At 65.7% G+C, this 112,071-nt stretch carries 112 protein-coding genes and 1 tRNA gene (2 of these 113 only partly in view); 56 read left to right on the forward strand and 57 right to left on the reverse strand.

The annotated features are described in order from the left end of the window. Positions 1-2,745, reverse strand: partial view of a TonB-dependent receptor gene (locus EDF57_RS14520; RefSeq protein ID WP_132264408.1) — the 5' portion only. Its footprint begins 51 nt before the window's first position; the window shows 2,745 of its 2,796 coding nt (coding positions 1-2,745); its start codon is at positions 2,743-2,745; the stop codon falls past the left edge of the window. A gap of 184 nt (positions 2,746-2,929) precedes the next feature. Next, positions 2,930-3,004: transfer RNA gene (locus tag EDF57_RS14525), tRNA-Thr, on the reverse strand. Between the two features lie 57 nt (positions 3,005-3,061). Here EDF57_RS14525 and EDF57_RS14530 point away from each other — a divergent pair. The 9 genes from EDF57_RS14530 (at position 3,062) to EDF57_RS14570 (ending at position 11,185) form a co-directional block, all read left to right on the forward strand. Further along, positions 3,062-3,373, forward strand: a complete 312-nt coding sequence (locus tag EDF57_RS14530) for a hypothetical protein (protein WP_132264406.1) — start codon at positions 3,062-3,064, stop codon at positions 3,371-3,373. Positions 3,374-3,451: 78 nt separating this feature from the next. Next, entirely contained in the window at positions 3,452-4,138 is a 687-nt protein-coding gene (gene gpmA / locus EDF57_RS14535) for a 2,3-diphosphoglycerate-dependent phosphoglycerate mutase (RefSeq protein WP_132264404.1), read from the forward strand. Between the two features lies 1 nt (position 4,139). Continuing rightward, positions 4,140-4,628: a 5-(carboxyamino)imidazole ribonucleotide mutase gene (gene purE / locus EDF57_RS14540; protein WP_134094786.1), complete on the forward strand. Its 489-nt coding sequence runs from the start codon at positions 4,140-4,142 to the stop codon at positions 4,626-4,628. A 22-nt stretch (positions 4,629-4,650) separates the two neighbouring features. After that, the gene (locus EDF57_RS14545) at positions 4,651-5,715 is read left to right on the forward strand and encodes a 5-(carboxyamino)imidazole ribonucleotide synthase (RefSeq protein ID WP_134094787.1); all 1,065 of its coding nucleotides are present in this window, start codon (positions 4,651-4,653) and stop codon (positions 5,713-5,715) included. Positions 5,716-5,724: 9 nt separating this feature from the next. Next, positions 5,725-6,210, forward strand: coding sequence for a dihydrofolate reductase (locus tag EDF57_RS14550; protein WP_134094788.1), 486 nt, complete (start codon positions 5,725-5,727; stop codon positions 6,208-6,210). Positions 6,211-6,222: 12 nt separating this feature from the next. Beyond that, positions 6,223-7,155 (forward strand): bifunctional riboflavin kinase/FAD synthetase, encoded by a 933-nt coding sequence (locus tag EDF57_RS14555; protein ID WP_207912873.1) that lies wholly within the window; start codon positions 6,223-6,225, stop codon positions 7,153-7,155. Between the two features lie 154 nt (positions 7,156-7,309). Then, positions 7,310-10,222, forward strand: coding sequence for an isoleucine--tRNA ligase (gene ileS / locus EDF57_RS14560; protein ID WP_134094789.1), 2,913 nt, complete (start codon positions 7,310-7,312; stop codon positions 10,220-10,222). After that, the gene (lspA, locus tag EDF57_RS14565; protein ID WP_132264395.1) at positions 10,219-10,764 is read left to right on the forward strand and encodes a signal peptidase II; all 546 of its coding nucleotides are present in this window, start codon (positions 10,219-10,221) and stop codon (positions 10,762-10,764) included. Before ileS ends, lspA begins: the two co-directional genes overlap by 4 nt. A 4-nt stretch (positions 10,765-10,768) precedes the next feature. After that, positions 10,769-11,185, forward strand: a complete 417-nt coding sequence (locus EDF57_RS14570; RefSeq protein ID WP_132264393.1) for a DUF3035 domain-containing protein — start codon at positions 10,769-10,771, stop codon at positions 11,183-11,185. Between the two features lie 145 nt (positions 11,186-11,330). On the opposite strand, the gene EDF57_RS14575 is transcribed toward EDF57_RS14570, so the two are convergent. Further along, positions 11,331-12,500, reverse strand: coding sequence for a serine hydrolase (locus EDF57_RS14575; RefSeq protein WP_134094790.1), 1,170 nt, complete (start codon positions 12,498-12,500; stop codon positions 11,331-11,333). 32 nt (positions 12,501-12,532) lie between these two features. On the opposite strand from EDF57_RS14575, the gene EDF57_RS14580 reads away from it, so the two are divergent. Next, a complete protein-coding gene (locus EDF57_RS14580) occupies positions 12,533-12,976 on the forward strand; it encodes a hypothetical protein (RefSeq protein ID WP_243841070.1) in 444 nt (147 codons plus the stop codon). Between the two features lie 48 nt (positions 12,977-13,024). Here EDF57_RS14580 and mnmA read toward each other — a convergent pair whose 3' ends face one another. Then, positions 13,025-14,197 (reverse strand): tRNA 2-thiouridine(34) synthase MnmA, encoded by a 1,173-nt coding sequence (mnmA, locus tag EDF57_RS14585; RefSeq protein ID WP_134094791.1) that lies wholly within the window; start codon positions 14,195-14,197, stop codon positions 13,025-13,027. Positions 14,198-14,418: 221 nt separating this feature from the next. Here mnmA and EDF57_RS14590 point away from each other — a divergent pair, with 221 nt between their 5' ends. From EDF57_RS14590 to EDF57_RS14615, 6 genes are all read left to right on the forward strand, one after another. Next, positions 14,419-14,751, forward strand: coding sequence for a hypothetical protein (locus tag EDF57_RS14590; RefSeq protein ID WP_132264388.1), 333 nt, complete (start codon positions 14,419-14,421; stop codon positions 14,749-14,751). 2 nt (positions 14,752-14,753) lie between these two features. After that, the gene (locus EDF57_RS14595; RefSeq protein ID WP_031342751.1) at positions 14,754-15,053 is read left to right on the forward strand and encodes a DUF1153 domain-containing protein; all 300 of its coding nucleotides are present in this window, start codon (positions 14,754-14,756) and stop codon (positions 15,051-15,053) included. Between the two features lie 363 nt (positions 15,054-15,416). Then, positions 15,417-16,646, forward strand: a complete 1,230-nt coding sequence (locus EDF57_RS14600; RefSeq protein WP_134094792.1) for an efflux RND transporter periplasmic adaptor subunit — start codon at positions 15,417-15,419, stop codon at positions 16,644-16,646. Between the two features lie 7 nt (positions 16,647-16,653). Further along, positions 16,654-20,091 carry an efflux RND transporter permease subunit gene (locus EDF57_RS14605; RefSeq protein ID WP_134094793.1) on the forward strand — a complete coding sequence of 1,146 codons (3,438 nt, stop codon included), beginning with the start codon at positions 16,654-16,656 and terminating at the stop codon, positions 20,089-20,091. A 100-nt stretch (positions 20,092-20,191) separates the two neighbouring features. Beyond that, positions 20,192-21,412 (forward strand): DUF445 domain-containing protein, encoded by a 1,221-nt coding sequence (locus EDF57_RS14610; protein WP_132264384.1) that lies wholly within the window; start codon positions 20,192-20,194, stop codon positions 21,410-21,412. Beyond that, positions 21,409-21,957, forward strand: a complete 549-nt coding sequence (locus EDF57_RS14615; protein ID WP_243841071.1) for a GNAT family N-acetyltransferase — start codon at positions 21,409-21,411, stop codon at positions 21,955-21,957. Before EDF57_RS14610 ends, EDF57_RS14615 begins: the two co-directional genes overlap by 4 nt. 52 nt (positions 21,958-22,009) lie before the next feature. Here EDF57_RS14615 and EDF57_RS14620 read toward each other — a convergent pair whose 3' ends face one another. The 4 genes from EDF57_RS14620 to sucC form a co-directional block, all read right to left on the reverse strand. Continuing rightward, the gene (locus EDF57_RS14620; RefSeq protein ID WP_208324873.1) at positions 22,010-22,747 is read right to left on the reverse strand and encodes an energy transducer TonB; all 738 of its coding nucleotides are present in this window, start codon (positions 22,745-22,747) and stop codon (positions 22,010-22,012) included. Positions 22,748-23,069: 322 nt separating this feature from the next. Then, on the reverse strand, positions 23,070-23,999 hold the full coding sequence (locus tag EDF57_RS14625; protein WP_134094795.1) for an electron transfer flavoprotein subunit alpha/FixB family protein: 930 nt from the start codon (positions 23,997-23,999) through the stop codon (positions 23,070-23,072). Continuing rightward, a complete protein-coding gene (locus EDF57_RS14630; protein WP_134094796.1) occupies positions 23,999-24,745 on the reverse strand; it encodes an electron transfer flavoprotein subunit beta/FixA family protein in 747 nt (248 codons plus the stop codon). Before EDF57_RS14630 ends, EDF57_RS14625 begins: the two co-directional genes overlap by 1 nt. Positions 24,746-25,064: 319 nt before the next feature. Continuing rightward, a complete protein-coding gene (sucC, locus tag EDF57_RS14635) occupies positions 25,065-26,264 on the reverse strand; it encodes an ADP-forming succinate--CoA ligase subunit beta (protein ID WP_134094797.1) in 1,200 nt (399 codons plus the stop codon). A 179-nt stretch (positions 26,265-26,443) separates the two neighbouring features. Here sucC and EDF57_RS14640 point away from each other — a divergent pair, with 179 nt between their 5' ends. Beyond that, positions 26,444-27,238 carry a 3'(2'),5'-bisphosphate nucleotidase CysQ gene (locus EDF57_RS14640; protein ID WP_134094798.1) on the forward strand — a complete coding sequence of 265 codons (795 nt, stop codon included), beginning with the start codon at positions 26,444-26,446 and terminating at the stop codon, positions 27,236-27,238. A 99-nt stretch (positions 27,239-27,337) separates the two neighbouring features. Here the strand turns inward: EDF57_RS14640 and EDF57_RS14645 are convergent, their stop codons facing one another. Beyond that, a complete protein-coding gene (locus EDF57_RS14645; RefSeq protein ID WP_132264374.1) occupies positions 27,338-28,012 on the reverse strand; it encodes an OmpA family protein in 675 nt (224 codons plus the stop codon). A gap of 221 nt (positions 28,013-28,233) precedes the next feature. Here EDF57_RS14645 and EDF57_RS14650 point away from each other — a divergent pair, with 221 nt between their 5' ends. Then, positions 28,234-29,568, forward strand: a complete 1,335-nt coding sequence (locus EDF57_RS14650) for a hemolysin family protein (RefSeq protein ID WP_134094799.1) — start codon at positions 28,234-28,236, stop codon at positions 29,566-29,568. Positions 29,569-29,668: 100 nt separating this feature from the next. Here EDF57_RS14650 and EDF57_RS14655 read toward each other — a convergent pair whose 3' ends face one another. The 7 genes from EDF57_RS14655 to EDF57_RS14685 form a co-directional block, all read right to left on the reverse strand. After that, positions 29,669-31,231 (reverse strand): DEAD/DEAH box helicase, encoded by a 1,563-nt coding sequence (locus EDF57_RS14655; RefSeq protein WP_132264370.1) that lies wholly within the window; start codon positions 31,229-31,231, stop codon positions 29,669-29,671. Between the two features lie 302 nt (positions 31,232-31,533). Then, positions 31,534-33,879 (reverse strand): acetamidase/formamidase family protein, encoded by a 2,346-nt coding sequence (locus EDF57_RS14660; protein ID WP_243654132.1) that lies wholly within the window; start codon positions 33,877-33,879, stop codon positions 31,534-31,536. 124 nt (positions 33,880-34,003) lie between these two features. After that, on the reverse strand, positions 34,004-35,401 hold the full coding sequence (locus EDF57_RS14665; protein ID WP_134094903.1) for a peptidase M20: 1,398 nt from the start codon (positions 35,399-35,401) through the stop codon (positions 34,004-34,006). Between the two features lie 29 nt (positions 35,402-35,430). After that, positions 35,431-36,681: an MFS transporter gene (locus tag EDF57_RS14670; protein WP_134094800.1), complete on the reverse strand. Its 1,251-nt coding sequence runs from the start codon at positions 36,679-36,681 to the stop codon at positions 35,431-35,433. A 50-nt stretch (positions 36,682-36,731) separates the two neighbouring features. Beyond that, complete coding sequence (locus tag EDF57_RS14675) at positions 36,732-37,412, reverse strand: isochorismatase family cysteine hydrolase (RefSeq protein ID WP_243841072.1); 681 nt, start codon at positions 37,410-37,412, stop codon at positions 36,732-36,734. A gap of 4 nt (positions 37,413-37,416) precedes the next feature. After that, a complete protein-coding gene (locus EDF57_RS14680) occupies positions 37,417-38,541 on the reverse strand; it encodes an LLM class flavin-dependent oxidoreductase (protein WP_134094801.1) in 1,125 nt (374 codons plus the stop codon). Positions 38,542-38,611: 70 nt separating this feature from the next. After that, positions 38,612-39,559 (reverse strand): ribokinase, encoded by a 948-nt coding sequence (locus EDF57_RS14685; protein WP_134094802.1) that lies wholly within the window; start codon positions 39,557-39,559, stop codon positions 38,612-38,614. A 247-nt stretch (positions 39,560-39,806) separates the two neighbouring features. Here EDF57_RS14685 and EDF57_RS14690 point away from each other — a divergent pair, with 247 nt between their 5' ends. Beyond that, positions 39,807-40,637, forward strand: a complete 831-nt coding sequence (locus EDF57_RS14690) for an oxidoreductase (RefSeq protein ID WP_134094803.1) — start codon at positions 39,807-39,809, stop codon at positions 40,635-40,637. An 86-nt stretch (positions 40,638-40,723) separates the two neighbouring features. Here EDF57_RS14690 and EDF57_RS14695 read toward each other — a convergent pair whose 3' ends face one another. The 9 genes from EDF57_RS14695 to EDF57_RS14735 form a co-directional block, all read right to left on the reverse strand. Continuing rightward, a complete protein-coding gene (locus EDF57_RS14695) occupies positions 40,724-41,341 on the reverse strand; it encodes a hypothetical protein (protein ID WP_132264358.1) in 618 nt (205 codons plus the stop codon). A 220-nt stretch (positions 41,342-41,561) separates the two neighbouring features. Then, positions 41,562-42,077: a demethoxyubiquinone hydroxylase family protein gene (locus EDF57_RS14700; protein ID WP_132264356.1), complete on the reverse strand. Its 516-nt coding sequence runs from the start codon at positions 42,075-42,077 to the stop codon at positions 41,562-41,564. Continuing rightward, complete coding sequence (locus tag EDF57_RS14705; RefSeq protein WP_134094804.1) at positions 42,074-42,562, reverse strand: disulfide bond formation protein B; 489 nt, start codon at positions 42,560-42,562, stop codon at positions 42,074-42,076. The genes EDF57_RS14700 and EDF57_RS14705 overlap by 4 nt, the downstream gene beginning before the upstream one ends. Before the next feature lie 10 nt (positions 42,563-42,572). After that, positions 42,573-43,967, reverse strand: a complete 1,395-nt coding sequence (locus tag EDF57_RS14710; RefSeq protein WP_134094805.1) for a S41 family peptidase — start codon at positions 43,965-43,967, stop codon at positions 42,573-42,575. A gap of 175 nt (positions 43,968-44,142) precedes the next feature. Further along, positions 44,143-45,390, reverse strand: a complete 1,248-nt coding sequence (locus EDF57_RS14715; protein ID WP_243841073.1) for a peptidoglycan DD-metalloendopeptidase family protein — start codon at positions 45,388-45,390, stop codon at positions 44,143-44,145. Between the two features lie 112 nt (positions 45,391-45,502). Beyond that, complete coding sequence (locus EDF57_RS14720) at positions 45,503-45,928, reverse strand: 23S rRNA (pseudouridine(1915)-N(3))-methyltransferase RlmH (protein WP_132264349.1); 426 nt, start codon at positions 45,926-45,928, stop codon at positions 45,503-45,505. 181 nt (positions 45,929-46,109) lie between these two features. Continuing rightward, the gene (rsfS, locus tag EDF57_RS14725; RefSeq protein WP_132264347.1) at positions 46,110-46,457 is read right to left on the reverse strand and encodes a ribosome silencing factor; all 348 of its coding nucleotides are present in this window, start codon (positions 46,455-46,457) and stop codon (positions 46,110-46,112) included. Between the two features lie 164 nt (positions 46,458-46,621). Then, positions 46,622-47,332: a nicotinate-nucleotide adenylyltransferase gene (locus EDF57_RS14730; RefSeq protein ID WP_132264345.1), complete on the reverse strand. Its 711-nt coding sequence runs from the start codon at positions 47,330-47,332 to the stop codon at positions 46,622-46,624. A gap of 27 nt (positions 47,333-47,359) precedes the next feature. After that, positions 47,360-48,658, reverse strand: a complete 1,299-nt coding sequence (locus EDF57_RS14735) for a glutamate-5-semialdehyde dehydrogenase (RefSeq protein WP_134094806.1) — start codon at positions 48,656-48,658, stop codon at positions 47,360-47,362. Between the two features lie 305 nt (positions 48,659-48,963). On the opposite strand from EDF57_RS14735, the gene EDF57_RS14740 reads away from it, so the two are divergent. Both EDF57_RS14740 and EDF57_RS14745 read left to right on the forward strand, forming a co-directional pair. Continuing rightward, positions 48,964-50,121 carry a M23 family metallopeptidase gene (locus EDF57_RS14740; protein WP_134094807.1) on the forward strand — a complete coding sequence of 386 codons (1,158 nt, stop codon included), beginning with the start codon at positions 48,964-48,966 and terminating at the stop codon, positions 50,119-50,121. A gap of 4 nt (positions 50,122-50,125) precedes the next feature. Beyond that, positions 50,126-50,548, forward strand: coding sequence for a polymer-forming cytoskeletal protein (locus EDF57_RS14745; RefSeq protein ID WP_132265263.1), 423 nt, complete (start codon positions 50,126-50,128; stop codon positions 50,546-50,548). 136 nt (positions 50,549-50,684) lie between these two features. Here the strand turns inward: EDF57_RS14745 and EDF57_RS14750 are convergent, their stop codons facing one another. Beyond that, complete coding sequence (locus EDF57_RS14750; protein ID WP_132264341.1) at positions 50,685-51,404, reverse strand: DUF1013 domain-containing protein; 720 nt, start codon at positions 51,402-51,404, stop codon at positions 50,685-50,687. Between the two features lie 189 nt (positions 51,405-51,593). Then, complete coding sequence (locus EDF57_RS14755) at positions 51,594-52,595, reverse strand: NAD(P)H-quinone oxidoreductase (protein WP_134094808.1); 1,002 nt, start codon at positions 52,593-52,595, stop codon at positions 51,594-51,596. A gap of 89 nt (positions 52,596-52,684) precedes the next feature. Between EDF57_RS14755 and EDF57_RS14760 the strand changes: the two genes are divergently transcribed. The 5 genes from EDF57_RS14760 (at position 52,685) to EDF57_RS14780 (ending at position 58,796) form a co-directional block, all read left to right on the forward strand. Continuing rightward, positions 52,685-52,903, forward strand: coding sequence for a DUF1192 domain-containing protein (locus tag EDF57_RS14760; RefSeq protein WP_132264338.1), 219 nt, complete (start codon positions 52,685-52,687; stop codon positions 52,901-52,903). Between the two features lie 159 nt (positions 52,904-53,062). Next, positions 53,063-55,432, forward strand: coding sequence for an ATP-dependent Clp protease ATP-binding subunit ClpA (gene clpA, locus EDF57_RS14765; RefSeq protein WP_132264336.1), 2,370 nt, complete (start codon positions 53,063-53,065; stop codon positions 55,430-55,432). 93 nt (positions 55,433-55,525) lie between these two features. Next, a complete protein-coding gene (locus EDF57_RS14770) occupies positions 55,526-56,530 on the forward strand; it encodes a ligase-associated DNA damage response exonuclease (protein ID WP_134094809.1) in 1,005 nt (334 codons plus the stop codon). A gap of 193 nt (positions 56,531-56,723) precedes the next feature. Continuing rightward, on the forward strand, positions 56,724-58,316 hold the full coding sequence (locus EDF57_RS14775; protein WP_134094810.1) for a cisplatin damage response ATP-dependent DNA ligase: 1,593 nt from the start codon (positions 56,724-56,726) through the stop codon (positions 58,314-58,316). Positions 58,317-58,400: 84 nt separating this feature from the next. Further along, a complete protein-coding gene (locus tag EDF57_RS14780; protein ID WP_134094811.1) occupies positions 58,401-58,796 on the forward strand; it encodes a group II truncated hemoglobin in 396 nt (131 codons plus the stop codon). 34 nt (positions 58,797-58,830) lie between these two features. On the opposite strand, the gene EDF57_RS14785 is transcribed toward EDF57_RS14780, so the two are convergent. From EDF57_RS14785 to EDF57_RS14805, 5 genes are all read right to left on the reverse strand, one after another. Then, entirely contained in the window at positions 58,831-59,112 is a 282-nt protein-coding gene (locus EDF57_RS14785; RefSeq protein ID WP_134094812.1) for a DUF167 domain-containing protein, read from the reverse strand. After that, positions 59,112-59,675, reverse strand: a complete 564-nt coding sequence (locus EDF57_RS14790; protein ID WP_134094813.1) for a gamma carbonic anhydrase family protein — start codon at positions 59,673-59,675, stop codon at positions 59,112-59,114. Before EDF57_RS14790 ends, EDF57_RS14785 begins: the two co-directional genes overlap by 1 nt. A 31-nt stretch (positions 59,676-59,706) precedes the next feature. After that, positions 59,707-60,273, reverse strand: a complete 567-nt coding sequence (locus tag EDF57_RS14795) for a GNAT family N-acetyltransferase (RefSeq protein WP_134094814.1) — start codon at positions 60,271-60,273, stop codon at positions 59,707-59,709. A 4-nt stretch (positions 60,274-60,277) separates the two neighbouring features. Further along, positions 60,278-61,273, reverse strand: coding sequence for a porphobilinogen synthase (gene hemB, locus EDF57_RS14800; RefSeq protein WP_132264324.1), 996 nt, complete (start codon positions 61,271-61,273; stop codon positions 60,278-60,280). 83 nt (positions 61,274-61,356) lie between these two features. Continuing rightward, on the reverse strand, positions 61,357-62,943 hold the full coding sequence (locus EDF57_RS14805; protein ID WP_243841074.1) for a M23 family metallopeptidase: 1,587 nt from the start codon (positions 62,941-62,943) through the stop codon (positions 61,357-61,359). 212 nt (positions 62,944-63,155) lie between these two features. Here EDF57_RS14805 and EDF57_RS14810 point away from each other — a divergent pair, with 212 nt between their 5' ends. From EDF57_RS14810 to EDF57_RS14830, 5 genes are all read left to right on the forward strand, one after another. Beyond that, positions 63,156-65,729, forward strand: a complete 2,574-nt coding sequence (locus EDF57_RS14810; RefSeq protein ID WP_134094815.1) for a helicase-related protein — start codon at positions 63,156-63,158, stop codon at positions 65,727-65,729. Positions 65,730-65,747: 18 nt separating this feature from the next. Continuing rightward, a complete protein-coding gene (locus tag EDF57_RS14815; protein WP_132264321.1) occupies positions 65,748-66,044 on the forward strand; it encodes an RNA-binding S4 domain-containing protein in 297 nt (98 codons plus the stop codon). Between the two features lie 15 nt (positions 66,045-66,059). Further along, positions 66,060-66,398 carry a ferredoxin FdxA gene (gene fdxA / locus EDF57_RS14820; protein WP_021234860.1) on the forward strand — a complete coding sequence of 113 codons (339 nt, stop codon included), beginning with the start codon at positions 66,060-66,062 and terminating at the stop codon, positions 66,396-66,398. Between the two features lie 343 nt (positions 66,399-66,741). After that, positions 66,742-67,275, forward strand: a complete 534-nt coding sequence (locus EDF57_RS14825) for a CarD family transcriptional regulator (RefSeq protein WP_054442043.1) — start codon at positions 66,742-66,744, stop codon at positions 67,273-67,275. A gap of 183 nt (positions 67,276-67,458) precedes the next feature. Then, positions 67,459-67,815, forward strand: a complete 357-nt coding sequence (locus tag EDF57_RS14830) for a DUF6726 family protein (protein ID WP_134094816.1) — start codon at positions 67,459-67,461, stop codon at positions 67,813-67,815. 49 nt (positions 67,816-67,864) lie between these two features. Here the strand turns inward: EDF57_RS14830 and EDF57_RS14835 are convergent, their stop codons facing one another. Next, complete coding sequence (locus tag EDF57_RS14835) at positions 67,865-68,812, reverse strand: L-threonylcarbamoyladenylate synthase (protein ID WP_134094817.1); 948 nt, start codon at positions 68,810-68,812, stop codon at positions 67,865-67,867. A 62-nt stretch (positions 68,813-68,874) separates the two neighbouring features. Between EDF57_RS14835 and EDF57_RS14840 the strand changes: the two genes are divergently transcribed. Both EDF57_RS14840 and EDF57_RS14845 read left to right on the forward strand, forming a co-directional pair. Further along, the gene (locus tag EDF57_RS14840; RefSeq protein ID WP_134094818.1) at positions 68,875-70,650 is read left to right on the forward strand and encodes an acyl-CoA dehydrogenase; all 1,776 of its coding nucleotides are present in this window, start codon (positions 68,875-68,877) and stop codon (positions 70,648-70,650) included. Next, positions 70,647-71,474 (forward strand): DUF815 domain-containing protein, encoded by an 828-nt coding sequence (locus tag EDF57_RS14845; protein WP_134094819.1) that lies wholly within the window; start codon positions 70,647-70,649, stop codon positions 71,472-71,474. Before EDF57_RS14840 ends, EDF57_RS14845 begins: the two co-directional genes overlap by 4 nt. A gap of 114 nt (positions 71,475-71,588) precedes the next feature. Here EDF57_RS14845 and EDF57_RS14850 read toward each other — a convergent pair whose 3' ends face one another. Next, a complete protein-coding gene (locus tag EDF57_RS14850; protein WP_134094820.1) occupies positions 71,589-73,085 on the reverse strand; it encodes a PQQ-dependent sugar dehydrogenase in 1,497 nt (498 codons plus the stop codon). A 61-nt stretch (positions 73,086-73,146) separates the two neighbouring features. Here EDF57_RS14850 and EDF57_RS14855 point away from each other — a divergent pair, with 61 nt between their 5' ends. Then, a complete protein-coding gene (locus EDF57_RS14855) occupies positions 73,147-73,629 on the forward strand; it encodes a GAF domain-containing protein (RefSeq protein WP_134094821.1) in 483 nt (160 codons plus the stop codon). A gap of 152 nt (positions 73,630-73,781) precedes the next feature. Beyond that, the gene (locus tag EDF57_RS14860; protein ID WP_134094822.1) at positions 73,782-74,312 is read left to right on the forward strand and encodes a hypothetical protein; all 531 of its coding nucleotides are present in this window, start codon (positions 73,782-73,784) and stop codon (positions 74,310-74,312) included. Positions 74,313-74,377: 65 nt separating this feature from the next. On the opposite strand, the gene EDF57_RS14865 is transcribed toward EDF57_RS14860, so the two are convergent. From EDF57_RS14865 to EDF57_RS14890, 6 genes are all read right to left on the reverse strand, one after another. Further along, positions 74,378-75,388 (reverse strand): ParB/RepB/Spo0J family partition protein, encoded by a 1,011-nt coding sequence (locus EDF57_RS14865; RefSeq protein ID WP_134094823.1) that lies wholly within the window; start codon positions 75,386-75,388, stop codon positions 74,378-74,380. Beyond that, positions 75,385-76,161, reverse strand: a complete 777-nt coding sequence (locus EDF57_RS14870) for an AAA family ATPase (protein WP_132264304.1) — start codon at positions 76,159-76,161, stop codon at positions 75,385-75,387. The genes EDF57_RS14865 and EDF57_RS14870 overlap by 4 nt, the downstream gene beginning before the upstream one ends. After that, positions 76,158-76,799: a 16S rRNA (guanine(527)-N(7))-methyltransferase RsmG gene (gene rsmG / locus EDF57_RS14875; RefSeq protein WP_134094824.1), complete on the reverse strand. Its 642-nt coding sequence runs from the start codon at positions 76,797-76,799 to the stop codon at positions 76,158-76,160. The genes EDF57_RS14870 and rsmG overlap by 4 nt, the downstream gene beginning before the upstream one ends. Continuing rightward, complete coding sequence (mnmG, locus tag EDF57_RS14880) at positions 76,796-78,661, reverse strand: tRNA uridine-5-carboxymethylaminomethyl(34) synthesis enzyme MnmG (protein ID WP_134094825.1); 1,866 nt, start codon at positions 78,659-78,661, stop codon at positions 76,796-76,798. Before mnmG ends, rsmG begins: the two co-directional genes overlap by 4 nt. A 68-nt stretch (positions 78,662-78,729) precedes the next feature. Further along, on the reverse strand, positions 78,730-80,007 hold the full coding sequence (gene mnmE, locus EDF57_RS14885; protein ID WP_134094907.1) for a tRNA uridine-5-carboxymethylaminomethyl(34) synthesis GTPase MnmE: 1,278 nt from the start codon (positions 80,005-80,007) through the stop codon (positions 78,730-78,732). Positions 80,008-80,091: 84 nt separating this feature from the next. Continuing rightward, complete coding sequence (locus EDF57_RS14890; RefSeq protein ID WP_134094826.1) at positions 80,092-80,364, reverse strand: DUF6489 family protein; 273 nt, start codon at positions 80,362-80,364, stop codon at positions 80,092-80,094. A gap of 135 nt (positions 80,365-80,499) precedes the next feature. On the opposite strand from EDF57_RS14890, the gene EDF57_RS14895 reads away from it, so the two are divergent. The 3 genes from EDF57_RS14895 to EDF57_RS14905 are packed head-to-tail and all read left to right on the forward strand — an operon-like array spanning position 80,500 to position 83,780. Next, positions 80,500-81,195: a dienelactone hydrolase family protein gene (locus EDF57_RS14895; protein ID WP_134094827.1), complete on the forward strand. Its 696-nt coding sequence runs from the start codon at positions 80,500-80,502 to the stop codon at positions 81,193-81,195. Positions 81,196-81,199: 4 nt separating this feature from the next. Next, the gene (locus EDF57_RS14900) at positions 81,200-82,786 is read left to right on the forward strand and encodes an FMN-binding glutamate synthase family protein (protein WP_134094908.1); all 1,587 of its coding nucleotides are present in this window, start codon (positions 81,200-81,202) and stop codon (positions 82,784-82,786) included. A 25-nt stretch (positions 82,787-82,811) separates the two neighbouring features. Continuing rightward, positions 82,812-83,780 (forward strand): quinone oxidoreductase, encoded by a 969-nt coding sequence (locus EDF57_RS14905; RefSeq protein ID WP_208324874.1) that lies wholly within the window; start codon positions 82,812-82,814, stop codon positions 83,778-83,780. 169 nt (positions 83,781-83,949) lie between these two features. Here EDF57_RS14905 and EDF57_RS14910 read toward each other — a convergent pair whose 3' ends face one another. The 4 genes from EDF57_RS14910 to hemE all read right to left on the reverse strand — a co-directional run bounded on the left by EDF57_RS14910 (position 83,950) and on the right by hemE (position 87,910). Beyond that, the gene (locus tag EDF57_RS14910) at positions 83,950-84,624 is read right to left on the reverse strand and encodes a TerC family protein (RefSeq protein ID WP_132265254.1); all 675 of its coding nucleotides are present in this window, start codon (positions 84,622-84,624) and stop codon (positions 83,950-83,952) included. Between the two features lie 63 nt (positions 84,625-84,687). Beyond that, the gene (gene rho / locus EDF57_RS14915) at positions 84,688-85,944 is read right to left on the reverse strand and encodes a transcription termination factor Rho (protein WP_132264295.1); all 1,257 of its coding nucleotides are present in this window, start codon (positions 85,942-85,944) and stop codon (positions 84,688-84,690) included. Between the two features lie 331 nt (positions 85,945-86,275). Then, positions 86,276-86,719 (reverse strand): CopD family protein, encoded by a 444-nt coding sequence (locus EDF57_RS14920; protein ID WP_132265252.1) that lies wholly within the window; start codon positions 86,717-86,719, stop codon positions 86,276-86,278. A 165-nt stretch (positions 86,720-86,884) separates the two neighbouring features. Continuing rightward, positions 86,885-87,910 carry a uroporphyrinogen decarboxylase gene (gene hemE / locus EDF57_RS14925; protein WP_134094828.1) on the reverse strand — a complete coding sequence of 342 codons (1,026 nt, stop codon included), beginning with the start codon at positions 87,908-87,910 and terminating at the stop codon, positions 86,885-86,887. A gap of 357 nt (positions 87,911-88,267) precedes the next feature. On the opposite strand from hemE, the gene EDF57_RS14930 reads away from it, so the two are divergent. The 10 genes from EDF57_RS14930 (at position 88,268) to EDF57_RS14975 (ending at position 94,821) form a co-directional block, all read left to right on the forward strand. Next, positions 88,268-89,113 (forward strand): pyruvate, water dikinase regulatory protein, encoded by an 846-nt coding sequence (locus EDF57_RS14930; protein WP_132264292.1) that lies wholly within the window; start codon positions 88,268-88,270, stop codon positions 89,111-89,113. Positions 89,114-89,130: 17 nt separating this feature from the next. Next, on the forward strand, positions 89,131-89,715 hold the full coding sequence (locus tag EDF57_RS14935) for a Maf family protein (RefSeq protein ID WP_134094829.1): 585 nt from the start codon (positions 89,131-89,133) through the stop codon (positions 89,713-89,715). Then, positions 89,712-90,569 (forward strand): shikimate dehydrogenase, encoded by an 858-nt coding sequence (locus tag EDF57_RS14940; protein ID WP_134094830.1) that lies wholly within the window; start codon positions 89,712-89,714, stop codon positions 90,567-90,569. The genes EDF57_RS14935 and EDF57_RS14940 overlap by 4 nt, the downstream gene beginning before the upstream one ends. Beyond that, on the forward strand, positions 90,566-91,171 hold the full coding sequence (gene coaE / locus EDF57_RS14945) for a dephospho-CoA kinase (protein ID WP_134094831.1): 606 nt from the start codon (positions 90,566-90,568) through the stop codon (positions 91,169-91,171). The genes EDF57_RS14940 and coaE overlap by 4 nt, the downstream gene beginning before the upstream one ends. Positions 91,172-91,220: 49 nt before the next feature. Then, positions 91,221-91,904, forward strand: coding sequence for a DNA polymerase III subunit epsilon (gene dnaQ, locus EDF57_RS14950; RefSeq protein ID WP_132264285.1), 684 nt, complete (start codon positions 91,221-91,223; stop codon positions 91,902-91,904). Between the two features lie 24 nt (positions 91,905-91,928). Next, on the forward strand, positions 91,929-92,498 hold the full coding sequence (gene raiA / locus EDF57_RS14955; protein ID WP_132264283.1) for a ribosome-associated translation inhibitor RaiA: 570 nt from the start codon (positions 91,929-91,931) through the stop codon (positions 92,496-92,498). 127 nt (positions 92,499-92,625) lie between these two features. Beyond that, positions 92,626-93,087 carry a PTS sugar transporter subunit IIA gene (locus EDF57_RS14960; protein WP_132264281.1) on the forward strand — a complete coding sequence of 154 codons (462 nt, stop codon included), beginning with the start codon at positions 92,626-92,628 and terminating at the stop codon, positions 93,085-93,087. A 25-nt stretch (positions 93,088-93,112) separates the two neighbouring features. Beyond that, on the forward strand, positions 93,113-93,601 hold the full coding sequence (locus EDF57_RS14965; protein ID WP_243841075.1) for a PaaI family thioesterase: 489 nt from the start codon (positions 93,113-93,115) through the stop codon (positions 93,599-93,601). Position 93,602: 1 nt separating this feature from the next. Then, positions 93,603-93,959, forward strand: a complete 357-nt coding sequence (locus tag EDF57_RS14970; protein WP_134094833.1) for a DUF1491 family protein — start codon at positions 93,603-93,605, stop codon at positions 93,957-93,959. Between the two features lie 193 nt (positions 93,960-94,152). Next, the gene (locus EDF57_RS14975; RefSeq protein ID WP_132264276.1) at positions 94,153-94,821 is read left to right on the forward strand and encodes a cell wall hydrolase; all 669 of its coding nucleotides are present in this window, start codon (positions 94,153-94,155) and stop codon (positions 94,819-94,821) included. Between the two features lie 126 nt (positions 94,822-94,947). On the opposite strand, the gene xth is transcribed toward EDF57_RS14975, so the two are convergent. The 3 genes from xth to EDF57_RS14990 form a co-directional block, all read right to left on the reverse strand. Continuing rightward, the gene (xth, locus tag EDF57_RS14980; RefSeq protein WP_208324875.1) at positions 94,948-95,724 is read right to left on the reverse strand and encodes an exodeoxyribonuclease III; all 777 of its coding nucleotides are present in this window, start codon (positions 95,722-95,724) and stop codon (positions 94,948-94,950) included. Next, positions 95,721-96,053 (reverse strand): iron-sulfur cluster insertion protein ErpA, encoded by a 333-nt coding sequence (erpA, locus tag EDF57_RS14985; RefSeq protein WP_132264273.1) that lies wholly within the window; start codon positions 96,051-96,053, stop codon positions 95,721-95,723. The genes xth and erpA overlap by 4 nt, the downstream gene beginning before the upstream one ends. A gap of 198 nt (positions 96,054-96,251) precedes the next feature. Next, positions 96,252-96,677 (reverse strand): CBS domain-containing protein, encoded by a 426-nt coding sequence (locus EDF57_RS14990; protein WP_134094835.1) that lies wholly within the window; start codon positions 96,675-96,677, stop codon positions 96,252-96,254. Between the two features lie 139 nt (positions 96,678-96,816). Between EDF57_RS14990 and EDF57_RS14995 the strand changes: the two genes are divergently transcribed. Beyond that, a complete protein-coding gene (locus EDF57_RS14995) occupies positions 96,817-97,110 on the forward strand; it encodes a hypothetical protein (protein WP_132265251.1) in 294 nt (97 codons plus the stop codon). Between the two features lie 34 nt (positions 97,111-97,144). On the opposite strand, the gene EDF57_RS15000 is transcribed toward EDF57_RS14995, so the two are convergent. The 5 genes from EDF57_RS15000 to EDF57_RS15020 all read right to left on the reverse strand — a co-directional run bounded on the left by EDF57_RS15000 (position 97,145) and on the right by EDF57_RS15020 (position 100,651). Further along, the gene (locus EDF57_RS15000) at positions 97,145-97,534 is read right to left on the reverse strand and encodes a (2Fe-2S) ferredoxin domain-containing protein (protein WP_134094836.1); all 390 of its coding nucleotides are present in this window, start codon (positions 97,532-97,534) and stop codon (positions 97,145-97,147) included. Further along, positions 97,531-97,962 carry an acyl-CoA thioesterase gene (locus tag EDF57_RS15005; RefSeq protein WP_134094837.1) on the reverse strand — a complete coding sequence of 144 codons (432 nt, stop codon included), beginning with the start codon at positions 97,960-97,962 and terminating at the stop codon, positions 97,531-97,533. Before EDF57_RS15005 ends, EDF57_RS15000 begins: the two co-directional genes overlap by 4 nt. A gap of 87 nt (positions 97,963-98,049) precedes the next feature. Further along, positions 98,050-98,508 (reverse strand): DUF2497 domain-containing protein, encoded by a 459-nt coding sequence (locus EDF57_RS15010; RefSeq protein ID WP_132264265.1) that lies wholly within the window; start codon positions 98,506-98,508, stop codon positions 98,050-98,052. An 89-nt stretch (positions 98,509-98,597) separates the two neighbouring features. Beyond that, complete coding sequence (locus tag EDF57_RS15015) at positions 98,598-100,055, reverse strand: TolC family outer membrane protein (protein ID WP_134094838.1); 1,458 nt, start codon at positions 100,053-100,055, stop codon at positions 98,598-98,600. Between the two features lie 2 nt (positions 100,056-100,057). Beyond that, positions 100,058-100,651: a protein-L-isoaspartate O-methyltransferase gene (locus EDF57_RS15020; protein ID WP_134094839.1), complete on the reverse strand. Its 594-nt coding sequence runs from the start codon at positions 100,649-100,651 to the stop codon at positions 100,058-100,060. A 285-nt stretch (positions 100,652-100,936) separates the two neighbouring features. Between EDF57_RS15020 and EDF57_RS15025 the strand changes: the two genes are divergently transcribed. From EDF57_RS15025 to EDF57_RS15035, 3 genes are all read left to right on the forward strand, one after another. Next, positions 100,937-102,460, forward strand: coding sequence for a fumarate hydratase (locus EDF57_RS15025; RefSeq protein ID WP_134094840.1), 1,524 nt, complete (start codon positions 100,937-100,939; stop codon positions 102,458-102,460). Between the two features lie 125 nt (positions 102,461-102,585). Next, positions 102,586-103,884, forward strand: coding sequence for a histidine kinase (locus EDF57_RS15030; protein WP_347876954.1), 1,299 nt, complete (start codon positions 102,586-102,588; stop codon positions 103,882-103,884). 1 nt (position 103,885) lies between these two features. After that, complete coding sequence (locus tag EDF57_RS15035; protein WP_134094911.1) at positions 103,886-104,632, forward strand: LytTR family DNA-binding domain-containing protein; 747 nt, start codon at positions 103,886-103,888, stop codon at positions 104,630-104,632. Between the two features lie 73 nt (positions 104,633-104,705). On the opposite strand, the gene EDF57_RS15040 is transcribed toward EDF57_RS15035, so the two are convergent. Then, a complete protein-coding gene (locus EDF57_RS15040; RefSeq protein WP_243654126.1) occupies positions 104,706-105,038 on the reverse strand; it encodes a UrcA family protein in 333 nt (110 codons plus the stop codon). 285 nt (positions 105,039-105,323) lie between these two features. Between EDF57_RS15040 and EDF57_RS15045 the strand changes: the two genes are divergently transcribed. From EDF57_RS15045 to EDF57_RS15055, 3 genes are read left to right on the forward strand one after another with little or no spacing between them, the layout of a single operon-like run. After that, positions 105,324-105,590 carry a hypothetical protein gene (locus tag EDF57_RS15045; protein ID WP_132264257.1) on the forward strand — a complete coding sequence of 89 codons (267 nt, stop codon included), beginning with the start codon at positions 105,324-105,326 and terminating at the stop codon, positions 105,588-105,590. Between the two features lie 37 nt (positions 105,591-105,627). Further along, positions 105,628-106,542 carry a diacylglycerol kinase family protein gene (locus tag EDF57_RS15050; RefSeq protein ID WP_134094841.1) on the forward strand — a complete coding sequence of 305 codons (915 nt, stop codon included), beginning with the start codon at positions 105,628-105,630 and terminating at the stop codon, positions 106,540-106,542. Continuing rightward, positions 106,532-107,419, forward strand: a complete 888-nt coding sequence (locus EDF57_RS15055; protein WP_134094842.1) for a metallophosphoesterase — start codon at positions 106,532-106,534, stop codon at positions 107,417-107,419. Before EDF57_RS15050 ends, EDF57_RS15055 begins: the two co-directional genes overlap by 11 nt. A gap of 115 nt (positions 107,420-107,534) precedes the next feature. On the opposite strand, the gene EDF57_RS15060 is transcribed toward EDF57_RS15055, so the two are convergent. Genes EDF57_RS15060 through EDF57_RS15070 form a run of 3 tightly spaced genes read right to left on the reverse strand, consistent with a single transcriptional unit; the run spans position 107,535 to position 109,211 of the window. After that, positions 107,535-108,245: a DUF2807 domain-containing protein gene (locus EDF57_RS15060; RefSeq protein WP_134094843.1), complete on the reverse strand. Its 711-nt coding sequence runs from the start codon at positions 108,243-108,245 to the stop codon at positions 107,535-107,537. 26 nt (positions 108,246-108,271) lie between these two features. After that, positions 108,272-108,838, reverse strand: coding sequence for a DUF1700 domain-containing protein (locus EDF57_RS15065; protein ID WP_132264249.1), 567 nt, complete (start codon positions 108,836-108,838; stop codon positions 108,272-108,274). Then, positions 108,828-109,211: a PadR family transcriptional regulator gene (locus EDF57_RS15070; protein WP_132264247.1), complete on the reverse strand. Its 384-nt coding sequence runs from the start codon at positions 109,209-109,211 to the stop codon at positions 108,828-108,830. The genes EDF57_RS15065 and EDF57_RS15070 overlap by 11 nt, the downstream gene beginning before the upstream one ends. Before the next feature lie 241 nt (positions 109,212-109,452). Between EDF57_RS15070 and EDF57_RS15075 the strand changes: the two genes are divergently transcribed. After that, positions 109,453-111,876 carry a membrane-bound PQQ-dependent dehydrogenase, glucose/quinate/shikimate family gene (locus tag EDF57_RS15075; RefSeq protein WP_134094844.1) on the forward strand — a complete coding sequence of 808 codons (2,424 nt, stop codon included), beginning with the start codon at positions 109,453-109,455 and terminating at the stop codon, positions 111,874-111,876. A 67-nt stretch (positions 111,877-111,943) separates the two neighbouring features. On the opposite strand, the gene bla is transcribed toward EDF57_RS15075, so the two are convergent. Continuing rightward, positions 111,944-112,071: the 3' end of a class A beta-lactamase gene (gene bla / locus EDF57_RS15080; protein WP_166675282.1), read on the reverse strand. Its footprint extends 739 nt past the window's final position; only the last 128 of its 867 coding nucleotides appear in the window; its start codon lies beyond the right edge, outside the window — the gene reads right to left on this strand; the stop codon is at positions 111,944-111,946.

Raw genomic sequence — 112,071 nt, forward strand, 5'->3', positions numbered from 1 at the left:
CTGGAGGACGCGCTTGGCGCCGCCGAGGTTCTGATAGGCGAAGTACTTGGCATTGTTGACGTTCACCCAGTCCGCGAAGAGGCGGATGTTCTCGGTGACCTTGTACTTGGCCGAGAGGTCCAGCTGGAAGTGCTGGTTGACCGTGCGGTCGGTCTCGGCGTCGTCGCCCACTTCGTCGAGGTACTTGTCGCGGAAGGTACCGGCGGCGCGCAGGCTGACCGGGCCCTTCTCGTAGCCGAGCACGACGTTGAAGGTGTTCTTCGACGCGTTCGGCAGGGCGATGCGGCGAGCGATCTGCGTGCCGTCATCGTCGGAGAACACGGTGCCGCGGGCATAGGTGTACGTGTAGTTGATCTGCGTCAGCAGCCCGTCGAACGGCGAGGGCAGCATCGAGAACACCTGGCTGAAGCTGGCTTCCAGGCCGGCGATCGTGGCGGTGTCGCCGTTCACCGGAACGGTCAGCTCGTCATAGGCGATGCCGTTGTAGACGCCGCTTTCCTTCGAGTTGTAGCTATAGGTGTAGTCCTTGACCGACTTGTAGAAGCCGCCGATCGAGAGGGCACCGTTGTTCGTGAAGTAGTAGTCGAACCCGGCGTCGAAGTTCCAGGCCTGGTAGGGCTTCAGCTCCGGATTGCCGACTTCCAGCTCAAGATCGTCGTTGATCGTGTTGCGCGGGGCCAGCTGCGAGAGCTTGGGGCGCACGATCGTCTTGTAGCCGGCCGCGCGGGCGACCAGGTTCTGCTGCGGGCTGAAGCGCAGCGTCAGGCTGGGCAGCCAGTTGGTGTAGTTGCGCTTGTAGTTCAGCGGATCGATGGTGATCGTGTCGTCGCCATTGTCGGTGACGAGGCTGCCGTTGAGTTCGTTGTGCGTGCGCTCCATGCGCACGCCGCCGATCACGCGGAGCGTCGAGCTGTCCCAGCGGGCCATCGCGTAGCCGGCCAGGATGTCCTCACGCACCGAATAATCGCTGACGGCCGAGTTCAGGGCACTTTCGTAATCGTTGATGACGAACGAGTCCGGGTTCGACAGCAGGTAGTCGGCCGGGCCGGTCTTGCTGGCGACCGGGCCCATGTCGACCAGGCGATAGGTCTGCTTGCCCAGCACGTCGGCCAGCGTGTAGTCCGGCGCGCCGTCGGCCAGTTCGTAGTAGTTCATGTTGAAGTCGTAGGACTTCTTGCGCCAGCGCGCCTTGGCGCCGGCCTGAACGGTGAAGTCGCCATTGTCGCCGGCAAAGGTGCGGGCGAGGTCGGCCTTGACGGCCCATTCCTCGTCCTGGCTGTCGGACAGGGTGGTCAGCTCGGTCTTGTTGAATTCATAGGCCGAGGCATCGTTGAACTCGCTGTCCGGGTCGGCGGTGACCGCGTAAGTCGGATAGTACTTGTTCGCGTAGTCGGTGGCGACCACCACGCCTTCGTTGAAGCGGGCGCGGAAGCGGGTCGGGTCGATCGAGAACGTTTCCTTCTCGCTCGACTTGGCATAGCTCGCCTGCCAGTTGAACTTCCACGTACCGGTGTCGGTGTCGCTGCCGATGGCGACGCTGCGGATGCGCTGGCGTTCGAAGCGATCCTTCAGGTCGCGCTCGACGGTGATGCGCTCGTCATCCGAATCGAAGGTGGCGCTGGAGTCCGTGCTGCTGCTCGGACCGTCGAAGTCGCTGAAGTCGAGCGTGGTGCGGCGGCGATATTCGTGATCGTCGAACTGCGCCCAGTTGCCGCGCACGTAAGCCTTGGTCGTGTCCGACACGCGCCAGTCGGCCGAGAGCGCGGCGTTGATGCGGGTGCGCTCCACGTCATAGTCGCGGTATTCGACCGATTCGGCCCAGGCATTGCCGCTATCGTCGACGTTCCAGCCGCCGGTCTCGACGTTGTCGGTCTCGAACTTGCGCTTGTAGTAGCTGACCGAGCCGGCGATGCCGAAATCGTCGCCCAGCTTCTGGGTGAAGTCGAACGAACCCTTCGGCGTGACCTTGCCCGAATAGTCGTTCCAGCTGCCCTCGGCGCTGAGCGAGTAGCGGTTCTTCTTCGAATCGAAGGCGCTGGTGGTCTTGATCTCGACCGAGGCGCCGATGAAGTCGCCGTCCATATCGGGGGTGAAGGACTTCTTCACTTCCACCGATTCGATGGTGTCTGACGAAACCACGTCGAGCGCGACCGAGCGGGCGTCCGATTCCGGCGCCGGCATGCGAACGCCGTTGATCGAGGTGCCGTTGAGGTCGGGATCGAGGCCGCGAACCGAAACGTAGCGGCCTTCGCCCTGGTCGTTGAGGATGTTCACGCCCGGCAGGCGGCGAAGCGATTCGGCGACGTTCTGGTCGGGGAACTGGCCCACGGCGTCGCGTGTCAGCACGGAAACCACACCGTCGGCGGCCTTCTGGCGCGACAGGGCGCTGGTGAGGTTCGCGGTCTGGCCGGTGACGAGGATGTCGCCGCCGCCGATCGCGGGCAGGTCGAAGTTGCTGGCGATGCGGCCGGTGGCGGCCACCGAGACGCTCTGGGTGGTCACTTCGGCGCCGACATAGCGCGCTTCCAGGGTGTAGGTACCGGCGGGCACGTCACCGAAGATGAAGTTGCCTCCGCGGTCGGTCTCGGCCGAGCGGTTCAGTTCGACGATGCGAACCGAAGCCGACTGCAACGGACGCACGCCCGACGCGTCATGAACGCTGCCGGCGACTTCGCCGGCGTGCGCGATCGTGGCGAACGATGCCGAGGCGAGCAGGCCGGCTGCGATCCGGAAGGAGGTTTTCATGTACTGGAACCCTGTTTTGCGACGAATTGCGGCGCGTCTAGGCAGGGTTCGTGACAGTTACGTGCCAATGTCATGGCACTTTCGTGACATCGCTGCAGTGCAGCAAAAAAGCCACAGTCCGCGTGTTTTCACGTGGAACATCCGCAACTTGCTTGCGGTTCACCGAATCTCGATAAGGGGAGAATGGTGCTGCTGGGGAGGATTGAACTCCCGACCTCGTCATTACCAATGACGCGCTCTACCACTGAGCTACAGCAGCGCTCTTTTCCGTGTCCGGAAAGGCTGTGTCCCGGCGACCCGGGGCAGGGGCGGGCTAATGTCCGTGACCGGCCTGATTGTCAAGCGCCTCTTGCGCATTCTTTTTCAGAAAGCCATTTCCAGACCCATCGAAGACCGTTCCGAAAGACGCCTGACCATGACGCAAGCCCAGCAAACCCGCGACGAAAGGCTCGCCGCCAAGCTTCGGGAAAATCTTCGCCGCCGCAAGGTCCAGGCACGCGCACTGGCTTCCGATGCCCCTGCCTCCGCCAGCGAAGCGTCGGCAGGGGACGCGGATAGCGCCGCTGCGGGCGAATCGAACGCTGAAAACGAATCAGCCGGTCTTTCCAAACCCGCCCCGGAAAGCTAGGGGCTGCGCCCAGACATAGAGTCAGTCTGCCAACGGGCGTTTCCCGAGGGGATCGCCGCTGAGACCTGGGAGTACGCCTTGCCTCGCCTGATCCTCGTCCGCCACGGCCAGAGCCAATGGAATCTCGAGAACCGCTTCACCGGATGGTGGGACGTCGACCTTACCGAAAAGGGTGAGGAAGAGGCCCGCGCCGCAGGAACGCTTCTGAAGGAAAAGGGCATCCTGCCCACCGTCGCCTTCACCTCGCTGCAGACCCGCGCGATCCGCACTCTGCACTTCGCGCTCGAAGCCGCGGGCCTGCTCTGGATCCCGGAGACCAAGGACTGGCGCCTCAACGAGCGTCACTACGGCGGCCTCACCGGCCTCAACAAGGCGGAAACCGCGGCCAAGCACGGCGACGACCAGGTCAAGATCTGGCGCCGCAGCTTCGACACGCCGCCGCCGGTCCTGGAGCGCGGCAGCGCGTTCGATCTCTCGTCCGATCCGCGTTACGCCGGGATCGACGTGCCGATGACCGAAAGCCTCAAGGACACCATTGCACGCGTCCTGCCTTATTACGAAGGCTCGATCGTCCCGCATCTCAAGGCCGGTGCCGACGTGCTCGTCTCCGCCCACGGCAACAGCCTGCGCGCGCTGGTGAAGCACCTCTCGGGCATCTCGGACGACGAGATTACCGGTCTGGAAATCCCGACCGGCCAGCCGATCGTCTACGAACTGGCAGACGATCTCGCGGTGCTCGACCGCTACTACCTGTCGGAGCGTTGACATGAGCGGGGTGGGGGCTCCTGTTGCCATCGTCATGGGCAGCCAGTCCGACTGGCCGACCATGCAGCGCGCTGCCGAGATGCTGGACAAGCTGGGCGTCGCTTACGACGCGCGGATCGTCTCGGCGCACCGCACGCCGGAGCGGCTGGTCGATTTCGCCAAGGGTGCGGACGGCGAAGGCTTCAAGGTCGTGATCGCCGGTGCGGGGGGCGCTGCCCACCTGCCCGGCATGATCGCCTCGATGACGCACCTTCCCGTGCTGGGCGTGCCGGTACAGTCAAAGGCGCTTTCGGGACAGGACAGCCTGCTCTCGATCGTGCAGATGCCCGCCGGCATTCCGGTGGGCACGCTGGCGATCGGCGAGGCGGGCGCGGCCAACGCCGGCCTGCTCGCCGCCGCGATCCTCGCCACGGCCGACCCGGCCCTGGCCGAACGCCTCAAGACGTTCCGCGCAGACCAGACGGCGAGCGTCGCCGAACGTCCCTCCTGACCGATCGAGCAAGCACCTGAAGATGATCCCTCCCGGCGAAACCATCGGCATACTCGGCGGCGGCCAGCTCGGCCGGATGATCGCGATGGCCGCTGCCCAGCTCGGCTATCGCTGCCACATCTACGCGCCGGAGGCCGATTCCATCGCCGCCGAAGTGAGCGCGGAATTCACTTGTGCCGCCTGGGACGATGCCGAAGCGATGGCCCGCTTCGCAGCGGGCTGCGCGGTCGTGACTTACGAGTTCGAGAACGTGCCGGTGGCGCCGCTCGCGGCGCTGGGCAAGGTACCGCTGCTGGCCCATGCCCGCGCGCTCGAAACCGCACAGGATCGCCTGAGCGAGAAGCGCTTCGTCACCGAACTGGGCGGCACCCCTGCCCCCTTCGCGCCGGTGGATTCGGCCCAGGACCTTGCAAAGGCGGTCGCCGCGATCGGCGCACCGGGCATCCTCAAGACCCGGCGCGACGGCTATGACGGCAAGGGCCAGTGGCGCATCATGACGCCCGAAGACGCCGAGGGCCTCGATCTTCCGGACCAGGCGCTCATCTACGAGGGCTTCGTCACGTTCTTCGCCGAATTCTCGGTGATCCTGTGCCGCGGCGCGGATGGCGACATCCGCTACTTCGATTCCGCCCACAACGTGCATGAGGGCGGCATTCTCTCGGTCAGCACGGTGCCTGCCCCGCAGCGCCTGCTCGACCAGGTTCCCGCCGCGCGCGCGCTGGCCGCCAAAGTGGCCGAAGCGCTGGACTATGTCGGCGTGCTCACGCTGGAATTCTTCGCGACCGAGAACGGACCCGTCTTCAACGAGATGGCGCCGCGCGTGCACAATTCCGGGCACTGGACCATCGAGGGCGCGGTCACCAGCCAGTTCGAGAACCACGTCCGCGCGATCTGCGGCCTTCCGCTGGGCGAAACCGGCCTGGCCGCCGATGCCGTGGAAATGCGCAACCTGATCGGTGACGAGGCGGACGACTGGCCCGCGATCCTCGCCGATCCGGCCAACCATCTGCATCTCTACGGCAAGGGCGCTTCGCGTCCCGGCCGCAAGATGGGCCATGTCACCCGCCTCTCCTTCCAGCGCGACTGACCCAGAGCCTTGGCGCAGGACCTCTTCCTCATCTACGCCCGCGCCGCCAACGGCGTGATCGGCCGCGACGGCGCCCTGCCCTGGCGCCTGCCCGCCGATCTCCGGCGATTCAAGGCCATGACCCTCGGCAAGCCGATGATCATGGGCCGCAAGACGTTCGACAGCTTCCCTTCCCCGCTTCCCGGCCGCCGCCATATCGTGCTTACCCGCGACGCGGCATGGACGGCCGAGGGCGCGGAAGTGGCCCATTCGGTGGACGAAGCGCTGGCCCTGGCGGGTGACGGCGAAGTGGCGGTGATCGGCGGCGCGGAAATCTACCGCTTGTTCCTGCCGCTGGCCCCCCGCATCGAACTGACCGAGATTCACGCCGACTATCCCGGCGATACCGAAATGCCCGCGGCAGGCCCGCAATGGCGCGAAGCCGCGCGCGAGGAGCATCCCGCCGCGGGTGATTTTCCCGCGCACGCTTTCGTCACGCTGGTCCGGGACTTATAGGCCTGATCTGACATGATTCGTCTCGACAACCGCGAACCCGTTCCCGAATCGATGCGCGGCGCCGTTCTGGCGCTCGGCAACTTCGACGGGTTCCACCAGGGCCACCAGGCCGTGGTGGGCGAGGCCATCCGCTGGGCCCGCGAACTCGGCCGGCCCGCCATCGTCGCGACGTTCGATCCCCATCCCGTCCGCCTGTTCCAGCCCGACGCGCCCGCCTTCCGCCTGACCACGCTGGACCAGCGGCAGGACCTGTTCGAGGCGGCCGGCGCCGACGCCATGCTGCTGCTCCACTTCGACCGCGCCATGGCCTCGATGGAAGCGGCAGACTGGATCGAACAGGTGCTCGGCCGGCAGCTTGGCTGCGTCGGGGTCGTCACCGGCGAAGACTTCACATTCGGCAAGGGCCGCGGCGGCAATCCGCAGGTCCTGCGCGAGGTCGGCGCGCGCATCGGCCTGATCGGCCGCACCGTGGGCGCCGTGCACGACGAGCGGGGCGTCATCTCCTCCAGCCGCATCCGCGACGCGCTGAAGCTGGGCGAGTGCGAGACCGCCACTCGCCTGCTGACCCGCCCTTTCGCGGCGCGCGGCGTGGTGCAGCACGGGGGCAAGCTGGGCCGGACCATCGGCTTCCCCACCGCCAATATCGACATGCACAACTACTTGCGCCCGCGCTACGGCATCTACGCCGTGACCGGGCGCATGCCGGACGGACGCGTGCTGCCCGGCGCCGCCAACATGGGCGTGCGCCCGACGTTCGAGCCGCCGATCGAATTGCTCGAACCTTACTTCTTCGATTTTTCAGGCGATCTCTACGGACAGGAGATCGAGGTGGCCTTCCACCACTTCCTGCGTCCCGAAGCCAAGTTCGATTCGCTCGACGCCCTGGTGGCGCAGATGGGCCGCGACTGCGACCGGGCCCGCGAGCTGCTGTCGCACATCGGCTGAGCAAAGCCCGCTCGCCTCAAGAAACGAAATCGCCCTGAAACTAGTCTGGAGCGGCGAGCGCGCCGCACAGAGCTTCGTCGCGATCGAAACCCGCGTATCGCCATGCCTGCGAACTCTTCCAACAGGCGCGCAATTGCTCTAGTGCGCAGCGCATATGACCGAACAGCGCGATTATAGAGCGACCGTCTTCCTTCCGAAGACCGATTTCCCCATGAAAGCCGGGCTCCCCCAGAAGGAGCCGGGTATTCTTGCGCGCTGGCAGGAACAGGACATTTACCGCAAGACGCGCGAAGCGCGGGCCGACCGCGACATGTTCGTGCTGCACGACGGTCCACCCTACGCCAATGGCGACATGCACATCGGCCATGCGCTGAATCATATCCTCAAGGACATGGTCGTCCGCACCCAGACCCTGCTGGGCAAGAATGCCCCTTACGTCCCCGGCTGGGACTGTCACGGCCTGCCCATCGAGTGGAAGGTCGAGGAAGAGTACCGCAAGAAGAAGAAGAACAAGGACGAGGTTCCCGCAGAGGAATTCCGCGCCGAATGCCGCGCCTATGCCCAGAACTGGGTCAACGTGCAGCGCGAGCAACTGAAGCGCCTCGGCGTCAATGGCGATTGGGACAATCCCTACCTGACAATGGACTTCCAGGCCGAAGCCACCATCGTCGGCGAACTGCTGAAGTTTGCCGAGAACCAGATGCTCTACCGCGGCGCCAAGCCGGTGATGTGGAGCCCGGTGGAAAAGACCGCGCTGGCAGAAGCTGAGGTGGAGTACGAGGACATCGTCTCGACCCAGATCGACGTGGCCTTCGAGATCACCGAATCGCCCATCGCGGAACTGGTCGGCGCCCATGCCGTGATCTGGACGACCACGCCATGGACGATCCCGACCAACCAGGCGCTCGCTTATGGGCCGGAGGTGGAATACCACCACTACCGCGCGCATGACGGCCGCCGCTTCCTGATCGCCGTGCCCTTGCTCGAAGCCTTCTTCGCGCGCACCGGCCTGGGCCCCGTGGCCGAGAACATGATCGGCGATGCCGACTTGTCCGAATACGCGCTCGGCACTTATCGCGGCGCCGACCTCGCCGGCACTCTCGCCCGCCACCCGATGCATGCGCTGGGCGGCTTCTTTGCAGAGCCGCGTCCGCTGCTGGCCGGCGATTTCGTCACCACCGAGAGCGGCACCGGCCTTGTCCACATGGCACCCGACCACGGCGAGGACGACTTCCTGCTGTGCAAGGCGCATGGCATCAATCCCAAGTTCGTGGTCGAAGCCGACGGCAAGTACCGCGAGGACTGGGGCTGGCTGGGCGGCCAGGGTTCGGTCATCAACCCGAAGTTCAATGCCCCCGACGGCCCGATCTGCTCGGACCTGCGCGAGGCCGGCGCGCTGCTGGCGGCTTCGGCCGACTACAAGCACTCCTATCCGCACTCCTGGCGTTCCAAGGCCAAGGTGATCTTCCGCTGCACCCCGCAGTGGTTCGTGCCGATGGACAAGGCGATGACTCACATCTCGCCCAAGAGCCGCGCCGATACCCGCTGGGAGAACGAAGGCGGCGCCATCGATCCCGCCGAGGAAAACCGGGACGACGCGCCCACGCTGCGCGAAGCCGGGCTCCAGGCCATCGCCGACACCCGCTTCGTTCCCGAAAAGGGCCGCAACCGCATCGGCGCCATGGTCGAAGGCCGCCCGGACTGGGTGCTCAGCCGCCAGCGCGCCTGGGGCGTGCCGATCACCCTGTTCGTCGACCGCAAGACCGGCGAATACCTCGTCGACCCCGCCGTCAACGACCGCATCGTCAATGCCATCCTCGCCCGCGGCGTGGACGCCTGGTCCGATGAAGCCGCGCAGGACCTGCTCGGGCCGGACTACAGCGCCGACGACTACGAGCGCGTTGCCGACATTCTCGACGTCTGGTTCGATTCCGGTTCGACTCACGCCTTCGTGCTCGAATCGGGCCGCTGGCCCGACCTCCTGCGCCCCGAAGGCTACCAGGGCCCCAAGGCGGACCTCTATCTGGAAGGCAGCGACCAGCATCGCGGCTGGTTCCAGTCCTCGCTGCTCGAATCCTGCGCCACGCGCGGCCATGCGCCGTACAAGGCAGTGCTGACTCACGGCTTCACGATGGATGCCAAGGGCTTCAAGATGTCGAAGTCGCTGGGCAACACGATCAGCCCGCTGAAGGTCATGGAAACCAACGGCGCTGACATCATCCGCCTCTGGGCGCTCTCGGTGGACTTCACCGAAGACCACCGCATCGGCGACGAGATCCTGAAGGGCGTGGCCGACCAGTACCGCAAGCTGCGCAACACCCTGCGCTACCTGCTGGGCGCGCTGGACGGTTTCTCCGACGAGGAGAAGCTGCCGGTTGCCGAGATGCCCGAGCTGGAACGCTACGTGCTCTCGCTGCTGGCCGGCGTCGACGCCGCGCTGCGCCAGGCCGTCGCGGACTTCGACTTCAATACTTACGTGCGCACCCTGCTGGACTTCTGCAACGAAGACCTTTCGGCCTTCTTCTTCGATATCCGCAAGGACTGCCTCTACTGCGACAGCCCTGCCGATCCGAAGCGCCGCGCCTATCGCACGGTGCTGGACACGCTGTTCCACGCATTGGTGCGCTATGCCGCGCCGGTCACCGTCTTCACCGCCGAGGAAGTCTGGCAGAGCCGCTTCCCCGGCAGCGAGAGCGTGCACTTGCTCGAATGGCCGGAAGTCCCGGCCGTGGAAGCGGACGCTGCCCGCTGGTCCGAACTGCGCGCCCTGCGCGTGAAGGTGACCGAGGCGATCGAACCGCTCCGCCGCGAGAAGATCGTCGGCTCCAGCCTGGCCGCCGAAGTTAAGGTTCCCGCCTCCACGCCGGCCAGTGCCTCCGACGCAGATCTGGCCGAACTGTTCATCACCGCGAAAGTCGCGCGTGGGCAGGGGGATGACGTGACCGTCACGCCTTCCACCAACCACAAGTGCGGCCGCTGCTGGCGCCATCTTCCCGAAGTTACGGAAGACGGCGCCCTGTGCGACCGCTGCGATGACGTGGTTGGCGCGCTGGAGACCGAGGCATGAGCGCCGAGATGACCGTTGGCCGCAAGCGCCTCATCGGCTTTCTGATCGCAGCGGTGGTCTTCATGGTGGACCAGGGCTTCAAGGCCTGGGTCGTCACCGGATTGAAGCTGCGCGACGTGGGCGTGATCGAGCTGGCGCCGTTCTTCAACTTGCGCTGGACCAAGAACCTGGGCGTCTCGCTCGGCCTGTTCACCGCGGATTCGCCGGAGGGCCGCTGGGCCCTGGTGGCGATGACCGGCGCGATCGCGCTGTTCGTCCTCATCTGGATGCTTCGCGAACGCAAGCTGGGCGAAATCGCCGCGCTGGCCATGGTGCTGGGCGGTGCGCTGGGCAACATCCGCGACCGCTTCACCATGGGCTACGTGATCGACTATGCCGACCTTCACTTCGGTGAATGGCGGCCGTTCCTCATTTTCAACATCGCAGACGTCGCCATAACCGTCGGCGTCCTGATTATCCTTGCCCGCTCATTGCTTTCGCGCGACAAGCCGGAAACGAATGGCGGACATGACACGGCGCCCGACGCCGCCCCGGAGATTTGAGTTGATGCCCATGAAGAAGACCGGAGCCCTGATTCTCGTCGCCGCCGGTGCGGTGCTCGTGTCCGGCTGCGGAAGCAGCGGCCTGCTGAACCACAACCGCCCCGATGAATTCGCCGTGCAGCGCCAGTCGCCGCTGGTGGTGCCGCCCGATTTCTCGCTGGCCCCGCCGAAGCAGGGACAGCCTCGCCCCAATGACGACAATCTGCAGCAACAGACCCTCGACGCGCTGTTCGGCGGCCCGCAGGCCCGCAGCGAAATCGAGAAGTCGACGCTGAGCATGGCCGGCCCGGCCGCGCCCTCGATCCGCTCCACCGTGGGCGATCCGGGCACGTACACCGTCGCCAAGGGCCAGGTGACCCGCGCGATCCTCGCCGCCCCGGAAGGCGACGGCCGCGACGCGCAGACGACTATCGAGGGCTGACCCCCTCTTCGACGAACGCGAAAAGGGCCGGAGCGGCATGGCTGCTCCGGCCCTTTTTCATGCCTGCTCTGTCTGAAAATCCGACGCGGGCGGATTTTTGGCGGCACGCGAGAATATCCTTTTCGGGAATTTTCCCAAAAGGCCGTCAGATCCCGCCCGGGAACATCGCGAGCAGCTTGCCCAGTCGGTCGTGCACCAGCCGTTCCTGCTGCGGATCGCTTTCGCCAAGGCGCACGATGGTGAGCAGCTGATCGGGCGAGCCGATCACGTATTGGCCATATTCGCCCACGCAGGCGAAAACGTTGCCGGGCGCCATGCCCGGGAACAGCACTTCCTCGCCCCCTGCCCCGGCTTTCGCCTTGGCCTTGTTGAGCCAGACCCCGGCGCCATAGCCGGGATTGCGCGGCGAGGATTCCAGCATGAACTGCACCCAGCGGCGCGGCAGGATCTGCGCGCCCTGGATCGAGCCGGTATGGCGCAGGAATTCGCCCAGCTTCGCCCAGTCGCGCGCCGAGGCATGGACCATGGCCGAGCCGACCATCGTACCCGCACGGTCGAAGCCCGCAGTGGCCGAATCCATCCCGATCGGGGCGAAGACGCGGTTGCGCAGATAGTCGTTCACGGCCTTGCGGCGCCGATCGGGGTTGCGATCGGACGAAAGCACGCGCGCGGCCAGGTCGGAGAGAATGACCGAGGTTGCCGCGCTGTCCACGAACCGCGCGCCCGCCGGGGCTTCCAGGGGCTGGGCCTCGGCATAGGCCGCCATGTCGTCGCGCCCGTCGAGATAGAGCATCCGCATCCGGTCGGACTGGCGGGCCGGACCGCCGGTGGCCGATGCGGCCGTTTCGGAATGGCGCAGGCCCGAGCGCATCTGCAAAAGTTGCTTGAGCGTGATCTCGCCGCGCGGATCGCCCGGGCGCTGCCATGCAGGGATAGGGGCCGATTCGGCGAGGCGCAGCCGTCCGTCGCTGACGAGCTGCCCGACCATCAGCGCCGTGACGCATTGGCCCATGCCCAGCCCGTCCAGCCGCGTGTCCGGCTTGATCCCGGCGCCATAGCGCTCTGCGATCACGGAGCCGCGCTTCATCACGACCAGTGCCTGGGTACGGCCGAGATCCTCGTCGAACAGTCCGTCGATGGCGCGGCCGAAGGCGGCGCGCGGCGCTCCGCCATCGTCCTTGATCGCCGCCTGCGATTCCGCGCTCGGCGGCGGCGGCCCCTGCTGCGCATCCTGTCCACAGCCGGCAAGCGTGCTCAGCGCCAGGGCTGGCAGGACGGAAAGGGCAAGGATAAGGGGGGGACGGCGCACCGGCATGACGCGCGGTGTGATGTGCGAGGCGCAGGAATATGGCAACAGGCACGAGGTACACGACCGGGGAAAGCCCCCCAGGAGATGGGCCTGCTGCAAACGGGCCTGCCGATAACGGCTCCTCCGGAAGCCCCCATCGCAGCCGCCAGCCCTCGCGCTGGATCCGCAATTCGCTGCTGCTGGCCCTGCTGGCGCTGGTGCTGGTCATGGCGATGTCGTGGCGCGGCCTGCGCGAACAGGCGCTTGTCGGCACCTCCTACGGCGCCCGCGTCGCCTGCGCCTGCCGCTTCATCTCGCAGCAGGACCTGGGCACCTGCAAGGGGCAGATCGCCATCGCCGGGCTGGGTCGCACCGCGTCGCTGATGATGCTTTCCGAAGATGCCGAGAATCGCTCGGTCAAGGCCCGCGTCCCGTTGCTGGCCAGCCAGACCGCCACCTTCGCACCCGATCGCGGATGCCAGCTCGAACCCTGGGCCAACTGACGGGCCACGGCGCTTCTCGCATCAGGCGCCGGGCCCCCTTACGTACCTTCAGTCCAGCGGAACGGCGGACTCGGTCCCCTCGATCCAACCGCCGCCAACTACCCGGTCGCCGGCATAGATCACCGCCGCCTGCCCCGGCGCAACGCCATATTCGGGGTTCGCGAAACGGATCGTGACGGCCGCGCCGCCGCCGAAGTCGCCTTCGAGCGTGATCGGCACCGGCTTCGCCAGCGAGCGCACCTTGGCCGTCAGCGGCGCATCGGGAAGTGGGCCGATACGGTTGGTCTCGGTGACGAGGGCGGCGGCAACGCCCAGCAGCGCGCGCGGGCCGACCAGGACGCGGCGCCCCGGCGCATCGATGCGCACGACATAGAGCGGTTCGGGCTGGCCGCCGATCTCCAGCCCCCGGCGCTGGCCGACGGTGTAGTGGATGATGCCGCGATGCGTGCCCAGCACTTCGCCGGTGAGCGCATGAACGATCTCGCCCGGCGCTTCGCCCTCCGGACGGACGGCGCGCACGATCTTGGCATAATCGCCATCCGGCACGAAGCAGATGTCCTGGCTGTCCGGCTTGTCGGCAACGCGCAGACCTGCCGCTTCGGCCAGGCGGCGGGTTTCGCTCTTCGGCAACCCGCCCAGCGGGAAGCGCAAGAAGTCCAGCTGCGCCTCGGTGGTTCCGTAAAGGAAGTAGCTCTGGTCGCGCGCGGGATCGAAGGCGCGGTGCAGCTCGGACCCGGCCGGTCCCTCGACGCGGCGCACGTAGTGGCCGGTGGCAAGGCAGTCGGCCCCGAGGTCACGGGCCATCGTCAGCAGGTCGGTGAACTTCGGACCCATGTTGCAGCGGATGCAGGGGATCGGCGTGCGCCCGGCCATGTAGTCGTCGGCGAAGCGCTCCACCACTTCCTCGCGGAAGGCGCTCTCATGGTCGAACACATAGTGGGCAATGCCCAGGCGGTCGGCCACGGCGCGGGCGTCGCGGATGTCGTCGCCGGCGCAGCAGGCGCCCTTGCGGCCGGTCGCGGCGCCGTAGTCGTAGAGCTGGAGCGTCACGCCGATGGTTTCGGCGCCGGTGGCTGCGGCCAGCGCGGCCACGACGGAACTGTCGACACCGCCCGACATGGCGACGACGATGCGGCGGGCCGAAAGCGGCGCAGGCAGCTGGAACAGGGCGGCGGGGTCGAGGCCGGCCACCAGTCCTTCAAGATCGGAAAGGGCGGTCATGCGCCGCCCCATACAGCCGAACGCGCCGGATTCCTACCTTTGACGATGGAGCGCCGGCGAGACACCCGCTTTCATCCCGTCGGCCACGGCGGGGCCTTCGCCCGGTCAAGGATCATGGCGCTCGGTTAAAGGTCATGGCGAAGCCGGTGTTAAGAATATTTAACAAAAGGTAAGTCCGGCCTTTACTCTCCCTTGACCAAGCGCCGTTACAAGCGATCGACATGAACATCGCTCATGATCATGAAACCTGCAAAGCGGGGCATGCGTCGGGTCGCGACAGCGAGGAGTTCATGCCGGTCCGTTTTCCAATCGACTGGTTTTCCTTGCGTTCCCGGCTCTTCGCCGCGCACGATCTGCGTGCGGCTTTTGCCGAGACGTCCGCCTCGCCGCGCCTCCACCGCTTCGGCAGTTTCGCCGGGTCGGTCGCTTATGTGATTCATACATATGCGACAGTCTCAAGAACTGTTAACCCAAATGCTTCAGGCAATCGCAAGCCAGCGCAGGCCAAGGTCCTTTCCGTCGCCGGCAATCCAAGCACCGGCGTACGAGGGTGATGATGATCGAAAACCAGAAAATCCGTCCTGCCCAGGTAATCGGGCCGCTCGGCGAGCCGTTGACGCTGGAATCGCTGCCCCCGGCGAACACCACCCGCTGGGTCGTGCGTCGCAAGGCGGAAGTCGTGGCGGCCGTGAACGGCGGCCTGCTGTCGATCGACGAGGTCTGCGATCGCTACCAGCTCACGCTCGAGGAATTCGCGTCCTGGCAGCGTGCCGTGGACCGTTCGGGAATGCAGGGCCTGCGCGTCACGCGTATTCAGCATTACCGCGATCTCTACGAGCGCCAGCAGAAGTATTGAGCGCACTACCTATTTGGTCCCCAAAGGACCTGAAAGCGGCGGCGGACCTCGGTTCGTCGCCGTTTTTCGTATATCTCCGGGCAATTCTCGAAAGATAGCAGGGGCCTGGCCGCCGGATACTGTCGTCGACGCTGGTCGATCCGGGTCGGCGACACGGCGACTGCTGATTGCCACCCGTCCGCCGCAGGTATATGTCGTTTCGCAGGAAATTTGGCCGTCGCAGCGGCGTGGACCGACGTGTCCGCGCTCCGGCGGCAGATCGTGCCTTCCGGCCACCCCAGGGGCGACATCGCTTTCACGGGGCAAGGGCATCCGGACGAGGCATTCGGGACTGGGGGCAATCGCAATTTTTGCGGTGACACGATGAATTACGACAGCAGGATCGACGTGACGGAGAACGAGGGGTTGGCGGCCACCGGAAGCGGACTGGGCGGCAATCCGCTCGACAGCGACAATGAGCAGGACCGCGCATCGCGCCGCTGGTGGCTGATCGCCATCGTTGCCGCGATCGTGCTGGCCACCGGGATATGGTTCGCCGTCCGCGGCGGCGAAAAGACCGAAAAGGCCGGCGCCGCGGACATCCAGATGCCTGCGGTCACCGTCGTCGTGCCGGGCCGTGCCTCCGTCGAAGGCGAGATCACCGCAACCGGCTCGCTGGCGGCACGCCGCCCGATGCCGGTCGGTTCGGTCGGCGAAGGCGGCCAGGTCCGTTCGGTTCTGGTCGAACCGGGTGACTGGGTTTCCCAGGGCCAGGTGCTCGCCGTCATCGATCGCTCGGTCCAGTCGCAGCAGCAGGCCAGCCAGTCCGCGCAGATCGCGGTGGCCCAGGCCGACGCCCGCCTGGCCCAGGCCAATCTCGACCGCGCCCTCAAGCTTGTCGACCGCGGCTTCATCTCCGCCGCCGATGTCGACCGCCTCACTGCGACGCGCGATTCGGCCAATGCCCAGGTCAAGGTCGCGCGCGCCACGCTGGGCCAGCTCCAGGCGCAGACCGCCCGCCTCAACATCGTCGCGCCGGCTTCCGGCCTCGTGCTCGAACGCAATGTCGAACTGGGCCAGGTCGTGGGCGGCGGCAGCTCGGTGCTGTTCCGCCTTGCCAAGGGCGGCGAAATGGAACTGCTCGCCCAGATGAGCGAGGATGACCTTGCGCGCATGAAAGTGGGCGTGGAAGCCACGGTGACGCCTACCGGCAGCAACCAGAGCTTCACCGGCCAGGTATGGCAGATCGCCCCGGTGATCGACGCCACCAACCGCCAAGGCATCGCCCGCATCGCCCTCGCCTACAATTCCGCCCTGCGTCCCGGCGGCTTCGCCAGCGCCGTGATCAACAGCGGCCAGACGGTGGCCCCGGTGCTGCCCGAATCCGCGATCCAGAACGACGACAAGGGCGCCTTCGTCTATGTCGTCGATGCCAAGGACGTGGTTCACCGCCGCGCGGTGCAGACCGGCATCGTCACCGCACGGGGAATCACCGTGAAGCAGGGCCTCGACGGCAGCGAGAAGGTCGTGCTGCGCGCCGGTGGCTTCCTCAACGAGGGCGACAAGGTCAAGCCGCGCATGACCGCCGCCGCCAAACCGAACGCGGGCGAGTAAATACGCGATGAGCCTTCGCAATATCTCGGCCTGGTCGATCCGTAATCCGATCATTCCGATCGTCTTCTTCATCGGCGTGATGATCGCCGGCGTGGTCTCGTTCATGCGCATGGACGTGAACAACATGCCGGACGTCGAATTCCCCGGCGTCCACGTCATGATCTCGCAGCCGGGCGCCGCCCCGACCGAGATCGAGACGCAGATCACCCAGATCATCGAGGGCGCCGTGCGCTCCGTGCCGGGAATCGAGGAAATCCAGTCGACCGCCTCCGAAGGCACCTCGACCACGCTGGTCTTCTTCACGGTCGGCACCGATCCCGATGTCGCGACCAACCAGGTCAAGAACGCGGTCGATCAGGTTCGCGGCCAGTTGCCCGACGGCATTCTCGAGCCGATGGTCACCAAGATCGAGGCCAATGGCGACAATCTCGCCTATTATGCCGTCAGCGCCGACGACATGACGATGGAGCAGCTCAGCTGGTTCGTCGACGACACGATCTCCAAGACCCTGCTCTCGATCGAAGGCCTGGCCTCCGTAGAGCGCAACGGCGGCGTCGACCGCGAAATCCGCGTCGTCGTCGATCCCGAGCGCCTGATCGCGCTGGGCCTCACCGCCAACGACATCAACGGCGTGCTGCGCCAGGTCAATACCGACGCGGCAGGCGGCCAGGCGGAAATCGCCGGCTCGCGCCAGTCGGTTCGCGTGCTCGGCAATGCCCAGGACGCCTTCCAGCTTTCGCAGACCCGTATCAACGTGGGCGGCGGCCGGCAGGTCAAGCTGTCCGACATCGCCAAGGTCTACGACGGCTATTCCGAGCAGACCCGCATCGCCAAGCTGCGCGGCCGCGAAGTGGTGACTTTCGGCTTCACCCGCGCCCTCGGGGCCTCCGACGTCGCCGTCTACGACGGGGCCGAGAAGGCGCTGGACAAGATCCGCAAGGAAAACCCGAACATCCACATCACACGGCTGTTCTCCGACGTGGACTACACCAAGGGGCAGTACACCAGTTCGATGGAGGCGCTGGTCGAAGGCGCCGTCCTGGCCATCGTCATCGTCTATCTGTTCCTGCGCGACTGGCGGGCGACGATGATTTCCGCCATCGCCATCCCGCTCTCCGCGATTCCGACCTTCTGGTTCATGGACATGCTGGGCTTCACGCTCAACTTCCTCTCGCTGCTGGCACTCAGCCTGGTGGCGGGTGTGCTGGTCGACGATGCGATCGTGGAGATCGAGAACATCGTGCGCCACATGCGCATGGGTAAATCCGCCTACCAGGCCTCGATCGACGCGGCGGACGAGATCGGCCTGGCCGTCGTCGCCACCACCTTCTCGATCGTCGCGGTGTTCCTTCCGGTCGGCCTGATGCCCGGCATCCCCGGCCAGTTCTTCAAGGCTTTCGGCCTGACGGTCGTGGCCGCGGTGCTGATGAGCCTTGCCGTCGCGCGCCTTATCACGCCGATGGTCGCGGCCTACTTCCTCAAGGCGCACGGCCATGCCGAACATGGCGGCGGACGGGCGATGGACTTCTATCTGAAGATCCTGGCCTGGACGCTCGATTCCAGCGAAGCGCACCGGCTGAAGGCACGCCTCGTCAAGAGCCCGGCCCGCTGGTGGTACTATGTGATCGCCGCCGTGGCGGTCATCGCCATCCTGGCGGGCGGTCTCTTCGCCGCGTCCCTGCTCTTCATGGGCGTCAAGGCAGTCCTGACCAAGGCCGGTCTCGACAAGGCCGCCCTGGTGCTGGCGGCGGTCGTCGCACCGCTTGCGGTCCCGGTCGTGATCTTCCTGCTCGGAGCGGGCATGAAGATCCTGCTGGGCGCGATGGGCCGCTTCGGCGTGTGGTATCGCTACTTCTCGGACCGTTTCGCGGCCCGCATGCGCGACCACCGGTTCTACGCCTTCTGCGCGGGTATCTACGCGCTGGTGCTGACGTTCGCCCTGCTCGCCGGCCTGCCCTCGCAGTTCCAGCCGAACACCAATAACGACACCAGCACGGTCAATCTCGAGATGGTGCCCGGCACCACCATCGAACAGACCGCCGCCGTGGCCGACAAGGTCACCCGCCTGCTGGAAAGCCAGCCCGAAGTGCAGCACATCCTGGAAGCCTCGCGCGAGGGCAAGGGATCGCTCTACATCGCGCTCAAGCCTGCCGACCAGCGCAAGGCGACCAGCATCGAATTCGAACGCCGGATGGCGCCGCAACTTCAGGACATCCCCGATGCCCGCGTGACTTTCGCCACGCAGTCGGGCGGCTTCGGCAGCGGCCGCGACATTTCGGTCATGCTTTCGGGAAGCGATTCGGAACTGCTGCGCAAGACGGCGCAGAAGCTGGCCGACCAGATGCGCACCATCCCCGGCGTCATCGCCCCCCGCATTGCCGCCGATCTTCAGCGCCCCGAACTGGTCGTGGTGCCACGGCTCGACCTTGCGGCACAGCTCGGCGTGACCACGGCCGCGCTCAGCCAGACCATCCGCATCGCCACCCTCGGCGAAATCGACCAGAACGCCGCCAAGTTCTCGCTGAGCGACCGTCAGGTGCCGATCCGCGTGATCCTGGCCCGCGCCTCGCGCCGGGATTTCTCGACGATCGAGAATCTTCCGGTCACCACGGCCAGCGGCGGTTCCGTGCCGCTCAAGCGCGTGGCGGAAATCCGCTTCGGCGCCGGGCCCACCCAGATCCAGCGCTACAACCAGTCGCGCCGCATCTTCGTGGGTGCCGACCTCGGCGAGGGCCAGGTCAAGGGCCCGATCATGGAGCAGATCCAGAAGCTGCCGATCATGAAGGACCTGCCGACCGGCGTCTCCAACGCCCCCGTCGGAGAGGACAAGTGGCAGGCGGAGATGGTGAACAGCTTCGTCATCGCCGTCATCAGCGGCATCTTCCTGGTCTTCGCGGTGCTGGTGCTGCTCTACCGTCGCTTCGTCTCGCCGCTGGTGAACATGGCCTCGCTGCTGCTGGCCCCGCTTGGCGGTCTGCTGGCGCTGGTGATCGTCGGCCAGCCGATCTCGATGCCGGTCTACATCGGCATCCTGATGCTGCTGGGCATCGTCGCCAAGAACTCCATCCTGCTGATCGACTTCGCGATCGAGGAAATGGAAAAGGGCGTAGACAAGCTTACGGCGATCATGGACGCGGGACACAAGCGGGCGCAGCCGATCATCATGACCACCGTCGCGATGACGGCGGGCATGGTGCCCACCGCGATCTCGCTCTCGGGTGACGCCGCCTGGCGCGCGCCGATGGGCATCACCGTGATCGGCGGGCTGCTGCTCTCGACCATGCTCACCCTGGTGATCGTCCCGGCCGCCTTCAGCCTGGCAGACGGTTTCGAAAAGCGCCTCGGCCCCTGGCTGCGCCGCAAGCTGCTCACGTACGAGCCGCATCATGCACACGAAACCGCCCATGGTGCCGTGCCCATGCCTCAGCCGATCGCGGCGGAATAAGGGATAGGGAGGAACATTGCCGGCCCCCAAGCGTAGCATCCCCGTGGCACGGCAAGACTTTTTCCAGCCGGGTCCGGTCCCTGGCGATCGGGCCCGCCGCATGCGGATGTTCGCGGGCGGACTGCTGCTGTTCATGGCGGCGGCTTTCGTCGTGCTCCGCCGGGTGGCCGTATTCCATCCGGAATGGAGCGTGCCGCTCGGCTACGCGATTTCCTTTACCGAAGCGGCGATGGTGGGGGGACTGGCCGACTGGTTCGCGGTCACGGCCCTGTTCCGCCATCCGCTCGGCCTGCCGATCCCCCACACCGCCATCATCCCGGTCAACAAGGATCGCATCGCCGATTCGATGGCGACTTTCCTGCGCGACAATTTCCTGACGCCCCAAGTCGTGGCCCGCCGCCTGCGCGGCTTCAACCTCGCTGCCGCGGCCGGGGGCTTCCTTGCCGATCCGGCCCGTGACGAGCAGTCCCGCATTCGCGCGGGCGCCGCCAACCTGCTGGGCGATGTGCTCGAATCGCTCGATCCCGAACAGATGGGCGGCATGGTCAAGGCCGGCCTGCGGCGGCAGATCGAGAAGATCGACGCTGCCCCCCTGCTCGGCCAGATGCTCTCCAACGCCATTGCCGACAGGCGACACCTCCCGGTCCTGGAAAGCCTGCTGCGCAAGATCGGTGAAGCGATCGAGGCGAACGAGCCGATGATCCGCGAGATGATCCACCAGCGCGCCAATACCGTCATGCGCTGGACCGGGCTCGACGAGCGGCTGGCCAATGGCGTGCTCGATGGGGCCTATCGCCTGCTCGCCGAAGTGATCGTCCAGCCCGACCATCCCCTGCGCGCCCGCATCGACGAGGCACTCGCCAAGCTGGCCGACGACCTCCTGCATCGGCCCGAGACCCGCGCCAAGGTCGAGCGCATCAAAGGGGAACTGCTGGACAACCCGGCCATGGCATCGTGGCTCGACGGCATGTGGGAACGCGCGCGCGGGGCCTTGCTCAAGGCCGTGCGAAATCCCGATCAGGCGCTCGCCGGTGCGCTCGGCGAAAGCCTTGCCCAACTCGGCCAGGCTCTGGGCGAAGACCCGCGACTGCAGTACATGGTCAATCGCTTCGCACGCCGCACGCTCGTAGGCGTCGTATCGCGTTATGGGGGAGAGATCGTGAGGCTGGTGTCGGAAACCGTAAAGCGCTGGGATGCGCGCACCGTGACGGACCGGATCGAAGGCGCCGTGGGCCGCGATCTGCAGTTCATCCGGATCAACGGTACGCTGGTCGGCGGCCTGTTCGGCGTCTGCATCCACGTTGTGGACCAGTTCCTGTGAGCGTCGCAGCCTTGGATGGCCCGGTTCTCGTGACCGAGCGCTTCGAACTCTGGAAACCGCAGGCGAGCGATCTCGGCGACATGATTCGCTTGATTGCCGACGAGGAGACCCGCACTTTCCTGGGCCAGGCGCAGCCGGAGCCCAAAGGCGTGTTCGAAAGGCTGGAACGCAACGCCGGATCCTGGTCGCTGCGCGGCTACGGCACTTTCCCGGTGCGCCGGCGCGGCGGCGATGAGATCGTCGCGAATTGCGGGGTCTTCCACTCCTGGCGCGGCTTCGGCAAGGGCATGGACGACGTCCCCGAAGCAGGCTGGATCGTGCGCCGCGACCATTGGGGCCAGGGCCTCGCCAAGGAAGTCATGCGCGCCGCCCTCGATTGGTTCGACAAGACCCACGGTCAGCGCCGCATTGCCTGCATGATCGAAGAAGGGAACCAAGCCTCAGAGCGCGTCGCCGCCGCCCTGGGCTTCGTCGCCTATGGCAGCCACGACCTTGGCGACAGCGACAAGTCAGTCATCGTGAACCTGCTGGAGCGTGGCGGCTGAAAAGCCACGCAGGATTGGGAACTCTTCCCACTCCTGCGCAACAGTGTCGAACTCAGCGGCGGCGTTGCCCCACCTGCTTCATCGGCCGCCGCACCTTCCAACGAATGCTGGCCTCATAATGAGATGCGACGGGCTTTCCGGCTTGATCCAACGCGGGAGAAAAAGTCGCTTTCGTCGTCATCTGCTCGCAAGCTGCTGCCGCGAACGCCGAGTCTCCGTAATTGTCCACGACCTTGCATCCACTCACCGCGCCAGAAGCGTCGACAAGCAACCGCGCCCGCGTCAGTCCCGGACGATAGCGCTTGTCCGCGCCAAAGGGATAGCTGTTGGCTGCGATCCAGGTGTCGGGCGAACTCTTCGGCATCGGCCGGACGGAAAGACGAGCCTGCTGTACAGGATCCAGCCCCCAAGATCGGACCAACCCATCCGTGCATTCGCGCATTGCAGCCATCGCCTTGCCGAGCGAACCCGTCCCCAGTTGAACCGCCTTGTCTCCCCAGGATAGGATAAGGGAAGTAATGGCCGTCTCACGTTCCGGCGTCACCGGAGCGGGCGGTCGACCATCGTGCCCGAAACCGTTCCAGGTGGTGGCCGAGAACATGAGGGCGGTGAGCTTGCCGCCCCCTTCGATGGGCGCATCCGCAACCGTGAAACGGTCGGCGATAGGATCCACTTTTTCAGGGCCGGTCCTGAGCGTGAGATGTGTCGATTCGCCCAGACCGTTGAAAGCCTTGCCCGTGATCGTGGCATAGAAACGGTCGCCCGGACCGAGGCGCTCGATCTCGAGCAATGCCGGATTCTCTGACGTCCCGAAACCGCGCTTCAAACTGCAGGAATCGGTTCCGTTGTCCATCTGCCAAGGCGAACTTGCCTTTAGGACAACAGTCTCGGCGTTGGCAGGCGTGGACGTTCCAGCGACAGCGGCGATTGCAACCAAGGAAACGGATAGTGTCCTATTCATGCCAAGTCCTTGTACGTGCGTGAATTCTTCGCGCAAACTATGGGCCCGGCCGAACATGGCAAGATGAATCGACGGTTGTCATCTCCAACCTGAACAAAAAACCCCGGCCGTTTCCGACCGGGGTTCGCACGATTTCAGAATTTTAAACCGCTCAGAGCTTGCCGGTGAGTTCCGGCACGGCGGTGAACAGGTCCGCCACCAGGCCGACGTCTGCGACCTGGAAGATCGGGGCGTCTTCGTCCTTGTTGATGGCGATGATGGTCTTGGAGTCCTTCATGCCCGCAAGGTGCTGGATCGCGCCCGAGATGCCGACGGCGATGTAGACTTCGGGCGCCACGATCTTGCCGGTCTGGCCGACCTGGTAGTCGTTCGGCACGTAGCCCGCATCGACCGCGGCGCGCGATGCGCCGACGGCAGCGCCGAGCTTGTCGGCGAGCGGCATGATGACTTGCTCGAAGGTTTCCGAATCCTTCAGCGCGCGGCCGCCCGAGACGATCACCTTGGCGCTGGTCAGTTCCGGACGCTCGGACTTGGCGAGTTCGGCACCCACGAAGCTCGAAAGCCCTGCGTCACCGGCACCGGCGACGTCTTCGATGGCAGCCGAACCACCCTCGGCAGCGGCCTTCTCGAAGGCGGTGCCGCGTACGGTGATGACCAGCTTGGCATCGCTCGATTCGACGGTGGCGATGGCGTTGCCGGCGTAGATCGGACGCGTGAAGGTCTTCTCGCCCTCGACCGAGAGGATGTCCGACAACTGCATCACGTCGAGCAGCGCGGCGACGCGCGGGGCGACGTTCTTGCCGGTGGTGGTGGCAGGCGCCAGGAACGCGTCGTGGTGGCCCATGAGGTCCACGATCAGCGGCGCGATGTTCTCGGCCAGCGCGTGTTCGTAAGCGGCGTTGTCGGCCAGATGCACCTTGGCGACGCCGGCGATCTTGGCAGCGGCCTCCGCAGCGGCGCGGCAGTTCGCACCGGCGACCAGCAGGTGGACTTCACCCAGCTTGGCAGCAGCGGTGACGGTGTGGAGCGTCGCGTCCTTGACCGACGCGTTGTCGTGTTCGACCCAAACGAGCGTCTTCATCAGGCGACTCCCAGTTCCTTGAGCTTCGTAACCAGCGCGTCGACATCGGCAACCTTGACGCCGGCGACACGCACCGGCGGCTCCGAGACCTTCAGGGTCTTGAGGCGCGGGGCGATGTCGACGCCGTAGTCGGCGGCGGTCTTCACATCGAGCTGCTTCTTCTTCGCCTTCATGATGTTGGGCAGCGAAGCGTAGCGCGGCTCGTTGAGGCGCAAGTCGGTGGTGACGATCGCGGGCAGCGACAGCTTGACGGTCTCCAGACCGCCATCGACTTCGCGGGTCACGGCAACGTGGTCGCCCTCAATCTCGACCTTGCTGGCGAAAGTGCCCTGCGGGCGGCCCAGCAGTGCGGCGAGCATCTGGCCGGTCTGGTTCGAATCGTCGTCGATCGCCTGCTTGCCCAGAATCACGAGGCCGGGATTCTCTTCGGCGACGATCGCCTTGAGGATCTTGGCGACGGCCAGCGGTTCCACTTCCGTATCGGTTTCGATCAGGATCGCGCGGTCGGCGCCCATCGCAAGCGCAGTGCGTAGCGTATCCTGCGCCTTGGCCGGGCCGACCGAGACGGCGACGATCTCTTCCGCCTTGCCCGCTTCCTTGATGCGGATGGCTTCTTCCACCGCAATCTCGTCGAACGGATTCATGCTCATCTTGACGTTGGCCAGGTCAACACCCGTGCCATCCGCCTTCACGCGGGGCTTCACGTTATAGTCGATCACCCGCTTTACGGGCACGAGGATCTTCATCTGATCGGGTCCTCTCAGTTTCAGGCACGGCGTGTTTAGCCGCTCGATTAAATCCACTCAAGGCCCGCCTAATAGGCAATTGACGTAAGCGTCAAGACCTGCCGCAGCGAGATGAGCCCAGCGTGGGCTACAAAGCGCGCCATATCGCAAATCCGCGAGATTGCGCATCGCCCCGGCAGAAATCGGAGGCCCAGAATTACTATGAAGCCGAAAAGGCCGGCTTCCTGCGCGCTTCAAACGCAAACGGCGGGGGTCCGGAAACCCCCGCCGCTGCATTATCCATCACGGGATCGTGCAAGATCCAAGAAACGGGGCCCTGTCAGGCGACGTTCTTGACCTCTGCCACGATCTTCTTGGCAGCATCGCCCAGATCGTTGGCGGGGACGATCGGCAGGCCCGAGTTGGCCAGGATGTCCTTGCCCTGCTGGACGTTGGTGCCTTCGAGGCGAACGACGAGGGGAACCGAGAGGTTCACTTCCTTCGCGGCGGCAACGATGCCGTCGGCGATGACGTCGCACTTCATGATGCCGCCGAAGATGTTGACGAGGATGCCCTTCACGTTCGGATCGCGCAGAATGATCTTGAACGCCGCGGTCACCTTTTCCTTGGTGGCGCCGCCGCCAACGTCAAGGAAGTTGGCCGGGAACGAACCATTGAGCTTGATGATGTCCATCGTCGCCATGGCGAGGCCGGCACCGTTGACCATGCAGCCGATGTCGCCATCGAGCTTGATGTAGGCCAGGTCGTACTTCGAGGCTTCGACTTCCGCCGGATCTTCCTCGGTCTCGTCGCGCAGGGCCTGCACGTCGGGGTGACGGTAGAGCGCGTTCGAGTCGAAGCTCATCTTGGTGTCGAGGACGAGCAGGTTGCCGTCCTTGGTTTCGACGAGCGGGTTGATTTCGAGCATGTCGCAATCGAGCGCCACGAAAGCCTCGTAAAGCTGCTTGGCGATCTTCTGCGCCTGCTTGTTGAGGTCGCCGGTCAGCTTGAGGGCGAAGGCAACGGCACGGCCGTGGTGCGGCTGGAAGCCGGCGGCGGTGTCGATGGTGACGGTGGTGATCTTCTCGGGGGTGTTGTGGGCAACATCCTCGATGTCCATGCCGCCCTCGGTCGAGACGATCATGGCGACGCGGCTGGAAGCGCGGTCGACGACCATCGAGAGGTAGTATTCGCTGGCGATGTCGACGCCGTCGGTGACGTAGAGGCGGTTCACCTGCTTGCCGGCATCACCCGTCTGCACGGTGACGAGGGTGTTGCCGAGCATTTCCTGGGCGAAGGCTTCGACTTCCTCGACCGACTTGGCAAGACGCACGCCGCCCTTGGCGTCGGCGCCGAGTTCCTTGAACTTGCCCTTGCCGCGGCCGCCGGCATGAATCTGGGCTTTCACGACATAGAGCGGTCCGGGGAGCTGCTTGGCAGCTGCAACCGCTTCCTCGACGGTGAGGGCGGCAATGCCGGCCGGAATGCCGACGCCGTACTTCGCGAGCAGTTCCTTCGCCTGGTATTCGTGAATGTTCATCGCTGAAATCGCTTTCTGCTGGAGTGTCCGAGGAAAGGAGTTGTCCAAAAGCGCGGGAGGGACCCCGAACTTGATCCCGGCCGCATAAGCACATCCCTGCGCGCTTGAAAAGTCCCGTTCCCTGCGCAATGGGATCGCGCGAGCACTCAGATCGCCCGAATAACGAGAACGACTCGCGCATGATCGATCGCGACAGACTGGAAGCCATTGTCCGTGAAGCGGGCCGGATCGCCATGGCCGGCTGGCCCGGCGACGGCCACGTCCTGGAACATTGGGAAAAAACCCCCGGCAGCCCGGTGAGCGTCGCCGACATCGAGGTGGATTCCTTCCTCAAGCGGGAATTGTCCGGCTTGCTGCCCTCGGCCGGATGGCTCTCTGAAGAGACCGTGGATTCGCCGGCACGACAGGGACACGAGCTTGTCTGGCTGGTGGACCCGATCGACGGGACCCGCGATTTCATCGCCGGTCGCACCGGTTGGGCGGTGTCCGTGGCGCTGGTCAATACGCGGCGCCCGCTGATCGGCTTGCTCCATGCACCGGCCCGGGCGCGCGAGGCCGGGGGCGAGTTCTGGTATGGCGAGGCCGGCAAGGGAAGCTGGCGAAACGGCGAACGCCTGCAGGCCAGCCACCGCGCAGCCCTTGCCGGTGCGCGGGTTCCGGCAAAGAAGCTGGCACCCGAGGATGCAGATCTCGTCCTGGTGGACCAGCCGAACTCCATCGCCCTGCGCATGGCCATGGTCGCGGCCGACGAGGCGGATCTCCTGACGACCCTGCGATGGGGCTACGAATGGGACATCGCCGCCGCCGGGCTGATCGCGCGCGAAGCGGGGGCCTCCGTCACTGACGCTTTCGGCAAGCCGCTCAACTACAACAAGCACGACCCTCGCGCTTTCGGGGTGATGGTAAGCTCTCCGGCGATTCACGAGGCGGCGGTGGAGCGGCTGGCCGACCGCGCGCGTCGCTACTCGGCGTAGTCTTTCAGGCCGGAGCCGGTGCCGGGCGCCCGCATGTAAAAAGGGGCCGGACCTTGCGGCCGACCCCTTCCCCGATCCCGCTTTCGCGGAAATCCCTTATCAGTGCGCGGCGGCAGCTTCGTCCTGCGTGACCGGCGTGATCTTGATTTCGACGCGGCGATTCTTGGCGCGTCCTTCCGGGGTGGTGTTGTCCGCCACGGGGTAGTTCTTGCCCATGCCCTGGGTCTGGATGCGCGAAGAGGCCACGCGGCGCATGATCAGGTAGCGTGCCACCGAATCGGCGCGGCGCTTGGACAAGTCGAGGTTGTAAGTGTCGGACCCGGTCGAATCGGTGTGGCCGTAAACGTCGATCAGGCTGTCCGGATACTTCGTCATGCTCTGTGCCACGTTGTCGAGCGCGGCCTGGAACGAGGGGCTGATCTCGGTGGAATTGACCGCGAAAGTCACGTCCGGCAGGTTCACCAGGATGCCGTCTCCCTCCTGGGTGACGTCGATGCCCGAACCGGCGGTGTCTTCCTTCAGCTCCTTGATCTGCTTGTCCATCTGGTAGCCGACGACACCGCCGGCCACGCCGCCAATGCCGGCACCGACGATGCGGGCGGTCTTGCCGCCGATCACGCTGCCCAGGAGGTAGCCGAGGCCGGCGCCGCCAGCGCCGCCGATGGCCGTGCGCGACACCTTCTTCTCACCCGTGTTCGGATCGGTGACGCAGGCCGAAACCGCGACAAGCGAAAGCGCGGCAAGGGCGGAGGTCATCAGGCGTGATTTCTTCATGGTCTTCCCTCCTGTTCAGAAACACTTCCAGGCACGTCTGTGTTATAGTGCACATGAATAACAGATGGCTGATCCCGGCGAAACGATCACTGTCCGCTTGGGTTCCCGCCCGCGTCGGTTCCATCGTTTCTGTCCAAGCGGTGTTTCCCGCCCGTGACGATTATGTCCAAGCGCAACACGCGCTTCGCACTTGCGGCGATTTCTGCTAGCGCTGAGGTACTGTGACACCATTTCCCTGGACCGACCTCCTCATCATCGCCGGCCTGATCCTGCTCAACGGCCTGTTTTCCATGTCCGAGCTGGCCATCGTGTCCGCACGCTCCGCGCGGCTGAAAGTCTCCGCCGACAAGGGCAGCGGCGCCGCGCGCACCGCGCTCGAACTGGCGGCGGACCCCGGCAAGTTCCTCAGCACCGTTCAGATCGGCATCACCCTGATCGGCATCATCGCCGGCGCCTATTCGGGCGCCAGCCTGGGCGGTCCGGTGGGCGAACGGCTTGCCGCGATGGGCGTTCCGGCGCGCTTCGCGGGTGAAGCCGGCTTCACCCTGGTCATCATCGCCACCACGTTCGCCAGCCTCGTCGTGGGCGAACTGGTGCCCAAGCAGCTGGCGCTGCGCATGGCCGAGCCGGTCGCCATCGTCATGGCCCGGCCCATGGCCTGGCTGGCCCGGATCATGGCGCCCTTCGTGTGGCTGCTGGACAAGTCCTCGGGCCTGATCCTGCGCCTCTTCTCGATCCGCGGCGGCGGGCAGGAACAGCTCACTGCCGAGGAACTCCAGATGATCTTCGCCGAAGCGACCCGTTCGGGCGTGATCGAAGAGGAAGAGCGCGCGATGATGACCGGCGTCATGCGCCTGGCCGAACGGCCGGTTCGCGAACTGATGACGCCGCGCAACCAGATCGACTGGATCGACGTCAACGCCAGCGAGGAAGCGCTGCGGGCCAAGATCGAATCCTCGCCGCATTCGATGCTGCCGGTGGCCGAGGAAGGATCGCCCGACAATATCGTGGGTATCCTCAAGGTGCGCGAGGCCCTGGCCGCGCTCGTCGAGGGGCGCCCGGTCGCGATTGCCGCGATGATGAAGAAGGCCGAGGTGATCCCGGACCAGCTCGACGCCATGGACGCCCTGCGCAAGCTGCAGCTGGCGGAAGTGACGATGGCGGTGGTCCATGACGAATACGGCCATCTCGAAGGCCTGGTCACCACCTCCGACATGCTGGCCGCGCTTGCCGGTACATTCGTGGGCCACCAGGACGAGGGCGACGAGCCGATGGTCGTGGAACGCGAGGACGGTTCGTTGCTCGTTTCCGGCGCGATGCCGGCCGACGCCCTGGCCGACCGCCTGGCCATGACCCTGCCCGACGACCGCGAATATGCGACCGCCGCCGGCTACATCCTGGCCGCACTCAAGAAAGTCCCGCGCGAGGGCGAGTTCTTCGCCGACCGCGGCTGGCGCTTCGAGGTCGTCGACATGGACGGCCTGAAGATCGACAAGATACTCGTCTCCCGCATCGACGAGGATGGCGGCGCCGATGGAGTTGCCGGAGAGGCATAAGGAAAAGGGCCCCGTGCCAAAGGCAGGGGGCCCTTTTTCGATGAATTGAAAGGCCGGCCCCCATGTCATCGCATGGGGGCCGGCCTTTTTCATTCGCGGATCAGCTGGCGCGGCGGACGGCACCCTTGTGCGTGCCGACGGTTTTGCCGCCACGCGGACGGAAGCTGCGCTTGCGCTCGCCTTCCTCGCCACCATGCTCGCGGCGATCGCCACGCGGTGCATCGCTGCGCGGACGATCGTCGCGGCGACGCTCGTCACCGCGGCGCTCGGTACGCTCGCCCTGGGGACGGTCGCCCTGGGGGCGGTCACCATGCGGACGATCACCATGCGGACGATCACCATGCGGACGGTCGCGGCGGTCACCGCGCGGCTGCTGGCTGCGGTTGCCACCACGGCCACCGTCGCGGCGGCCTTCGCCCGGACGACCACGACCGTTGCCCTGCGGTGCGGCCGGAGCCTGGCGCGAGGGCGCGGGAAGGCGCGCAGCCTGCTTCTGGAAGTCCTCGGGCAGGCTGAGAGCGGCCAGCTTGACGCGGGTCAGCTTCTCGATGTCGCGGATATAGGGCTTCTCGTCCGGCGCGACGTAGCTGATCGCAACGCCATCGGCGCCGGCGCGCGCGGTGCGGCCGATGCGGTGGACGTACTGTTCGGCAACGTTCGGGATTTCGAAGTTGTAGACGTGGCTCACGCCGCTGACGTCGATGCCGCGGGCGGCGATGTCAGTGGCCACGAGCACGCGCACGGTGCCCTGGCGGAAGCCGCCGAGCGCGGCGGTGCGCTGGGCCTGGCTCTTGTTGCCATGGATCGCAGCGGCAGGAATGCCGGCCGCGACGAGATGGCGGACCACGCGGTCGGCGCCGTGCTTGGTGCGGGTGAAGACCAGTGCGCGGTCGATCGCGCCGTGCTCGGCCTTCTCGGCTGCGTCTTCGGCCAGGCCGTCACGCAGGCTGATGGTCAGCAGCGCCTGCTTTTCGGCCTGGTTGATGAAGGTGGCATACTGCTCGACGCGCTCGGCCGTGGTCGACTGCGGGGCGACTTCGACCTTCACCGGGTTGTTGATGAACTGCTTGCCCAGTTCGGCGATCGCCTGCGGCATGGTGGCCGAGAAGAACAGGCTCTGGCGCTGCTTGGGCAGAAGGTTCGCGACGCGCTTCAGCGGAACGATGAAGCCGAGGTCCATCATCTGGTCGGCTTCGTCGAGCACGAAGATCTCGACATGGCGCAGCGTCAGGGCGCGGCTGTCGATCAGGTCGAGCAGGCGGCCGGGGGTGGCGACGAGAATGTCGGTGCCGCGCTCGAGCGCACGGGCCTGCTTGCCGGCAGGCACGCCGCCGAAGATGCACTGGACCGAGAGGTTCAGGAACTTGGCATAGCCGCGCATGTTCTCGGCGATCTGGGCCGCGAGTTCGCGGGTCGGCGAGAGCACGAGCATGCGGCAGCCGGCATTGGTGCGCGGCTTGGGGTCGTTTGCCAGGCGGTGCAGCGAAGGCAGCGAGAACGCAGCGGTCTTGCCGGTGCCGGTCTGCGCGATGCCGAGGATGTCACGACCTTCGAGAAGCGCGGGAATGGCCTGGCGCTGAATCGGCGAAGGATCGGTGTAGCCCTTGGCCGCGAGCGCACGGAGGATCGGCTCGGCCAGACCAAGTTCGGAAAAATAGGACATGTGTCACTTTCACAAGGTGCGGGGCACGCGGAAGGTACTTGGCCCGCGCACACAGCAAGGTGTCGTTACGGGCGACCCTGCGTGAAGAAGGAAGCTGGTTCAAAGGGACAACCGCTCGTCCGGGCCGGTCCGCATCGGGACCTCACGCTGCTCACGGATTGCGGCAGGGAAGAACCCTACGCGCCGGTTGTCGGGGTGCATTTAGTGCATGTTTCGGGAAAACGCAAGATAATTGCTTTACTGCCTCTTCGCCGGTCCCGACCGCGACCCCGGCCCCGCGCCGATGACGCGGTACAGGGGCCTTAGCTGGTGAACAGCGCCTTGCGGATCACCGCGTGAACGCCGTAATTGCCATTGACGATCTGCGACACCCCGAAGTCCACGCCGACCGACAGCAGCGAGATCGCCTCGTCCTCGGTCAGCTGCTTGGCCGTCATCAGGAAACGGCGGGCCTTGCGGAAGGCGTCGCGCATGGCGGCGTCGATCGAGGATTGCTTGTAGACTTCGCTCTGCGCATCGTCGCCCAGTTCCTTCAGGTAGTTCGGGTGGCTGAAGCCCATCACCACCCACTCGGTCTCTGTCTCGATCAGCGGATAGTCGACATCCCTGAGCTGCTCCATCAGCCCCGCCGCCTTGTGATGGATCACCTGGACAAGCCCGGTCATCGAGCATTCGATGGCCGTGCCGCACAGCTCGCTGTCCCCCTGCGACGCATGGGGATCGCCCAGGGACAGCAGCGCACCGGGCACCTGCACGGGCAGGAACACCCGCGCGCCCGGCCCGGTCCGCCAATTGTCGAGATTGCCGCCGAAACTGGCCGGAGGCACCGAATCGACGAGGCCGTTATAGGCAGGCGCCACCGCGATCACGCCGAAATGCGGGCGGATCGGAATCTCGACATTGCGCAGAACGTCGTAATTGCGCTCGATGGAGGCGGGATCCACCGGGACTCCAGGATAGTCGTAGCGCGCATGAGTCACGCCCGAGGGGTCCACCTGCGGCGTCCAGCGATAGGAGTAGACCGCGTGAGCGGTCGGCAGGCGGCCTCCTGCGGCTTCCACTTCGTAGATCGTCACGACCTCGCGCATCTTCGGCTCGGTCAGCAGGTCGTTATAGTGGAAGCCCCAATAAGTGGCCGCGTTGGAGCCGAAGCACTTGCCGGCAAAGCGCGGATTGCCGCTGGGGCGGGGCTTGAGGTCCAGTATCCGCACTTCGACGAGATCGCCGGGCATGGCTTCCTCGATGTGGATCGGCCCGGTGCAGATGTGCACGCCGAAGCCCTCGCCCGGACCGCGGCCGACCGCGCTGGCATCCATCGGCCCTGCCCCGCGCCGGTCCACGGCCTTGCCGGTCTCGTCCCAGCGGTAGACGCTCTCTACCCCCGGATCCCCCTCCACCATGCGCTCATGATCGTCGTTGGCGTGGTGAGTCAGGGCCTCGATCGTCACGAAATCGCCCGAGCGGATGTGCAGCGCGGGTTTCAGGTCCTTGCTGAGATAGCCCCAATGAATGGTCTCGGGCGTGGCGGGCAAGTGATGGTGGCGCGAAATGCCGGTATCGCCCAGCAGCGCCGGCCCCATCGGCGCTTCCGCCAGCCCGGCGGCCTCCTCGCCCTCTCCCGTCAGTTCCGGCTCGCTCTCCATCGTCTCGACCCGCGCGGCCCGCTCCTTGCGGCCGGGGCGACCGCGGCGCAGCAGCTCGACCGCCTCCTGCTCCTGCGGCGGCGCCTTGCGGTATTCGCGGGGCGAAATGCCGTACTGCTCGCGGAAAGCGCGGGAAAACGAGGCGCTGTCGTTGAAACCCCATTCGAACAGGATGTCCGATATAGACTTCTGGACGTGCAGCGGGCTGCGCAAGTCGAGCCGGCAGCGTTCGAGCCTGCGCACTTTCACATAGTGCCCGAAGCTGTCGTTGATCGATTCGAACAGCTTCTGGAGATAGCGCGGCGAAATCCCGTGCTCGGCGGCGACCTGCTGATAGCTCAGCTCAGGGTCGGAGAGGCGAATCTCGATGGTCTGGAAGATCCGCTCCAGCAGCGCAGCGCGCATGCCCGCGGCGCCGCCCATGGCCTTGGCGGGGGCGTTGTCGAGCAGGCTGGTGACGAGGAATTCGGGAAAGGCCAGCTCGATCGGCCGGGCCTGGTCGGTGGTGATGTCCGAGATCGTGTCCGCCAGCGAGCGCAACATGCCCGAGAACACCCGCGCCGTGCCGCTTTCCGTTGCGATCTTGCGCGGCGGCCCGCTGATCGGGGTCTTGAGCCGGGCGCTGAGTTCGCTGTGCGGCACCTGCACGATCAGGCTGCGATTGTCGCCCGAGAACGAGAGGTGTACCGGGCTGTCGCCCCGGCCGCAGATCATCTCGCCGTCGGAAAGGCGCAGTTCCTGTTCGGAATCGCGCACGGTGGCGGTGCCGTCCAGCACCAGGGCCAGCCAATAAGTGGCAGGGCGATCGCGAAAGTCGATGGTCCAGGACTGGGGCGTGCCGGTGACGCGGATGAAGTCGATGCCGGTGCTGGCGCGAAACTGGATCAGTTCGCCGTAGAGGGTGGCGTCGTCCGCCTCGTCCAGCGTCAGCGAAAGCCGCTTGAGCGCAAAACGCCAGGCGTCGCGCCTTTGCTCCTTGGGATAGACATTCGTCGTTATACGCAAGCGGAAACCACCTAGAAGCGGGTGGCACCCTTCCCTGTCGGGCGACCAATTTCGGGGGCTTTGGCGACCTTTATGACAAAGGTCTATCGGCCGCCGCCCCCCTCGGCAAGAGTGCGCGAAAGAGCTATTCGAAGGGAGTCTCATTCCCGTACACGCTGGTGCCTCCCGCCGCTGCGGGCGCCTCGCCGCGGCCGCAGACGGCCAGCATGGTGAGGGCATAGACAAGCGCGCTGGAGGCCATGTCCGCCGGCGTCGGCCGCCAGCGCGGCATGCCGGTGGTGACGGCGGGCACCCGGTGCATGTTGAACACGTTGTGGTCGCGCCACATGCTGGAGAACACCGGGTGCGCCGGCTCCAGCGCCGTGCCGCGCGCCAGCCGCGTGGCGGCATCCACGGCACCGACCAGCGGCGCCACTTCGGAAGGCCGCGCCTCGAATCCGTGGCGCACGACCATGGGCTCCACGTCGAAGCCCTGCACGTCCACGCCGCGCATGGCCTCCATGATGCCGTGATAGGCATCGGCCGCCTTCTGGCGCGGGTTGAGCGAGACGTCGATATAGAGCGCGCAGACTTCCGTGCCCGCGCCGAAGTCTATCGGCATGCCGCCGCGAACCGAGGCGATCTGGACCTTGGGGTGGATCGCGCCGCTGGCGGTTTCCATGATGGAATCGGCCTCGAACTTCAGGCCCCAGGCGTGGAGCGCCTCGATCACCGCGCCAAGGCGGTAGATCGGGTTGGGATGCGCGCGGGGGTCGGCGGGAGCGTCGAGGATCGGGGAGAACACGCCCTGCCCGAAGATCCGCACGCGGTAGAGCGCATAGCCGCAGCCCTGCCAGGTCAGCCCGAAGTCCGTGCCTTCCGCGGCAATGACATAGTCCGGCGCGACGCCGCCGTGGTGGAACAGGTAATGCGCGCCGATGTCCTTGCCGTTCCAGCCGATGCCGGAAAACTCCTCGATCGGCTCGGGGCCGATCTCTCCCGGGCAGGCGGTGAGCCAGGTCTTGCCGGAAAGGCCGATCCCCGCCTTCTTCAGCGCCTTGGCGGCGATCAGGAAGCAGGACATCGGGCCGCGATCGTTGCTGATCGGGTAGCCGCGAAGTCGGCCATCCTCGTCCAGCCAGCACTGCGTCCACTCGGGATCGGCCAGGGTGGAATCGCGGTAGCGGAACTTGTCGTGCTCGGGCAGGCCGCTGGGCGATTCGGTGTCGAGGTGAGCGGTGAACAGCAGGTTCGCCCCGCGTCTCCCTCCCCTGGCCGAGCCGCCGTACTCGCCGATCACATTGGGACGTTCCGGCGTGGCCCCGACCTTGCGGGGATTGAAGCCCTCCTTCGCCATCCAGGCGTGGACGAATTCGGCCGCCGCCAGTTCCTCCCGCGATCGGCTGGGGATGTTGCCAAGGGTGAGCGCCAGTTCGACCAGCTCGTCGCTATCGATGGCTGCGGCGATGGCGGCGCGTTCCGCCTCGCTCACGGCGTAAGGCGCCTTGGCGGGATCGGCGAAAGTCGGGACGGGATCGGGCATGTCGGCCAAAGTCGGGGCTCCGTGTATGATCAGTGCGCGGCGGCGAAAAGCGGCCCATCCGCATCCGCGCCTTCCGCCTCCCGGCCGTAACGGGGGAGCAGCATGAGCAGCAGCGCCCCTGCCAGCAGCGCGGCACCGACACCGACAAGCGCGGGGCGGTAGGAATGGCGCGCGTCGAAGACCAGGTCGAGCAGGATCGGCGTCGTCCCCTGCGCGGCGATGACTGCCGAATACATCGCGCCGATCACCGAACCGAAGTGCCTGGTGCCGAAATAGCGGGCGATGAAGTAAGGCAGCGCGCCGAACTGGCCGCCGAGGCCGATACCGAGCAGCGCCCCGCCCGCGATCAGGAGCGGCATGCCTTGCGCGGTTTCCAGCAGGACCAGGCCTACGACGGCCATGAGATACATCGGCACGGCCACGCGCGGGGTCTGGATCTTGTCCATGATCCGTCCCGTGGCGATCTGCCAGCCGGATGTGACGAGCGCGAAGACGCTGACGACCGCCGTGCCCGCCGCCACCGAGAAGCCGCGATCGGAGAGGATCGGCACGACATGGCTGAACACCGCGGTGGTGCCGCCCGCCCCGGCCGCCAGTGCCAGCAGGATCAGCCAGAACATCGGCGTCTGCGCCGCTTCACCAAGAGTCATCCCCTCGCGGGGGCGCATGGTATCCGCCGCGCCCGAAGCGGCCCGATCGCGCAGCAGCACGAACAACAGCGGCAGGGCCACCACCAGCATGAAGGCGCTGATGCCAAGGTAGCCGGCACGCCATCCCCAGGTCTGCACCAGCACCGCCGCCATGACCGGCAGCACTACCGAGCCGATTCCGCAGCCGCCGCCCGCACTGATGCCGAGCGCGGTGCCGCGATTCTCGTCGAACCAGTCAGCGATCACTTTCTGGAAGATCGGCGTCCCCGCCATCGCCCCGAAGGCCGCGAGCACGGTGAACGTGGCGTAGAACTGGAAGAGGCTGCCGTTGGTCAGGGCCAGCGCCGCGATGGAAAGCGCCAGCCCGAAGGTGCCGACGAGCAGCGTCGTGCGCGCGCCGGCCCGGTCGATATGACGGCCGATCAACGGATACGTCACCGCGCCCACCAGGGCGAGGATGCCGAGGACGCCCGAGATACTCGCCCGGCTCCAGCCGAACGTCTCCGACAAGGGCACCAGGAACAGCCCGAAGACCGCGTGGACGGCCGGAGTCACGCTCACGGAATTGCCGAGCGTGCAGGCGAACAGCACGCCGCCCTTCGATCCGCGGGGGGGAGTGGTCACGGTCATGGGCGGCGGCTCCTGATTGGGATGGGGGCGGCAGGGCTCGGTGAAGCGACTCAGGTCCGCCAGGCGTTCTCGACCGCGCCGGTGGTGGTCAGCAGGACGCAGTTCTTCTCCATCGCCGAGAGCGAACTCTCGTGAAGGCCCGGCTCGTAGGCGGCGCTGGCATCGGAAACGAGGAACACGTCGTAGTCGTGGTGGAATGCCGAGCGCGCGGTCTGGTCCACGCAGCAATCCGTGGAGAGGCCGCAGATCACCAGCGTCTCGATGCCCCGCGCGCGCAGCTGCGCATCGAAGTCAGTGCCGTGGAAACCGTCGTAGAGCAGCTTGGCGATCTCGATGTCACCGGGCTGGGGGAAGATGCGGTAATGGTCCGCGCCGCCGTCCTCGGCGCGGCAGATCGCTTCTCCGCCCGGCTGGCCGCGCCGTGCCATCAGCGTCTTGAGCGCCCGCGAATCCGTTTCGGCGCTGGTGACGACGCGCATCAGCGCAACCGTGGCCCCGGCGCCGCGTGCCGCCGCCACCAGCTTCTCGCAATTGTCGATCGCCGCATCGGCGGATGAGAGGTCGACGCCGTAGCCGCCGAGCAGGCCGTGCGGCGCCGCGAAATCGACCTGGATGTCGATGACGACCAGGGCCGTCTTCGCAGGATCGATCATCGCCGCCAGTGCGGCCGGATCGACGTGCGGCAGGTCTTCGGTGCACGAGTGCGGCATCTGGGGCGGGATCTGGGCCATCGACTCAGCCCGCCACCGGCGCGGCGACTTTGCCGGGGAAGCGTTCGCGCAGGGCCGGCAGGATCTCGGCGCCGAAGACCGGCAGCCCCTTCAGGTAATCGTCGAAAATCAGCATGAGGCCGTCGGTGCCCGAGGCGTCGAGCAGTTCGCCGAGCTGTTCGGTCACGCTTTTCGCGCTGCCGACGATCTGGGCGGACATGAATGAGCTGCGCGCCTTGCGGGTGAAGTCGTTCTCCTTGCCGATCTCGGCATCGAGGAAGCCGTAAGCGCGCATCATGCCCGCCAGCGCGCCTTCGTCCAGCCCGGCGGCATAGTGTTCGGCGCGGGCCTTGGCCGCCGCATCGCTGTCGTCGATCACCAGGGTCATCATCGAATACGTGCGGATGTTGCGGCCATATTCGGCGGCGATGATCTTGGCGCGGTCGCTGTTCCTGGCCAGTTCCGGGGCGGTGCCGCCGGACAGGAAGATCGCATCCATCTCCTCCGAGGTGAGCCGCATGCCGATCTCGGAAGATCCGGCGCAGACCAGGAATGGCCGCTGCTCCGGCTTGGGCCAGGATTCGCAATCTTCCAGAGTGAAGTAGTCACCCTTCATGGTGACAGAATCCTCGCTCCACAGCGCCTTCACCGCGCGGACCCATTCATAGGCGAGATCGTAGCGCTGGTCGTGATTCACGTCCTCAGGCCAGGCGCCCATCTGCGCGAACTCACCCTTGTAGGAGCCGGTCACGACATTCAGCCCCGCCCGGCCGCCGCTCACCTGCTGGAGCGTCGCCATCATCTTGGCGGCGACGGCCGGATTCTGGAGCAGGGTGTGCAGCGTGGTGACGATGCGGGTCTTGCGCGTCACTTCGCTGAGCGCGGCCATGAGCACGATCGGATCGAGCGAGGAATCCCAGTGCTTCGTCTCGCCGCCATAGCCGCGGAACTTCGACATCGACATGATGAAGTCCATGCCCGCCGCCTCGGCCAGCACGGCGCACTGGCGGTTGTAGGCATAGGAGCCGTCAAGCTCGGGCTTGTTCTTCGACAGGATCCAGCCGCCGTTGGCGACCGGCAGGAACAGGCCAAGGTCCTTGCCGCCGTGGTCCGAAGGAAGTCCGAAGGGCGTCATGGGAAACTGGTTCATCGCGTCCTCTTGTTGGCCTGTCGTCTGGGGGCGGCCCCCGGATCCGGATCTGGTCCGGCACCGCTCGAAGTCAGCTTAGGGATGCCGCCGAAGGCTTCTTGATTGGCAGCGCATGTTCTGTTGCCGGCCGCCCGATCAGATCCTCCACCGCCGCGCGCATCGGCATGGCCGGTGCCGCGCCCTGGCCCAGGGTGCAGAGCGCCGCGGCCACGGTGGCATAAGGCAGGGCTTCCTCCAGGCAGCGCCCCTCGTCGAGCAAGGCCGCCAGCGCGCCGCAGAAGCAGTCCCCGGCGCCGATGGTGTCTACGGGTATCACCGGTAGGGCGGGGACGTGGAGCTGCCCGTCCGCGCGCACGGCCAGCGCGCCCCCGGCGCCGAGCGTGACGATGACGGTCTGCCCCTCGCGGCAGAGCAGGCCGCGCGCGGTCTCGGCCACGGCGACCATGTCGTCGTTGACCGGCGCCGCATCCAGGCCGAGGAATGCCGCCATCTCGTGCTGGTTGACGATCAGGATGTCGACATGCTCGAACAGCGCCCTGCCCTCGATCACGGCCGGGGCGGCATTCAGGATGCGGAGCGCCTTTGAACGGGCAAAGACCGGAAGCAGCGCCGAAACCGGCACTTCCAGCTGGGCCAGCAGCACGCCTTCGGCCACGGGCAGGGCATCGCGCAGGCGGGCGTTGGCACCGGGCACGACGATGATCTGGTTCTCTCCCAGCGAGTCCACGGCGATATAGGCCGTGCCCGTATCGACGCCAGGCAGCGTGGCGACGCCGCTGACATCGATGCCGTCCGCCTTGAGGCGCGAGAGCATCCAGCTGCCCGAATCGCCCTCCCCCACGGCGCCCACCATGCGGGTCTGTGCGCCCATCCGCGCCGCCGCCACCGCCTGGTTCGCGCCCTTCCCGCCGGGCAGCCGTGCCGTTGCCGTGGCCATGACCGTCTCGCCGGGCCGTGGAAGATGGTTCAGCGACGTGATGATATCGAGATTGATCGAACCGAAGATGTGAACTGCCAAAGCTGCCACCCCAACTTGCTCAGGGCGCCAAGCCGTTCCGCGCCCTTGCTTTCTTCATGGGCTGCATGGCGCCTCCGGACAGGTCAAGCGCCACCCGCCGCCGTGCGCGCTGCCGCAACAATTGCGGTTGCCAGCGCAAAGAGCGCGGATTGGCCCGGATCCTACAATGCGCTTGATCGAGGCCGCACCGGCCTGCAGCAATCCTCGCCGCAAAGCATGATCGGCGCAATCCTGAAGGACATCGAAGATGACGAAATGGCTCATCACGGGCATCGGCGGCGGCCTCGGGCGGGCCGTGGCGAAGGCGGCGCTGGCGCGTGGAGACTCGGTGGTCGGCACGACGCGCAGCGCGGGAGATGCGGCGTTCGAGGCGCTGGCACCGGGCCGCGCCCATGTTCTCTCTGTGGACCTGACCGACGATGCTTCGGTTCGCGCTGCCGTCGCCCGGGCCGAGACGCTGACCGGCGGTATCGACCGCCTGCTCAACAACGCCGGCTACGGCCTCGTCGGGGCGATCGAGGAAGTCTCCATCGACGAGGCGCGCGATCTGTTCGAAATCAATGTCTTCGGCGCGATCCGCATGATCCAGGCAGTGCTCCCCGCCATGCGGGCGCGGCGGGCGGGCCATGTCGTCAACATCACTTCGGTGTCCGGCCATGCGCCCTGGGCGGGTACCGGCGTCTACGGGGCCAGCAAATATGCGCTGGAATGCGTGGGCCAGACCCTGGCGCAGGAGGTGGCACCCTTTGGCATCCGCGTGACCAATGTCGCGCCCGGAGGGTTCCGCACCGGATTCGCGGCCTCGGGCCTCAAAGTCGCGGCGAAGGACATCGCCGATTACGAGGACGGCGCTCACTTCGCGCGCCGCAGCCTCACCGCGGGCGCCGGCGCCGAAAAGGGCGATCCTGCGCGTGGGGCCGAGGCTATCCTGGCCGCCCTCGACGCAAAGGAGCCCCCGCTCCATCTGTTCCTGGGCGAAGACGCGCTGCACTACGCCCGCGACCAGATCGCATTCGTGGGACAGCAGATGGACGCTTGGGAAACGCTTTCGCTTTCCACCGCGTTCGAGCCGGCCTGAGGGAGGAGCGGCAATCGTCAGCCGCTCATGTCGGATGAGAGGTCCGGGGTCCAGGGGAGCTTACCGCGCCCCGCCCCGGCCTGTCGTCACTTCCGGGATTTCGGCTGCGGCAGGGCTACGTCCGTGGCATCTGCCTTGGCGTCGGCGTCGGCCTGCTGGCGGCGCTGCTGGTCGAAATAGGCCTTTTCGGCTTCCTCGACGCGCTTCTGCTGGGCGGCGGCATCTTCATCGATGGTGGAAAGGCGCTTTTCGCGCTCGGCCTCGATCAGCTTGCTGAACTGCACTTCCGAACCGTTCTTCCTTTCGGAATAGGCCTGGTTGATCAGTTTCTGGGTGCAACCCGAAGCGCCGCCCGCGCCGACCGGCGAGCAGCTCATGTTGCCGAAAGCGCCGACCGTCTCATAAGCCTGCACTTTGTTGCTCCAGGCTTCCGACTGCGGCCGATCGATGCCGCGCAGCGGCTCGGGAATGCGGAAGCGCTCCGCCTCCGCCTTGCGCGCGCAGACGGTGATCTCGTTGCCGGAGGAGGCGGGGCAAGGGTCTTCGCCGTAGACGATGAGCTGGTTCACCTTCTCGTCGCCCGAACCCAGATCGTCCGTGGCAACCTGGGGCGCCTGCGCCAAGGCGGGCATCGCGCCCATGGTCAGCCCGCAGGCGGCGCCGAAAGTGGCCAGGGCTGCGGCGGTCGTCAGGAGGCGCGTCATGGAATTGCTCCAGCTTTGGTCGATGGCTTCGCGGTGCCACAAGATGGCCGCGGCAGCCTTGAACGGTATCCTGGAGCAATTCCGATCCGAATGCATCGGATTCACTGCACCAGGCTCCTGGTTTGTCACGTTTTCCGAGTCATCGGGTGATTCCACCTGATTGGAGAACGCTCCAAGGTAACATACCGCCCTTCTTGGTCGACAGTATAACGTACGGATTTCAGATTCTTTCCGAGAGCTTGATCGCCACCCGGCAACCAAGACGGATCGCGTTGAACAGCAGGGGATAGGCCGGTGCCTTTTCCGCGCCTGCCGCCAGCGCGGCATCGCGGTGTTCGCGTTCCTCGTCCCGGAACTTGCGGATCACGTCGCCCAGTTCGGGATCCTCGTCACCCAGGTCTTCGATCTGCTCGCTGTAGTGGCGGTCGATCTCGGTTTCGATCGCGGCGGTGCAGGCCATGGCCGCTTCCGGCCCGATCAGCGCCGTCGCGGCGCCCAGCGCATAGCCGGCCGCCGACCAGACGGGCTGAAGCAAGGTAGGCCGCACGCCCCGCTCGGCGATCATCGCGTCGAACCGGGCCTGATGCTCCGCCTCCTGCTCGGCCATGCCGGCGATCTCGGTGGAGTGCGGCGCGCGCGCGCCCATCACCGCCAACTGGCCCGCGTAAATGCGCGTCGCGCCGAATTCACCGGCCTGATCGACCCGAATCATCCGCGCGGCCTTCGATGACGTCATGACGGAACCTTGCGGCTGCGGGCGACGAGGCCGAACACGGCCAGCGCACCCAGGGTGGAAATGAGGAAGTTGAAGCCCGCCAGCGAAACGCCGCCCAGGGTCCAGGGCGCGACGTCGCAGCGGATCACCGGCGCATTGAGGATCGCGTCCATCGGGTCCACCCCGGCCGCGAAAGGCGTGGAAGTGCAGGCGGTCATGCCCTGCCACCAGCCATATTCCACGCCGGCATGATAGCCGCCGATCAGGCCCGAAGTCAGGATGCCCACCGCCGCCACCGCCACCAGCGGACGGACCGGACGCCAGAAGAACGCCAGCGCCGCGAAGACGATGGCGAACATGTGCGGATAGCGCTGCCACCAGCACATCTCGCAAGGATGAAGTCCGAAGACATACTGGCTGACATAGGCCCCGCCCAGCAGGACCACGGGTACGGCCAGCGCAAGCGCGCGGGCGGCGCGCAAGGGAGCGGCAACGGCAACGGTCATGACGACGGCCTCAGTCCTTCTGCGCGGTCTTGGGCACGGGCGGAACCGTGGCGGGCGGCGCGGTATAGCGCGCAAGCGCCGGCTTGCCCGCGGTGCGGCGCAGCGTGTCGATGGCGTAAGTCAGCTGGAAGTCGTCGATACCCTGCTTCTTCAGCTCATCGGCAGAGGCCTTGAAGCGCGGATCGTCCGCCTTGTCGGTCTCCAGTTCCTTGTCGTCCAGCGAGGCCTCGTTGATGAGGTGGCCGCGAAGGTCCGATTCGCGCACCGCCCGTTCGGCCCGCAAACGCGCATCCGGGTCGGACAGCTGCGGCACCTTGATGTCGGGCAGGATGCCGCCCTCCTGAACCGAATGGCCCGAAGGGGTGAAGTAGCGCGCGGTGGTGAGCTTCACGGCGCTGTTCTTGTCCAGCTGGATGAACGACTGGACAGAGCCCTTGCCGAACGTACGCTCGCCCATGACGACGGCACGATGCTGGTCCTGGAGCGCGCCGGCGACGATCTCGGAAGCCGAAGCCGAACCCGCGTCGACCAGCACCACGATCGGCATGCCCTTCACGGCATCGCCCTTGAACATCGTTTCCGCGCGGTAATACTGATTCTCGCTGGCGATGCGGCCGCGCTGCGACACGATCACGCCCTTGTCGAGGAACAGGTCGGACAGCGCCACGGCCTCGTCCAGCGAACCGCCGGGGTTGGAGCGCAAGTCGAGCACCAGGCCATCGAGCTTGGCGCCCTTGGTCGCAGCCTGCTTCTTGAGATCGGCAATGCCCTTGTTCACGAAGTTGCCGACATCGCGCGAGAACTCGTTCACCGAGATCACGCCCACGTCGTCCTTCAGTTCCCAGGTCACCGGTTCCAGTTCGATCACGCCGCGCGTCACGGTGACATCGAAAGGCTTGTCGCGGCCGGGACGGTAGATCGTCAGGCGGATCGAGGTGCCGGCCTGGCCGCGCATCTTCGACACTGCCTCGTCCAGGTCGCGCTCGTAATAGAGCACGCCGTCGAGATGAGTGATGTAATCGCCCGCCTTGAGCCCGGCCTTTTCCGCGGGGCTGCCCTTGAACGGCGAGACGATCTTCACGGCGCCGTCGTCCTCGACCACCGAAAGGCCGAGTCCGGTGTAATTGCCGTCGATCATCGTCTCCAGCCGCTGCAGCGAGGGGCCGTCGAGGTAGTTGGAGTGCGGGTCGAGACTGGCCAGCATGCCGTCGATCGCGCCCTTGATGAGCTTGTCGTCGTCAACCTGATCTACGTAGTTCGCCTTGACCAGTTCGTAGATCGTGAAAAGCTTGCTGAATTCTGGATTCACGCGGCTGTCCACCGCGGCAAGACCGGACGTCGCCGCAGGAAGGACGGCAACGGCCGACACCAGCAGGGCAGCGCGCATCAGGGGTGCGAATTTCATCGGGCTTAGGGGCCTTTTCGTGGGTCACGCCGGCCGGGGGCCGGGGAATTCCTGACTGTAATCCTACAGGACCGCGCGCACAATTGCCAAGAACGCGCAAACCTGTCGCGAGGCTAGAGGATCGAGAATGAACGCGGCAGGAATGGAGAGGCTGCCGCGCGCCGCGAAGGAACGTTCATAGCGAACGGATGTATTGTAGAGGATTCACCGCCTCGCCCTGCCGCCGCAGTTCGACCATGACGCGCGGATCGCGCGGCCCCGTCGTGCCGATGGGCGCCCCGGCCACCACCTGGCGGCCCACGTCCGCGTCGAGCCGCGTCAGCCCCGTGATCAGCGAGGTCCATCCGCCGCGATGCTCGATGATGACGATCTGCCCATAGCCGCGATAGGGACCGGCAAATGCGATGCGCCCGGCGGCCGGTGCCACCACTTGCGCGCTGGCCCGTGTCGCCAGCGAAAGTCCGCGCGAAGGCGCCTGTCCCGGCAGGACTTCCCCGAAACCTGTCACCAGCCGCCCCGTCACCGGCAGCATGTAGCTGGCCAGCCCTTCGGGAACGGGCACGAATTGCGAAGCCTCTATCACCCGCGTTTCTTCCGGTCGCAAGGGGCGCATCGTCGGGCCGGGCAGCGCCGCAAGCTGTTCTCGCAGCGCGCCCTGCTCGCCCATCCGGTCCACCAGGTCTCCGAGATCGCGGGCCTTCTCCGCCAGGGCCAGCGCCCGTTCGCCCTCGCGCGCGGCAATGCCGCTCGCCTCGCGCCCGGCAAGGCGCTGGCGGGATTCCAGAATGGCCAGGGCCTTGCGCCGCTGGCGCATCTCGCCCTCCATTTCCGCAAGCTGCCGTCCGGCCGCCCGCGCCTGCTGCTCCAGCGCACGGCCCCGTTCGATCTCACTGCGCAGCCCGCGGGTGCGACGCTCGACTTCCGGCAGCATGGTATCGAGCAAGGCGCGCAGATAGACCGCGTCGCGCACCGAACCCGGCCGCAGCACGGCCAGGAGCGGCGGACGGCGCGACAGGCACTGGAGCGAACCCGTCAGCCGCGCCAGCGGGGCCTGCTTTTCCGCCAGACGCTCGCGCAAGTCGACGCGCTCGATGGCGATGAGCCGGACCTGGGCGCGCTGCGCAGCGATTCCGGCTTCGGTTTCCTGGATGCGCGCGGCGACAGCGGCGGTTTCCCGCGCGGTCCGTTCGGCCTGCTCAGTGACATCGCGGGCCCGGGCTTCCAGCTTTTCCGCGCGGCGGCGCGCCGCATCGCCCTCCTTTCGGGCGACGAGCATCTCGCGCTGTGCCTGGGTCGCGTCCACCGCCGGGTCGAGCACGGCCAGCGCCCCGGACTGGGTCAGCCCCTGTCCGGCAAGCACGGCCATTCCGACTGCCAGGGCAGCGGAGGCAGTGACGATGAAAGTGCGTGGTCCCGGCTTCACGACGGGATGATTAGGGCAGCGCGAGTCCCGCGGAAAGAGGAAACCTTGCGCTTTCCTGGGAGATATTCGGCCTGCGAAGACCGAAACCGATCGCCGCCGCCGTGCCTCTCGCTCAGCCCGAACGGTGGTACGGATGTCCCGCCAGAATCGCGGTCGCGCGCCAGAGCTGTTCGGCCAGCATCGCGCGGGCCATCAGATGAGGCCAGGTCATCTTGCCGAAGCACAGCAGGTGATCGGCCTGGGCGCGGGCCTCGTCACCGTGACCGTCGGCCGCGCCGATCAGAAAGCGGCATTCGCGCACGCCTTCATCCCGCCAGCGTCCGAGCAGCGCGGCGAATTCCTCCGAACTCATGACTTTGCCGCGCTCGTCCAGCAGGACTTCGCGGAAAGGGGTCTGCACCGGCGGCGGCACTTTACCGCCCACGTCCGGCAATTCGCTATGGCGGAAGGGCCAGGTGAGCCGCTTGGCATAGCGATCGAGCAGTTCCGCCTCCGGCGAACGCGCGATCTTGCCGCGGGCGATGATATGCAGAAGCATGGGTGCCCAATCTCAGGCGCAAAAACGCGAAATGCGGCAACCACGGGCGCAGCCTGGGCGGCGCGCCGCGAGGTTCAGCCGGATCCCGGCCGCACTTGGCGGCCGGGTCATCCCAGTCCGTTCCGATCGGGACCCGGGGCCGTTACCGCCTGAGCCCATGAAGGCTCAAGCCGCATTCGGCTCAGGCCGCGCCCGACGGTCCGTCGAAGCCCCACATCCGTTCAAGGTTGTAGAAGCTGCGCACTTCCGGACGGAAGAGGTGAACGATCACGCCACCTGCGTCGACCAGAACCCAGTCGGCTGCCGGCAGACCCTCGATGCGGGAATGACCGAAGCCACCCTGCTTGAGGCGTTCGCCGAGTTTCTGGGCCATGGCCGCCACCTGGCGGGTCGAACGGCCCGAAGCGATCACCATGAATTCGGCGATCGTCGACTTGCCGGCGAGGTCGATGGTCACGATGTCCTGCGCCTGGTCGTCATCCAGGGACTGCAGGACGAGGGCCAATTGCGGGTCGTCTGACTCGACCATGGCCGGGGGCGTTGCGCCGGTTGAAGCCGGCTGTATCTGTGCCTGTGGCATCTTAAGTAGGGTCTGCTCCTTTCAGCGACCGACCGGGCCGGGCATGAAATGCCCTGCCGCACTCGATCTGATCATTGGATTTCCGGCATGCGAACGAGAGGCATCAAGCCTGCTCACGCTGCATCTCCGGGTATCGGGCGGTGGGTGACATCGTCTCTGAGCGAATCGATGCCCCAATGTTCCACGGTATCGGAGCCTGCCTGCGGAAGCCTGTTCATCAGCTTCCGGGCCCACTCCGGATCAGCCCGGCGTAGAGCCGTGGCCGACCGCGTATCGGGGTCGAATCGCAATGTCACCAGCGCGGGTGCGCTCCACCTTTCCGGACCACGAAGACTAGGACGGGGCCTCCGGAACCTCCCCAACCAGACCATCGCGGGGCTCGCGAAGGCATCCCCATCATACCCCGGACGCGCGATAACCGCAATCGGCATGAGTCTCGCGATGGCGCGCCAGTCTTTCCACTGATGGAACTGGGCCAGATTGTCCGCTCCCATGAGCCAGACGAAGCGGCGTTTCGGGTAGCGCCGGACCAGCTTTTTCAGCGTATCGACGGTGTAGCGCGTACCCAGTTCACGCTCGATCGCCGTCACCCGGATCGGCGCACGGCGGGCCTGCCGGCGGGCCGAAAGCACCCGCGCGGCCAGCGGCGCCATCCCGGCCCTGGGCTTCAGCGGATTTCCCGGCGAGACCAGCCACCAGACCTCGTCGAGTCCCAGTGCCTCTGCCGCGAACAGGCTGATGCGCCGGTGCCCGCCATGGGCCGGATTGAAACTGCCGCCAAGCAGGCCGGTGATCGGGCCGAGGCGGGTCCTGCGGTCAGCCATGCAAGGGAATCGCGGTGCGCGGAACGGTCAGGGCCGTTCCTGCCCGGTGCCGCGGACCAGCCACTTGTACGTCGTCAGTCCCTCCAGCGCGACCGGGCCGCGCGCATGGAGCCGGCCGGTGGCGATGCCGATCTCGGCGCCAAGGCCGAATTCGCCGCCGTCGGCGAACTGGCTGGAGGCGTTGACCATCACGATGGCGCTGTCCACTTCGGCCAGGAAGCGCTCGGCCGCGGCCGGATCGGCAGCGACGATGGCATCGGTGTGGTGCGAGGAATGCGCGGCGATATGGTCCATCGCCGGGTCCAGCCCGTCCACCACTGCCACCGAGAGCACGGCATCGAGATATTCGGTGTCCCAGTCCTCGTCACCGGCAGGCAGAACCCGCGGGTCCAGCGCCTGTGCGCGGGCATCGCCGCGCAGTTCGCAGCCCGCATCCGCCAGCGCGCGCACCACTTCGGCGGAACCGGGGAACTGCGTATCGAGCAGCAGCGTCTCCATCGAACCGCAGATGCCGGTGCGGCGCAGCTTGGCGTTGACGGCGATGCCGCGCGCCATTTCCGGGTCGGCGGAGGCGTGGACATAAGTGTGGCAGATACCGTCCAGGTGGGCGAGCACCGGCACGCGGGCATCGGCCTGAACCCGCGCCACCAGGCTCTTGCCGCCGCGGGGCACGATCATGTCGATCAGGCCTGCCGCAGTCAGCATGGCGCCCACCACGGCGCGGTCCTGCGTGGGTACGAGCTGGACTGCCGCGGCGGGAACGCCCGCCTGTTCCAGGCCCGAGACCATCGCTGCCAGAATCGCGCGGTTGGAATGCAAGGCCTCGCTGCCGCCGCGCAGCAGCACGGCATTGCCCGAGCGCAGGCAAAGCGCCGCCGCATCGGCGGTGACGTTGGGGCGGCTTTCGTAGATGATTCCGATCAGCCCGATCGGAATGCGCACGCGCGACAGCTTGAGCCCATTGGGGCGCGCGCTTTCGGAGATGATCTCGCCCACCGGATCGGGCAGGCCGGCCACTTGCTCGACCGCATCGGCCATGGCGGCAAGGCGACCGGCATCGAGGCGCAGGCGATCGAGCATGGCGCCCGTCAGCCCCTTGGCCTCTCCCGCTGCCACGTCCCGCGCATTGGCCTCCAGGATGGCTGGCTCCGCGGCCCGCAGCGCATCGGCGGCGGCGCGCAGGGCATCGGCCTTCTGCGCATCGGTGAGCCGGGCCAGCAGGCGCTGCGCGGCGCGGCCCTCGGTGGCCAGGCGGGCTACAAGCGCCTCAGGCGTCTCATCGACAGGAGCCTGTTTCTCGGCGACGGGAGTGGTCTGCAGGTTCATGGCCAGCGGCCTAGCACCGTTGGAAGGGGCTGTCACCGACCGGACATGGTCCGAGAGCCGATCCTGCGCGATCCCGACAATGCGATTGAAAAACCGAAGTTTTTCGACGAATCACCCGAAACGGGAGATGAACGGCCCAGCCCGCAATCGAAACGGGTTCCTCCGTTTATCGCAAGCACAGTTCGACTCAGCGGGATTCCGCAAGGACTCACGGCAAGTCGATTCGCCTTGCCGCCCGCCCCCTGCTAGCTCGCCGGCCCGGGTTCAAGCCAAAAATTCACGCCGAGAAACTACGCGGGGTCGTTTTGAAATCAACATCTGCCGGGACGCTCAAGCGGCGTCTCAAGGCGGCGTTCCCGGATCGCGAACTGATCGTGCGATCGCAGGGGCAGGTCCGCTTCATCCGTATCTCGTCGGGAATGCAGAAGGCCGCCGCCGGCGTGGCCGTCTCGCTGCTCGGCGCCTGGTGCGTCTCGATGGGTGCCCTGGCCTTCTCGCAGTTTTCGGCAACCAGCGAATCCGCCGCCCTGGCCACGCGTGAGGCGCGTGTCGCCGCCGCGGCCAGCAACGTCGAAAAGTATCGCGACAATCTGGACGGCACGGTGGCCGACCTCGCCCGCCGCCAGCAGTTCATCGAGAAGATGATCGACGCGCACATCGGCGAGCTTCCCGAGGAAGCCCCCGCCGAGGACGCAGCGAAGGCTGACCCGGCACAGGCTGACCCGGCAAAGGCCGGCGAACCCGCCCGCAAGATCAGCGCCGTCCTGCCCGAGGCCGGCAAGCTAGCCCAGCTCGAAGCCGGGCAGATCGCGCTCGTAGAACGGCTGACCCGCTATGCCGACCACCGCGCCGCCCTTGCTTCCGACACGATCCGCAAGCTCGGCCTGAACCCTGCCCCGATCATGGCCCGCGCCCGCTCCAAGGTGGCGGAAGGTGGTCCGCTGGAAAGCCTCGCCACCGCGGCCGACGGATCTCTGGACCCCCGCTTCCAGCGCCTGGGCCTCAGCCTTGCGCGCATGGACGCGCTGGAGAACGGCCTCGCTTCGATCCCGCAGGTGCAGCCGGCCCATGTTGCCTATGTCTCTTCCAGCTACGGCTACCGGTCCGACCCCTTCACCGGCGGCGCCGCGTTCCATGCCGGGCTCGATTTCCCGGGCCCGATGGGTTCGCCGATCTACGCCGCCGCCAAGGGCAAGGTGTCCTTCGTCGGGCAGCGCCAGGGCTACGGAAACTGCATCGAGATCAGCCATGGCAATGGCCTGATGACCCGCTACGGCCACCTTTCCGCTTTCGGCGTTCGCGTCGGGCAGGAAGTGGACGGCGGAACCCGCATCGCCGCGATGGGCAGCACTGGCCGCTCCACCGGCTCGCACCTCCACTTCGAAGTGCGCGTCAACAATCGCCCGATGAATCCGCGCCCCTTCCTGGAGGCCGCCCGCAATGTTCAGCAAGAAGCCCGATAACACCATGGTCAAGAACTTCACCAGCCACCGCACCGGCCCGACCTCGGGCTTCTCGATGCTCGGCAACGACATCACGCTCACCGGCAATGTCGAAGCCTCCGCCGATCTCCATATCGACGGACGGGTGATCGGCGACATCACCTGCAAAGCGCTCGTCCAGGGCGAGGAGAGCGAGATCTCCGGCGGAATCTCCGCCGAATCGGTCCGCATCGCCGGAATCGTGCGCGGCACCATCGCCGCCCGCGAAGTGGTGATCCTCAAGAGCGCGCAGATCATCGGCGACATCGCCTACGATGCCCTCACCATCGAGCAGGGCGCGCGCCTCGAAGGCCGGCTCAGCCCCAATGGCGGCCAGATGCCCCCGGCCCTCGCGCGCCTGCCGCACGCTTCCGCGGAAGCCGAAGTGGAAGTGCTGGCCGCCGAGTAAGCGGCCCGCATCCCCGAGGCGGGGACGGCAGACAGCAAAAAGGCCCGCGACAGTCATCTGTCGCGGGCCTTTTTTCGTTCCGGTAAAGGATCGCTGCGCGCCGGATCGCTCCGGCGCACCGCGTCGACAGGATCGGTTACTCGCCCCGGTCTCCGCCCGTTTCGCCCGCTGCCTCGGCGGCACGCTTGGCTTCGAGCCAGGCAGCGACTTCGGCTTCCTGCGCGGCTTCGCTGGCGGCGCGCGATGCGGCCTCACGCTCGGCGCGCAGTTCCTCGATCAGGGCTTCACGGTCGTCCGTCAGACGCTCGTCGTTCTGGCCGTCATCCTGGATGCCTGCCTTCTTCGCGGCCTTGAACACGATGGCATCGAGTTCGCGCTGCGAGCAGAGGCCCAGCGTAACCGGGTCCTTCGGGGTGATGTTGGCGATGTTCCAGTGCGAACGGTCGCGGATGGCCGCGATCGTGTTGCGGGTGGTGCCGATCAGCTTGCCGATCTGCGCGTCCGACACCTCGGGGTGGTTGCGCAGGATCCAGGCGATACCGTCCGGCTTGTCCTGGCGCTTGGAAACCGGGGTGTAGCGCGGGCCCTTGGTGCGGTTCGAAGTGACCGGCACCTTGTGCATGCGCAGCTTGTATTCGGGGTTGGCCTGCCCCTTTTCGATTTCTTCCATCGTCAGCTCGCCCGAACGAACGGGGTCGCGGCCGGTGTACTTGCTGGATGCCAGATCGTCGGCCATCGCCTGCACTTCGAGCATGTGCAGGCCGCAGAACTCTGCGATCTGCTCGAAGGTCAACGCAGTGGTGTCGACCAGCCAGGAGGCGGTCGCGTGCGGCATCAGCGGAGTGGGCTGGCTCATGTCTCTATCTCCGGCGGAAACAATAAGGGCCGCCCCTTCGCGGAGCGGCCGTACAGAGCCGATTTAGGGAAACTTTGCGCATTCGGCAAGCAAAAGCCTAGCTTTCGGCAACTCTATTATCCATGCGGCTCGACTGACCGCGAGCACGATTCGTGCCCGGACGCCTCCAGGCAGGCGCGCCGGAGCCGCTCAGACCTCCAGCACGATCTTGCCGACGTGATCCCCCGCTTCCATCCGGGCGTGGGCCGCAGCCGCCTCCCGCAAGGGGAAGCGGGTATCCATCACCGGTCGCAGCGCGCCCTCCTCCACCAGCGGCCAGGCATTGGCGCGGATCTCCTGGGCGAGCAGCGCCTTGAAGGAATCCGTGCGGGGCCGCAGGGTCGATCCGGTCAGGGTGTAGCGGCGCGCCATGACGACGGCCATATTGATCTCCGCCTTCGCGCCGCCCTGCACGGCGATGGTGACGTGGCGGCCGTCCGGCGCCAGGCACTTGAGGTTTCGCGCGACATAATCGCCCGCGATCATGTCCAGCACCAGGTCGACGCCCCGGCCCTCGGTTATCCGTGCGACTTCCTCGACGAAATCGGCGGCCTTGTAGTCGATGGCATGATCGGCGCCGATCTCCAGTGCGCGGGCGCATTTGTCGGGAGAGCCGCAGGTGACGATAACGGTCACGCCGAACTGGCGGCACAGCATCGTCGCCATCGTGCCGATGCCGCTGGTGCCCCCGTGGATCAGGATGGTCTCCCCTTCCCGCGCCCAGCCACGTTCGAAGACATTGTGCCAGACGGTGAACAGCGTCTCCGGCAAGGCGGCTGCTTCATCCAGGGCGAGCGAATCGGGGACCGGCAGGCAGGTGCCGACCTTGGCGATGCAATATTCGGCATAGCCACCGCCCGCCACCAGCGCGCAGACCTTCTGCCCCGGCGCGAGTTCGGTCACCCCTTCGCCCAGCGCCACCACCTGGCCCGAGACTTCCAGCCCCGGCAGCGGCGATGCGCCGGGCGGCGGCGGGTATTTCCCCTGGCGCTGCACGACGTCCGGCCGATTCACGCCCGCAAAGGCGACCTTGACCAGAACCTCGCCCGCTCCGGGTACCGGCACTGGCACGGTTACGGGCTGGAGAACCTCGGGACCGCCGGGTGCCTCGAAGCCGATCGCGGTCATCATTGAGGGTGAGTTAGCTAACATACTTATCCTGTTGCCACAGTCCCACTTTGAAGTGGAACATATTTTCTGGCCATTGACAGTCCCAAAGTACAGTCCGATGCTGCGGTGCAATGGACGAGGACGATCGACCGCGGCGGCGGTCGCCCGAAGGTGACTTCGGAGCTGCCAGCCTTCTCGCCAGCGAAAGCCTGGATCGCTTTTCGCTGGACGAACTCGACGCACGCGTTGCCCTGCTCGAATCAGAGATAGCCCGCATCAAGGCGCATCGCCACCAGGCCTCCGCGCATATGCAGGCCGCAGAGGCGCTGTTCAGGCCGAAGCAATCATGATCGGCGTCACTCTCCTTCACGGTAACCTCGCAAGGACCCGGAGCGTCCCTATATATGAGTTGAAACGAAGCCCGGCCAAATTCGCAAGGCCAGCAAACTCCCCTACAAGGCCAGAAACCGCCGCAAGGAGAGTCCCCCTCCCAAATGAAAGTCTTCTAGATGCCTAGTTTCGCGCAAAGCCTGGAAAAGACACTGCACTCGGCCCTGTCGCACGCTTCCGAGCGCAGCCACGAGTATGCCACGCTGGAGCACCTGCTGCTCGCCCTGATCGATGATCCGGACGCGGCACAGGTCATGCAGGCATGCGGCGTGGAACTTGGCGACCTCGGCGACGTGGTCCGTCAGTACCTCGATCAGGAATACCAGTCGCTCAAGACCGAGGAAAAGGGCGATCCCGCCCCGACCGCCGGGTTCCAGCGCGTGATCCAGCGCGCCATCCTGCATGTCCAGTCCTCAGGCAAGGACACCGTAACCGGCGCGAACGTGCTGGTCGCGCTGTTCTCCGAGCGTGATTCCTATGCCGTCTACTTCCTGCAGCAGCAGGACATGAGCCGCTTGGATGCCGTCAGCTACATCAGCCACGGCATCGGCAAGGGCGGCAAGCGCGTGGAAGAACGCAATTCCAAGGGGTCCGAGGAACACGCCCCCACGCCCGAGGAAAAGGCCGAAGCCAAGAACGCCAGCAAGAAGGATTCGGCGCTCGACCAGTTCACCGTCAATCTCAACGAAAAGGCGCTGAACGGCAAGGTTGACCCGCTGATCGGCCGCGGCCCCGAAGTGGACCGCACGATCCAGATCCTCTGCCGCCGCTCCAAGAACAACCCGCTCTACGTGGGCGACCCGGGCGTCGGCAAGACCGCCATCGCCGAAGGTCTGGCCCGCAAGATCGTCGAGGGTGACGTGCCGGAAGTGCTGGCCGAAGCGGTGATCTACTCGCTCGACATGGGCTCGCTGCTGGCAGGCACGCGGTATCGCGGCGACTTCGAGGAACGCCTGAAGCAGGTCGTCTCCGAACTGGAGAAGATGCCGCACGCGATCCTGTTCATCGACGAGATCCACACGGTGATCGGCGCCGGCGCCACCAGCGGCGGCGCGATGGATGCCTCGAACCTGCTGAAGCCCGCACTGTCGGGCGGCACGATCCGCTGCATCGGCTCCACCACCTACAAGGAGTTCCGCAACCACTTCGAGAAGGACCGCGCCCTGCTGCGCCGGTTCCAGAAGATCGACGTGAACGAACCCACGGTGGAAGACACCATCAAGATCCTCAAGGGCCTGCGCACGGCCTTCGAGGAGCACCACAAGGTCAAGTACACGCCTGACGCGATCAAGACCGCCGTCGAACTTTCGGCGCGCTACATCAACGACCGCAAGCTGCCGGATAAGGCGATCGACGTGATCGACGAAGTGGGCGCGATGCAGATGCTGGTGCCCCCCAGCCGCCGCAAGAAGACGATCACCGCCCGCGAAATCGAGCAGGTGATCGCCACGATGGCGCGCATCCCGCCCAAGTCGGTCAGCTCGGACGACAAGAAGGCGCTCGAGAATCTCGAACGCGATCTGAAGCGCGTCGTGTTCGGCCAGGACAAGGCCATCGGCGTGCTCGCCACCGCCATGAAGCTCAGCCGCGCGGGGCTGCGCGATCCGGACAAGCCGATCGGCTCGTTCCTGTTCTCCGGCCCCACCGGCGTCGGCAAGACCGAAGTCGCCCGCCAGCTCGCCTCGATCATGGGCATCGAGCTGAAGCGCTTCGACATGTCGGAATATATGGAGCGTCACTCGGTCAGCCGCCTAATCGGCGCGCCTCCGGGCTATGTCGGCTTCGACCAGGGCGGGTTGCTGACGGACGCGATCGACCAGAATCCGCACTGCGTGCTGCTGCTGGACGAAATCGAGAAGGCCCACCCGGACCTGTTCAACATCCTGCTTCAGGTGATGGACAACGGCCGACTGACGGACCACCACGGCAAGACCGTCGACTTCCGCAACGTGGTCCTGATCATGACCACCAATGCGGGCGCATCCGACATGGCACGCCAAGGCATCGGCTTCGGTGACACGTCCAAGGCGGATGCCGGGGACGAGGCGGTGAAGCAGATGTTCACGCCGGAATTCCGCAACCGTCTCGATGCCATCGTGCCCTTCGCCTACCTCGCCAAGGACACGATCAGCCGGGTGGTGGACAAGTTCATCCTCCAGCTGGAACTGCAGCTGGCCGACCAGAACGTCCATATCCAGTTCGACTCCGACGCGCGCACCTGGCTGGGCGATCGCGGCTACGACAAGCTCTACGGTGCGCGTCCGATGGGCCGTGTCATCCAGGAGAAGGTCAAGCAGCCGCTGGCCGAGGAACTGCTGTTCGGCAAGCTGAACCACGGCGGCGAAGTGCATGTTTCCGTCAAGGATGACGGGCTGAACTTCGAACTGACGCCCGCCGCGCCCAAGATGGTGAAGGGACGCAAGGCGCCCGCCGCCAAGAAGTCGGCGAAGAAGCCCGGGCCGCCGTCGGAAGCCAATGCCGACGATTGAACCGGGTCGTCACGGCCAATCATCCCGGACCTGATTCGGGATGACGAAATAGAGGGGGCGGGAACCACGCGGTTCCCGCCCCATTTTTCATGCATGGCCCGCGATTTCTCCTGGATCAGACCCGAACCCTGGGGAATTCACGTCGTCCCCGCCGATTGCTGGATCGACCCATCCCGCCCCGTCGACCGCGCCCTGGTGACTCACGGCCATTCCGACCACGCCCGCGGCGGTCATGGTGAGACCGTCGCCACCCCGGAGACCCTCGCGATCATGAAGTTGCGCTACGCAACTTCCGAAGGCGCCGTTCCGGTGGCTTATCACGAGACCCTGAGCCTGCGCGGCGGCGTGTCCGCAACCTATATCCCGGCCGGACATGTGCTGGGCTCTGCGCAGATCCTGCTGGAGCACGCGGGCGAGCGCATCATCGTCACCGGCGACTTCAAGCGCCGGGCGGATCCCACCTGCCCGCCTTTCGAAGTGACGGCTTGCGATATCCTCATCACCGAGGCGACTTTCGGCCTCCCCGTGTTCCGCCACCCGCCCGTAGAACATGAGATCGCCAAGCTGCTGGCCGCCCTCGCCGCCAATCCCGAACGCTGCGTGCTGGTGGGCGCCTACGCTCTCGGCAAAGCCCAACGCCTGATCGCCGAGCTGCGCCGCGCAGGACATCATGACGTCATCTATCTCCACGGCGCGATGGAGCGCATGTGCCGCCTTTATGAAGAACTGGGCGTCGATCTCGGCAACTTGCGGCTCGTCAGTGACGTCACGAAGGCAGACCTTGTCGGCCGAGTGGTGGTCGCGCCGCCTTCCACGCTCAACGACCGCTGGAGCCGCCGCCTGCCCGATCCCGTCACCGCCATGGCTTCGGGATGGATGCGGGTACGCCAGCGCGCCCGCCAGCGCATGGTCGAACTGCCGCTGGTGATCTCCGACCATGCGGACTGGGACGAACTGACTCAGACGGTGATCGACGTGAATCCGGCCGAGACCTGGATAACGCACGGCCGCGAGGAAGCGATGCTGCGCTGGTGCCAACTCAACCAGCGCCGGGCGCGGGCACTGGCGCTGGTGGGATACGAGGATGAAGATGATTGACGGGACTCCCGCAGAGGCGACAGCAGGATGCCCCGCGTCGCAGGCATGCTTCCGCTTTCCGGCATCGCGCCATGCGCAAGCACATGATCCGAGAGTGGATTCCCCGCGAACGTTGCCTCTTCGCGCCTTTGCGCCTTTGTGCGAACGGGGCGCTCTCTTCGCTGCACCACCGCGCTTCCGCGTGCCTTCATAAATGGAGCGTTTCGCCGCCCTTATCGACTCGCTGGTCTACACCCGCAGCCGCAACGCCAAGCTCAAGCTGCTGGCGGACTACTTGCGCGAGACTCCCGATCCGGACCGCGGATGGGCCCTGGCGGCTCTCACCGACGGGCTCGACTTCCCCGCCGTGAAAAGCTCGACCATCCGCAACCTGATGAGCGAGCGGATCGATCCGGTGCTCTGGACGCTGAGCCGCGACTACGTGGGCGATTCGGCGGAGACCGCCAGCCTGCTCTGGCCCACCCCGGATGCTCCGCCCGATCCGCCGACCGTAAGCGAAGCTGTCGACGCGCTCACCCGCATGACTCGCGCCAATGTCATGGCCGAACTGCCGCGCCTGCTCGACCGTCTCGACGCCGAAGGGCGCTATGCCCTGCTCAAACTGGCGACGGGAGCCATGCGGATCGGGATTTCGTCCCGCCTGGCCAAGACCGCCTTCGCGCAGGCTTTCGACGTCTCGGTGGAGGATGTCGAGGAGCACTGGCATGGTCAGCAGGCGCCTTACAGCGCCCTGTTCGACTGGGCGGCCCATGGCGCCGCCGCGCCTTCCTCCGATGACCTGCCGCTGTTCCGGCCGTTCATGCTGGCCCATCCGCTGGAGGATGCCCAGCTCGACCTGGCGGACTATGCGGCCGAATGGAAATGGGACGGCATCCGCGTGCAGGTGGTGCGGGTTGCAGGGGATACCCGGGTCTATTCCCGCTCCGGCGACGATATTTCCGGCACTTTTCCCGAAATCGCCTCTGCGCTCGACCTCGACGCCGTGCTTGACGGCGAGTTGCTGGTGCGCGGCATCCACCAGGGCGGCGAGGAAGGCGGCGCGGCCAGCTTCAATGCGCTTCAGCAGAGGTTGGGCCGCAAGACCGTTTCGAAGAAGATGCTGGCGGAATCTCCCGCGTTCGTGCGTCTCTACGATGCGCTCATCGTCGAAGGCGAGGATTTGCGCACCCTCCCCTGGCGCGATCGCCGGGCTAGACTCGAAGCCTTGGCGGCCCGGCTTGACCCGCAGCATTTCGACCTGAGCACGGTCATCCCGGCTGCGGACTTCGCGGAACTCGCCGCGATCCGCGAGCGGGCGCGGGATGATGCCATCGAAGGCGTCATGCTCAAGCGGCGCGACAGCCCTTACGTCGCCGGGCGCAAGACCGGGCTCTGGTACAAGTGGAAGCGCGATCCGCTGCTGATCGATTGTGTGCTGATGTATGCCCAGCGCGGCAGCGGCAAGCGATCCTCATTCTATTCCGACTACACGTTCGGCTGCTGGGACGGCGACCCGGATGCCGGCGCCGAACTGCTCCCCGTGGGCAAGGCCTATTTCGGCTTCACTGACGAAGAGCTGAAATGGCTGGACCGGCATGTGCGCAATCATACGGTCAATCGCTTCGGCCCGGTGCGGGAGACGGACAAGTCGCTGGTGCTGGAAGTCGCCTTCGATTCGGTCCACCTCAGCAAGCGCCACAAGTCCGGGCTTGCCATGCGTTTTCCGCGAATTCATCGGATCCGCATGGACAAGCCCGCGCATGAGGCAGACCGGATCGAGACTCTGAAGGCAATGGTCCGCGATTGACCGCGATCAAGTTCCACGTGGAACAGATCGGCTATATCCTGAGGCTCTCCCCTGCCCCCGGACAAGCCGCCGAAAGAGCCGATCATGACGAAACAACCCGAGACCCCTGCAACGCCGCACGATCTGCTCGGCGGCGCTCCGGCGTTCGAGGCAATTGCCCATCGCTTTTACGACCTGATGGAGCAGGACCCGGCCTATGCGCAGCTTCGCGCCATGCATGCCGAGGATCTCGCGCCGATGCGCCGGTCCCTCCCGCGGTTTCTGGCGGCCTGGGCCGGCGGCCCGCGTGACTGGTTCGAAGCCAATCCCGGCAAATGCATGATGAGCCTGCACCGGGACTTCCCGATCGACCGCACCACCGCCGATCAATGGGCCGAGGCCATGGCCCGCGCCATCGCCGAGGTCTCGCCGCAGCCCGAGAATGTCGCAAATGCCATGACGGACGTGCTGACCCGCATGGCCCGGAGCATGGCGCGCTAGCGGTGTTGCCGCGGTTTTTCCGCGATGGAAGCCGTCAAAGTTCCACGTGGAACTGCTTCTCGCGCGAAGTTGCGCCGCGCAACAAGGCCAGGCGGGACGGCGCCAAACCCAGGGCTGCCGCCAGCAGAACCCGCACCGCCTCGGTCGCCTTGCCATCTTCCGGCTTGGCGCGGACTTTTACCAGCAGACGGCCTTCCGCGATCTCCAGCCCTTCCATCTTCGCGCCCGGCGTCACCCGCACGGCAAGCCGGCTTTCGGAATCGATCAGGTCGCGGAGCACCGCGGCCGGCGGCAAGGCGATCCTTGGCTTGGCCATCAGGGCGTAAGGCCCAGCGCCTTGGCATGGAGGCGGCCGTTCACGACATAACCCTGCACGCCGGCCTGGTTCGCAGCGATGGCTTCTGGTTCCAGGTCCCGCAGATACTTCGCCGGTCGCCCCATCCAGAGTTGCCCTGCGCCGATGCGCTTGCCGGTAAGCTGCGCGCCCGCCGCCAGCATGCCGTCGGATTCGATGTGGCTGCCGTCCATGACGATCGCCCCGAGACCGACGAATGCGCGATCCTCCAGGATGCAGCCGTGGACCATCGCCATGTGCCCGATCAGCACGTCCTCGCCGATCAGGGTGGGATAGCCTTCCGGTCGGACAGGCTTTGGGCTGTCGCAGTGAATGACGGAGCCGTCCTGAACGTTCGTCCGCGCACCGATCACCACCCGGTTCACATCGGCGCGGATCACGCAATTGTACCAGATGCTGACGTCCGGGCCGATCTCGACATCGCCGATGATGCGGCAGCCGGGGGCAATGAACGCGCTCGAATGAATGCGCGGCGCCTTGCCGTGAATGGCGGCGACGGTGATATCGGTTCGGCTGTCGATCATGCTCTCTCCCCCGCGTCTCGATAGGGCTCGTCTATGCGGCCCATTCCTCGCGCGTGATCGAATAAACGATCGTATGGCGCAAGGGTGGCTCGAAACGCAGATCGTCGTAATCGAGATCCTCGCGGCGGCGCATGCCCAGCCGGCGCATCAGGCCCCAGCTCGCTTCGTTGCCGGTCACGGTGATCGCGAAGATCTCTTCTGCCCCGAAAGTGCCGAACCCGGCATCGAGCGATGCCAGGGCCGCTTCCTTGGCATAGCCTTTTCCGTGCGCGTCGCTGCGCAGACGCCAGCCGATCTCGAAGGCTCCGAGGAACGAGGCGCCCGGGGCGTCGATCTTCTTCAGCCCGCAGAAGCCCAGCATCTCGCCCGAGAGATCGCCGCCGTCGGCCAAGCGCTCGACGATCCAGAAGGTGTGGCCATATGTCTCGTGAAAGCCCAGCATGCGGGCTTCCGAGGCCGCCAGCCGCTCCTCGTCCATCACGCCGCCGAGCCAGCGCATGACGTCGGGCGTGTTGGTCACTTCGGCGAAGCGCGCCATATCGCCCGCCTGCCAGTTGCGCAGCACGAGGCGATCCGTTTCCAGGCGGAAATCGGTCATGACGTCATTTCCGCAGCAGGCGCGCGGCATGGACCGCGTGGTACGTCAGCACGCCCGAGCAACCGGCCCGTTTGAAGGCCAGCAGCGTTTCCAGCACCATGGCATCGCGGTCCGCCGCGCCGGCCGCCACCGCCGCCTCGATCATCGCGTACTCGCCCGAGACCTGATAGGCGAAGACGGGAACCTCGAAGGTGTCCTTCACCCGGCGTACGATATCCAGATAGGGCAAGCCCGGCTTGACCATGACGCTGTCCGCACCCTCGCCCAGATCCAGCTCGACCTCGCGCAGGGCTTCCTCGGTGTTGGCCGGGTCCATCTGGTAGGTCTTCTTGTCGCCCTTCAGCAGGCCGCGCGTGTTCACGGCATCGCGGAACGGGCCATAGAAGGCCGAGGCATACTTCGCGGCGTAGCTCATGATCTGGACATTGACGAAGCCCTCGTCCTCAAGGGCGTCGCGGATGGCGCCGATGCGGCCGTCCATCATGTCGGAGGGGGCAATGATGTCCGCGCCGGCCCGCGCCTGATTCAGCGACTGGCCGACCAGCACTTCGATCGTCTCGTCGTTCAGCACGTAGCCGTCATCGCCGAGCAGGCCATCCTGCCCGTGGTTGGTATAGGGATCGAGGGCCACGTCGGTCAGCAGGCCGATGCGATCGCCGAGTTCCGCGCGGATGGCGCGCAAGGCGCGGCACATCAGGTTGTCAGGATTGAGCGCCTCGGCGCCGTCGTCGCTGCGACGCTCGGGCTGGGTATCCGGGAACAGCGCCAGGCAGGGAATGCCGAGGTCCGCAGCTTCCTTCGCACGCTCGACCAGGAGGTCCACCGACCAGCGCGACACGCCGGGCAGCGAAGCGATGGGCTGTTCGACGCCCTCGCCCTCGGTCACGAAAACCGGCCAGATCAGGTCGGCGGGGGTCAGCACCGTCTCGCGGTGCATGGCGCGGCTCCAGGCCGTGGCGCGCGCGCGGCGCAGGCGGGTGTGGGGATATGCTCCGGTCATGGCCGGAGTGATTGCCGCAAAAGCCCAGCCGGTTCAATGAGACGGACTGTCCTAGGCGAGACGACCTGTCATGGGCCGCCTGCTCACTCGGCGGGCTTGGGCGCCAGCCGGTCGATCTCGCGCTGCATATCCGGAGACGCTTCGACGGGCCCCTCGATTGTGCCGAGCGCCTCGCCCGGCTGAACGCCCATGAGCGCGGCCAGCCTGGCCCTGAAGGCGTCCTTCTCCTTGCCGTCGATCTGCGGACGCGAGACGAAGCGGAGGCCGGCGGGGTTGATCGTATGGCCGCCGCGATAGGCTTCGAAATGAAGATGCGGTCCGGTAGAAAGGCCGGTCGAGCCGACATAGCCGATCACCTGCCCCGCCTTGATCCGGGCTCCGCGTTTCACCGCGATCCGGCTCATGTGGCCATAGCCGGTGTCCAGCCCGCCACTGTGACTCAGGCGAACGTAGTTGCCGTGGCCGCCGTGCCGACCGGCGAAGTTCACGACACCGTCCGCCACCGCATAGATCGGCGAGCCATAGCGCGCGCCATAGTCGATGCCCGCATGCATGCGCACGAAACCGAGGATCGGATGGCGGCGCTTGCCGTAAGGCGACGTCATGTGTCCCGCCACCGGCATGCCCCCCGGCGCGCCTTGAGGCTGGGTGAGCGCGGACGAGGCGATCATCTCGCCGTCCTTGCCCCAGCGCAGCAGCTGGACGCGCGGCTTTCCGCCATGGTCGAGCCCGGCATAGAGCAAGTTGCCCACTTCGCGCTCGCCTTTGGCAGAGCGTTTGTAGCCGATGACGATGTCGAACTGGTCCTGCGCGGAAATATCGCGTTCCAGGCTGAGATACTTGTCTATCGCCCGCAGGTAATCCTGGATCGCGCCCACCGGAGCCCCGGCATTGCGCGCCGAGCGGTAGAGGCTGGAACCCACGGTGCCGCGGATGCGCAGCGGGGTTTCGTCCACGCGAATGGGATGGCGCACGAGCGACAAGGCCCCGGCCGGGCCGCGCTCGATGGAAAGGTCGAGATCGAAGCGAGCGCGGAAGTCCATCGAATCGAGCGCCCGCGGGGAGTTCGGCGCCGGACGGCGGCCCATGGTGATGTCGAATCGGGTTCCCGAGGAGAGATCCCCGACCGGAACGGCCTGGCCGATCAGGCCGGAAATCTGCGAGACGTCCGCGCTGCCCACGCCGACACGTTCCAGCATGCGCGCGAAGCTGTCGCCCTGCCCCAGGGTCGATACGAGTTGGATCGAGGGCCGCTCCGGCACATTCGCCAGCGGCCGCACCAGCGGGCTGGCACCCATGTGGCGGCCGCTGTCGGCACCGAGCGCCAAGGGAGAAATGGTCTGGCTGCGAAATTCGTCCCGGCTGCGCGCCGCGATCGGCGACGTAGTGGCGGCTTCCACTGCGGAGAAGTCCGGCCAGAGCGCAATTGCGGCTGCGCTCAGCCCCAGCATCGTGGCGAGACCGCGATACCAACGGCGGCTGCCGATGTCCGATGCGAGGTCCGGAGCGATCTCCACTTCATGGCACCAACGCTCGATCCCGCGCTTCCACCGCGCGAGAACGGGCGGCCTGGCCGGTGCCTCGGCAATCATCTGGTCATGCGAAAGCGCCGCGACGCGCGCGGTTGCTCCTCCAGCGTGATCCCCGGCCTGATCGAGTGCCTTGAACAAATCGAGTCTTCCCCGCGACCACTTCCGGCATACCCTCGGAAGTGCTGCAAATCGCCTGCGTGCGCCGGCCCGATCCCGCAGGCGGCATGGCTAAGTGGCGACGTTCTGCCCCTTCAAGGTTAATCTGCAGCTAACACTGTGGATTTTCACCCCTGTTTTCGATGAGCCGAGACTTGCGGGGGGCTGGAGGGGATGCCACATTCCTCCGCATAATGGTTCACGACCGGCATGCCTCGTCGCGAAACGACGCCCCCAGCGGGGTGAAGGCGGTGCTCGGTCCCACGAATACCGGCAAGACTCACCTCGCGATAGAGCGTCTCTGCGCCCACTCCAGCGGTGCCATCGGCTTCCCGCTCCGCCTGCTTGCGCGCGAAGTCTATGACCGGGTCTGCAAGATCAAGGGTGAGAAGAGCGTCGCCCTGATCACCGGCGAAGAGCGGATCGAGCCCAAGGACGCGCGCTACCTGCTCTGCACGGTGGAAGCCATGCCGGTGACGGAGCGCAGCCTGGCCTTCATCGCCATAGACGAAGCGCAGCTTTCCGCAGACCGCGAACGCGGCCACGTCTTCACCGACCGCCTGCTCCATGCCCGCGGCCGGGAGGAGACGATGATCCTGGGCTCCTCCACGCTCGAACCCATGGTGAAAGCGCTGGTCCCCGGCGTCGAAGTGGTCACCCGGCCGCGCTTCTCCACCCTCACCCATGCCGGCGCCAGGAAGCTCTCGCGCATTCCGCCGCGCAGCGCGATCGTCGCCTTTTCCGCAGAGCAGGTCTACGCCATTGCCGAAATGCTGCGCCGTTTCCGGGGCGGCGCGGCCGTGGTCATGGGCGCGCTCAGCCCGCAGACCCGCAATGCCCAGGTCGCACTCTATCAATCTGGGGAGGTCGACTATCTCGTCGCCACCGATGCCATCGGCATGGGCCTCAACCTCGACGTGGAGCATGTCGCCTTCGCCGGTCTCTCCAAGTTCGACGGCCAGCGGCACCGGCGACTCACGACCTCGGAAATGGCCCAGATCGCCGGGCGCGCCGGGCGCCACCAGACGGACGGCACTTTCGGCACCCTCACCGGGTCCGGCGGACACGATTCCGAGTTCGAGCCCGACGAAGTCTATGCGATCGAGGAACATCGCTTCCCCCCGCTGACCAAGCTGTTCTGGCGTGATCCCGAACCCCGGTTCGACAGCGTCGCCACCCTGATCGCCGATCTGGAGACTCCGCCCGACCGGGACGGCCTGGTGCTGGCGCCCGAAGCCATCGACCTGGCCGTGCTCAAGCGCCTTGCCGATGACGGCACGGTCATGGACAGCCTGCACGGACACGCCATGGTCCGCCGTTTCTGGGAAGTCTGCCGCCTGCCGGACTTCCGTCAGCAGGGCGTGGAAACGCATTCGCGCTTCGTCGCGCGGCTCTGGCAGGATCTGCGCAGCGGCGAACTCGGCGCGGACTACATGGCCCAGCAGATCGCCAGGCTCGACCTGACCGGCGGCGATATCGACACCCTGCAGGGCCGCATCGCCGCCATTCGATCCTGGGCCTATATCGCCCAGCGGCCGGACTGGGTGCTGGCCCGCGACGAAATGGCTGCACGCGCACGCGCGGTCGAGGCTCGCCTTTCCGATGCTCTCCATGGCAAACTCACCGAACGATTCATCAACCGCAGGACGGCTGTGCTCATGAAGAAACTCGGCCCCGATGCCGGACTGCTCTCGGTCCGCCTCGAAGACGAGGAAGTGCTGGTCGAAGGCGAGCATATCGGCTCCCTCCACGGCTTCGCCTTCCAGGTTGATCCTGCGGCCCGGCTGTCCGACCGCAAGCTCCTGCTGGCTGCGGCCGAACGGCACCTGCCGGGCCTTCTCCAGTCTCGCGCCGATGCCCTGACCGCCGCCGTGCACGAAGGCGTGGCGCCGCTGGCGCTGGAGAACGGCGCACTGAACTGGGAAGGCGCGCGCATCGCCGCCCTCACCCCCGGCCGCTCGCTGCTTGCACCGGTGCTCGTGCCGGACCGATTGCTCGACGCGGTTCCCGCCCCTGCCCGCAAGGCGCTGGTCGCAGCGCTCGAGACCTGGGTGGAAAGCGCGCTCGAACCGCTGGCTCCGCTGGCCAAGCTGGACGAGGCAAGCCGTTCCGAGGAAGCGGGGCCGGACTTGCGCGCCCTGCTGATCACCCTGGTCGATCGCGGCGGCATGATCGCGCGCGAGGATTCTGGCGTCGACCGGCTCGACAAGGGCCGGCGCACCCTTCTGGCCAAGCTGGGGGTTCGCGTGGGCGCGCTGGATCTGTTCGTGCCCGCCATGCTGCGGCCCGCGCCCATCGCACTCTGGCGGCAACTGGCGCGGATCACCGGCCATTCCGTGCCCGGCGGCGAACCGGACGCTGCCATGCCGCCGACGATGGATGCCACCAAGCGCCACAAGGCACCAGGCTACAGGAACCTCGGCAAGCAGCTGGTCCGCCTGGATATCGTGGAAAAGCTTCTGCGCGAGGCGCACGAGGCCCGTGTCGGCAGCGACAGCAGCGGCAATCGCGGGCCCTCGCGCTCGTTCTCGATCGATCCCGCAAGGGCCGTGTCCATGGGACTCACCACGGGCAGCTATGCAAGGCTGCTGCGCTTCGGCGGATTCCAGGCGATGATGCCCCGGCCTCTGGCGGAAGGCGCGCACGGACCGCTCGCGCCGGTGCGCTGGCGCTGGCGTCCGCCGCGGCGCCAGGCCGAGGAAGTTCGCGAGGCACCCCAGCGCACGGACGGCGCCTTCGCGGCGCTGGGCGAACTGCTGGGCAGATAGCGGGGAGGAAGAGCGCGGATGAGGATCGACAAGCTTCTCTGGTTCCTGCGCCTCACCAGGACGCGTCCCCTGGCCCAGGCACTGGCGGAAGACGGCCATATCCGGCTCAACAGCCGCCGGGTCGAGCGGGCGCATCAGAAGGTGGCGGTCGGCGATGTTCTCACTCTGCCGACAGCTCAGGGCGTGCAGGTGATAGAAATCCTTTGCCTTCCGGAGCGCCGAGGCCCTGCCCCAGAAGCGCAAGCCTGCTACAGAGTGCTTGACGCGGGGGCAGATGTTCCCATAGCAGCGGCCAACCGAAACGAGGCCTTCTAAGAGGAATACGCAGCCATGACCTATGTCGTCACCGACAATTGCATCCGGTGCAAGTACATGGATTGCGTCGAAGTCTGTCCGGTGGACTGCTTCTACGAAGGCGAGAACATGCTGGTCATCAACCCCAGCGAGTGCATCGACTGCGGCGTCTGTGAACCGGAATGCCCCGCCGAAGCGATCCTGCCCGATACCGAGAGCGGCCTTGAGCAATGGCTCGAGCTGAACGCCAAGTATTCGGCCGAATGGCCCAACCTCACCACCAAGAAGGACGCGCCGGAAGACGCGGACGCGATGCGCGGCGAGGAAGGCAAGCTGGAAAAATATTTCTCCCCTGAGCCCGGCGAGGGCGACTGATCGACCTTGGGAAACCTCCGGCTTTCCGCCGGGTTTCCCCCAAGGCAGAGGCACTTGGCGGGTCGAAATGACCCGCACCGGCACATCCTGAGGCGAGCGACGGTTAAACGTTAGCTCGCCTCTGGTAATTTTGTCACATCGGTGCTATATAATCCGACAACTGCCCGGGCCCTCTGCCCGTTCGGCAGGCATTTTCATTGCGAGGCAGGGTTCGAAAAGCAAACGGCTGGGAGAGTTATCTGACCGGGCGGCGGAGAGGCTATTGTCCTTTCCACGTCGCATCCACCCGGGTTTCTCTCACCGTAAGTATGGCAACGGACCACTGCAGGTGAAAGGACGATACATGGCAACCAGGGCCGATGCCTTCGATGTTGGAGATTACGTCGTTTACCCTAAGCACGGCGTAGGTCGTGTCATCGAGCTCCAGAAGCAGGAAATTGCCGGGATGCAGCTCGATCTTTATGTTCTGCGCTTCGAAAAAGAGCGCATGACTCTTCGGGTTCCCGTCAACAAGGTCGAATCGATCGGCATGCGCAAGCTGTCGTCCGACAAGACCCTGCGTGAAGCTCTCGATACGCTCAAGGGCAAACCCAAGGTAAAGCGCACCATGTGGTCGCGGCGCGCCCAGGAATACGAAGCCAAGATCAACTCGGGCGACCTCGTGTCGATCGCCGAAGTGACTCGCGACTTGTTCCGCGCCGACGATCAACCGGAGCAGAGCTATTCGGAACGTCAGATCTTCGAAGCGGCTTCGTCGCGCCTGGCCCGCGAACTCGCGGCGATGGAAAAGACCGACGAGCCGGCTGCTCTGAAGAAGATTCTCGCGATCCTCAACGAATACGCTCCCAAGTATTACGAGAGCGCTGAAGCAGTCTGATCAGACACAGCGCAGATCGCACGCAAAGGGGCCGCTTCCACACCGGAAGCGGCCCCTTTCGCTTGTGGTCACTTGTGGGCAGTCGTCGCTTGACGGGTCGGTGTCGATTGCCCGGCCGGATGTTCGTGTTCGCCCAGATGTTCATTGCCCGGAAACCCGCTTCGTGACAGGTTCCGCGGCACGATGAACCCACGCACCCTGCTCAAGCTCGCCCCCTCGCTTCTGGCCCCTTCGCTTCTGGCACCCGCCGCCGCGCTGCTCCTTACCGGCTGTCTCAGCACGGCCGGGAAGATCGTGACCGCACCGGTGCGCATCGCGGGCTCTGCCGTGGACGCGGTCACGACCAGCCAGTCCGAAGCCGACGAAAAGCGCGGCCGCCAGATGCGCGAACAGGAAGAGAAGCTGGGCAAGATGCAGCGCCAGTACCAGAAGCACTTGCGCCAGTGCGACCAGGGCGACCGCCAGGCCTGCAACAAGGCCCGCGACGACTATGCCGACATGCAGTATCTGATGCCCGGCGCCGTACCGCAGCGCCGCTGAACCGCCAGTGCCGACACGTTTTACCGGATCCGATCGGCGATGACGTGTCTCAGGCCGCGGCCCGGCTCAATCGATCGTTGATCGCCGCGCCGACACCGTCCTGCGGAATCGGCGCGACGGCTATGCGCGGCTGACTCGCGGCCGCGCCCTCATGCAGCAAGGCATAAAGCCGCGAGGCCGCCTCGATCACATCGCCCGAGGCCGAAAGGCTTGCCTCGCCGGCGACATTGCCGAAGCCGATATGGAATTCGTCTTCCGCCGCGGTCTCGGCATTCAGCCGCACCGGCTTGCCCGGCGCATAGTGACTGGCGAGCTGCCCCGGGGCCTCGATCTCCTGTGACGTCACGGCGTCGCATTCGGTGCCGAGAATCGCGCGTATGGCCTCCTGCGAAATCGGACCCGGCCTCAGAACCTGCCAGCGCCCCTCATCGCGCAGCGCAATGATGGTCGATTCCACACCGGCCTCACAGGCCCCGCCATCCAGTACCGCATCCACATTGGCACCCAGCGAGGCAACCACATGCTCCGCGCGCGTCGGACTCACGCCGCCGCTTCGGTTCGCGGAAGGACCCGCGAGCGGCAGCCCGGATTCGGCGAGGACGGCGCGCATCAGGGGATGCGCCGGGCAGCGCAGCGCCACCGTCGGCAGCCCTGCGGTGACGGCGGGGGCAACCTCCGCACCTTCGCGCAAGGGCAGCACCAGAGTGAGGGCGCCCGGCCAGAAGGCAGAGGCAAGCTTCTCTGCGCGCGCATCGAGAACTGCAAGGCGGTGCGCCGCAGCAAGATCCGCGACATGGACGATCAGCGGATTGAAGCTAGGGCGACCCTTGGCGCGATAGATCGCCGCCACCGAGGCATCCCGGTCGGCACGGGCCATGAGGCCATAGACCGTCTCGGTGGGAACGGCGACCAGTCCACCACCGCGCAGCAGCTCGGCGGCGCGCGCGACACCGGCCGCGCCGGCCGCCAGAAGTTCGGGTCGAAGGTTGCGCTCCATACTCCGCCGCTATAGCCCACGCCCCCGAAAGCCAAGAAAAACCGCGCAGAGGATGCTTCCGAATGACCTACACGCCCCCCAGCACCGACCAGATCCTGGCATTGCGGGTCAATGCCGGGCTGGACGAACTCGCGGCGCATGAGCGCTTCTCCGCGGCCAGTCCCGACCTTGTCGAAGCCATCGTGGAGGGCGCGGGCGCCTTTGCCGCCGGCGAATGGGCCCCGCTCAACCGCAAGGGCGACACCGAGGGCGCGCGCCTCTCCGATGGCAGGGTCGTGCTGCCCGACGGTTTCGCGCAGGCCTATCGCGCTTTCGTGGATGCCGGATGGAACGCCATCGCCGCGCCGGAAGAATTCGGCGGACAGGGCCTGCCTCTCTCCTTGGCGATGGCCGCGATGGAATGCCTCGGCAGTGCCAACATGGGCTTCTCGCTTCTGCCCATGCTGACCCTCGGCGCGATCGAAGCCGTGATTCATCACGGCACCGAAGCGCAGCAGGCCATGTACCTGCCGCATGTCGTCAGCGGGAAATGGTCGGCGACGATGAACCTCACCGAACCGCAGGCAGGCTCCGACGTCGGCGCCTTGCGCACCACCGCCACGCCCATTGCGGATGGCCCGCATAAGGGCAAGTATCGCATCGCCGGACAGAAGATCTTCATCACCTGGGGCGAGCACGATCTGGCCGAGAACATCGTCCACCTCGTTCTGGCCCGGACGCCCGGCGCGCCGGCCGGGTCGCGTGGTATCTCGCTCTTCATCGTGCCGAAGTTCCACGTGGAACATGACGGCTCACTCGGTGCCCGAAACGACCTGAAGGTCGTCAGCATCGAGCACAAGCTCGGCATCCATGCCTCCCCCACATGCGTGATGAGTTACGGCGACAACGGCGAGTGCATCGGCGAACTGATCGGGCGCGAGAACGAGGGCCTTCGCTGCATGTTCACGATGATGAACAACGCCCGGGTCAACGTCGGCGCTCAAGGCGTCCAGATCGCGGAACGCGCCATGCAGCAGGCGATGGCCTACGCCACGGATCGCATTCAATCCGCCCGCGCCGGATCGGCCGACAAGCAGCCTGTCGCCATCGTCGAGCACCCGGACGTCCGCCGCATGCTCCTGCGGATGCGGGCGCTTACCGAAGGCGGCCGCGCCCTGCTCTACTATGCGGCCGGCCAGCTCGATCGCGGGTCCCTGGATGACGAAGCCGCGCGGTTGCGGGCGGAGCTGCTGGTGCCGATGGTCAAGGCCTGGTGCACCGACATGGGCGTCGAGGTTGCCAGCATCGGCGTGCAGGTCCACGGCGGCATGGGCTTCATCGAGGAAACCGGCGCCGCCCAGCACTACCGGGACGCCCGCATCTCCCCGATCTACGAAGGCACCAACGGCATCCAGGCCGCAGACCTCGTGACTCGCAAACTCGCTCTCGAAGGCGGCCAGGTCCTGTTCTCGCTGATGGAGGAGATCCAGGCCTATGCCACCGGAGGCGACTGCCTCTCGCTACAGGAACTTGCCGAATGCTGCCGCCAGACGGCAGAGCATCTCATCGGCGCACCCCAGGGAGACGAGCGCCCCGATAGCCGGTCCCTCGATAACCGACTCGGCGCCAGTGTGCCCTTCCTGGCCGGCTGCGCCATCGCCGTGGCCGCCTGGCAGCTTCACCGCCAAGCTGACGCCCTGCCCTCCGCAGGCCTGTCCAATGCCTTTGCCAAGCGGAAAAAGGTGGTCGCGCGATACTTTATCGAGCATCTGGTGCCCGAAGCCATGGGCTACCTCGCCCAGGCCCAGAAGGGTGCGAGCCTTCTCTACGAACTGACGAGCGAAGAACTGACAGCATGACCGACCAGATCGAAGTCCTCAGCCGCATTGCCGAAGCCCTTGAACGCCTGGCACCGCCCGCCGCCGCGCAAGTCGATTGGCAGGCCCATCCCGCTTATGTCTGGACCGGGGCGGAAGCGCGCGGCGTTCCCGAACTGCTCGCGCCGCCGCTCGATCTTCTGCGGGGCATCGATTCCCAGAAGGAGCGCGTGGTCGGCAATGTCGAGCGCCTCGCCGCCGGCTATGCCGCGCACGACATGCTGCTCTGGGGGTCGCGCGGGATGGGCAAGTCCGCGGTGATGCGCGCCGCCATCCGCGCTGCCCAGGCGGCTCATCCCGGCCGCATCGCGCTGGTGCAGGTGGCCCAGGAGGCCCTGCACGGGGTGTCCGCTCTCTTCGCCCTGCTGGGCAAAGTGGACCGCCAGTTCCTCGTCTTCATCGACGATCTCGGCTTCGAGGAGCATGATGGCGCCGGCCCGCGCCTGCTGCGCTCCTGGCTGGAAGGCGGGGTGGAAGCCCGGCCGAACAATGTCCGTCTTGCCGTCACCGCCAACCGCCGCGCGATCGTCTCACGCTCGATGTCGGAGCAGGATGACCCGATCAACCCGCGCGATGTCGTGGACGACCGGCTCGCTCTGGCCGACCGCTTCGGACTCTCGATCGGCTTCCATAACTGCGACCAGCCCTCCTACCTAGCGATCATCGCCGGCTATACCGAACAGTTCGGGCTGGCCTTCGACGAGCATGACGCGCTGGAATGGTCGCGACGCCGTGGCGCCCGTTCGGGCCGCGTGGCCTGGCAGTACGTAACCGAAGTCGCTGGCCGGGCAGGCAAGATCGTCTGAGCAAGGGGTCCAGGCGGGCCCCTGCGCGGACACGGAATAGCAGCTCTCAGGCCCTGGCTCCGGCCTCACGTACCGATCCACAAAAAAGGGGACCCGAAGGTCCCCTTTTCCTTGTCAGTGGCCCGCAGGCAGCATCTTGTCCGGTCCTTTGGTGAACCCGGCTTCGAGGTTGCCGGTAGCGCCGGGAACGGTGGGATCCTTGATCTCTTCCAGCGGCTTCATGTGTTCGGTCTCCACCGCCTTGATCGCTGCCGAAGGTGCCGCGCCGGGCGCCTGCACCCGCCAGACCACGCCTGCGGTATCGTCCGTGACGAGCAGGCTGCCGGTCTTGTCAAACGCCAGCCAGGTGGGGCGGCCGCGCGTATGCGAGGCGTCCTTCAGGAAGCCCGAGAGCACGGGGATCGGCTTCACATCCTGCGGATTGCCATTGGCATCGAAGGGCACGAAGACCACGTCGTAACCCACCGCCGGACGGCGATTCCAGGAACCGTGGCGAGCGACGAAGGCGCCATTGGCAAACTTGCTGCCCATGCGGTTTCCGCCGCCTGCGAAGACCATACCGAGCACGCTGGCATGCGCGCCCATCGCGTATTCCGGCTTGCGGGTATATTCGAGCATGTAAGTCTGCATCGGCCACTGCACGCGTTCGTCGAACGTCGTCTTCCAGTAGACCCAGGGCCAGCCATACTGCGCACCCACCGGCACGTTCGTCAGATAATCGGGCACGAGGTCCGGGCCGAGCATGTCGCGCTCCTGCACGGTCGCCCACAGCTCTCCGGTAGATGGATTCCAGCCAAGGCCGTTGGGATTGCGCATGCCGGCCGCGAACTGGCGGCGGCGGGCGGTGTCGATGTCGATCTCCCAGATCGCGGCGCGGCCCGTTTCCGCTTCCATGCCATCATCGGCGATATTGCTGGCCGAACCGACCGTGACGTAGAGATGCTTGCCGTCTTGGCTGAGCAGCAGGTTGCGCATCCAGTGGTTTCCGGCCGGCGGCAGGTCCATCATCGTGCGCAGCGGCTTGCCGTCCAGCTTGGTGGCGCCGGGCTGGAAGGCGAATTCGAGAACCTTGTCGTGATTGGCGATGTAGAGTTTGCCGTTCTGGTAAGCCATGCCCGAGGGCGAATGCATGTCGGCGGCGCGGAAATCGAAACGCTGTTCCGCTTTGCCATCGCCGTCCGCGTCGCGCAGCAGCACGATCTTGTCGGGCGAGGCCTCACCGGCGCCCACCTTGTTGAACATCCAGCCCATCACCATGCCGGTCACGCCCTTGGGCTTGTTGCCGGCGGGCGCATTGGTTTCCGCTACCAGCACGTCGCCATTGGGCAGAGTGAGCATGGTGCGGGGATGGTCGAGACCTTCGGCGAAGCGGGCCACGGCCAGCCCCTGCCCTGCCTTGGGTGCCTCGCTGGCAGCCCAGCCCACGGGCTCCAGCAGCTTGACGCTGGGAATCCATTGCGGGTCCGGCTCGACCAGCTTGGGATCCTTGCCCACCGTGTCGTCGAACGGGAGGTCGGATGTGTTGGAGTACTGGGACCAGGCGATCACGCCGACGACGGCGAGAATGACCACGACGAGGGCCAGGGCGACTTTCGTGAGAATGGAGCGCATGCCCCTGAAATAAGCCGGTCCCGCCTATGCGGCAACAGGGACTTGGAGTAACGGAAGGGTCATGTACGACTTTGCTCCCCGGGGCGATCAGCCCAAGCCCGAACTCTATGCAGACCTTACCTCGGCCGCCAAGGCCCTGGTGCAAGGCGAACCGGACGGCGTGGCCAACATGGCCAACGTTGCCGCGCTGATTTGGCAGTTCCTGCCCGAGCTGAACTGGGCGGGATTCTATCGGAATATCGCGGACGAACTGGTGCTCGGTCCCTTCGTGGGCAAGCCCGCCTGCATCCGCATCCCCTTGGGCCGCGGCGTCTGCGGCACGGCGGCGGCCAGCGGCGAGACTCAAGTCGTTCCCGATGTCCATGCTTTCCCCGGCCATATCGCCTGCGATGCCGACAGCCGCTCCGAGCTGGTGGTCCCAGTCATTCGCGATGGCAAAGTCGTGGCGGTGATCGACCTCGACAGCCCGATTGCCAATCGCTTCGACCGCGAGGATGCCGAGGGCATCGAGACGCTCGCAGGCATCATCGCATCTTCGATCTGATTCCTGCGGTCTCTCGACGGGGCTTTTTCGTGCCGTCTCTCGACGGGACTGGCCGGCGAGAGCGGGAAGCTTGGCCTTTCGCGGCTCATGGTGCTAAACAGTCCGTTAACAGACGCGGCTAATGCCCATGATCCCGTGAAAAGGCCCAGCGAATGCGTAAGACCCTCAGCACCGCGAGTCTCGCCCTTGCCCTGCTTTCCAGCACTTCGGTAGCCTTTGCCGCCGATGACCAGGCCGGCGCGGATTATCTTCGCGGCACGCCGCAGGGCTCTTCCGCCAGCACCCACGCGATTCGCTACGAATTCGATCCTGCCCAGCGCGATGCCTGGCTGGCCGATTGCCATGGCAAGGTCGCAACAAGCGGTCGGCCCCGCTCGGGAACTTACCGCGAAAACCAGGGCGCGAGCGGCGAGTGCGAAGCGTATCTCGATGACTATCTCGCCCGCTACCGGCAGGGTCAAGTCGCGGTGCCGGTCTATGGCTATGCGGCTCCCGGCTATGCTTACGTTTATCCAGCCCAGTCGATGCGGATGGTATCGATCCCCGTAATCCAGGCCATCGACGGACGCGGCGAACCTATCGCTTATGCCGAGGAAGCCGGCGTTCGCCCCGCTCGCCGAACGATCCCTCGCCGCAATCCCGCCGCAGCCGAGGCTTCCGGCGAGGTCTACGAAGCGCAATAGGCCAAAGAAAAGCGGCGCCCGAACCGAGGTTCAGGCGCCGCCCAATCTTTCCGAAACCCGGCCGCTCAGATAGATCCGCCGGTGAGGCGCTGGCAGATCAGGTCGAGCTGGTCGAGCGTGGCATAGCGGATCGTCACCGTGCCTGACTTGGGATCGGCATCGGCGTTGATCTTCACCGGCAACCCTAGAAACTCCTCAAGGTGGCTCTGCACCGCGACGATGTCGGCATCCTCATGTGGGTTGCGAGCAGTGCGCGCCCGGCGCGGAGCAACATCGCCGCGCGCCTTCTTGCGAACCAGCTTCTCGATCTCGCGCACTGACATCTGCTTGGAGATTGCGGCGTCGGCAATCTCCTCGGCATCGTCGCAACCGATGAGCGCGCGGGCATGGCCCATGGACAGGCTGCCCTTCTCGACCATCGAGATCACACCGTCCGGCAGCGCGAGCAGGCGCTGGAAGTTGGCGACATGGCTGCGGCTCTTGTCGACCATGCGGGCGATCTCAGCCTGAGTCATGCCCTCGAATTCCGCGAGGCGGTTATAGGCCCGCGCTTCCTCGATCGGGTTGAGGTCTTCGCGCTGCAGGTTCTCGATCAGGGCCAGTGCCATGACCTCGCGCTCGGTAAGCTCCCGCACCAGTGCAGGAATCTCGTGGAGCTGCGCCTTCTGCGCCGCGCGCCAACGACGCTCGCCCGCCACTAGCTGGTACCGGCCGTTGTCCATCGGCCGCACGATGATCGGCTGAATCACACCGCGATGGGCGATCGAGGCTGCCAGCTCTTCCAGCGCCTCCTCGTCGAAAATCCGACGGGGCTGATCCGGGTGCGGGGTGATGTCGGCAATGGCCAGGACGGCAAGCCCCCCTGCCCGTGGTAAACTGCTACGACCTTCCGACAGGCCGGAAGCGGCCAGAGGTTCCTCACGGCGGGTCTCGCCCAGCAGGGCGCCCAGACCTCGTCCAAGGCCCTTCGGTTTCGCCTTCGAGGCAGAAGCCGAGGGTCCGGGCGCGGCCGTTTCCTGAACGGTCGAATCCTTGACGGGGGGTATGCTGAGGCGGACGATCGATTCGTCGTTCATGCCGCTTTCCTCTTCTCGGGCAGTCGGGTGATAAGTTCGCGCGCCAGGGCCATGTAGGCGCGGCTGCCGGCGCAGGCATGATCGTAGATCAAGGCAGGCACGCCGTGACTGGGCGCTTCGGAAAGGCGCACATTGCGCGGAATGGTGGTCTCGAAAACGAGCTGGCCCAAGCACGAGCGGACGTCTTCCGAGACCTGATCGGTCAGGCGGTTGCGCCGATCGAACATGGTCAGCGCAATGCCGATGATGCCAAGGTCCGGATTGAACCGCTGCTGCACCCGCTCCACCGTCTGGAGCAGCTGGCTAAGTCCTTCCAGCGCGAAGAACTCGCACTGAAGCGGCACCAGCAGGGTATCGGCCGCGGTGAGCGCATTGAGCGTCAGCAGGCCCAGCGAAGGCGGGCAGTCGATCAGGCAGACGTCGTAACCCAGATCGACCCGCAGCGCCGAACGGAGACGGTTGGCGCGGTCGTCCGCGTTCACCAGTTCCACTTCGGCGCCGGAAAGATCGACGGTGGCCGCCAGCAGATCGAGACCGGGGATGCTGGTGGGCATGACGCAATCGGCTACCCGTGCGCGGTCGACCAACACTTCGTAGGAAGTGCGTTCCCGATCGGAGGCCGAAACGCCGATTCCCGTCGAGGCATTGCCTTGCGGATCGAGGTCGATCAGCAGGGTATTCCAGCCAGTCGCAGCAAGCGCGGTCGCGACGTTGATCGCGGTCGTGGTCTTTCCAACCCCGCCCTTCTGGTTGGCGATAGCGATACGGATCACTTGGTCATACCCTTCCTGTCGGCCAGCTTACCGACAATGATGCCTGCATGCGGGTCCGTCAGGGACTGTTCCACGTGGAACATGTGCCGCCACTTGCGAAGGTCTTCCAGTTCTTGCTTTGCCGACCGCCCTTTGGGCAACAGCCAAACCGTGTCGCTTGTGGAAAAACGTGCGGAAATTGTCAGAAGTTTTTCAAGGGGCGCAAAAGCGCGCGCGGAAATCACGCTTGCGGGGAAGCTCTCGACGAGTTCGAGACGTTGCCCGGCGATACGCGCATTATCCAGTCCCATGGCCACGCGCGCCCGATCGAGCCACTCGACTCGCCGCGTGCGCGATTCGACCATGACCACTTCGCACTCGGGTCTCAGCGCCGCGATGACGAGGCCGGGGAAACCGGCGCCGGTACCAAGGTCGATCCAGGGGGAAGATGTTTCACGTGAAACATAGGGAAGAAGCTGCGCGCTATCGACGATATGCCGCAGCCAGACCTGCTCCAGACTCGCAGCGGAAACGAGGTTCTGCTGGCGGTTCTCCTCGACCAGCATGGCGATCAAGGTCTCCAGGCGAACCCAGGCGTCCTCATCGCATTCGGGCAGCTTCCGCAGCCATTCGCGTGCTTCGTCTTCCGTCGTGATCATGCCGCCTCCCTGCGGGCATGGACCAGCAGCGCCGCCAGCGCTGCCGGAGTGATTCCGGGGATCCGCCCGGCCGCCGCGAGACTCGCTGGCCGGGCCTTGCTCAACCTCTCGACCATCTCTCGCGAGAGGCCGGGAATGTCGGCATATGGAAAGTCATCGGGCAAGGTCAGGCCCTCGCTGGCCCGAAGGTCGCGTAGTTCGCGTTCCTGCCGTTCGAGGTAAGGCGCGTAAGCCGCGTCCTCCACCATCTCCTCGATCAAATCCGAGTCTTCCAGCAGGGCCGGATCAAGCCAGGGGGCAAGGCCAGCCACGTCGACTCCGCCGAACCGCAGCCACTCGCGAATGGGAAGCCGTCCGACATCCGCGCGCACCGGGAGACCGGCCTGCGCCAGTTCATGCCCGGTCACTGCGATGCCGAACGCCGTGTCCACTTTGGCCCGATCCTCAAGCCGCCGTTCGAACCATGCCTTGCGCTCCGGGCCGGCTGCGCCGATCTGGATGGCCAGCGGAGTGAGCCGTGTCGAGGCATTGTTCGCGCGAAGACGGAGGCGATACTCGGCCCGCGCCGTGAGCATGCGATAGGGCTCGCTCACGCCGTGAAGGGTGAGATCGTCGATCATCACCGCCATATAGCTGTTGGCCCGGTCCAACGCCGGGGCCTCGCGTCCAAGCACATCCGCAGCGGCATGCATCCCGGCGACAAGGCCCTGCGCGGCAGCTTCTTCATAGCCGGTCGTGCCATTGATCTGGCCTGCGCAGTAGAGTCCCGGCATGCCGCGCAGTTCCAGACTCGTGCGGAGCGCACGGGGGTCGATGTGGTCGTACTCAACGGCGTAGCCGGGAACGACCATCTCCACCCGCTCCAGGCCTTCCATGGTGCGCAGCATCGCAAGCTGCACATCCGCCGGAAGCGAGGTGCTCACACCGTTCGGATAGACCAGCGGGTTATCGAGACCTTCCGGCTCCAGGAATATCTGATGGCGGTCGCGATCGGCGAAGCGGTGAATCTTGTCCTCGATCGAGGGGCAGTAGCGCGGACCGGAAGCACCGATCGCGCCGGTGAACAGCGGGGAGCGGTGGAGGTTCTCCCTGATCACGTCATGGGTGCGCGGGTTTGTCCGCGTGATGGCGCAGAAGACTTGCGGGACCTTGCGTCGCCGCGCCGTGCCGTCCTTGGGCGCCATGGCCGACATCGTCCAGTCCTCGCCATCGGAAGGCTGCTCGTCAAGCCGGCCCCAGTCGATGGTGCGGCCATCGAGACGCGGCGGTGTTCCCGTCTTGAGTCGCGCCATCGGCAAGGCGGCATCGCGCATCTGTGCTGCCAGACGCTGCGCGGAAGACTCGCCGATGCGACCGCCGGTCAGCCGCTCTTCGCCCCGGAACAAGGTGCCGCCAAGGAAAGTACCCGTGCAGAGAATCACGGCACGCGCGGCGACCTTCGTGCCGTCACCCAGCTCGATGCCGACCACCCTGCCCTGTTCGATAACGAGCGCCGCTGCCTCGCCGCCGATCAGGGTGAGATCGCCCTGCTGCTGCAGCAGGTCATGGATAGCCGCCCGAAACAGCTTGCGATCGGCCTGGACCCGTGGGCCCTGAACCGCGCTGCCTTTCGAGCGGTTGAGCATGCGATAATGGATGGCAGCCGCATCGGCTGCGCGCGCGATAAGCCCATCGAAGGCATCGACCTCGCGCACGAGGTGCCCCTTGCCCAACCCGCCGATGGCAGGGTTGCAGCTCATCGCCCCCACCGCATCGAGATCGAAGCTCACCAGAGCGACACGCGCGCCCATACGCGCGGCAACCGCCGCCGCCTCGCAGCCGGCATGGCCGCCGCCGATCACGATCACATCAAAGGAATGCATGGACGATGCGCTTACCCGAAGCGACGAGTCCCGTCAAAGTCGTTGAAAGTGTTTCACGTGGAACATCACTATTTGCCGATGCAGAAACGGCCGAACAGCGCGTCGAGCATGTCTTCGGTGGTGGCGCGCCCTATCAGGGTATCGAAGGCAACCCGCGCCAGCCGCAGCGACTCTGCAACCAACAAAGGATCGCGCTCAAGGACCGCCATGGCCAAGGCGCGCTCCGCTTCGGCCACCAGAGCATGCTGCCGCCGGTTGAGCGCTGCCTCACCCGGCTTCGGCATGGCAACGGAAGCGGTCGCCACTAGGTCGTGCCGCAGCGCTTCCAGCCCCTCACCTGTCACTGCGGACACCCGGTGACGCGGTGCCTGCTTCTGTTCCACGTGGAACAAGTCCTCTTGCGCCGCGATCTCCCAAGCCGCTTCAGGGCCCTTACCTTCCGGCCCCAGCCAGAGCACGAGGTCGGCTTTGTCCAACGCTGCCAGAGCGCGCGAAATGCCGATGGCCTCGATCTCATCGCCGGTCTCATCGCGAAGACCTGCGGTGTCCCCGAACAGGAAAGGTATGCCGCCGAGGGACACGGCGCGGGTCAGGACGTCACGCGTCGTTCCGGCCAGCGGCGAGGTGATGGCGGCTTCGTCTTCCACCAGCGCATTGAAGAGCGTGCTCTTCCCTGCATTGGGCGGTCCGGCAAGGACGACGCGAAAGCCTTCACGCAGCGCTTCCGCGCGCGGCCGGGACATCCATGCCAGAAGTTCGCCGCGGAGACCTTCGAGGCGCTGAATGAAGTCGGCCGGCAGATCGGACACGTCGTCTTCGTCGCCAAAGTCGAGCACGGCTTCTACGGAAGCCGATGCCCTGAGCACATCGTCACGCCATAGCTCCACCTGCCGCGAGAAAGCGCCGCCAGCCATGGCGAGTGCGGAGCGGCGCTGCAGTTCGGTCTCTGCCGAAAGCAGATCGGCCAGCCCTTCCGCTTCGGCCAGATCGATCCGACCATTGGCAAAGGCACGCCGTGTGAATTCGCCCGGCACGGCGCGGCGCAAGCCGGGAATCTCCGCAAGAGCCGTCTCCACGGCCGAAACCACGGCCCTTCCCCCATGCAGATGGAGTTCGGCCAGATCCTCTCCCGTTGCCGTGCGAGGCCCCGGAAACCAGAGAACGAGCGCCTGGTCGAGAACCGCCCCGGCCCAGTCGCGCAAGGGACGATAGCTGGCACGGCGGGGCTGCGGCAGCGATCCGCTCAAGGCTTCCAGTGCCGCTCCGGCGCGCGGCCCGCTGATGCGGACGACGCCGATGGCAGCCGGTGGCGCGCCGCTGGAGAGCGCGAATATCGTGTCTTGAATGTCTTGAGGCATGAGCAACGCGCTACAGGAGCGCGGGCGAGAGGTGAACCCCGCCCAGCATCATACGCCCTCGGCTGCGATCGCTCAGTCGGTCTTCTTGGGCTTGGTGCTGCCGGTAGCGCCGCTCATGGCCATGGCCGCGCCGCTTTCCATCAATTGCTGGAACAGCTTGAGACCGTATTGGCCCATGGGGGCGACCTGCTTGGTCAGCTCCTGAAGCTGGTCGAAATTGCCGACGCCCTGCATCGCCTTGGCCAGCGCATCGACATAGACGTCGTTCGCCTTGGTGACGTCAGGCAGACCGAGGAACCGCCTTGCCTCTTCAGGCGAGCATTCGACCTCGACATTGACCTTCATCACGGCCTCCCATCTGGAATTTCTGCATCCTGCCTGACACATGGCGTTGGCAAAGTCCATCGCTCGTGCCTAACCTCCCGGCAACGTCTGACCGGGCCAAAAGGCTGCCAGGCCCCTCTTCCGCAGGAGACACCCATGACCAATATCGAAATCCCGACTCTCGACGGTGACGGCATGATCCCGGCCTATGTCGCCCGCCCCGAAGGCACCCCGCGCGGCGCCATCATCGTCCAGCAGGAGATCTTCGGCGTCGATGCCGGTATTCGCCGCAAGGCCGATGGCTGGGCCGCCAAGGGCTACCTCGCCGTCGCGCCCGACAGCTTCTGGCGCCAGAAGCCCGGCATCGAACTCAGCCCCTATGTCGAGGAAGAATTCAAGCAGGCCATCGGCCACATGTCTGCGCACGATTTCGATCTTGGCATTCGCGACATCGAAGCGGTGATCCACTGGATCCGCCGCGAGGAAGGCGTGCCGAAAGTCGGCCTCGTCGGATTCTGCATGGGCGGCCGTATCGCCTACATGGTGGCGGCGCGCACCGACATCGATGCCTCGGTGGGCTACTACGGTGTGATGATCGACCAGATGCTGGGCGAAAAGCACGCCATCGCCCGCCCGCTCATGCTGCACATCCCGGTGGCCGACCACTTCGTGGACGCGGCCGCGCAGAAGGCCATCCACGACGGTCTCGACGACCATCCCCGCGTCACCTTGTGGGACTACGAGGGCCTCGACCATGGCTTCGCCGCCGAGATCGGTGCACGCCGCGACGAGGCCGGCGCGGAACTGGCGGACGGCCGAACCGAGGCGTTCTTCGCGGAGCATGTCGGCTAAGCCGATGACGGTTGCCCCGCGCTACGCCGTGCCGCTTGCGGTCGTGATCCTCACGGCCGCCTGCTGGCTGGTTCCATCGTGGCGCTGGGCGCTGATCCTGATGGTGCCGGTGCTGCTGTTGACCGTCTGGGACTTCCTGCAGAACCGGCATGCCTTGCGGCGGAACTACCCGCTGATCGCGCGGGTCCGATGGCTCTTCGAAGACTTGCGCCCTTACTTGCGGGCCTATCTGGTGGAAGGCGACCGCGAAGGCCGGCCCTTCACCATCGAGGAGCGCGGCCTGGTCTATGCCCGGGCCAAGGGCGATGTCTCGTCTCACCCGATGGGCACCGAACTGGATGTCTATTCGGAAGAATACGAATGGCTCGGCCACTCCATCGCCCCCAACGAGAAAGCCCCTGAATCCTGGCGCGTGAGGATCGGCGGAGACCAATGCGCCAAGCCCTATGAAAGCGCCCTGCTCAACATTTCCGCCATGAGCTTCGGCTCGCTTTCGGCCAATGCCATCGAAGCCCTGAACAAGGGCGCGGCCATGGGCGGCTTCGCGCATGACACCGGCGAGGGTTCGATCAGCCGCTACCATCGGACTTATGGCGGTGACCTGATCTGGGAACTCGGCAGCGGGTATTTCGGCTGTCGCCACAAGGACGGCAGCTTCGATCCCGAACTCTTCGCGCGGCAGGCGCAGGACGATCAGGTCAAGATGGTGGAGATCAAGCTGAGTCAGGGCGCAAAGCCCGGCCACGGCGGTGTACTTCCCGGACCCAAGGTCACGCCCGAAATTGCCGAGGCCCGCAAGGTCGAAGTCGGAGAGGACTGCCTCTCCCCCGCCGCCCATTCGGCCTTCTCCACCCCGATCGAATTGCTCCAGTGGCTGGAGCAGCTGCGCGAACTTTCCGGCGGCAAGCCCGCGGGCATGAAGCTGTGCGTGGGGCAGCCCCATGAAGTCATGGCGCTTATCAAGGCGATGCTGGAAACCGGCATCACCCCGGATTTCATCGTCGTCGACGGCGCCGAGGGCGGCACGGGTGCAGCCCCGCAGGAATTGACCGACAATGTCGGCATGCCAATGCGCGAAGGCCTGACCCTGATGCGCAACGCCCTGGTCGGCGCGAACCTCAAGCACCGGGTGCGGCTCGGCGCCTCGGGGAAGATTCACTCCGGCGCCGGCATGGCCCGTGCCTTTGCCCTCGGCGCGGACTGGTGCAATGCCGCGCGGGCATTCATGTTCTCGCTGGGCTGCGTCCAATCGATGAAGTGCCACACCGGCGAATGCCCGACCGGCGTGGCCACCCAGGTTGCCTGGCGCCAGCGCGGCCTCGTGGTCGAGGACAAGGCAGAGCGAGTCATGCGTTTCCAGAGCGAGACCCTGAAGTCCCTGCGCGAGATCGTGGTGGCCATGGGCTACGACGACCCCTGGGGCCTCAGCCAGCACGACATGTATCAGCGCATAGACAGCGCCAAGGCGGGGCCGCTCGACGAGGTCTATCGCTTCCTCAACCCGGGCGAACTGCTCGCCGACCCCGAATCCACCCCGTACGCCCGCGCCTGGCGCGTTTCGCGCGCGGACACGTTCAGAAGAATCTTCTGATCGCCATCTTCAAGGACCTGATGACATGACCACCGGATACAGGATGATCGCCCGCACGCACGGCGGTCCCGAAGTGATCGAGCGGGAAGATTTCGACGTTCCCTCCCCCGGCCCCGGCGAAGTGCTGATCGAAACCGAGGCGGTGGGGCTCAACTTCATCGATACGTACTACCGCAAAGGTCTTTACGCCGATCCGCTGCCGATCAAGCTGGGCTCCGAAAGCGTCGGCCGGATCATCGCGCTGGGTGACGGCGTTTCTGGTTTCTCCATCGGAGAACGCGTGGGCACGACTCATGCGGGTGGTGCTTATGCCAGCCACCGCCTGATCAAGGCCGCGCAGGCGATGCGCATCCCCGAGGCGATCGCTCCCGAGATCGCGGCCGCCGTCATGCTCAAGGGCCTGACCGCCTGCTATCTGGCAGAGGACACTTTCGCGGCCGACAAGGGCCACGTCGCCCTGGTGCATTCCGCGGCGGGCGGAGTCGGTTCGCTGCTGGTCCCCTGGCTGCTCGACCGCGGCGTCACCGTCATCGCCCACACCGGCAGCGCCGAGAAGGCGGCGCAAGTGCCGGGCGAACATGTGCTCCACTGCCCCTTCGCGGAACTGCCGGAAGCCGTACGGGACATCACCCGGGGCGAGATGTGCCATGTCGTTTATGACGGCGTCGGCGCGGCATCGTGGACGGCCTCGCTCGCGTCACTGCGCAAACGCGGCTTCATGGTGACTTACGGCAATGCCTCGGGCCCGGTACCCCCGATCACGCCGCTGGAGCTTATGAAGGCCGGATCGATCTATCTCACGCGCCCGACTCTGGCCGATTACGTCGCCACGCCGGAACAGCTGGCGATCAGCGCGAAGAAGCTGTTCGACCGCATCGCCAAAGGAATCCTGAAGCCGCACATCGGGCAGACGTTCCGCCTGGAAGAGGCCGCAGAAGCGCATCGCGCGCTGGAATCGAGGGCAACTACCGGTTCCACCATCCTGGTGCCCTGACAAGGCTCCACGGCCGATCCTGGGCACACAAAGCCCAACCCTTCCGCAGGTTTCTCGACGATCACCCCAAGGTGGCAAGGAACCGGGCGGCGCATTCAATGCCCCAGAACGGAAAAGGACCCGGAAGGCCGAAGCCTCCGGGTCCTTTTCCGTTTCACGCTCGATCGTATCAGATCAGGGTCACGATCCCGAGCTGCGGATCCACCCAGCCCTCGTAGATCATCTTCACCGCCACGTAGAGGATGACGGCCAGCCCCACCCAGGCGATCCAGCGATAACGCTCGATGTACCGGGCGATGAAGTTCGCGGCCACGCCCATGAGCGCCACGGCGAAGACGAGACCCACGATGAGGATGCCGGGATGATCGCGCGCCGCGCCGGCGACGCCGAGCACGTTGTCGATCGACATCGAGATATCCGCCACCGCAACCGAGATGGCCGCTCCGGCAAAGCTCTTGGCAGGGCGCACGCCGGAGTTTTCGTCACCCTCGATCTCGGGCGAGCCGGGATGATTGCCGCCGTGGATCTCGCGGTACATCTTCCACGCCACCCACAGCAGCAGCAATCCACCCGCGAACACCAGCCCGACGATGCCGAGCAGCCAGGTGACGATCAGCGCGAAGCCGATGCGCATGACCAGCGCGGCGATCACGCCCAGGGCGATGACCTTCTTGCGCTGGTCGGCCGGGAGACCGGCGGCCAGGGCACCCACGACAATGGCGTTGTCGCCCGCCAGCACCACGTCGATCATCAGGACCTGGAGGAACGCCGAAAAAGCGGCCGGCGTCCCCAGGTTCGAGAAGTCGTTGACGATGTGCTGCCAGATCTCTGCCGGACCGCCCATGGAGGACGTCGCCACCAGTGTCTGAAGGATGCTCAAGCCCCCCAAAGTCTCCCAAGCTCCCCTTTACTGATTCATCGTCGAGAAGAAGTCCTCGTTTGTCTTCGAGTCCTTCATCTTGTCGAGCAGGAACTCCATCGCGTCGACGGTGCCCATCTGCATGAGGATACGGCGAAGGACCCACATCTTGGTGAGCTGATCCTTGGGAACCAGCAGCTCTTCCTTGCGGGTGCCGGACTTGCCGACGTCCAGCGCCGGGAAGATGCGCTTGTCCGCCACCTTGCGGTCCAGGACAATTTCCGAGTTACCGGTGCCCTTGAACTCTTCGAAGATGACTTCGTCCATGCGGCTGCCGGTATCGATCAGCGCGGTGGCGATGATGGAGAGCGAACCGCCCTCCTCGATGTTGCGCGCGGCGCCGAAGAAGCGCTTGGGGCGCTGCAGGGCGTTGGCGTCCACACCGCCGGTCAGCACCTTGCCCGACGAAGGCACCACGGTGTTGTAGGCGCGGCCGAGACGGGTGATCGAGTCCAGCAGGATCACCACGTCACGCTTGTGCTCGACCAGGCGCTTGGCCTTCTCGATCACCATTTCGGCGACCTGGACGTGGCGCTGGGCGGGTTCGTCGAAGGTGGAGGAGATGACCTCGCCCTTCACCGAACGCTGCATGTCGGTGACTTCCTCGGGGCGCTCGTCGACGAGCAGCACCAGCAGGAAGACTTCCGGATGGTTGTCAGTGATGGCCTTGGCCATGTTCTGCAGCAGCACGGTCTTACCCGTGCGCGGCGGCGCCACGATCAGGGCGCGCTGGCCCTTGCCCTGCGGCGAGATGAGATCGATCACGCGGGCCGACTTGTCCTTGACCGTGGGGTCCAGGCAATCGAGCTTCAGGCGCTGATCGGGATAAAGCGGCGTCAGGTTGTCGAAGTTGACGCGGTGGCGCACCACGTCCGGATCGTCGAAGTTGACGCTGATGAGCTTGGTGATGGCGAAGTAGCGCTCCCCGTCCTTGGGGGCGCGGATTTCGCCTTCGACGGTATCGCCCGTGCGCAGGCCCCATTTGCGGACCTGGTTCGGCGAAACGTAGATGTCATCGGGTCCGGCGAGGTAGTTCGCCTCGGGGCTGCGCAGGAAGCCGAAACCGTCAGTGAGCACTTCGATGGTGCCCTGCCCGATGATTTCCTCGCCGTCCTCGGCCACTTCCTTGAGAATGGCGAACATGAGGTCCTGGCGGCGCAGCGTCGAAGCGCCTTCAACGCCCAGTTCCTCAGCCATTTCGACCAGTTCGGCCGATGATTTCTTCTTGAGTTCTTTAAGATGCATTTGTCTGGATTCCGGATGGAAATGGTGTGTCGGCCGGCGGGATCGAAGGGCTTGGGGAAAGCGGATCCGGGCAGGAGAATGGGCTCGCCGCCCTATGCCGGAACAGGGCCCAGATAAGCGTTCGCCGGGCCTCGGTCAACGAGTCAATCCGCCAAGCGGCGTGTGGGCGGGCCGAATGGATCGGGCCTCAACGCGGCGGCGAATGAAGCCGTTCGAGTCCCCTGGATCGTAACGGGGGAGCGCAGAGGTTTCTTGAGTCGCTTCTCTGCGGACCGGTCGCTGTCGGTGGCGCGGGCCCGAAACAAGGCCGCGGTGTGGGATTAGAACCGATTCAGAACGGCTTCACGACCACCAGGATCACGATCACGGCGGCGGCCAGCCCCGGAATCTCGTTCAGCAGGCGCAGCTTTCGGCCGGTCAGCGGACGCTCGCCGCGCGCCAGCTTCTTGCCGTAGCCTACCAGCCAGCCATGATAGCCCGAGAGGCCCAGGACGAAGAGCAGCTTGGCGTGAAGCCAGCCCTGGTCCCACGCGCCCATGGCAGTGGCGGTGGCGATGCCCAGCACCCAGACGAGGATCAGCGAAGGCGTCAGGATGATCTTGCGCAGCTTGGCTTCGCGATCGATCCAGCGTGCTTCCTCTGCCGAGCCCGGCTCCGCTTCCTGGTGATAGACGAAATAGCGCGGGAGCATGAACAGCCCGGCCATCCAGAAGATCACGAAGATGACATGTCCGGCCTTGAGCCAGAGATAGAGCATGGAAAGCACTTCCTGCATGAGTCCCACGAGTCTGATGGTTCCGGGGCGGCCCTCCTGCACTCTTGCCCTGCTTCGGGCAAGACGATTCCGTCCGTGAATCAGCCGATTAATCCGCTTCCGGGCGGTCGATCGCTGGGCAGGGTGCGGGAGGGATGCCTGTTGAGGGCCGCCGCCGGAATGGGCCTATCGCGACCAGTTCCGGACGATGCCGAGTAGCTTCTCCACGTTCTCGATCGGCGTGAACTGGCCGATTCCGTGGCCGAGATTGAAGACGTGTGGCCGGTCGGCAAAGGCATCGAGCACGCGGTGGACCTGACTCTCGAGGTCCTCACCGCCCGAAAGCAGCAGCAGCGGATCGAGATTCCCCTGCACCGGCAGGCCCGCCGGCAATTCCCGCGCCGCCCAGATCGGGTCGATGGTCTCGTCGATTCCGACCGCGTCGACACCGGTCTCGCGGGCATAGGATGCCAGTTTTTCGCCGGCCCCCTTTGGGAATCCGATGATCGGAGTCTCGGGATGGCGCGCTTTCACCGCAGCGACGATCTGCGCATTGGGAGCAATGACCCAGCGCTCGAACTGAGCGGGAGAGAGCGACCCTGCCCATGAATCGAAAAGCTGGACGGCTTCCGCACCGGCTTCGATCTGGCCGCTGAGGTAGTCGACAGTCACCCCCACGATAGCCTGGATGATCGCCTGGAACGCCGTAGGGTCGCGATAGGCCATGGCGCGGGTCTCATGCTGATCCCGGCTGCCCTCGCCTGCACACATGTACGTGGCGACCGTCCAGGGGCTTCCTGCAAAGCCCAGCATCGTCTTGTCGGCATCGAGTGCGGCGCGAACCTTGCGCACGGTTTCGTAGATCGGGGAGAGGCGATCAGGCACGGCAAAGAGACTCTCCAGCGCGCTGTCGACCAGGCGCGGAGTCAGCCGCGGACCTTCGCCGGCCAGGAACTGGAGGTCCTGCCCCATGGCGTAAGGCACGATCAGGATGTCCGAGAACAGGATCGCGCCGTCGAATCCGAAGCGGCGGATCGGCTGCAGGGTGATCTCGGCGGCTGCGTCGGTATCGTAGACGAGGGCCAGGAATCCGCCCTTTTCGGCGCGCAGGGCACGGTATTCGGGAAGGTATCTTCCGGCCTGGCGCATCAGCCAGACCGGGCGCTTGCTCGTGTTCGTTCCGCGCAGGTTTTCGAGAAGGAGGCCAGGCATCGAGATTCAGGTCCGATCAAAAAAATAAAGATTCTTAGAAGGATGATGGAGTCTGTTGGTCCTGTGGATATCGGGGACGATTGAATCTTGCCCGAATTATTCCACGGTGAACAGGTTCAAATCTGCGCGGCGACTCTCCACGGAGTCTGAGTCAAAGACTCTTTATCCCGGTTACCCACAGGGTGTGGGCGCGAATTGAATCATGTTTACGACTCTAGAGATTGAATCGGTTCAACGGGGAGGAAAACCGGGATCCGAGTTGTCACCGGACTAGTCCCGTGGTTTATGCCGGGACATATCCACAAGCCGCCGGGAGGTCTGGCGGCTCCCTCGCGAAAGACTCTGGAAAAGCCTCGAATGGCGCGATTTCATCTCCACCTGCTCTCGGATTCCACTGGCGAAACGCTGGAAATGATAGCCAAGGCCGCCCTCGCCCAGTTCGACGATTCAGACGTCCTGCGGCACTTCTGGCCGATGGTGCGATCCCAGCAGCACCTCGACCGGATCATGGGCGAAATCGCCGCCAATCCCGGACTCGTCTTCTTCACTCTCGTGAACGAGGAAACGCGCGGCAGGCTGGAAGAGCGCTGCCAGCAGCTCGGGCTGCCGGCGATTGCCGTGCTCGACGGTGTCACCGATGCCCTGGAAGCCTTGCTCGGCCAGGAGGCCAAGGGGCGTCCGGGCCGGCAGCACCGCCTGGACGACGCCTATTTCGCGCGCGTCGATGCGATTCAGTTCACTATCGCTCATGACGACGGCATTGCCTGGGAGGACTGGGAAGAGTCCGATATCGTCCTGGCGGGAGTCTCGCGCACCAGCAAGACGCCGACATCGATCTACCTCGCCAACCGCGGGTACAAAGTGGCGAACATCCCCATCGTGGTGGAGAGCCCGCCCCCGCCGCTGCTGTTCGGCCTCAAGCGACCGCTGGTCGTGGGCCTGACCACCGCGCCGGAGCGCCTGATTCAGATTCGCCGAAACCGTCTGCTCTCCCTCAGCCAGTCGCCGGATACCGATTACGTGAAGTCCGATAGGGTGGAGAACGAGTTGAAATACGCGCGCCGCATGTTCGCGGACAATTCCTGGCCGGTGATCGACGTGACGCGTCGCTCGATCGAGGAAACGGCCGCGGCGATCATCAATCTCTATAACGAGCGCAAGGCCGAAGGGACGCAAGGTCCGGTCGGCCCCAAGCCGATCTGACTTCACGGGAAATCGACATGATCGTCCTGGCATCTCAAAGCGCGTCGCGGCGCGCCATGCTCGAAGCCGCAGCCATTCCGTTTCGCGCGCAGCCCGCGCACGTCGACGAGCGCGCCATCGAGGCGGGGCTTTCCGGCAGGCCGCCCGCCGAGATCGCCCTGCAACTGGCGCGGGCCAAGGCGCTGGCGGTATCCGATCAGGCGCCTGGAGAGCTGGTGCTCGGCAGTGACTCGCTGGTCGAGTGCGCTGGCCGCCGTTTCGACAAGCCCGCCGATCGCGAGGCTGCCGCCGAACATCTGCGCTTCTTCTCCGGCAAGGCGATGAATCTCCACAGCGCCGCCGCCCTGGTGCGCGACGGCGAGGTCCTCTGGGCCGAAGACGCCGTGGCCTCGCTCCATGTCACGACGCTTTCCGAAGCATTCATTGCCGATTATCTCGATGCCGAATGGCCCGAAGTGGCAGGCTGCGTGGGCGTTTTTCGTATCGAAGCCCGGGGCGTGCAGCTGTTCGAGAAGATCGACGGCGACTATTTCACCATTCTCGGCATGCCCCTGCTCAAAGTGCAGGCGGCGCTGCGCCGTCTCGGAGAAATCGCGCAATGACTCTGCCTCATGCCGAAGTGATCGGCGATCCGATCGGACAATCCAGGTCCCCGGTGATTCACGGATTCTGGCTGGAGAAGCTCGACCTTGAGGGTCGCTACGATCGGCATCTCGTTCCGGTCGAAGGCCTGGCCGGCTATCTCGACGAACGCCGCGGCGATGCCGCCTGGCGGGGTTGCAACGTCACGATGCCGCACAAGCTGGCGATCGTGCCCCTGCTCGACAGGCTGGATCCGCTGGCGGCCAGGATCGGCGCCGTGAACACGGTGGTGCGCGAGGCGGATGGCTCGCTGACGGGCTACAACACCGACGCTCCGGGCTTTCTGGAGCCGCTGCAGCCCTTGCTCGACCAGACTCACTTGTTCCGTATGGCGCGCGTGCTGGGTACCGGCGGCGCTGCGCGGGCGATCGTCGCGGCCCTGGCGGAGCGCGGCTTCGTGATCGTGCTGGCCGGGCGCGATGCCGCCAAGGCGCGGGCCATGCTGGACGAGTTGACCGTGCAAAAGGACCATCACGCCATCGACCTGGCGCATTTCGCCGATCCCACCGACTTCGCCTTCGACGACCGCGAGCAATGCCTCGACATCATCGTCAATGCGAGTCCGCTGGGCATGGCCGGGCAGCCGCCCCTCGCCTTCGATTTCAGCCATGCGCCGCCGCGCAGCGTGGCCTATGACATCGTCACCAGTCCGCTGGAGACGCCGTTCCTTCAGGATGCCCGCAAAGCGGGACTGGAAACGGTCGACGGCCTGGCGATGCTGATCGGCCAAGCCGACGTCGCCTTCACGCGTTTCTTCGGGGTGAAGCCGCCTCGCGAGCATGACGAGGAACTGCGCGCGCGGCTTCTGGCATGAATCGCGCCGCGGCCCCGAAGATCCTGGGCCTCACCGGCTCGATCGGCATGGGCAAGTCCACCGTGGCCGGGATGTTCCGCGCTCTCGGCGTGCCGGTCTTCGATGCGGATGCCGCCGTTCACGAATTGCAGGGCCCGGGCGGGTTGCTGGTCGCGGCGATCGAGGCGGCCTTTCCGGGCACCACCGGCCCTGAGGGGGTCATTCGTCAGAAGCTGGGCGCGGCCGTGTTCGGAGACAAGGCGGAACTGGCGCGACTCGAGGGCATCGTCCACCCCGCCGTCGCGGAGGCGCGGCGCCGATTCATGGCGACGCATGGCCGCGCGCCGCTGGTCGTTTTCGACATACCCCTGCTTTACGAAAAAACGGGCGATCGCGGGCTTAACGGGGTGGTTGTGGTCTCGGCTCCGGCAGAGGCCCAGCGTGCCCGCGTGCTCGCGCGGCCGGGCATGACGGCGGAGAAATTCCAGCAGATACTGACCCTTCAGGTTCCGGACGCGGAAAAGCGCGCGCGCGCCGATTTCGTCATCGATACCGGGACCACACTGGAGGAAACCCGCCGGCAGGTGGGCCGCATCGTGGATGCGCTGGCCGGGTCAGAATAATCGCCTCAGGGCCTTGCGAAGTGGGCCGGGCAGGCAGATATGGAGAGGGATGAGAGAGATCATCTTCGACACCGAGACTACAGGTTTCGACCCCAGGAACGGGGACCGGATGGTGGAGATCGGCTGCATCGAGATGGTCAACCGGGTGCCCACCGGCCAAACCTACCACGCCTATTTCAACCCCGAACGCACGATGCCCGCTGAAGCCGAAGCGGTGCACGGCCTGTCCGATGCCTTCCTGGCCGACAAGCCCCTGTTCGGCAGCTGCGCCCAGGCCTTCGTGGACTTCATCGGCGACGCGCCGATGATCGCGCACAATGCGGGGTTCGACTTCAACTTCATCAATTTCGAACTCGCCAAGTGCGGCTTTGCCGAAGTCTGCCTGACGCGGATGGTCGATACCGTGGCGCTCGCCAAAGTGCGGCATCCCGGCGCCAAGCTGTCTCTGGACGCGCTTTGCACGCGCTACGGAATTGATCGAAGTCATCGTACCAAGCACGGCGCCTTGCTAGACGCCGAGCTGCTCGCGCAGGTCTATGTGGAGCTGAGGGGCGGTCGCCAGATCGGCCTGGAGCTTCTCGCGGAAACCGCCGAAATCACGACGGAGGCGCGCATTCTCATTCGAAAGGATCGCCCGTTTCGTCAGCCGCGTCCCCACGCGGCTACCGACGAGGAACTTCTTGTTCACGCAGAGTTTCTCAAGTCGGTCGATGCCCCGCTCTGGGGCGCCTGATTCACAGCAGAGGAGTAATCGCCCATGGACATCCGCGTTTCCGGCCATCAGGTCGACACCGGTGAAGCCCTCCAGAACCACGCCAGCGAGCGACTGACGGCGATCATAGACAAGTACTTCAGCCGAGCGCTGTCGTCCCAGGTCACCTTCGGACGCGCCCCGGCCGGCGCTTTCCGCTGCGATATCGTGATGCATGTGATGCAGAACCTGGTGCTGAAGGGCACCGGCATGGCACAGGACGCCCATATCGCCTGCGACCAGGCCGCCGAAAAGATCGACAAGCAGCTGCGCCGTTACAAGCGCCGGATCAAGGATCGCCACGAACAGTCGGCTCATGCCGTCGCAGTGGAAGAAGCCGCCTACACGATCTTCGAAGAACGCGCGAACGAGCAGGAAGAAGAGCAGGAAATCGACGCACCTGTCGTGATTGCGGAAACCCGTGTGGACGTTCCCGAGGCCACCGTTTCGGACGCGGTCATGATGCTCGACTTGCGCAACACCACGGCGCTGCTGTTCAAAAACGCTGGCACGGGGCGCCATAATATGGTTTACCGCCGCGGCGACGGTTCGATTGGCTGGGTCGAGCCGCACTGACGCCGACCGTAGCGCCGAATAGGCGTCTATACTTCTTTTCGAAGGACAAAGCATAACCCCCGGTTTTCCGGGGGTTATGGACGTTTAGTCCTAGGTAACCCATCTTGGGCCAGAACCAGAAACGCAGATGAGCAGTCTTTTTACCCTGTTGCCAGATGCCGTCGTGACTTCCAGCGCAGACAGCAAGCCCGTGATTCTCGGCCGACTCGCCGACCTTTTCGCCGAGGTTTACCACCTCGATCGCGAAGTCGTGCTTGCGCGCATTATCGAGCGCGAGGAACTGGGCAGCACGGGCTTCGGCCGCCGCATCGCCATACCGCATGCCCGCATGTCCGGTCTTGGGCGGCCCGTGGCCGTCGTGCTGCGGCTCGACGCCCCCGTGGAATTCGAATCCGCGGATGGCGTGCCGGTCGATCTGGTGTTCGGCCTGCTCTCGCCCGAGAACGCCGGCGCCACTCACCTTCACGCCCTGGCCGCGATCTCGCGCATGATGCGCGATGAACGCATGCATTCCGCGCTGATCGATGCGCCCGGCCCCGAGGCGCTTTACAGCCTGCTCAGCAACGTCATCGATCGCGATGCCGCCTGAGAATTCGGACTCCGGCGCTCCGGACATGTCCGGCGCCGGCCTGCACTGGCGTGCGCTGGAAGGCCTCTATGCTTCGGCGCCGATCAACCAGATGTTCCGCTCCCGCCTCGATATCGTCGGCGAGGGGCATTCCCGGATCACTTTCGATGTGGAGCCGGACAGTTTCCACGCTGCCGGCGCGGCGCATGGGACGATCTATTTCAAGATGCTGGACGATGCGGCGTTCTATGCCGCCAACACGCTCGTCACCGATCGCTTCCTGCTCACCACTTCGTTCAACCTGCTGCTGAGCAAGCCGATCAAGGGCGGCACCATCGTGGCCGAAGGTCGCTGGGTCAGCGGCCGCCGCCGCGTGCTGGTGGCGGAATCGCGCCTGGTGGATGAAGAGGGCGACGAAGTGGGCCGCGGCACCGGCACATTCATGCGCTCGCGCATCGCGCTTTCCGGCCTGCCCGGTTACGTCGTCCCGACTGCCCCCGACCTGACTGGCCCCGGCCCGACCGGTACGGCCTGACATGGACGACCGCCTGCCCGCCCATCTGGAAGTCTCCGGCCTCATACGCGCAGTGGAAGCGGAAGGCGGATTCGGCATGGTTCTCAGCAAAGGTGAGCGCGACGCCGGGACGATCATGCTCGTCCTGCTCGAGAAGGGAGGCAGCGCCCGTGCCTATGAACGCATGCCGGGCCTAGATGGCACGCGCGCCTGGCATTGCACTCGCCGCCAGGAAGAATCGGCAGATTTCGGCGAATCGCTAACGGCGAGACTCGCGTTCTCGGACTATGTGGAGAGACGCGGCACGCACGACCCCGACCTTTGGGTCGTGGAACTGGATGTCGCGAAGCCCGAACGCTTCATCGGGCTTGGTGTATAACCGGGTTGACTTGCACGGCATGCAAGTTAATGGCCTCTTCGCAGACGCGGAAGCGGCTCGGGTAGCATTTCGGCCAACCCGGCTAGCACGCAGACGGGGAATCGTCGGCAGGATCGTTGGAAGGTGAACGCCTCTAAAAGGCATTCCGTTCCCGCCTGCGTCGGATTGGTTCACCGCCCTTGATCTAAAGTTGATGCGAAGCAAAGTTCAGTGGGCAAGCGCAGTGGCGCTGGCCGCTACGATATTGACCACCCTATTCGGCGCACAGGGTTCGGGCGCCGCGGCTCTGGCACCAGTCCTGGTCCAGGCCCAATCGAACCTCGATCCGATCTTCGTCTCGAAGCCGGTCGTCCAGTCCCTCCCCTCGGAAGACGGGGTAGACGCGACGGATGACGACAGTGCAGCAGGCGCAGAAGATCAGGACGCTTCGCAGGACAACCCGGTCGATGCAGACACGCTGGCGCAGCTTGTTGCCCAGCAGTCCGTACCTGGCCGTCTGAGCAGCGAAATGCGCTGCCTGGCCAGCGCGATCTACTTCGAATCGCGCGGTGAAACTCTGGAAGGCCAGCTGGCTGTTGGCCGCGTGATCATCAACCGCGCGGAATCGGGTCGCTTCCCGGCCAGCTACTGCGGCGTCGTCTACCAGCCGGCGCAGTTCTCCTTCATCCAGGGCAAGAAGATGCCCAAGGTGCGCGAACAGTCGAGCGGTTGGCGCGAAGCCGTGGCCGTCGCCAAGATCGCCATGGAAAAGAGCTGGAAGAGCCCGGTCAAGGGTGCGCTGTTCTTCCACGCCACGCGCGTGGAACCGAACTGGCGCCTGACGCGCCTGGCCCGCGTGGACAATCACATCTTCTACCGTTGATCCGGCGGTGATCGGTATGGGGGCGCGCTGCAGCCCCTGTAGCGGAACATGAGAAGGGGAGCGAAATCGGTGCGCCATGCACCGCTTTCGCTCCCCTTTCTCGTGCCGTCATCGGTCCCGCCGGAATCAGTCCCTCAGATGGACCCAGACCGGGGTATGGTCGCTGGCCTTCTCGCGGCCGCGGTAGGACTTGTCGACGCCGCAGGCCACGAGCCTGTCCGCCAGCTCGGGGGAGAGCAGTGCATGATCGATGCGGAAGCCATGGTCGCGTTGCCAGGCGCCGGCCTGATAGTCCCAGAAGGTCCAGACGCCGCCGCGCGGGTTGTGAGTGGCGATCGCGTCGGTCCAGCCGTCTCCGAGCAGGCGGAAATAGGCATCGCGCGATTCCGGCTGCATCAGGGCATCGGCCGCCATGGCCGGCGGCGACCAGACATCGCAATCGGTGGGGATGACGTTGAAATCGCCGGTGACGATGGCGGGAACTTCCTCGGCCTTGATCGCGTCCATGCGGCGGCGGAGGCGGTCCATCCAGCGCAGCTTGTAGTCGAACTTGGGGCCGGGCACCGGATTGCCATTGGGCAAGTAGATGCAGACGACGCGCATTCCGAAGACGTCCGCTTCCAGATAGCGCGAATGCTCGTCCTCAGGCTCCCCATCCAGGCCGCGCTGCACTTCCACCGGCATCTCGCCATCGGCAAGGATGGCCACGCCGTTGAAGCCCTTCTGGCCGTGCCAGATGCCCTTGTAGCCGATCTTCTCGAACTCGGCGATTGGGAAGCCTTCGTCCTGGCTCTTGATCTCCTGCAGGCAGGCGACGGCCGGGCGCGTCTCTTCCAGCCATTCGAGCAGGCGGGGCAGGCGCGCCTTGACCCCGTTGATGTTGAACGTGGCGATCTTCCTCATACCGAGAAGCTCGATCCGCATCCGCATCCGGCCGCAGCCTGGGGGTTCTCCACCTTGAAGGCCGCACCGCCAAGAGACTCCACGTAGTCCACCACGCAGCCGCTCACGAGATCGAGGCTCATCGAGTCCACGACCAGACGCACGCCGTCCGTTTCCGCGACGGTGTCATCCGCCTCGGGCGCCTCGGCGAGGCCGAACTTGTATTGGAAGCCGGAGCAGCCGCCGCCTTCGACCGAGAGACGAAGAATCGCGGGCTTGCCCTGCTTTTCGGCAATCGCGGCAACGCGCGAGGCCGCCGAGGGGCTGAGAGTGACGGTTTGCTGGTCCATGTCCGCGATGTAGGCTTCCCCGCCCCCCGCGGCAAGGCGCGGAGGGCAGAGGAATCCTGTCCGGCTTGGTAGGGCGATTGCGGCGGGAAGCCTGTGCGGCGGCGCGTCGCCATGCGGCGCCGCCCGCGCACTCTTGCGGATCGGTCTGACGGCCTCGCGCGGCCGGATGGGCGTGCCCGAACGGCGGCCGGAGCCGGTTCAGGCCATCTGGATATAGTCGCGCATGGCGGCGGCTTCGGATTCCACCTTTTCCAGTCGGTACTTCACGATGTCGCCGATCGATACGAAAGCGACCATGCGATCGCCGACGGTCACCGGCAGGTGGCGAATGCGCCGCCGCGTCATCAACGCCAGCGCAGCCAGGGCCGAGGCGGATGGGTCCACCGTGACGGGCGGAGAGGTCATGACTTCGCTGACCTGCATGCCCAGCACGCTCGGCCCGAATTCGCGCAGGCGGTAGATCACGTCGCGCTCGGAAAAGATCCCGACGAGGCTGTCGCCTTCGAAGATCGGCAGTGCGCCGATGCGGCGATCGGCCAGAAGGGACGCCGCCTCGCTGACGGTGCAATCGGCCTGGCAGGTGATAACGGCCTCCCGGCCGGCGATGATCCGCTCGATCGTCATCGTTTCAATCTCCCGTAATCGGGTCCTCGACCCGCTCCTCGCACGCCCTCTGTCGGGGCTTGGTCGATGGAGAGTAACACAGGCCCGTCACCGCCACGAGTCCCTTGCGAGCCGGCGCGCGAAGGCGCACATGGGCCGGATGATACCGCGCTCGCCCCTGGATGACCCCGAAAAGGCCGCCCACGCCTGGGCGCGCTATCGCCGCATCATGCGCTATATGCTGACAGTGACGGTGGCTCTGGTGATCGCTTCGGTGATTCTGCTCTACCGTTCCAACGGGATGGTCTCGGTGCACTTCTACATCGCCGCGGCATTGGGCATCGGCTTCACCATGCTGCTGGCTTCGGCGCTGATGGGCCTGGTGTTCCTGTCTAGCGGCACCGGCCATGACGAGGCGGTCGTCGATCCGCTGGACGACGATCACCGGTTCTGAATTTTCGGTTGCGGAACGCCAGGCGCCGGACGAATCAGGTTGCGGCAGGTCTCAGGCGGAATTCCTCGACCGGGTGGCCGCCGATCAGGTGCTCCTGGATTATCCGCTCCAGCACATCCTCGGTGCAGGAGTGGTACCACACGCCGTCCGGCCAGACGACGGCGACCGGACCGGCGAAACAGATGCGCAGGCAATCGGCCTTGGTCCGGGCGACACCGCCGCCGTCCTGACGCAGGGGGCCGTCGAGCCCGAGCTGCTTGAGCCGCTTCTTCAGGTATTTCCATGAGGCCGCGCCCTGCTGCGGCGCGCAGCACTCGCCCTTCTGGGGTTCGGCGCAGATGAAGATGTGCCGCTGGATTCCGTCGCCTCCGGCTTTCGCCAGTGCATCGGCGGCGCGCGCGACGTCTTCGGCGGTGGCGCTCATGCGCGGAACATCCATTGCCAGGCGCTTTCCAGATAGGCTTCGGTCAGCGGCGCAGGGCCGCTTGGACCGACCATGACGATTACGGTGCGGGCGAAAACCACGGGCTTGCCCTCCTGCATCACCACCTGAAGCACGGTCTGGCTGGTCCGTCCCATGCGTTCGACCGCGCCGTGCACGGCGACCGGCTCCGGATAGTGAGTCTCGCCCAGGTAATCGATGGCGATGCTGGCCACCATCGTCGAGAGCCCGGCGAGGTGCTCAAGGCCGCCCGCCGTGCGGAAGAAGCGCACGCGTGCGTCCTCCAGAATGCCGGCCATGGCGACGTTGTTGATGTGCATGTTCACGTCGAGATCGCCGAAACGCGGTTCGATCTGACAGGAGAACGGGTAGCGCGCGGCGTCTAGCAGCGCGGGATCGGGTTTAGCCATGTTCCGGGAAGTAGGAAGCGGCGGCCGGATGGTCCAGTGCGAACGTGCCGGCAGGCCGCCGGCCGATCTCTCACCGGCGGGGCGCTGTCAGCCCTTCTTGCCCACGATCCGGGCGATCTCGGCAGCGACGAGCCGCTCCACCATCGGCGGCAGGTTCTTGTCGAGCCATTCGGCAAGCGCCGGGCGCAGCAATTCGCGAGTCAGGGCTTCCAGCGAAGTTTCTCCCGAGCGGACGATCTGCGGCGGCACGCCGGGTTCCGAGATCATGGCCAGCGCCGCCAGCGATTCGCGCATCGAATTGCGCTTCTCGTCATGAACCAGGGCGGGCTCGTCGGCAGGTTCGTCGGGCGCGAGCTGCGCGGTTTCCGCCAGATCGAGCACATCGTCATCCTCGTCCTCGAGCATGACCGCGCGGAGATCCTCCACCGAACGGCGGTGCCGCTCGGCCCGGGCATCAGACCGCGAATCGACACGCATGTCGCGGGCGATCACCTGCTTGATCGACTGGAGAATCTCCTCGACCGAAGGTTCACCGCTTTGACGCATGCCACTTTGCCCCTGCTCGCTGGTCCGGCTGCCTGCTTCAAAGGCCCACCGGACGCGACGAAAATCCTGCTCCGAATCGGAGCAGCCAATTACTGCTGCGGAATGTTCCCGTCCTGCACTTGCGTGTCAACGGTCCGGGTGGACTTGGCCACGGGTGCCGGATCGTTATCCCAGTCGAGAATCTTGCCCTTCACCCGGTCGTAATTGATCTCGGGATCGTAGAGAATTCCGCCGTCCAGGTTGAGATCGCGGGCCTCGGCCTTGCCCATGGCCGCCAGCAGGGTGAAGCCGGCGACGTAAGCGTTGCGCCGTGCCGTCACCAGGGTGACTTGGGCGTTCAGCAGTTCCTGCTCGGCATTGAGAATGTCGAGAATGGTGCGGTTGCCTACCGAATTCTCGGCGCGGACGCCTTCCAGGCTGAGCGAGGCGGCGTCTACCGCCACTTGCGAGGAGCGGATCAGGTCGTTCGAGGCGTTCCACGAGGTGAAGGACGACCGCACCTGGGCGATCACGTCGCGTTCGGCGGCGATTTCCTGCTCCAGCGTGGCGGAGGCCGTGGCCTGGGCCTGGCGGCGCTGCGCGGCGGGCAATCCGCCCTGGAAGATCGGAATCGACAACTGTGCCCCGGCCTGCGCGGCGGTATCGTGCTGGGACACGCCGGAGCTGGGCACGCCGCGTGCCAGGGTGTTGAAGTAGTTGTTGTAGGTGCCCTGGCCGAACAGGCGCAGCGTCGGCAGGCGGCTGGCGCCGGCGACGTCGATGTCCTTTTCCGCAGCCTTGGTACGCTCTCGCGCGCCAATCAGATCGGGGTTGGAATCGAGGGCGATGGCGGAGGCTTCATCCGCATTGCCGGGAAGGTTCGGCAGGGGCGGCGGCGCCTCCAGAGCCTCGGGCGCATGGCCGACGAGGCGGATGTAAGTCTCCCGCGCGCCGGCCAGATTGGCCTCGGCGGTGCGCAAGTCGCTCTGGGCGACGGCCAGGCGCGACTGCGACTGCGCCACGTCGGTGCGCGTGAGGTCGCCGATCTGGAAGCGGTCGCTGGTGGCCTGCAGGTTGGTCTGCAGAACGCTGACGTTCTTGCGGTTGAGCCCGACGATCGCCTCGGTGCGGATCACGTCCATGTAGGCCGCGACCACTTGCGAGAAGATCGAGGCTTCCGTGGCGCGCAAGTCTGCCTGGCCGGCGTCGACGCGGATCTTCGCGGCCTTGATGCGGTTCTTCACCGCACCGCCCGAATAGATCGGCACGCCCAGGTCCGCCCCGGCATTGAAAGTGCGCGCAGGCGCGTTGAACGAATTCTCGCTCTGCTTCAGGAACTCCGTGTAGGTGCCGCTGACGCTGGCGTTCGGCCGCCCCTGGGCCTTGGCGATCGGCACGCCCTCATCCGTGGCGCGCTGCTGGGCGCGCGCGGATTCGAGCGTGGGATTGGTTTGATAGGCGGCAACAAGCGCATCGCGCAGGGTATCTGCCAGCGCCGGAGCGCTGGTCAGAGCCAGTGTCAGACATCCCCCCGCGAGCAGCCCGGCACGCTTTGCGAACCGGGCCACGTTCAGAAGCTCCAGTGTTTGGGAGCAGCGAATTCGGGAAGAACCGGAATCCCCATCTCGATCAGCGGCAGCAGCGAAACCGCGCCGGCAGCCTTCACGCCCGATGCGAGGCGCGTGACGCCGCGCACGACCAGACCGGTCACCACGCGGCCGCCGTCGACCACTTGCGCGGCGAGAGCGGCGGGCAGTTCCTCGATCGCACCGTCGATCACGACGAGCGAATAGCCGCCCTCACCCGCCAGAGCGGCGGCTTCGGCAGGGTCCACCACGGTCAGCGAACCGGCGAGCGGACGCAGCAGTGCAGCCAGATAGCCATTGGCTTCGCCCACGAGCAGGACCTTGTCGTCCTGCGTGGGAGCCGCTTCGGCCAGAATCTTGCCGTGAACGAGCGGAGCGGCCAGGAATCGGCCGTTTTCCAGCGCGATCGCGCGGTCGATATAGGCGGCGTCGCGCATGGCGGCCGGAACGAAGTTCTCGCGGGCGACGCGGCCCATTGCGGTGAGCACCCAGGGTTCGTTGACCCCGCTGGTGCGCAGCTGGCTGACGATCATCGCGTGGCGTGCTTCGGTGGCGGACCGATCCTCGGTCAGGGTCATTGCGGCCTATTCCTCATGCTGGAGCGGGAAAGGACGGCAGACGCCTGTACCCCGCAAATACGGACTTTATGCCGGGCCTTCTAAGCGAAGCGGCGATGCAGGCCAAGCAGTTTGAAATACCTTGGTCGATCAATCGTGACGCTTTGACGATGCCGTTCCCGAACATGCAACCCGCTGCGCGTGGAACATAAGAATCGCCGCGCGAAATGCGCTTTTGCGCAAATGTCAAAGCGGGTCTAAGGAGGCCGCAAAATCACGCGATCCGAAAAACGGGAGCACAATTCCATGACGCAGATGGTGACCATCCGCGAAGACGACCTGATCGACAGTGTCGCCGACGCACTTCAGTATATCAGCTACTTCCACCCGATGGACTACATCCGCGCGCTGGGCGACGCCTATGAGGCGGAGCAAGGCCCCGCCGCCAAGGACGCCATCGCCCAGATCCTGACCAACAGCCGCATGTGCGCGGAAGGGCATCGCCCGATCTGCCAAGACACCGGCATCGTCAACGTCTTCATCGAATGGGGCCAGAACTGCCGCCTCGAATCCGAGAAGTCGCTGCAGGAAGTGGTCGATGAAGGCGTGCGCCGCGCCTACAACAATGCCGAGAACAAGCTGCGCGCTTCGGTTCTGGCCGACCCCGCCTTCACCCGCCGCAACACCAAGGACAACACCCCTTCGGTGCTTTCGGTCAGCATGGTCCCCGGCTCCAAGGTCTCGGTGGACGTCGCGGCCAAGGGCGGCGGTTCGGAGAACAAGTCGAAGTTCAAGATGATGAATCCCAGCGATTCCATCGTCGACTGGGTGATCGAGATGTTGCCCCAGATGGGTGCCGGCTGGTGCCCGCCGGGCATGCTGGGCATCGGCATCGGCGGCACTGCGGAGCACTGCGTCAAGCTCGCCAAGCAGAGCCTGATGGAGCCGATCGACATGGCACAGCTCAAGCAGCGCGGCCCGCAGAATGATATCGAGGCGCTGCGCATCGAGATCTTCGACAAGGTGAATGCCCTCGGCATCGGCGCGCAGGGCCTTGGCGGCCTGGCCACCATTCTGGACGTCAAGATCATGGACTGGCCGTGCCACGCCGCGGGCAAGCCCGTCGCCATGATCCCGAACTGCGCCGCCACCCGCCACGCGCACTTCACGCTGGACGGTTCGGGCCCGAAGTACCTCGAAACCCCGAATCTGGACGAGTGGCCGCAAGTGGAATGGGCGCCCGATGCCGGCGCCATCCGCGTCGATCTCGACACCCTCACCCCCGAGATCGTCCAGAGCTGGAAGCAGGGCGATCGCCTTCTGCTGAACGGCAAGATGCTGACCGGCCGCGATGCCGCGCACAAGCGCATCGCCGACATGCTGGCCAAGGGTGAGGAACTGCCGGTCGATTTCAAGGGCCGCGTGATCTACTACGTCGGTCCCGTCGATCCGGTGCGAGAGGAAGTCGTCGGCCCCGCCGGCCCGACCACCGCGACCCGCATGGACAAGTTCTCGGACACCATGCTCGATCTTGGCCTGCTGGCCAGCATCGGCAAGTCGGAGCGCGGCCCCGCCGCCACCGAATCCATCGCCAAGCACAAGTCGGCCTATCTGATGGCCGTCGGCGGTGCCGCCTACCTCGTCGCCCGCGCGATCAAGGAAGCCAAGGTCGTCGGCTTTGCGGACCTCGGCATGGAGGCGATCTACGAATTCACCGTCAAGGACATGCCGGTGACCGTGGCGGTCGATTCCGAAGGCAAGAATGTCCACCAGCTGGCGCCGCTGGTGTGGAAGGAAAAGATCGCCAAGGAGCACCTGCTTCCGGCGTGATCGAAGCCCGGTCCGGCGGCTTTTCCGTCGGACCGGACCTTCCCTCGGTGCCGCTTCGACGAATGTCGGTCGCGGCCCGATCAGGGAACTGGCGCGCGGGGGATTTTTTGCGCTATCCCCTGCAGATGACGACCCCCATGACGCCCGTCTCCACCCAGCCGCGTGTGCCTGCGCGGCTCGTCCTGCTTTCCCTTGCCGCCCTCTGGGCCTGTTACTTCGTCGTCGCCACGCTGCGCGGCGTCGCGATGGGCTACGACATGTTCTGGCCGATGGTGTCGCGGCGGCTGACGATCTGCGTCCTGTCCATGCTGCTGATGGCGGCGGTCTGGCCGCTGCTGCAACTTCTGGATCGCCGCTCGGCCGGTACGCGCTTCGTGGTGGTGCTGGTCAGCGCGCTGCCGCTGGCGATCGCGCTCTCGCTCATCAACGATGCGATCTTTGCCGACATGAATTCGGACAAGGACGAGCAGTACCAGCACGATTCCGTCGACGGCCCCAGCAATGTGCGGATCAGCCGGGACGATGCGGGCAATATCCTGGTCGATCTTCCCAAGAGCATGTCGCCGAAATCGGAGACCAGCGAATCTCCCGTTGCCGAGGCCGGCGATGGTGAGCGCAAGTCGGAGACGACGAGCGAAACCCGTTCGGAAATCAGCGTCGATGCCGAGAAGATGTTCGGCCAGGCCTACGATCGCTGGGCGAACATGGCCGACACCGCCTTCGGCCGCTATTTCCTGGTGTTGGCCTGGGCGGCTCTCTATTTCGCGCTGGTCAAGGCGGAGGAAGCCCGGGCCGCGGAATGGCGCGAGGGCGAATATCGGCGGGCGGCGGCGGCGGCGGAGCTGCGATCGCTGCGCTATCAGGTCAATCCGCACTTCCTGTTCAACACGCTCAATTCGCTTTCCGCACTGGTCATGATCGGCAAGCAGGACGATGCCGAAAAGATGATCCAGAATCTTTCGACCTTCTATCGGCGAACACTTTCCGGGGATCCCACCAGCGATCTTGCACTTGTCGACGAAATCGAGATGCAGAAGCTCTATTTCGCAATAGAAGCGGTGCGGTTTCCGAATCGATTGTTAACGACGATTGATGTTGACGATTCCGTTCTTGGTGCAATGGTGCCCGGCATGATACTGCAGCCGCTCGTAGAGAATTCGGTGAAGTATGCCGTTGCCGCCACCCAGCGGCCGGTGACGATCGCCGTTCGCGCGCGCCGCGATGACGACATGCTGGAGATCAGCGTGGTGGACGATGGGCCGGGATGCCCGGAAAACAGCGGCGGTTTCGGGATCGGCCTCGGCAATGTGCGGGATCGCCTGCGCGCCCGCTACGGCGCTGCGGCCACGATTGCGTTCGGCAAACGCCCCGAGGGCGGCTTTGCCACGGTCCTGAGAATGCCTCTGGAGGCTGGTTTTGCCTGATATTTCCCCTGAACTTACCGAGGCGGCGCCGCTTCGTGCGCTGATCGTCGACGACGAGCCGCTGGCGGTGGAACGCATGCAGGTCATCTGCTCGCGGATCGAGGGCGTCTCGGTCATCGGCACGGCCAGCGACGGCCAGGCCGCGCTGCGCCTGATCGACGCGCTGACGCCGGATCTCGTCCTGCTCGACCTGACCATGCCGGAAACCGACGGACTCACCGTGGCCCGGCGTCTCTCGGGCAAGCCCGATGCGCCGGCGGTGATCTTCGTGACCGCGCATGACGAGTTCGCGGTCGAGGCTTTCGACCTCGATGCCATCGACTATGTGCTCAAGCCCGTGGCGCCGGACCGGCTGGAGCGGGCCGTGGGCCGGGTGATGTCGCGGCGCGGAGACCAGCGCACGGCGCCGACCAGCCAGTGGCTGGAGGAATTCTGGGTGCCGCATCGCTCCGAACTGGTGCGCGTGCCGGCCGCCGACGTCGAGCGCATCGATGCCGAACGCGACTACGTGCGGCTGCATGTGCGGGGCCAGAGCTACCTTCTGCTCCAGACCATCACCAGCCTGGAGGAGCGGCTCGATCCCGAACGCTTCATCCGCATCCACCGCAGTTGCATCCTGCGCCGCGATCATGTCACCGGCCTTCGGCACGAAGGGCTGGGGGTGTGGTCGGTGGAAACCGCCAGCGGCGATGCCTTGCGTATCGGCCGGACTTATCTGCCGACCGTAAAGAAAATGGCGGGCCGCTAGGGCCCGCCAGGTCGTATCCGGTTATTTTTTAAGGGACTTCGGGATAGGGTGTGCGGCGTCTCCAAGGTCGGCCTTACTGGCCGACCGCGAGCCGTTCGGCGCCGGCCTTGTCGACAGCGCCGGCAACCTGCGCGCTGACGTCGGCGCGGGCCTTGCTGTAGCATTCGGTGGCATCGGAGCTGCGCAGGCGCGACCCGGTGGTGACGCGGTTGTAGTCGCAGGCTTCACGCGCGGCGGTATCGATGCGGCGTTCCAGCTTCTGCTGGCCTTCCGGCGTCGAGAGATTCAGGTCGGAATAGCGCACTTCGACATTCTTGGCGAAAGCGGGGGCCGGGGCGGTTGCGGCAACAACGGCACCAAGGACAAGTCCGGCAGCAGCGGCGGCGATCATGTTGGTCTTGAACATCGTCTCTTCCTCCTCAGGGGAGCCGTGTGCAGAGAGTTTCGTCGCAACCGGCTCGGTGAAACCTGTTTGCAGCCGAATTGCCGCAGCTTCACGCGAGGCTCGACCGTCACCCGTTCAAGGTCGACGAAGGCCGGGTGGTGGGGATGAACGACATTGGGTGTCGACGAACGACGTCTTGCGATCCGGGCTGCGCGAAAGAACTACGGCGAATCAGCACTGCGAAAATCGCGGTCTATTCGAAAGCTGGCTTTCCTCGCCGTTTGACGGTACCATTTGTATGTACTTATGGGACTGATCCTCGTCTTCTTCCTTGGGATATTCAACTTCGCCGCGCACAAGGCGGTGCTCGAAAGCGGCCATCGAATGCTTTCGCAGATCCCGTGGTTCTTCCAGCCCCTGGGCGGGCGCTTCAGCCTTGTCGTCGAATTCGTGATGCTGCTGGGCGCGATGATCGCCGTGGCCGGCGGATCGGCGGGCTGGGCCTGGGTCTATATCCTCTACTCCGGTCTCAACGGCCTTTCCGCCTGGCTGATCTCCAGCGGACGGCTTTGATCGGGAACCCGGCGGGGCGGGGCAGGTTTCTGGCGGCATGACGCAAACGGAACATCCCCGCTCTCGTCCTGGCCAGCAGGCCGGAATCCCGCAGTCCGCCGCGCCGCTGCCCCGGGTATGGCTGGTCTGCAACGCCGCCAGCGGCAGCAATGACGATGCCTCCGTTTCCCGGGTCGAGGAAAACCTGGCCGATGCCGGCTTTCCGGTGGTCCGCACCTTGCGCTTTCCCGAAGAGGATGCGCCGACACCGGCCGTGCTCGATGCCGCGCAAGTGGATCTGCTGGTGACCTTCGGCGGTGACGGCACCACGCATTCGGTAGTTGCGGCGGCCAGCGGCTGGAGCGGCGCGGTGCTGGTGCTGCCCGGCGGCACGATGAACATGCTGCCCAAGCGCCTGCACGGCGATGTCCCCGTGGAAGAGATCGTCGCCCGCCTCGCCGGCGGCCCGCTCGACACGGTGCGGCCGACCGTCATCGCCAGTCGCCACGGAATCGGCCTGACCGGCGTGCTCGCCGGACCCGGCACCGTCTGGAACGAGGTGCGCGAGGCCATGCGCGCGGTGAATATCGTCGAATTCGTCAACACCGCGCGGCAGGCGATCTCCTGGTCCGCGAACGGCCCCAAGGTGTTCTGCGCCGAATCGGATTGCGGCCGCGAAGACGGTTATGCCGCCATCACCGTCACGCCCGGCGAAAGCGGGCTGGAGGCGAACGGCTACTACGCCGAATCGCTGGCGGACTATGCCGGCCAGGGCATCGCCCTGCTCAACCGCGACTTCCGCGACGGACCGCACGACTCGCTCGGCAGCCATCGCCGGCTCAAGCTGATCTGCCCGGATGGCGAGCCGATGGGCCTGCTGATCGACGGCGAACCTTTCGATGGCGGCGCGGAGGAGGAGTTTTACCTCGCAACTTGCGAAGTCGATCTGGTAACGACCCGCAATGCTTCCTGAAAACTCTCTCTCGCCGGGCGATCCGATCCGCCTGTTCCACTTGAGCGACATCCATTTCGGGTTGGAGGACAGACGCGCCATCGATTGGGCGAAGTCCTGCATCGCACGTGAAAAACCCGATGCCGTCGCCATCACCGGCGACCTGACCATGCGCGCACGTCATCCCGAATTCGACGCGGCGACGGCGTGGATCAAGGGGCTGGACGTGCCGGTGACTGTCGAAGTGGGGAATCACGACATCCCCTATTTCAACCTCTACGAACGGTTTTTCGCGCCCTACAAGCGGTTCCACGCGATCGAGAGCATGGTGGAGGCAGAGCTTCACCTGCCGGGCCTGGCCATCGTTCCGCTCAAGACCACCACGCGTGCCCAGTGGCAGCGCTTCCCCTGGTCGAACGGATGGGTGACGGAAAAGGCGCTGGCCGAAACTCTGGCCGCCATCGATGCCCTGCCTGCCGGAACCCGCGTGCTGATCGCCGCGCATCACCCGCTGACCGAGCGACGCGCCAAGGACAACAAGCTGCTGACGATCAACGGCACCCGGACGATGGAAGTGCTGGCAGGCCGCAAGGTCATGGCCGTGCTGTCCGGCCACATTCACGATGCTTTCGACCTGACCGCCGAGACTCCGGCCGGCCCGCTGCGGATGATCGGCGCGGGCACGCTGTCGAAGCGGATTCGCTCGACTCCGCCCAGCTTCAACGAGATCACCATCGAGGGCGACCGGATCAGCGTGGTCGCCCGCAATCTCGATCATGTGCCGACATCGGCCATGCAGATCGACCAGGTGCCCGAGAACGCCCTGCCCCCGCGCGAACCGGGCGAGCCGGTGGCGCCGGTGGGCGCGGTGCCGCCGGTCGATCCGCCGGTGCACTGATCCGCTGAGGTCTGGCCAAAGACAAAGAGAAAGGGCCGCACCGTCGAAACGGTGCGGCCCTTTTCATTTCTGCCGTCGCTGCGGGAAGGCCCGCGGCGACGGCTCCTGGGAATGCTTACTTGTAGTCGTGATCGACGTTGCCGATGCCGTTGATCTCGGTCTTGAGGTTCGCGGGCTTGCGCACCAGGCTGACATTGCCGATGCCGTTGATGGCAACGTCGACCGTGCCGGCGGCACCGATGGTGATATTGCCTGCGCCATTGACGCGGATCAGGGCATCGCGGGCTTCGACCTTGCCGAAGTCCAGGTTGCCTGCGCCTTCGGCGGTCACGGCTAGCTTGCGGACCTTGCCCGAGGCTTCGAGGCTGAGAGCGCCGTTGCCGTTCACGGTCAGGCTGTCCTGGTCGAGCCCGGTCAGGGTCACGTCGCCCGGCGCTTCGAAATCGAGGCCTTCGATCTCGGGCGCCGAGATGCGGACCTTCAGGCCCTTGCGGCCGTGCCACTTGCCCTTCACGTCCAGGCGGCCGTTCTCCCAGGTCAGGCGGTCGACCAGCTTTTGCGGGCCGGTGACGACCATCTCGGCCTTGTCGCCCTTGGTGAAGACGAGCTGGACGGGGATGTCCATGGCCAGGCGGGCGCCGGGCTGGATCTGGAAGTTGCGGGTGATCTGCGGGCTGTCCGTATCGTCACCGTCCATGGTCCAGTTGAAGTCCCCGCTGTGGATGTCCTGGCGGAACTTGTCCCCGCCGATCAACCAGGCCGCGCTGAAAGCGACGATCGTCAGGATCACGCCGCTGGCGAATACGATGAGCAGTTTCCTGAACATCACTTGGTTCCTTTCTCTCGTTTTTCTCAGTTTTCGGGGTGGATGGCGGGTTCGATCACGCGGTAGTGAAGGCGGCCGAACCACATGAGGGCATTGATGATCCAGATGCTGACCAATGTCAGCAGCGCGGCGATCGCCACGGCGGCGCTCATCGTGCCGAGGCCGCCCAGGATCGCGACGAGGATGCCGCCCGGAAAGCCGCTGAACGGCCCGGCGATCAGCATGAAGCCGCCTGCCACGAACACCGCGATGGCCGCGACGTAGAGGCCGAACATCACGCCCAGCACCGGCAAGACGATGGGCAGCAGGATCAGGATGTCGATGGTCGCCAGCCCCATGAAGGCCAGGATCGCGCCCCAGGCGGAGGACGGCGAGCGTCCGCTTTCCCAGTTGCGGAAGCCTGCCTCGAAGCGGAGTTCGCGGGCAAGGCGGCCGGGATCGCCAAGGGCGGCGGCCACTTCCTGTTCGCTGCGGCCTTCGGCGGCGCCGGCTTCGAAGTGCTCTTCGTAGTCGGCTGCGATCTCGGCGACATCGCCTTGCGGCATGCCCTTGAGACCGGCCTTCAGGCGCCGGATGAATTCGTTACGCGTCATGGCTCGGCTCCTCTGCGATGGGGCCTTCCATCGGAGCATCGGGCGAAGGGGCGGCAGCCTCTTCGATCAGCCCGTCGACGGCGGCGGTGAAGCCGCGCCATTCCTCTACCTGTTCGGCAAGGCGGCTGCGGCCGGTTTCGGTGATGCGGTAGTACTTGCGCGGCGGACCCGAGGGGGATTCCTCCAGATAGGTCGCCACGAGGCCATCCGACTGCATGCGGCGCATGAGCGGATAGATCGTGCCCTCACCCATATCGACCGCCGCGGCCATGCGGCTGGCGATCTCGTAGGCGTAGCTGTCCCCCCGCGACAGCAGGGCGAGCACGCACAGGCCGAGCACTCCCTTTTTCAGCTGTACTTCGATTTCGGACATCGAATCATCTCCTGCGAATGAGGAGTGTATATTGCAAGCTACCGTGCAACGCAAGGTACCTTGCCAAGATTAGTACAGGGCCTCGCAAGGTACCTTGCTATGGCAAGGTATCTGGCACCGTGCAACCCGCCTTGGCCGAGCCTTGGCGGCAGGAAATCCCACTTGTTCCGCGCTTTTGCGCCGTTTCGCTGCAACCACGCGCCGAGCCGTGAATTGTCGGGAGTGGCCAAGGAGAAACACTTTGACACAGCCCCCCTCTCGATTCCCCTCCCCGCATCGCCAGCCCTGGTTCACCGCATTGGTCCTCCTTGCGGTCGGCGCCGTGTTCACGGCCGGCGGCGTCTATCTCGCGACGCTGGCGGGCTCCCTCTATTATCTCGTCGCCGGGCTCGCCCTGATCGCCACCGGGATCCTGGCGCTGCGACGAAGACCGGAGGCGCTGTGGCTCTATGGCGCGCTGCTGGTGGGCACCGTGCTCTGGGCCCTTCACGAGGTGGGACTGAACGGTTGGGGGCTGGAGCCGAGGCTGGTGGCGCCCACGGTGCTGGGCCTGTGGCTGTCGCTGCCGTGGGTGCGGCGCGGGATCGTGCCGGCAACCGATCGGCGGCCCCTCGCCCGCCATGCCGTCCTGGCCCCTGCCCTGGCCAGCGGCCTGGCGATCGTGGTGCTGATCGCCGGCTTCGCGCAGCCGGTGGGCGTGGCGGGAGACGCCGGAAACCGCCTCTTCGCCGGCCAGGTGGGCGGTTCGGTACCCGCCGAGGACTGGTGGTATTACGGCCGCACCGCCAAGGGAGACCGCTTTTCTCCGCTGGACCAGATCAACACGGGCAACGTGAAGAACCTCAAGGTGGCCTGGACCACCCAGACCGGCGACACGATGCGCCCGGGCGAGGATATCGGCGGCACCGATGCCGGCCACGAATTCAACTTCGAAGTGACGCCGATCAAGGTCGGTGACACCGTCTACGTCTGCACCGGCCACTCCTGGGTCGAGGCGCTCGATGCGCGCACCGGCAAAGTGAAGTGGAAGTTCGACCCCAAGGCCAATACCGACGCGGACGTCTACCTCGCCTGCCGCGGCGTCGCCTATTACCGTGCGCCGGAAGGCAAGAGCAGCGTGTGCCCCACGCGCATCCTGGCCCCCGTGCTGGACGCGCGGATCATGGCGCTCAATGCCGAGACGGGTAAGCCCTGCGAGGACTTCGGCGACCATGGCTTCATCAGCCTGGCCAAGTACCTCGGCCACGTTCCGGCGGGCTTCCACTTCGTCACCTCGCCGCCGCTGGTCGTTCACGACCGCATGATCCTGGGCGGCTGGGTCTACGACAACCAGTCCCGCAACGAGCCTTCGGGCGCGATCCGGGCCTTCGATCCGGTCTCCGGCAAGATCATCTGGGCCTGGGACGTCGGCCACCCCGATCAGGTCGTCCATCCCGGCGACGATACCGTGCTGACGCGCGGCACGCCCAATGCCTGGGGCGTCTATACCGCCGATCCGGACCTCAACATGGTCTACCTGCCGCTGGGCAACGCCACGCCGGACTACTTCGGCGGCGGACGCCGTCCTTTCGACGAGGCATATTCCAGCTCCATCGTCGCCTTGGACATCACCACCGGGACGCCCAAGTGGCACTTCCAGACCACTCACCACGACGTGTGGGACATGGACCTGCCGATCGGTCCTTCGCTGGTGGACCTGCCCATCGGCGGGAAGACGGTCCCTGCCCTTGTCCAATCGTCGAAGCGCGGTGAATTCTGGGTGCTGGATCGCCGCACCGGCAAGCCCGTGGTCGAAACCATCGAAAAGCCGGTCCCGCAGGACGGCGTTCCGGGCGAGACCCTGGCAAAGACCCAGTCCTACCCCGTCGGCATGCCGTCGCTGACGCCGGCCGACTTGGTCGAGAACCACCTCTGGGGCGCGACGCCGATCGACCAGATGATGTGCCGCATCCAGTTCCGAAAGGCGCATTACGAAGGGCAGTTCACGCCGCCCCAGCTCAAGCAGACCATCGTCTACCCGGCTTTCGACGGGGTGATCGACTGGCACGGCGCCACCATCGATCCGCAGCGCAAGTTGCTGATCGCAAACTCGAACTACATCCCCTTCATGATCACCATGAAGCCGCGTGAGCCCTTCGAGAAGTCGGGCGCGGTGCCGCCGTGGAACGGTTCGGGCAACGAGCCCAGGATCGGTCCCGGAATCGCACCGCAGTATGGCACGCCCTACGTCGGCATGGTCCACCCCTGGCTGAACCCGATCGGCGTGCCCTGTAACCCGCCGCCGTGGGGCACCCTGACTGCCATCGATCTGGTGACTCACAAGATCGTCTGGCAGCGGCCCATCGGCGACACCCGCGCCACGGGCCTGGGCGGAACCCATACCAACCTGCCGCTGCCGACCGGCATCTTCAATATCGGCGGCAACATGATGACCGCCGGCGGCCTCGATTTCATCGGCGCCACGGCAGACAACATGTTCCGTGCGGTGGACGTGCGGACCGGCAAGACGTTGTGGGAGGCCGGTCTCCCGGCCGGCGGCAATGCCACGCCGATGACCTATTCGGTGGACGGCAGGCAATATGTCCTGATTGCCGCCGGCGGCCATGGCGGCTTGGGCACGAAGACCGGCGACTACCTCGTCGCTTACGCCCTGCCCCAAAGCTGAGTCCCGGGCCGATCCGTCAGCCCTGCAAGACAAGGGGCGCCGCTTTCCTGCGGCGCCCCTTGTCGATTCAGCGCCCTGGAATCTTCAGCGCGGCCATGCCGGCGATTGCGGCAATCACGCTTTCGCTTTGGGTAACGCGATTCTCCGCCGAAGCGGTGTAGACCGTCAGGACGAAGGAGCCGCCCGACGGGGGCC

This window comes from Novosphingobium sp. PhB55 (assembly GCF_004368805.1).
GTDB lineage: Bacteria > Pseudomonadota > Alphaproteobacteria > Sphingomonadales > Sphingomonadaceae > Novosphingobium.

Coding starts and splice junctions, on each gene's coding strand:
- EDF57_RS14530 (WP_132264406.1), top strand. CDS start 3,062: ATGTCCGTGACCGGCCTGATTGTCAAGCGCCTCTTGCGCATTCTTTTT.
- purE (WP_134094786.1), top strand. CDS start 4,140: ATGAGCGGGGTGGGGGCTCCTGTTGCCATCGTCATGGGCAGCCAGTCC.
- EDF57_RS14545 (WP_134094787.1), top strand. CDS start 4,651: ATGATCCCTCCCGGCGAAACCATCGGCATACTCGGCGGCGGCCAGCTC.
- EDF57_RS14555 (WP_207912873.1), top strand. CDS start 6,223: ATGATTCGTCTCGACAACCGCGAACCCGTTCCCGAATCGATGCGCGGC.
- ileS (WP_134094789.1), top strand. CDS start 7,310: ATGACCGAACAGCGCGATTATAGAGCGACCGTCTTCCTTCCGAAGACC.
- lspA (WP_132264395.1), top strand. CDS start 10,219: ATGAGCGCCGAGATGACCGTTGGCCGCAAGCGCCTCATCGGCTTTCTG.
- EDF57_RS14570 (WP_132264393.1), top strand. CDS start 10,769: ATGCCCATGAAGAAGACCGGAGCCCTGATTCTCGTCGCCGCCGGTGCG.
- EDF57_RS14575 (WP_134094790.1), bottom strand. CDS start 12,500: ATGCCGGTGCGCCGTCCCCCCCTTATCCTTGCCCTTTCCGTCCTGCCA.
- EDF57_RS14580 (WP_243841070.1), top strand. CDS start 12,533: ATGGCAACAGGCACGAGGTACACGACCGGGGAAAGCCCCCCAGGAGAT.
- mnmA (WP_134094791.1), bottom strand. CDS start 14,197: ATGACCGCCCTTTCCGATCTTGAAGGACTGGTGGCCGGCCTCGACCCC.
- EDF57_RS14590 (WP_132264388.1), top strand. CDS start 14,419: ATGAACATCGCTCATGATCATGAAACCTGCAAAGCGGGGCATGCGTCG.
- EDF57_RS14595 (WP_031342751.1), top strand. CDS start 14,754: ATGATCGAAAACCAGAAAATCCGTCCTGCCCAGGTAATCGGGCCGCTC.
- EDF57_RS14600 (WP_134094792.1), top strand. CDS start 15,417: ATGAATTACGACAGCAGGATCGACGTGACGGAGAACGAGGGGTTGGCG.
- EDF57_RS14605 (WP_134094793.1), top strand. CDS start 16,654: ATGAGCCTTCGCAATATCTCGGCCTGGTCGATCCGTAATCCGATCATT.
- EDF57_RS14610 (WP_132264384.1), top strand. CDS start 20,192: ATGCGGATGTTCGCGGGCGGACTGCTGCTGTTCATGGCGGCGGCTTTC.
- EDF57_RS14625 (WP_134094795.1), bottom strand. CDS start 23,999: ATGAAGACGCTCGTTTGGGTCGAACACGACAACGCGTCGGTCAAGGAC.
- EDF57_RS14630 (WP_134094796.1), bottom strand. CDS start 24,745: ATGAAGATCCTCGTGCCCGTAAAGCGGGTGATCGACTATAACGTGAAG.
- sucC (WP_134094797.1), bottom strand. CDS start 26,264: ATGAACATTCACGAATACCAGGCGAAGGAACTGCTCGCGAAGTACGGC.
- EDF57_RS14640 (WP_134094798.1), top strand. CDS start 26,444: ATGATCGATCGCGACAGACTGGAAGCCATTGTCCGTGAAGCGGGCCGG.
- EDF57_RS14645 (WP_132264374.1), bottom strand. CDS start 28,012: ATGAAGAAATCACGCCTGATGACCTCCGCCCTTGCCGCGCTTTCGCTT.
- EDF57_RS14655 (WP_132264370.1), bottom strand. CDS start 31,231: ATGTCCTATTTTTCCGAACTTGGTCTGGCCGAGCCGATCCTCCGTGCG.
- EDF57_RS14665 (WP_134094903.1), bottom strand. CDS start 35,401: ATGCCCGATCCCGTCCCGACTTTCGCCGATCCCGCCAAGGCGCCTTAC.
- EDF57_RS14670 (WP_134094800.1), bottom strand. CDS start 36,681: ATGACCGTGACCACTCCCCCCCGCGGATCGAAGGGCGGCGTGCTGTTC.
- EDF57_RS14675 (WP_243841072.1), bottom strand. CDS start 37,412: ATGGCCCAGATCCCGCCCCAGATGCCGCACTCGTGCACCGAAGACCTG.
- EDF57_RS14680 (WP_134094801.1), bottom strand. CDS start 38,541: ATGAACCAGTTTCCCATGACGCCCTTCGGACTTCCTTCGGACCACGGC.
- EDF57_RS14690 (WP_134094803.1), top strand. CDS start 39,807: ATGACGAAATGGCTCATCACGGGCATCGGCGGCGGCCTCGGGCGGGCC.
- EDF57_RS14695 (WP_132264358.1), bottom strand. CDS start 41,341: ATGACGCGCCTCCTGACGACCGCCGCAGCCCTGGCCACTTTCGGCGCC.
- EDF57_RS14700 (WP_132264356.1), bottom strand. CDS start 42,077: ATGACGTCATCGAAGGCCGCGCGGATGATTCGGGTCGATCAGGCCGGT.
- EDF57_RS14705 (WP_134094804.1), bottom strand. CDS start 42,562: ATGACCGTTGCCGTTGCCGCTCCCTTGCGCGCCGCCCGCGCGCTTGCG.
- EDF57_RS14710 (WP_134094805.1), bottom strand. CDS start 43,967: ATGAAATTCGCACCCCTGATGCGCGCTGCCCTGCTGGTGTCGGCCGTT.
- EDF57_RS14720 (WP_132264349.1), bottom strand. CDS start 45,928: ATGCTTCTGCATATCATCGCCCGCGGCAAGATCGCGCGTTCGCCGGAG.
- rsfS (WP_132264347.1), bottom strand. CDS start 46,457: ATGGTCGAGTCAGACGACCCGCAATTGGCCCTCGTCCTGCAGTCCCTG.
- EDF57_RS14730 (WP_132264345.1), bottom strand. CDS start 47,332: ATGGCTGACCGCAGGACCCGCCTCGGCCCGATCACCGGCCTGCTTGGC.
- EDF57_RS14735 (WP_134094806.1), bottom strand. CDS start 48,658: ATGAACCTGCAGACCACTCCCGTCGCCGAGAAACAGGCTCCTGTCGAT.
- EDF57_RS14745 (WP_132265263.1), top strand. CDS start 50,126: ATGGTCAAGAACTTCACCAGCCACCGCACCGGCCCGACCTCGGGCTTC.
- EDF57_RS14750 (WP_132264341.1), bottom strand. CDS start 51,404: ATGAGCCAGCCCACTCCGCTGATGCCGCACGCGACCGCCTCCTGGCTG.
- EDF57_RS14755 (WP_134094808.1), bottom strand. CDS start 52,595: ATGTTAGCTAACTCACCCTCAATGATGACCGCGATCGGCTTCGAGGCA.
- EDF57_RS14760 (WP_132264338.1), top strand. CDS start 52,685: ATGGACGAGGACGATCGACCGCGGCGGCGGTCGCCCGAAGGTGACTTC.
- clpA (WP_132264336.1), top strand. CDS start 53,063: ATGCCTAGTTTCGCGCAAAGCCTGGAAAAGACACTGCACTCGGCCCTG.
- EDF57_RS14770 (WP_134094809.1), top strand. CDS start 55,526: ATGGCCCGCGATTTCTCCTGGATCAGACCCGAACCCTGGGGAATTCAC.
- EDF57_RS14775 (WP_134094810.1), top strand. CDS start 56,724: ATGGAGCGTTTCGCCGCCCTTATCGACTCGCTGGTCTACACCCGCAGC.
- EDF57_RS14780 (WP_134094811.1), top strand. CDS start 58,401: ATGACGAAACAACCCGAGACCCCTGCAACGCCGCACGATCTGCTCGGC.
- EDF57_RS14785 (WP_134094812.1), bottom strand. CDS start 59,112: ATGGCCAAGCCAAGGATCGCCTTGCCGCCGGCCGCGGTGCTCCGCGAC.
- EDF57_RS14790 (WP_134094813.1), bottom strand. CDS start 59,675: ATGATCGACAGCCGAACCGATATCACCGTCGCCGCCATTCACGGCAAG.
- EDF57_RS14795 (WP_134094814.1), bottom strand. CDS start 60,273: ATGACCGATTTCCGCCTGGAAACGGATCGCCTCGTGCTGCGCAACTGG.
- hemB (WP_132264324.1), bottom strand. CDS start 61,273: ATGACCGGAGCATATCCCCACACCCGCCTGCGCCGCGCGCGCGCCACG.
- EDF57_RS14810 (WP_134094815.1), top strand. CDS start 63,156: ATGGTTCACGACCGGCATGCCTCGTCGCGAAACGACGCCCCCAGCGGG.
- EDF57_RS14815 (WP_132264321.1), top strand. CDS start 65,748: ATGAGGATCGACAAGCTTCTCTGGTTCCTGCGCCTCACCAGGACGCGT.
- fdxA (WP_021234860.1), top strand. CDS start 66,060: ATGACCTATGTCGTCACCGACAATTGCATCCGGTGCAAGTACATGGAT.
- EDF57_RS14825 (WP_054442043.1), top strand. CDS start 66,742: ATGGCAACCAGGGCCGATGCCTTCGATGTTGGAGATTACGTCGTTTAC.
- EDF57_RS14830 (WP_134094816.1), top strand. CDS start 67,459: ATGAACCCACGCACCCTGCTCAAGCTCGCCCCCTCGCTTCTGGCCCCT.
- EDF57_RS14835 (WP_134094817.1), bottom strand. CDS start 68,812: ATGGAGCGCAACCTTCGACCCGAACTTCTGGCGGCCGGCGCGGCCGGT.
- EDF57_RS14840 (WP_134094818.1), top strand. CDS start 68,875: ATGACCTACACGCCCCCCAGCACCGACCAGATCCTGGCATTGCGGGTC.
- EDF57_RS14845 (WP_134094819.1), top strand. CDS start 70,647: ATGACCGACCAGATCGAAGTCCTCAGCCGCATTGCCGAAGCCCTTGAA.
- EDF57_RS14850 (WP_134094820.1), bottom strand. CDS start 73,085: ATGCGCTCCATTCTCACGAAAGTCGCCCTGGCCCTCGTCGTGGTCATT.
- EDF57_RS14855 (WP_134094821.1), top strand. CDS start 73,147: ATGTACGACTTTGCTCCCCGGGGCGATCAGCCCAAGCCCGAACTCTAT.
- EDF57_RS14860 (WP_134094822.1), top strand. CDS start 73,782: ATGCGTAAGACCCTCAGCACCGCGAGTCTCGCCCTTGCCCTGCTTTCC.
- EDF57_RS14865 (WP_134094823.1), bottom strand. CDS start 75,388: ATGAACGACGAATCGATCGTCCGCCTCAGCATACCCCCCGTCAAGGAT.
- rsmG (WP_134094824.1), bottom strand. CDS start 76,799: ATGATCACGACGGAAGACGAAGCACGCGAATGGCTGCGGAAGCTGCCC.
- mnmG (WP_134094825.1), bottom strand. CDS start 78,661: ATGCATTCCTTTGATGTGATCGTGATCGGCGGCGGCCATGCCGGCTGC.
- EDF57_RS14890 (WP_134094826.1), bottom strand. CDS start 80,364: ATGAAGGTCAATGTCGAGGTCGAATGCTCGCCTGAAGAGGCAAGGCGG.
- EDF57_RS14895 (WP_134094827.1), top strand. CDS start 80,500: ATGACCAATATCGAAATCCCGACTCTCGACGGTGACGGCATGATCCCG.
- EDF57_RS14900 (WP_134094908.1), top strand. CDS start 81,200: ATGACGGTTGCCCCGCGCTACGCCGTGCCGCTTGCGGTCGTGATCCTC.
- EDF57_RS14905 (WP_208324874.1), top strand. CDS start 82,812: ATGACCACCGGATACAGGATGATCGCCCGCACGCACGGCGGTCCCGAA.
- EDF57_RS14910 (WP_132265254.1), bottom strand. CDS start 84,624: ATGGGCGGTCCGGCAGAGATCTGGCAGCACATCGTCAACGACTTCTCG.
- rho (WP_132264295.1), bottom strand. CDS start 85,944: ATGCATCTTAAAGAACTCAAGAAGAAATCATCGGCCGAACTGGTCGAA.
- EDF57_RS14920 (WP_132265252.1), bottom strand. CDS start 86,719: ATGCAGGAAGTGCTTTCCATGCTCTATCTCTGGCTCAAGGCCGGACAT.
- hemE (WP_134094828.1), bottom strand. CDS start 87,910: ATGCCTGGCCTCCTTCTCGAAAACCTGCGCGGAACGAACACGAGCAAG.
- EDF57_RS14930 (WP_132264292.1), top strand. CDS start 88,268: ATGGCGCGATTTCATCTCCACCTGCTCTCGGATTCCACTGGCGAAACG.
- EDF57_RS14935 (WP_134094829.1), top strand. CDS start 89,131: ATGATCGTCCTGGCATCTCAAAGCGCGTCGCGGCGCGCCATGCTCGAA.
- EDF57_RS14940 (WP_134094830.1), top strand. CDS start 89,712: ATGACTCTGCCTCATGCCGAAGTGATCGGCGATCCGATCGGACAATCC.
- coaE (WP_134094831.1), top strand. CDS start 90,566: ATGAATCGCGCCGCGGCCCCGAAGATCCTGGGCCTCACCGGCTCGATC.
- dnaQ (WP_132264285.1), top strand. CDS start 91,221: ATGAGAGAGATCATCTTCGACACCGAGACTACAGGTTTCGACCCCAGG.
- raiA (WP_132264283.1), top strand. CDS start 91,929: ATGGACATCCGCGTTTCCGGCCATCAGGTCGACACCGGTGAAGCCCTC.
- EDF57_RS14960 (WP_132264281.1), top strand. CDS start 92,626: ATGAGCAGTCTTTTTACCCTGTTGCCAGATGCCGTCGTGACTTCCAGC.
- EDF57_RS14965 (WP_243841075.1), top strand. CDS start 93,113: ATGTCCGGCGCCGGCCTGCACTGGCGTGCGCTGGAAGGCCTCTATGCT.
- EDF57_RS14970 (WP_134094833.1), top strand. CDS start 93,603: ATGGACGACCGCCTGCCCGCCCATCTGGAAGTCTCCGGCCTCATACGC.
- EDF57_RS14975 (WP_132264276.1), top strand. CDS start 94,153: ATGCGAAGCAAAGTTCAGTGGGCAAGCGCAGTGGCGCTGGCCGCTACG.
- xth (WP_208324875.1), bottom strand. CDS start 95,724: ATGAGGAAGATCGCCACGTTCAACATCAACGGGGTCAAGGCGCGCCTG.
- erpA (WP_132264273.1), bottom strand. CDS start 96,053: ATGGACCAGCAAACCGTCACTCTCAGCCCCTCGGCGGCCTCGCGCGTT.
- EDF57_RS14990 (WP_134094835.1), bottom strand. CDS start 96,677: ATGACGATCGAGCGGATCATCGCCGGCCGGGAGGCCGTTATCACCTGC.
- EDF57_RS14995 (WP_132265251.1), top strand. CDS start 96,817: ATGATACCGCGCTCGCCCCTGGATGACCCCGAAAAGGCCGCCCACGCC.
- EDF57_RS15000 (WP_134094836.1), bottom strand. CDS start 97,534: ATGAGCGCCACCGCCGAAGACGTCGCGCGCGCCGCCGATGCACTGGCG.
- EDF57_RS15005 (WP_134094837.1), bottom strand. CDS start 97,962: ATGGCTAAACCCGATCCCGCGCTGCTAGACGCCGCGCGCTACCCGTTC.
- EDF57_RS15010 (WP_132264265.1), bottom strand. CDS start 98,508: ATGCGTCAAAGCGGTGAACCTTCGGTCGAGGAGATTCTCCAGTCGATC.
- EDF57_RS15020 (WP_134094839.1), bottom strand. CDS start 100,651: ATGACCCTGACCGAGGATCGGTCCGCCACCGAAGCACGCCACGCGATG.
- EDF57_RS15025 (WP_134094840.1), top strand. CDS start 100,937: ATGACGCAGATGGTGACCATCCGCGAAGACGACCTGATCGACAGTGTC.
- EDF57_RS15030 (WP_347876954.1), top strand. CDS start 102,586: ATGACGACCCCCATGACGCCCGTCTCCACCCAGCCGCGTGTGCCTGCG.
- EDF57_RS15040 (WP_243654126.1), bottom strand. CDS start 105,038: ATGTTCAAGACCAACATGATCGCCGCCGCTGCTGCCGGACTTGTCCTT.
- EDF57_RS15045 (WP_132264257.1), top strand. CDS start 105,324: ATGGGACTGATCCTCGTCTTCTTCCTTGGGATATTCAACTTCGCCGCG.
- EDF57_RS15050 (WP_134094841.1), top strand. CDS start 105,628: ATGACGCAAACGGAACATCCCCGCTCTCGTCCTGGCCAGCAGGCCGGA.
- EDF57_RS15055 (WP_134094842.1), top strand. CDS start 106,532: ATGCTTCCTGAAAACTCTCTCTCGCCGGGCGATCCGATCCGCCTGTTC.
- EDF57_RS15060 (WP_134094843.1), bottom strand. CDS start 108,245: ATGTTCAGGAAACTGCTCATCGTATTCGCCAGCGGCGTGATCCTGACG.
- EDF57_RS15065 (WP_132264249.1), bottom strand. CDS start 108,838: ATGACGCGTAACGAATTCATCCGGCGCCTGAAGGCCGGTCTCAAGGGC.
- EDF57_RS15070 (WP_132264247.1), bottom strand. CDS start 109,211: ATGTCCGAAATCGAAGTACAGCTGAAAAAGGGAGTGCTCGGCCTGTGC.